This is a genomic window from Marinomonas atlantica, assembly GCF_001639725.1.
GTDB classification, from domain to species: domain Bacteria; phylum Pseudomonadota; class Gammaproteobacteria; order Pseudomonadales; family Marinomonadaceae; genus Marinomonas; species Marinomonas atlantica.
Genome location: NZ_LTAW01000004.1, coordinates 1 through 113537, shown reverse-complemented (window position 1 = coordinate 113537; position 113537 = coordinate 1). Strand labels below are relative to the sequence as shown.

At 45.9% G+C, this 113537-nt stretch carries 131 protein-coding genes and 3 tRNA genes (1 of these 134 running past the window's edge); 44 read left to right on the top strand and 90 right to left on the bottom strand.

Annotation, left to right across the window (positions count from 1 at the left end; translation table 11 throughout):
- The 3 genes from AYW75_RS08100 to AYW75_RS08090 form a co-directional block, all read left to right on the top strand.
- Positions 1-1392 carry the 3' portion of a cytochrome ubiquinol oxidase subunit I gene (locus AYW75_RS08100; protein ID WP_067098038.1) on the top strand. Its footprint begins 15 nt before the window's first position, so 1392 of the gene's 1407 nt are visible here — the last part of the coding sequence; its start codon lies off the left edge, out of view; the stop codon is at positions 1390-1392.
- A complete protein-coding gene (gene cydB, locus AYW75_RS08095; protein WP_067098036.1) occupies positions 1392-2387 on the top strand; it encodes a cytochrome d ubiquinol oxidase subunit II in 996 nt (331 codons plus the stop codon). Before AYW75_RS08100 ends, cydB begins: the two co-directional genes overlap by 1 nt.
- Positions 2388-2645: 258 nt before the next feature.
- Positions 2646-3203: a DUF1439 domain-containing protein gene (locus AYW75_RS08090; protein WP_067098034.1), complete on the top strand. Its 558-nt coding sequence runs from the start codon at positions 2646-2648 to the stop codon at positions 3201-3203.
- A 131-nt stretch (positions 3204-3334) separates the two neighbouring features.
- On the opposite strand, the gene AYW75_RS08085 is transcribed toward AYW75_RS08090, so the two are convergent.
- From AYW75_RS08085 to uvrB, 3 genes are all read right to left on the bottom strand, one after another.
- Positions 3335-3411: transfer RNA gene (locus AYW75_RS08085), tRNA-Val, on the bottom strand.
- Positions 3412-3493: 82 nt separating this feature from the next.
- Positions 3494-3685 (bottom strand): hypothetical protein, encoded by a 192-nt coding sequence (locus tag AYW75_RS08080; protein WP_067036447.1) that lies wholly within the window; start codon positions 3683-3685, stop codon positions 3494-3496.
- Positions 3686-3700: 15 nt separating this feature from the next.
- A complete protein-coding gene (gene uvrB, locus AYW75_RS08075) occupies positions 3701-5731 on the bottom strand; it encodes an excinuclease ABC subunit UvrB (protein ID WP_067098032.1) in 2031 nt (676 codons plus the stop codon).
- A 205-nt stretch (positions 5732-5936) separates the two neighbouring features.
- On the opposite strand from uvrB, the gene AYW75_RS08070 reads away from it, so the two are divergent.
- Together AYW75_RS08070 and AYW75_RS08065 are read left to right on the top strand one after the other, a co-directional pair.
- A complete protein-coding gene (locus AYW75_RS08070) occupies positions 5937-6806 on the top strand; it encodes an MBL fold metallo-hydrolase (RefSeq protein WP_067098030.1) in 870 nt (289 codons plus the stop codon).
- A gap of 8 nt (positions 6807-6814) precedes the next feature.
- Positions 6815-8533 carry a SulP family inorganic anion transporter gene (locus AYW75_RS08065; protein ID WP_067098029.1) on the top strand — a complete coding sequence of 573 codons (1719 nt, stop codon included), beginning with the start codon at positions 6815-6817 and terminating at the stop codon, positions 8531-8533.
- Positions 8534-8565: 32 nt separating this feature from the next.
- Here the strand turns inward: AYW75_RS08065 and AYW75_RS08060 are convergent, their stop codons facing one another.
- The 5 genes from AYW75_RS08060 to ihfB form a co-directional block, all read right to left on the bottom strand.
- Positions 8566-8841, bottom strand: coding sequence for a ComEA family DNA-binding protein (locus AYW75_RS08060; RefSeq protein ID WP_067098026.1), 276 nt, complete (start codon positions 8839-8841; stop codon positions 8566-8568).
- A gap of 107 nt (positions 8842-8948) precedes the next feature.
- Complete coding sequence (pyrF, locus tag AYW75_RS08055; RefSeq protein ID WP_067098023.1) at positions 8949-9656, bottom strand: orotidine-5'-phosphate decarboxylase; 708 nt, start codon at positions 9654-9656, stop codon at positions 8949-8951.
- Positions 9657-9678: 22 nt separating this feature from the next.
- Entirely contained in the window at positions 9679-10851 is a 1173-nt protein-coding gene (lapB, locus tag AYW75_RS08050) for a lipopolysaccharide assembly protein LapB (protein WP_067098020.1), read from the bottom strand.
- Between the two features lie 4 nt (positions 10852-10855).
- A complete protein-coding gene (locus AYW75_RS08045; protein ID WP_067098017.1) occupies positions 10856-11176 on the bottom strand; it encodes a lipopolysaccharide assembly protein LapA domain-containing protein in 321 nt (106 codons plus the stop codon).
- 66 nt (positions 11177-11242) lie between these two features.
- Positions 11243-11545 (bottom strand): integration host factor subunit beta, encoded by a 303-nt coding sequence (gene ihfB, locus AYW75_RS08040; RefSeq protein WP_067036425.1) that lies wholly within the window; start codon positions 11543-11545, stop codon positions 11243-11245.
- Positions 11546-11753: 208 nt separating this feature from the next.
- Here ihfB and ppa point away from each other — a divergent pair, with 208 nt between their 5' ends.
- Positions 11754-12284 (top strand): inorganic diphosphatase, encoded by a 531-nt coding sequence (gene ppa / locus AYW75_RS08035; RefSeq protein ID WP_067036423.1) that lies wholly within the window; start codon positions 11754-11756, stop codon positions 12282-12284.
- Positions 12285-12365: 81 nt separating this feature from the next.
- Here the strand turns inward: ppa and trxB are convergent, their stop codons facing one another.
- Both trxB and AYW75_RS08025 read right to left on the bottom strand, forming a co-directional pair.
- A complete protein-coding gene (trxB, locus tag AYW75_RS08030; RefSeq protein ID WP_067098014.1) occupies positions 12366-13334 on the bottom strand; it encodes a thioredoxin-disulfide reductase in 969 nt (322 codons plus the stop codon).
- Between the two features lie 123 nt (positions 13335-13457).
- Positions 13458-14210, bottom strand: coding sequence for a HesA/MoeB/ThiF family protein (locus AYW75_RS08025; protein ID WP_067098011.1), 753 nt, complete (start codon positions 14208-14210; stop codon positions 13458-13460).
- A gap of 70 nt (positions 14211-14280) precedes the next feature.
- On the opposite strand from AYW75_RS08025, the gene AYW75_RS08020 reads away from it, so the two are divergent.
- Positions 14281-15579 carry an inosine/guanosine kinase gene (locus tag AYW75_RS08020; RefSeq protein WP_067098008.1) on the top strand — a complete coding sequence of 433 codons (1299 nt, stop codon included), beginning with the start codon at positions 14281-14283 and terminating at the stop codon, positions 15577-15579.
- A 44-nt stretch (positions 15580-15623) separates the two neighbouring features.
- On the opposite strand, the gene AYW75_RS08015 is transcribed toward AYW75_RS08020, so the two are convergent.
- Both AYW75_RS08015 and AYW75_RS08010 read right to left on the bottom strand, forming a co-directional pair.
- A tRNA-Leu gene (locus AYW75_RS08015) sits at positions 15624-15709 on the bottom strand.
- 60 nt (positions 15710-15769) lie between these two features.
- Complete coding sequence (locus AYW75_RS08010; protein ID WP_067098006.1) at positions 15770-16996, bottom strand: EAL and HDOD domain-containing protein; 1227 nt, start codon at positions 16994-16996, stop codon at positions 15770-15772.
- A gap of 206 nt (positions 16997-17202) precedes the next feature.
- On the opposite strand from AYW75_RS08010, the gene AYW75_RS08005 reads away from it, so the two are divergent.
- From AYW75_RS08005 to AYW75_RS07990, 4 genes are all read left to right on the top strand, one after another.
- A tRNA-Ala gene (locus tag AYW75_RS08005) sits at positions 17203-17278 on the top strand.
- A 204-nt stretch (positions 17279-17482) separates the two neighbouring features.
- Entirely contained in the window at positions 17483-18673 is a 1191-nt protein-coding gene (locus AYW75_RS08000; RefSeq protein ID WP_067098003.1) for a tyrosine-type recombinase/integrase, read from the top strand.
- Between the two features lie 168 nt (positions 18674-18841).
- Positions 18842-19627 (top strand): hypothetical protein, encoded by a 786-nt coding sequence (locus AYW75_RS07995; RefSeq protein WP_067097999.1) that lies wholly within the window; start codon positions 18842-18844, stop codon positions 19625-19627.
- Between the two features lie 18 nt (positions 19628-19645).
- A complete protein-coding gene (locus tag AYW75_RS07990; protein WP_067097997.1) occupies positions 19646-20080 on the top strand; it encodes a HEPN domain-containing protein in 435 nt (144 codons plus the stop codon).
- Between the two features lie 56 nt (positions 20081-20136).
- Here the strand turns inward: AYW75_RS07990 and AYW75_RS07985 are convergent, their stop codons facing one another.
- The 47 genes from AYW75_RS07985 to AYW75_RS07765 form a co-directional block, all read right to left on the bottom strand.
- Positions 20137-20796: an HNH endonuclease family protein gene (locus tag AYW75_RS07985; protein ID WP_067097994.1), complete on the bottom strand. Its 660-nt coding sequence runs from the start codon at positions 20794-20796 to the stop codon at positions 20137-20139.
- 149 nt (positions 20797-20945) lie between these two features.
- Complete coding sequence (locus AYW75_RS07980; RefSeq protein ID WP_067097991.1) at positions 20946-21770, bottom strand: KilA-N domain-containing protein; 825 nt, start codon at positions 21768-21770, stop codon at positions 20946-20948.
- Between the two features lie 289 nt (positions 21771-22059).
- The gene (locus tag AYW75_RS07975) at positions 22060-22836 is read right to left on the bottom strand and encodes a PDZ domain-containing protein (RefSeq protein ID WP_067097988.1); all 777 of its coding nucleotides are present in this window, start codon (positions 22834-22836) and stop codon (positions 22060-22062) included.
- A 152-nt stretch (positions 22837-22988) separates the two neighbouring features.
- Positions 22989-23447: a hypothetical protein gene (locus AYW75_RS07970; protein ID WP_067097986.1), complete on the bottom strand. Its 459-nt coding sequence runs from the start codon at positions 23445-23447 to the stop codon at positions 22989-22991.
- A 215-nt stretch (positions 23448-23662) separates the two neighbouring features.
- Positions 23663-30247 carry an LPD38 domain-containing protein gene (locus tag AYW75_RS07965; RefSeq protein ID WP_067097984.1) on the bottom strand — a complete coding sequence of 2195 codons (6585 nt, stop codon included), beginning with the start codon at positions 30245-30247 and terminating at the stop codon, positions 23663-23665.
- 14 nt (positions 30248-30261) lie between these two features.
- Positions 30262-31698 (bottom strand): hypothetical protein, encoded by a 1437-nt coding sequence (locus tag AYW75_RS07960; protein WP_067097982.1) that lies wholly within the window; start codon positions 31696-31698, stop codon positions 30262-30264.
- A 25-nt stretch (positions 31699-31723) separates the two neighbouring features.
- Positions 31724-31963, bottom strand: coding sequence for a hypothetical protein (locus AYW75_RS07955; protein ID WP_067097979.1), 240 nt, complete (start codon positions 31961-31963; stop codon positions 31724-31726).
- Positions 31960-32460, bottom strand: coding sequence for a hypothetical protein (locus AYW75_RS07950; RefSeq protein ID WP_067097976.1), 501 nt, complete (start codon positions 32458-32460; stop codon positions 31960-31962). Before AYW75_RS07950 ends, AYW75_RS07955 begins: the two co-directional genes overlap by 4 nt.
- Positions 32461-32468: 8 nt before the next feature.
- The gene (locus tag AYW75_RS07945; RefSeq protein WP_067097973.1) at positions 32469-33131 is read right to left on the bottom strand and encodes a hypothetical protein; all 663 of its coding nucleotides are present in this window, start codon (positions 33129-33131) and stop codon (positions 32469-32471) included.
- Positions 33128-33520: a hypothetical protein gene (locus AYW75_RS07940; protein WP_067097970.1), complete on the bottom strand. Its 393-nt coding sequence runs from the start codon at positions 33518-33520 to the stop codon at positions 33128-33130. The genes AYW75_RS07945 and AYW75_RS07940 overlap by 4 nt, the downstream gene beginning before the upstream one ends.
- Positions 33521-33530: 10 nt before the next feature.
- A complete protein-coding gene (locus AYW75_RS07935; protein ID WP_067097965.1) occupies positions 33531-35039 on the bottom strand; it encodes a phage tail tip fiber protein in 1509 nt (502 codons plus the stop codon).
- Complete coding sequence (locus AYW75_RS07930) at positions 35039-36622, bottom strand: hypothetical protein (protein WP_082856445.1); 1584 nt, start codon at positions 36620-36622, stop codon at positions 35039-35041. The genes AYW75_RS07935 and AYW75_RS07930 overlap by 1 nt, the downstream gene beginning before the upstream one ends.
- Entirely contained in the window at positions 36612-36908 is a 297-nt protein-coding gene (locus AYW75_RS07925; protein ID WP_067097962.1) for a hypothetical protein, read from the bottom strand. Before AYW75_RS07925 ends, AYW75_RS07930 begins: the two co-directional genes overlap by 11 nt.
- An 18-nt stretch (positions 36909-36926) precedes the next feature.
- The gene (locus tag AYW75_RS07920) at positions 36927-37325 is read right to left on the bottom strand and encodes a hypothetical protein (RefSeq protein ID WP_067097960.1); all 399 of its coding nucleotides are present in this window, start codon (positions 37323-37325) and stop codon (positions 36927-36929) included.
- Positions 37322-37627, bottom strand: a complete 306-nt coding sequence (locus tag AYW75_RS07915; RefSeq protein ID WP_067097958.1) for a hypothetical protein — start codon at positions 37625-37627, stop codon at positions 37322-37324. The genes AYW75_RS07920 and AYW75_RS07915 overlap by 4 nt, the downstream gene beginning before the upstream one ends.
- Complete coding sequence (locus AYW75_RS07910) at positions 37628-38989, bottom strand: hypothetical protein (RefSeq protein WP_067097955.1); 1362 nt, start codon at positions 38987-38989, stop codon at positions 37628-37630.
- Positions 38989-39432 (bottom strand): hypothetical protein, encoded by a 444-nt coding sequence (locus AYW75_RS07905; RefSeq protein ID WP_067097952.1) that lies wholly within the window; start codon positions 39430-39432, stop codon positions 38989-38991. The genes AYW75_RS07910 and AYW75_RS07905 overlap by 1 nt, the downstream gene beginning before the upstream one ends.
- Positions 39429-39746 carry a hypothetical protein gene (locus tag AYW75_RS07900; RefSeq protein WP_067097949.1) on the bottom strand — a complete coding sequence of 106 codons (318 nt, stop codon included), beginning with the start codon at positions 39744-39746 and terminating at the stop codon, positions 39429-39431. Before AYW75_RS07900 ends, AYW75_RS07905 begins: the two co-directional genes overlap by 4 nt.
- Before the next feature lie 9 nt (positions 39747-39755).
- On the bottom strand, positions 39756-40178 hold the full coding sequence (locus AYW75_RS07895) for a hypothetical protein (protein ID WP_067097946.1): 423 nt from the start codon (positions 40176-40178) through the stop codon (positions 39756-39758).
- A gap of 2 nt (positions 40179-40180) precedes the next feature.
- Positions 40181-41299 (bottom strand): hypothetical protein, encoded by a 1119-nt coding sequence (locus AYW75_RS07890; RefSeq protein ID WP_067097944.1) that lies wholly within the window; start codon positions 41297-41299, stop codon positions 40181-40183.
- Positions 41299-41844, bottom strand: coding sequence for a hypothetical protein (locus tag AYW75_RS07885; RefSeq protein ID WP_067097942.1), 546 nt, complete (start codon positions 41842-41844; stop codon positions 41299-41301). Before AYW75_RS07885 ends, AYW75_RS07890 begins: the two co-directional genes overlap by 1 nt.
- Before the next feature lie 3 nt (positions 41845-41847).
- A complete protein-coding gene (locus AYW75_RS07880; protein WP_067097937.1) occupies positions 41848-42510 on the bottom strand; it encodes a phage adaptor protein in 663 nt (220 codons plus the stop codon).
- Between the two features lie 6 nt (positions 42511-42516).
- The gene (locus AYW75_RS07875; protein WP_067097935.1) at positions 42517-42906 is read right to left on the bottom strand and encodes a hypothetical protein; all 390 of its coding nucleotides are present in this window, start codon (positions 42904-42906) and stop codon (positions 42517-42519) included.
- A 57-nt stretch (positions 42907-42963) separates the two neighbouring features.
- Entirely contained in the window at positions 42964-43899 is a 936-nt protein-coding gene (locus AYW75_RS07870) for a hypothetical protein (protein WP_067097932.1), read from the bottom strand.
- 44 nt (positions 43900-43943) lie between these two features.
- The gene (locus AYW75_RS07865) at positions 43944-44879 is read right to left on the bottom strand and encodes a hypothetical protein (protein ID WP_067097929.1); all 936 of its coding nucleotides are present in this window, start codon (positions 44877-44879) and stop codon (positions 43944-43946) included.
- Positions 44880-45062: 183 nt separating this feature from the next.
- On the bottom strand, positions 45063-47375 hold the full coding sequence (locus AYW75_RS07860) for a portal protein (RefSeq protein WP_067097927.1): 2313 nt from the start codon (positions 47373-47375) through the stop codon (positions 45063-45065).
- Complete coding sequence (locus AYW75_RS07855; protein WP_067097924.1) at positions 47375-47722, bottom strand: hypothetical protein; 348 nt, start codon at positions 47720-47722, stop codon at positions 47375-47377. Before AYW75_RS07855 ends, AYW75_RS07860 begins: the two co-directional genes overlap by 1 nt.
- Complete coding sequence (locus AYW75_RS07850; RefSeq protein WP_067097921.1) at positions 47722-49326, bottom strand: terminase; 1605 nt, start codon at positions 49324-49326, stop codon at positions 47722-47724. Before AYW75_RS07850 ends, AYW75_RS07855 begins: the two co-directional genes overlap by 1 nt.
- Entirely contained in the window at positions 49307-49891 is a 585-nt protein-coding gene (locus tag AYW75_RS07845) for a hypothetical protein (protein WP_067097918.1), read from the bottom strand. Before AYW75_RS07845 ends, AYW75_RS07850 begins: the two co-directional genes overlap by 20 nt.
- 98 nt (positions 49892-49989) lie before the next feature.
- Positions 49990-50481, bottom strand: a complete 492-nt coding sequence (locus tag AYW75_RS07840; protein ID WP_067097916.1) for a hypothetical protein — start codon at positions 50479-50481, stop codon at positions 49990-49992.
- Positions 50481-50882: an N-acetylmuramoyl-L-alanine amidase gene (locus AYW75_RS07835; RefSeq protein ID WP_067097914.1), complete on the bottom strand. Its 402-nt coding sequence runs from the start codon at positions 50880-50882 to the stop codon at positions 50481-50483. Before AYW75_RS07835 ends, AYW75_RS07840 begins: the two co-directional genes overlap by 1 nt.
- On the bottom strand, positions 50879-51199 hold the full coding sequence (locus AYW75_RS07830) for a hypothetical protein (RefSeq protein WP_067097912.1): 321 nt from the start codon (positions 51197-51199) through the stop codon (positions 50879-50881). The genes AYW75_RS07835 and AYW75_RS07830 overlap by 4 nt, the downstream gene beginning before the upstream one ends.
- 347 nt (positions 51200-51546) lie before the next feature.
- Positions 51547-51999, bottom strand: a complete 453-nt coding sequence (locus AYW75_RS07825; RefSeq protein ID WP_067097910.1) for a hypothetical protein — start codon at positions 51997-51999, stop codon at positions 51547-51549.
- Positions 51996-52157, bottom strand: coding sequence for a hypothetical protein (locus AYW75_RS18780; RefSeq protein WP_156490829.1), 162 nt, complete (start codon positions 52155-52157; stop codon positions 51996-51998). Before AYW75_RS18780 ends, AYW75_RS07825 begins: the two co-directional genes overlap by 4 nt.
- A gap of 126 nt (positions 52158-52283) precedes the next feature.
- Positions 52284-53159: a hypothetical protein gene (locus tag AYW75_RS07820; protein ID WP_067097907.1), complete on the bottom strand. Its 876-nt coding sequence runs from the start codon at positions 53157-53159 to the stop codon at positions 52284-52286.
- Positions 53160-53161: 2 nt separating this feature from the next.
- Positions 53162-53572 carry a hypothetical protein gene (locus AYW75_RS07815; protein WP_067097904.1) on the bottom strand — a complete coding sequence of 137 codons (411 nt, stop codon included), beginning with the start codon at positions 53570-53572 and terminating at the stop codon, positions 53162-53164.
- Positions 53569-53868, bottom strand: coding sequence for a DUF1364 domain-containing protein (locus AYW75_RS07810; protein ID WP_067097900.1), 300 nt, complete (start codon positions 53866-53868; stop codon positions 53569-53571). The genes AYW75_RS07815 and AYW75_RS07810 overlap by 4 nt, the downstream gene beginning before the upstream one ends.
- Positions 53865-54311, bottom strand: a complete 447-nt coding sequence (locus AYW75_RS07805; RefSeq protein ID WP_231886166.1) for a recombination protein NinB — start codon at positions 54309-54311, stop codon at positions 53865-53867. Before AYW75_RS07805 ends, AYW75_RS07810 begins: the two co-directional genes overlap by 4 nt.
- Before the next feature lie 42 nt (positions 54312-54353).
- Entirely contained in the window at positions 54354-54707 is a 354-nt protein-coding gene (locus tag AYW75_RS07800) for a hypothetical protein (RefSeq protein WP_067097897.1), read from the bottom strand.
- Positions 54704-55066, bottom strand: coding sequence for a hypothetical protein (locus AYW75_RS07795; RefSeq protein WP_067097894.1), 363 nt, complete (start codon positions 55064-55066; stop codon positions 54704-54706). Before AYW75_RS07795 ends, AYW75_RS07800 begins: the two co-directional genes overlap by 4 nt.
- Before the next feature lie 2 nt (positions 55067-55068).
- Positions 55069-55413, bottom strand: a complete 345-nt coding sequence (locus tag AYW75_RS07790; RefSeq protein WP_067097891.1) for a hypothetical protein — start codon at positions 55411-55413, stop codon at positions 55069-55071.
- A gap of 9 nt (positions 55414-55422) precedes the next feature.
- Positions 55423-56349, bottom strand: coding sequence for a conserved phage C-terminal domain-containing protein (locus AYW75_RS07785; RefSeq protein ID WP_067097888.1), 927 nt, complete (start codon positions 56347-56349; stop codon positions 55423-55425).
- Positions 56346-56873 carry a hypothetical protein gene (locus tag AYW75_RS07780; protein ID WP_067097885.1) on the bottom strand — a complete coding sequence of 176 codons (528 nt, stop codon included), beginning with the start codon at positions 56871-56873 and terminating at the stop codon, positions 56346-56348. The genes AYW75_RS07785 and AYW75_RS07780 overlap by 4 nt, the downstream gene beginning before the upstream one ends.
- The gene (locus AYW75_RS18775; RefSeq protein WP_156490828.1) at positions 56870-57016 is read right to left on the bottom strand and encodes a hypothetical protein; all 147 of its coding nucleotides are present in this window, start codon (positions 57014-57016) and stop codon (positions 56870-56872) included. The genes AYW75_RS07780 and AYW75_RS18775 overlap by 4 nt, the downstream gene beginning before the upstream one ends.
- A 103-nt stretch (positions 57017-57119) precedes the next feature.
- Entirely contained in the window at positions 57120-57368 is a 249-nt protein-coding gene (locus AYW75_RS07775) for a hypothetical protein (RefSeq protein ID WP_067097883.1), read from the bottom strand.
- Positions 57358-57609 carry a hypothetical protein gene (locus AYW75_RS07770; protein ID WP_067097880.1) on the bottom strand — a complete coding sequence of 84 codons (252 nt, stop codon included), beginning with the start codon at positions 57607-57609 and terminating at the stop codon, positions 57358-57360. The genes AYW75_RS07775 and AYW75_RS07770 overlap by 11 nt, the downstream gene beginning before the upstream one ends.
- Positions 57610-57643: 34 nt before the next feature.
- Positions 57644-57850 (bottom strand): Cro/CI family transcriptional regulator, encoded by a 207-nt coding sequence (locus tag AYW75_RS07765; RefSeq protein ID WP_067097878.1) that lies wholly within the window; start codon positions 57848-57850, stop codon positions 57644-57646.
- Between the two features lie 82 nt (positions 57851-57932).
- On the opposite strand from AYW75_RS07765, the gene AYW75_RS07760 reads away from it, so the two are divergent.
- The 23 genes from AYW75_RS07760 (at position 57933) to AYW75_RS07645 (ending at position 72997) form a co-directional block, all read left to right on the top strand.
- Complete coding sequence (locus AYW75_RS07760; RefSeq protein WP_067098832.1) at positions 57933-58619, top strand: S24 family peptidase; 687 nt, start codon at positions 57933-57935, stop codon at positions 58617-58619.
- A 331-nt stretch (positions 58620-58950) separates the two neighbouring features.
- Positions 58951-59193 (top strand): helix-turn-helix transcriptional regulator, encoded by a 243-nt coding sequence (locus AYW75_RS07755; protein WP_067097875.1) that lies wholly within the window; start codon positions 58951-58953, stop codon positions 59191-59193.
- 18 nt (positions 59194-59211) lie between these two features.
- Complete coding sequence (locus AYW75_RS07750) at positions 59212-59406, top strand: hypothetical protein (protein ID WP_067097872.1); 195 nt, start codon at positions 59212-59214, stop codon at positions 59404-59406.
- Positions 59407-59436: 30 nt separating this feature from the next.
- Entirely contained in the window at positions 59437-60261 is an 825-nt protein-coding gene (locus tag AYW75_RS07745; protein WP_082856443.1) for a RecT family recombinase, read from the top strand.
- Positions 60258-61823: a lambda-exonuclease family protein gene (locus AYW75_RS07740; protein WP_067097869.1), complete on the top strand. Its 1566-nt coding sequence runs from the start codon at positions 60258-60260 to the stop codon at positions 61821-61823. The genes AYW75_RS07745 and AYW75_RS07740 overlap by 4 nt, the downstream gene beginning before the upstream one ends.
- A gap of 62 nt (positions 61824-61885) precedes the next feature.
- Complete coding sequence (gene csrA / locus AYW75_RS07735) at positions 61886-62080, top strand: carbon storage regulator CsrA (RefSeq protein WP_067097866.1); 195 nt, start codon at positions 61886-61888, stop codon at positions 62078-62080.
- Positions 62077-62289 (top strand): hypothetical protein, encoded by a 213-nt coding sequence (locus AYW75_RS07730; RefSeq protein ID WP_067097863.1) that lies wholly within the window; start codon positions 62077-62079, stop codon positions 62287-62289. The genes csrA and AYW75_RS07730 overlap by 4 nt, the downstream gene beginning before the upstream one ends.
- Positions 62289-62693 carry a hypothetical protein gene (locus AYW75_RS07725; RefSeq protein WP_067097860.1) on the top strand — a complete coding sequence of 135 codons (405 nt, stop codon included), beginning with the start codon at positions 62289-62291 and terminating at the stop codon, positions 62691-62693. The genes AYW75_RS07730 and AYW75_RS07725 overlap by 1 nt, the downstream gene beginning before the upstream one ends.
- Entirely contained in the window at positions 62677-63366 is a 690-nt protein-coding gene (ssb, locus tag AYW75_RS07720) for a single-stranded DNA-binding protein (protein WP_067097857.1), read from the top strand. The genes AYW75_RS07725 and ssb overlap by 17 nt, the downstream gene beginning before the upstream one ends.
- A gap of 172 nt (positions 63367-63538) precedes the next feature.
- Positions 63539-64060: a hypothetical protein gene (locus tag AYW75_RS07715; RefSeq protein WP_067097855.1), complete on the top strand. Its 522-nt coding sequence runs from the start codon at positions 63539-63541 to the stop codon at positions 64058-64060.
- Between the two features lie 10 nt (positions 64061-64070).
- Positions 64071-64415 (top strand): hypothetical protein, encoded by a 345-nt coding sequence (locus AYW75_RS07710; protein ID WP_067097851.1) that lies wholly within the window; start codon positions 64071-64073, stop codon positions 64413-64415.
- Positions 64405-65304, top strand: coding sequence for a recombination-associated protein RdgC (locus AYW75_RS07705; RefSeq protein ID WP_067097848.1), 900 nt, complete (start codon positions 64405-64407; stop codon positions 65302-65304). The genes AYW75_RS07710 and AYW75_RS07705 overlap by 11 nt, the downstream gene beginning before the upstream one ends.
- A gap of 136 nt (positions 65305-65440) precedes the next feature.
- The gene (locus AYW75_RS07700; RefSeq protein ID WP_067097845.1) at positions 65441-65851 is read left to right on the top strand and encodes a hypothetical protein; all 411 of its coding nucleotides are present in this window, start codon (positions 65441-65443) and stop codon (positions 65849-65851) included.
- Positions 65852-66012: 161 nt separating this feature from the next.
- On the top strand, positions 66013-66264 hold the full coding sequence (locus tag AYW75_RS07695; RefSeq protein ID WP_067097842.1) for a hypothetical protein: 252 nt from the start codon (positions 66013-66015) through the stop codon (positions 66262-66264).
- Complete coding sequence (locus AYW75_RS07690) at positions 66261-66515, top strand: hypothetical protein (protein ID WP_067097839.1); 255 nt, start codon at positions 66261-66263, stop codon at positions 66513-66515. The genes AYW75_RS07695 and AYW75_RS07690 overlap by 4 nt, the downstream gene beginning before the upstream one ends.
- Complete coding sequence (locus AYW75_RS07685; protein ID WP_067097835.1) at positions 66512-66877, top strand: hypothetical protein; 366 nt, start codon at positions 66512-66514, stop codon at positions 66875-66877. Before AYW75_RS07690 ends, AYW75_RS07685 begins: the two co-directional genes overlap by 4 nt.
- A 217-nt stretch (positions 66878-67094) precedes the next feature.
- Positions 67095-67640 (top strand): hypothetical protein, encoded by a 546-nt coding sequence (locus AYW75_RS07675; RefSeq protein ID WP_067097829.1) that lies wholly within the window; start codon positions 67095-67097, stop codon positions 67638-67640.
- 3 nt (positions 67641-67643) lie between these two features.
- Entirely contained in the window at positions 67644-69101 is a 1458-nt protein-coding gene (locus AYW75_RS07670; protein ID WP_197478920.1) for a DNA cytosine methyltransferase, read from the top strand.
- Positions 69102-69119: 18 nt separating this feature from the next.
- Positions 69120-69305, top strand: coding sequence for a hypothetical protein (locus tag AYW75_RS07665; RefSeq protein ID WP_067097826.1), 186 nt, complete (start codon positions 69120-69122; stop codon positions 69303-69305).
- 464 nt (positions 69306-69769) lie between these two features.
- Positions 69770-70381, top strand: a complete 612-nt coding sequence (locus AYW75_RS07660; protein ID WP_067098824.1) for an alpha-ketoglutarate-dependent dioxygenase AlkB family protein — start codon at positions 69770-69772, stop codon at positions 70379-70381.
- A gap of 109 nt (positions 70382-70490) precedes the next feature.
- A complete protein-coding gene (locus AYW75_RS07655; protein ID WP_067097823.1) occupies positions 70491-71501 on the top strand; it encodes a tryptophan--tRNA ligase in 1011 nt (336 codons plus the stop codon).
- Positions 71502-71515: 14 nt separating this feature from the next.
- Positions 71516-72379, top strand: a complete 864-nt coding sequence (locus AYW75_RS07650; RefSeq protein WP_067097820.1) for a Tim44 domain-containing protein — start codon at positions 71516-71518, stop codon at positions 72377-72379.
- Between the two features lie 105 nt (positions 72380-72484).
- Positions 72485-72997, top strand: coding sequence for a chemotaxis protein CheW (locus tag AYW75_RS07645; RefSeq protein ID WP_067097817.1), 513 nt, complete (start codon positions 72485-72487; stop codon positions 72995-72997).
- A 62-nt stretch (positions 72998-73059) separates the two neighbouring features.
- On the opposite strand, the gene AYW75_RS07640 is transcribed toward AYW75_RS07645, so the two are convergent.
- Positions 73060-73491 carry an acyl-CoA thioesterase gene (locus tag AYW75_RS07640; protein WP_067097815.1) on the bottom strand — a complete coding sequence of 144 codons (432 nt, stop codon included), beginning with the start codon at positions 73489-73491 and terminating at the stop codon, positions 73060-73062.
- A 135-nt stretch (positions 73492-73626) separates the two neighbouring features.
- On the opposite strand from AYW75_RS07640, the gene AYW75_RS07635 reads away from it, so the two are divergent.
- Entirely contained in the window at positions 73627-74778 is a 1152-nt protein-coding gene (locus tag AYW75_RS07635) for a methionine aminotransferase (protein ID WP_067097812.1), read from the top strand.
- A 43-nt stretch (positions 74779-74821) separates the two neighbouring features.
- Here AYW75_RS07635 and AYW75_RS07630 read toward each other — a convergent pair whose 3' ends face one another.
- The 3 genes from AYW75_RS07630 to AYW75_RS07620 form a co-directional block, all read right to left on the bottom strand.
- A complete protein-coding gene (locus AYW75_RS07630; RefSeq protein ID WP_067097809.1) occupies positions 74822-75598 on the bottom strand; it encodes a precorrin-6A/cobalt-precorrin-6A reductase in 777 nt (258 codons plus the stop codon).
- 74 nt (positions 75599-75672) lie between these two features.
- Positions 75673-76992, bottom strand: coding sequence for a cobyrinate a,c-diamide synthase (locus tag AYW75_RS07625; protein WP_067097806.1), 1320 nt, complete (start codon positions 76990-76992; stop codon positions 75673-75675).
- A 24-nt stretch (positions 76993-77016) separates the two neighbouring features.
- The gene (locus AYW75_RS07620) at positions 77017-78762 is read right to left on the bottom strand and encodes an AAA family ATPase (protein WP_067097803.1); all 1746 of its coding nucleotides are present in this window, start codon (positions 78760-78762) and stop codon (positions 77017-77019) included.
- Between the two features lie 177 nt (positions 78763-78939).
- Between AYW75_RS07620 and AYW75_RS07615 the strand changes: the two genes are divergently transcribed.
- Positions 78940-80775 (top strand): ABC transporter ATP-binding protein, encoded by a 1836-nt coding sequence (locus AYW75_RS07615; protein WP_067097800.1) that lies wholly within the window; start codon positions 78940-78942, stop codon positions 80773-80775.
- Positions 80776-80834: 59 nt separating this feature from the next.
- Here AYW75_RS07615 and efpL read toward each other — a convergent pair whose 3' ends face one another.
- Entirely contained in the window at positions 80835-81407 is a 573-nt protein-coding gene (efpL, locus tag AYW75_RS07610; RefSeq protein WP_067036352.1) for an elongation factor P-like protein EfpL, read from the bottom strand.
- Positions 81408-81593: 186 nt separating this feature from the next.
- On the opposite strand from efpL, the gene AYW75_RS07605 reads away from it, so the two are divergent.
- From AYW75_RS07605 to msrB, 3 genes are all read left to right on the top strand, one after another.
- Positions 81594-82136 (top strand): sigma-70 family RNA polymerase sigma factor, encoded by a 543-nt coding sequence (locus AYW75_RS07605; RefSeq protein WP_067036349.1) that lies wholly within the window; start codon positions 81594-81596, stop codon positions 82134-82136.
- Positions 82133-82813 (top strand): anti-sigma factor, encoded by a 681-nt coding sequence (locus tag AYW75_RS07600; RefSeq protein WP_067097797.1) that lies wholly within the window; start codon positions 82133-82135, stop codon positions 82811-82813. The genes AYW75_RS07605 and AYW75_RS07600 overlap by 4 nt, the downstream gene beginning before the upstream one ends.
- A 113-nt stretch (positions 82814-82926) precedes the next feature.
- Positions 82927-83406, top strand: coding sequence for a peptide-methionine (R)-S-oxide reductase MsrB (gene msrB, locus AYW75_RS07595; protein ID WP_067097794.1), 480 nt, complete (start codon positions 82927-82929; stop codon positions 83404-83406).
- Positions 83407-83470: 64 nt separating this feature from the next.
- Here msrB and AYW75_RS07590 read toward each other — a convergent pair whose 3' ends face one another.
- Entirely contained in the window at positions 83471-84343 is an 873-nt protein-coding gene (locus AYW75_RS07590; protein WP_067097791.1) for an NAD(P)-dependent oxidoreductase, read from the bottom strand.
- A gap of 180 nt (positions 84344-84523) precedes the next feature.
- Here AYW75_RS07590 and AYW75_RS07585 point away from each other — a divergent pair, with 180 nt between their 5' ends.
- Positions 84524-85852, top strand: coding sequence for an aminotransferase-like domain-containing protein (locus AYW75_RS07585; RefSeq protein WP_231886165.1), 1329 nt, complete (start codon positions 84524-84526; stop codon positions 85850-85852).
- Between the two features lie 129 nt (positions 85853-85981).
- Positions 85982-86560, top strand: a complete 579-nt coding sequence (locus AYW75_RS07580; protein WP_067097785.1) for a fasciclin domain-containing protein — start codon at positions 85982-85984, stop codon at positions 86558-86560.
- Positions 86561-86646: 86 nt separating this feature from the next.
- On the opposite strand, the gene AYW75_RS07575 is transcribed toward AYW75_RS07580, so the two are convergent.
- From AYW75_RS07575 to AYW75_RS07555, 5 genes are all read right to left on the bottom strand, one after another.
- Entirely contained in the window at positions 86647-87108 is a 462-nt protein-coding gene (locus AYW75_RS07575) for a methyltransferase family protein (RefSeq protein WP_067097782.1), read from the bottom strand.
- Positions 87109-87128: 20 nt separating this feature from the next.
- Positions 87129-87626, bottom strand: a complete 498-nt coding sequence (locus tag AYW75_RS07570) for a GNAT family N-acetyltransferase (protein ID WP_067097779.1) — start codon at positions 87624-87626, stop codon at positions 87129-87131.
- Positions 87626-88225: a YitT family protein gene (locus AYW75_RS07565; protein ID WP_067098821.1), complete on the bottom strand. Its 600-nt coding sequence runs from the start codon at positions 88223-88225 to the stop codon at positions 87626-87628. The genes AYW75_RS07570 and AYW75_RS07565 overlap by 1 nt, the downstream gene beginning before the upstream one ends.
- Positions 88226-88470: 245 nt before the next feature.
- Positions 88471-90744, bottom strand: a complete 2274-nt coding sequence (locus AYW75_RS07560; RefSeq protein WP_067097777.1) for a YgiQ family radical SAM protein — start codon at positions 90742-90744, stop codon at positions 88471-88473.
- A gap of 103 nt (positions 90745-90847) precedes the next feature.
- On the bottom strand, positions 90848-91486 hold the full coding sequence (locus AYW75_RS07555) for a class I SAM-dependent methyltransferase (RefSeq protein ID WP_082856442.1): 639 nt from the start codon (positions 91484-91486) through the stop codon (positions 90848-90850).
- A gap of 109 nt (positions 91487-91595) precedes the next feature.
- Between AYW75_RS07555 and AYW75_RS07550 the strand changes: the two genes are divergently transcribed.
- Positions 91596-91754: a DUF2496 domain-containing protein gene (locus AYW75_RS07550; protein ID WP_067097774.1), complete on the top strand. Its 159-nt coding sequence runs from the start codon at positions 91596-91598 to the stop codon at positions 91752-91754.
- Here AYW75_RS07550 and AYW75_RS07545 read toward each other — a convergent pair.
- From AYW75_RS07545 to iscR, 18 genes are all read right to left on the bottom strand, one after another.
- The gene (locus tag AYW75_RS07545) at positions 91732-92838 is read right to left on the bottom strand and encodes an enoyl-CoA hydratase/isomerase family protein (RefSeq protein ID WP_067097771.1); all 1107 of its coding nucleotides are present in this window, start codon (positions 92836-92838) and stop codon (positions 91732-91734) included. The two genes, AYW75_RS07550 and AYW75_RS07545, sit on opposite strands and share 23 nt — an antisense overlap.
- A gap of 158 nt (positions 92839-92996) precedes the next feature.
- Positions 92997-94334, bottom strand: coding sequence for a ribosome biogenesis GTPase Der (gene der, locus AYW75_RS07540; protein WP_067097768.1), 1338 nt, complete (start codon positions 94332-94334; stop codon positions 92997-92999).
- Positions 94335-94431: 97 nt separating this feature from the next.
- Positions 94432-95562 carry an outer membrane protein assembly factor BamB gene (bamB, locus tag AYW75_RS07535; protein ID WP_067097765.1) on the bottom strand — a complete coding sequence of 377 codons (1131 nt, stop codon included), beginning with the start codon at positions 95560-95562 and terminating at the stop codon, positions 94432-94434.
- 6 nt (positions 95563-95568) lie between these two features.
- On the bottom strand, positions 95569-96210 hold the full coding sequence (locus AYW75_RS07530) for a YfgM family protein (protein ID WP_067097762.1): 642 nt from the start codon (positions 96208-96210) through the stop codon (positions 95569-95571).
- A 55-nt stretch (positions 96211-96265) separates the two neighbouring features.
- Entirely contained in the window at positions 96266-97546 is a 1281-nt protein-coding gene (hisS, locus tag AYW75_RS07525; protein ID WP_082856441.1) for a histidine--tRNA ligase, read from the bottom strand.
- Between the two features lie 11 nt (positions 97547-97557).
- Positions 97558-98670, bottom strand: coding sequence for a flavodoxin-dependent (E)-4-hydroxy-3-methylbut-2-enyl-diphosphate synthase (gene ispG / locus AYW75_RS07520; protein ID WP_067097759.1), 1113 nt, complete (start codon positions 98668-98670; stop codon positions 97558-97560).
- Positions 98671-98678: 8 nt separating this feature from the next.
- Complete coding sequence (locus AYW75_RS07515; RefSeq protein ID WP_197478918.1) at positions 98679-99689, bottom strand: RodZ domain-containing protein; 1011 nt, start codon at positions 99687-99689, stop codon at positions 98679-98681.
- 316 nt (positions 99690-100005) lie between these two features.
- Entirely contained in the window at positions 100006-101121 is a 1116-nt protein-coding gene (gene rlmN / locus AYW75_RS07510) for a 23S rRNA (adenine(2503)-C(2))-methyltransferase RlmN (RefSeq protein WP_067097756.1), read from the bottom strand.
- A 153-nt stretch (positions 101122-101274) separates the two neighbouring features.
- Complete coding sequence (gene ndk, locus AYW75_RS07505) at positions 101275-101682, bottom strand: nucleoside-diphosphate kinase (protein ID WP_067036305.1); 408 nt, start codon at positions 101680-101682, stop codon at positions 101275-101277.
- A 156-nt stretch (positions 101683-101838) separates the two neighbouring features.
- Positions 101839-102990, bottom strand: coding sequence for an IscS subfamily cysteine desulfurase (locus AYW75_RS07500; protein WP_067097753.1), 1152 nt, complete (start codon positions 102988-102990; stop codon positions 101839-101841).
- Between the two features lie 33 nt (positions 102991-103023).
- Positions 103024-103449 (bottom strand): SufE family protein, encoded by a 426-nt coding sequence (locus tag AYW75_RS07495; protein ID WP_067097750.1) that lies wholly within the window; start codon positions 103447-103449, stop codon positions 103024-103026.
- 98 nt (positions 103450-103547) lie between these two features.
- Positions 103548-104078 carry a putative Fe-S cluster assembly protein SufT gene (gene sufT, locus AYW75_RS07490; RefSeq protein WP_067097747.1) on the bottom strand — a complete coding sequence of 177 codons (531 nt, stop codon included), beginning with the start codon at positions 104076-104078 and terminating at the stop codon, positions 103548-103550.
- A 4-nt stretch (positions 104079-104082) separates the two neighbouring features.
- A complete protein-coding gene (locus AYW75_RS07485) occupies positions 104083-104430 on the bottom strand; it encodes a HesB/IscA family protein (protein ID WP_067097744.1) in 348 nt (115 codons plus the stop codon).
- Positions 104431-104440: 10 nt separating this feature from the next.
- Complete coding sequence (locus AYW75_RS07480) at positions 104441-105658, bottom strand: aminotransferase class V-fold PLP-dependent enzyme (RefSeq protein WP_067097741.1); 1218 nt, start codon at positions 105656-105658, stop codon at positions 104441-104443.
- Positions 105659-105669: 11 nt separating this feature from the next.
- Positions 105670-106893, bottom strand: coding sequence for a Fe-S cluster assembly protein SufD (gene sufD, locus AYW75_RS07475; protein WP_067097738.1), 1224 nt, complete (start codon positions 106891-106893; stop codon positions 105670-105672).
- Between the two features lie 2 nt (positions 106894-106895).
- A complete protein-coding gene (sufC, locus tag AYW75_RS07470; RefSeq protein ID WP_067036283.1) occupies positions 106896-107681 on the bottom strand; it encodes a Fe-S cluster assembly ATPase SufC in 786 nt (261 codons plus the stop codon).
- A 19-nt stretch (positions 107682-107700) separates the two neighbouring features.
- A complete protein-coding gene (sufB, locus tag AYW75_RS07465; protein WP_067097735.1) occupies positions 107701-109137 on the bottom strand; it encodes a Fe-S cluster assembly protein SufB in 1437 nt (478 codons plus the stop codon).
- A gap of 50 nt (positions 109138-109187) precedes the next feature.
- A complete protein-coding gene (gene iscR / locus AYW75_RS07460; protein ID WP_067097732.1) occupies positions 109188-109679 on the bottom strand; it encodes a Fe-S cluster assembly transcriptional regulator IscR in 492 nt (163 codons plus the stop codon).
- Positions 109680-109914: 235 nt separating this feature from the next.
- Between iscR and AYW75_RS07455 the strand changes: the two genes are divergently transcribed.
- Complete coding sequence (locus tag AYW75_RS07455; RefSeq protein WP_067097729.1) at positions 109915-110481, top strand: hypothetical protein; 567 nt, start codon at positions 109915-109917, stop codon at positions 110479-110481.
- A gap of 56 nt (positions 110482-110537) precedes the next feature.
- Here AYW75_RS07455 and AYW75_RS07450 read toward each other — a convergent pair whose 3' ends face one another.
- Positions 110538-111434, bottom strand: coding sequence for a DMT family transporter (locus AYW75_RS07450; protein ID WP_067097726.1), 897 nt, complete (start codon positions 111432-111434; stop codon positions 110538-110540).
- Positions 111435-111544: 110 nt separating this feature from the next.
- Here AYW75_RS07450 and AYW75_RS07445 point away from each other — a divergent pair, with 110 nt between their 5' ends.
- Positions 111545-112480 carry a LysR substrate-binding domain-containing protein gene (locus tag AYW75_RS07445; protein WP_067097723.1) on the top strand — a complete coding sequence of 312 codons (936 nt, stop codon included), beginning with the start codon at positions 111545-111547 and terminating at the stop codon, positions 112478-112480.
- On the opposite strand, the gene AYW75_RS07440 is transcribed toward AYW75_RS07445, so the two are convergent.
- A complete protein-coding gene (locus AYW75_RS07440; RefSeq protein ID WP_067097720.1) occupies positions 112464-113120 on the bottom strand; it encodes a hypothetical protein in 657 nt (218 codons plus the stop codon). The genes AYW75_RS07445 and AYW75_RS07440 overlap by 17 nt on opposite strands.
- Positions 113121-113537 lie beyond the last annotated feature (417 nt).

The following is a 113537-nucleotide window of genomic DNA, read 5'->3' as shown; positions in this document are numbered from 1 at the left end:
GCGCTACTTTCTCGCCTACAATTTGCGTTTACGGTGAGCTTTCACATCATCTTCCCAAGCATCACTATTGGCTTAGCCACTTTGATTGCCATTTGGGAAGGTCTATGGCTCAAAACCCATGATCCACGCTACTTACAGCTGGCCAAATTTTGGATCAAGCCATTTGCCATTACCTTTGGTATGGGGGTGGTGTCAGGAATCGTCCTGTCGTATGAGTTTGGCACCAACTTCTCGAAATTTTCCGATATTGTCGGCCCTGTATTAGGCCCCTTAATGGCCTATGAAGTATTGACTGCGTTTTTTTTAGAGGCGGGCTTTTTAGGTGTCATGCTGTTTGGCTGGCAACGTGTCGGACGAAAGCTGCACTTTTTCGCAACGGTCACGGTCGCAGTGGGGACTTGGATATCGGCCTTTTGGATCATCGTTGCAAACTCGTGGATGCAAACACCGCAAGGCTACACCATCGTAGACGGGCAGTTTCATGTCGCCAGTTGGTTTGAGGTGATTTTCAATCCATCAATGCCTTATCGCCTGAGCCATATGCTGTTGGCCTCTTTGATAACGGCGACCTTCGTCGTCGCAGGCGTGTGCGCTTATTACTTGCTTAAGAAACAACATGTGGCGTTTGCTAAAAAAGGGCTGTCTATGACCATGTGGATTGCCTTAATCCTGACACCTCTGCAAGCTTATATTGGCGATCACCACGGCCTGAACGTTAAACAATATCAACCCACAAAGTTGGCAGCAATGGAAGGTATCTGGCCCGCTGAAGAAGAGCGCGTCCCTCTGTTGTTGTTCGCTATGCCCAATATGGAAACGGAATCCAATGACTTCGAACTGGGCATTCCCAGTTTGGGAAGTTTGATTCTTACCCACAGTTTTGACGGTGCTGTTCAAGGGCTAAAAGCGGTCCCGCCGGAAGACCGCCCCAATGTGCCATTGGTTTTCTGGTCCTTTAGGGTGATGGTTGGGCTTGGGTTCGGCATGATTGCTCTGGCATTCATTGCCCTATGGCTGAGAAAGCGCAGCACCCTGTTTGAAAACAAACCTTTCCTAGCCGCTCTCGCCCTGTTTACGCCATCTGGTGTCATTTCGGTATTGGCGGGCTGGTATGTGGTCGAAGTAGGTCGTCAACCATGGCTGGTTTACAACTTAGTACGCACCAGCGATGTGGTCTCACCGCTTCCTGCTGAACGCGTGCTCTTCACGCTGATTGGGTTTGTTGTGATTTACACTTTGCTTCTGGGCGTTTATCTATACTTCATGCGCAAACTGATTAAGAAAGGGCCACCAAGTATGGCGCATTTAGAACAGCAACTCATCGGTATGAAAGCACCTGGCTACGCGTTAGCGTGGGTAAAGAACTTAAAACATGAAGAAGGAGAAAAATAATGGACTTAATCTTGTTTTATTTTCTAATCCTAGGGTTTGCGGTTTTGATGTACGTACTGCTCGATGGCTTTGATTTGGGTATTGGGATTTTATATCCATGGTTTGACCGAGAAGGCGAACGTGATCATTTAATGCGATCAATTTCTCATGTCTGGGATGGCAATGAAACTTGGCTGGTGTTTGGCGGCGTCGTGCTGTTTGCCGCTTTTCCAGCAGCCTATGCGGGTATTCTTTCCACCTTTTACTTACCCATTATTTTGATGCTGTTTGCTTTAATATTTCGTGGCGTCGCTTTTGAGTATCGTTTTAAAGCACACCGCTCTCGGCCATATTGGGATTTAGCGTTCAGCGCTGGCTCAGCGACCGCGGCGTTTTGCCAAGGACTGATTCTGGGCTCGATCGTCCAAGGCGTCAACGCGGACCAAATATCCGAAGCCAGCTGGTATTGGTTATCTCCTTTTGCCATTTTAACCGGCTTTAGCGTAATGGCAGGTTATGCGTTACTGGGCGCCAGTTATCTTTATATGAAAAGTCGGTCTCGCATACAACAGCACGCGGCTCATCTGGCGAAACGCTTATTAGTCATTGTGATGCTGGCCATGTTGACCGTCAGCCTATGGACGGTTTTATCGTCCGACAACATTCGTACTCGATGGTTTGATGGGTTGAACTTTTTGTACCTTAGCCCGCTACCTATTGTTTCATGCCTGCTTGCCTTTTTGGCTTGGCGCGGCTTTAACAATAACGCCCACGAAGCACGTCCGTTTTGGTTTGTTACGGGTATTTTTGCACTGGGGTTTGCTGGGCTAGTCGTCAGCTTATTTCCTTACCTAATACCAAACCAGCTGACCATTTGGGATGCCGCTGCGCCCGATTCTAGCTTGAAATTCTTGCTGGTAGGCATTCTGATTTTCATACCCCTTATTTTGGCTTATACGTTTTGGGGCTATCGTGTATTTGCCGGTAAGGTGGAAGACTATCAGGAGGGTTATTAATGAAACTCAAATCTTGGCAGTGGTTCGCCCTGCTCTATCTAATCGGCATCATCAGTGTGAGTGCATTGGCGTATGCCATGCGGTTGATCATTAACACAGCAGCGTAAAGTTTAAAACGAGCTTGCGTTGTCACCCAAGCTCGTTTTCTTATTGGCCTCACAAGAAATAGACACTTTTTAAAACGATGTGAGAGAACTTTTACACACTCACCTGAGACACGCTACACTAGCGTTTCTATCTGAACTTATGAGCGCCATTATGAAAGCTTTTTTCGTTGTTTTATTGACCATCATTATCAGTGGTTGTGCGACGTTGTCACAATTATCCACTTACACCGTATCGAATGCTGAACTGGAAAGCGTGCTCGACAGCCAGCTTGGAAAACTACAGAAGCAGTCAGAATTAGCTGGCATTCCTTTAGAGCTAACGGTTGACGATATGACCGTGGATATCGGCCCTGATGGACGAGATATTGTCCGCTTAGGCGCTTTAGCAACAGCCAGCATCAATGTATTTGGCTTTAAATACCCAGCTAAAATAAGCCTTGAAATGGAAGGTGCGCCATACTACGACAGCGAAAAGAAAGCCATCTTTGTACGCTCATTATCTTTATTAGACAGCACCATTGATGCCGCCGGTTACAAAGGCAATTTGGCGCCCGTCAGCAAAGAAATGATGATGCTAATCAATGGTTACCTAGCGTCTAACCCTGTTTACACATTAGACACGACAAATAACACGCTTCGCTTGCTATCCAGTGTTCCATTAAATCTTTCAATTGAACAAGGTAAGCTCGCGCTTCAACCTAAGCAGTAATATTGGTTGAAATAGAGCTTTGCTCGATGGTGTCAGCAGTAAGTTCAGCTGACAGCAAACGCAGAATATAGTAACGCAGCCAAAAATAAGGCACAAAAAAGCCGAACACGGAGTTCGGCTTTTTTAAATTTTGGTAGGGCTAGGCAGATTCGAACTGCCGACCTCATCCATGTCAAGGATGCGCTCTAACCAACTGAGCTATAGTCCTAAAGTTGTGATTATTATACGCAGAGAGCTTTTTAGATCAAGTGTTTAAACAATTTTTTTAAGCAATTGTTTTCGCTCACTATTTATTCATCCTCAAGCGCTACAAGTAGCTCGTGCCCAATGACTTCATCAATCAAATGATAAGGCACTTTGTACTGTTTTTCGCGAAACTTGACGACCACGTGCTCCAAGCACATTTTTAATATAACGCAATTTACAATTACCCCATTGTCGATCACACGAATGATATTTCTGGTATGTAGAGTCAACGCCATGTCTGATTCCTTAACTTATTCACCAACGTCTTTCAGTTTCTTCTGCAAAATACGTATTTGATCTCGGTAACCGGCCGCTAATTCAAACTGTAAGTTTTCTGACGCTGTCATCATCTCTTTTTGTAGCTCTATCATGGCTTTACGCACTTCGGCCACGTCGTCCATCGTTTCGATTTCGTAGTCTTTTACTTTTTCTGCAACCTTACGAGTCTGCTTCGATTTGTTGCGACTGCCAGCGCCTGGGTTGTAGGCGCCTTCTAAAATGTCTTCAACCGATTTAGTAATACCTGTCGGAGTAATGCCATGCTCTTCGTTAAAGGCTTCTTGCTTAGCTCGACGACGAATGGTTTCGTCCATGGCACGTTGCATGGAGCCTGTTATGCGATCAGCATACAGTATCGCTTTACCTTTTACGTTACGAGCCGCACGACCGATGGTTTGGATGAGGGAACGATCTGACCGTAAGAAGCCTTCTTTATCGGCGTCTAAAATCGCGACTAGGCTCACTTCCGGTATATCCAAACCTTCTCGCAGCAAGTTAATCCCAACCAGCACATCAAATTCACCCAGACGCAAATCTCGGATAATTTCGACGCGTTCAACAGTGTCGATATCAGAGTGAAGATAACGCACACGAATACCGTGCTCATGCAGATAGTCCGTTAAGTCTTCTGCCATACGTTTAGTCAACGTGGTCACTAGGACCCTTTCGCCACTTGGTAAGCGCTTATTAATCTCAGATAACAAATCATCAACTTGGGTCGAAACCGGACGCACTTCAATTTCGGGGTCAATCAACCCCGTCGGACGAACAATTTGCTCCACCACCCAGTCTTGATGCTGCTCTTCATATTTACCTGGCGTAGCGGAAACAAAGATAGTCTGAGGCTTAATCTGCTCCCATTCTTCAAATTTCATTGGACGATTATCCAATGCCGAAGGCAATCGGAAACCATATTCCACTAAGTTCTCTTTACGTGATCGATCGCCTTTATACATTGCACCAATCTGCGGAACAGTTACATGAGATTCATCAATTACAAGCAAAGCATTGTCAGGCAGATAATCAAACAATGTGGGCGGTGGCGAGCCTTCTGGGCGGCCAGATAAATAACGAGAGTAGTTTTCAACGCCGGAGCAATAACCTAGCTCCTGCATCATTTCCAAATCGTAGTTCGTTCGCTGCTCTAAGCGCTGTAATTCAACCAGCTTATTGAGCGACTTCAATTGCTCTAGGCGAACGTCCAGCTCTTTTTTGATCTTTTCGATCGCTTCAACAATGGTTTCTCGAGGCGTAACATAATGTGTTTTAGGATAAATGGTAACACGCGGAACCTTGCGAATCGTGCGATTGGTCAACGGATCAAATATCGCAAGATTATCCACTTCGTCATCAAACAACTCAATTCGAATCGCTTCGTCTTCAGAGTCAGCAGGGAAAACATCAATCACGTCACCACGCACTCGGAAATTACCGCGCTCAAAAACCATATCATTACGTGTGTATTGTAATTCTGCCAAGCGGCGTAATACGGAACGCTGATCAATATGATCACCTCGATCCATATGCAGCATCATTTTTAAGTAAGACTGCGGATCACCCAAACCGTAGATGGCAGACACCGTTGCAACAATGATGACGTCTTCACGCTCCAACAACGCTTTGGTTGCCGACAGCCGCATTTGCTCAATATGCTCGTTTACCGAAGCGTCTTTTTCAATAAAGGTATCCGATGCCGCAACATAGGCTTCCGGTTGGTAGTAGTCATAATACGAAACAAAATATTCCACAGCATTGTTAGGAAAGAACTCTTTGAACTCTCCATACAATTGAGCTGCGAGTGTTTTGTTATGTGCCATAACAATCGTCGGTCTTTTGACCTGAGAAATCACATTGGCCACGGTAAAAGTCTTACCTGACCCCGTCACCCCTAACAACGTTTGATGAGCGAGCCCCGCATCAATGCCTTGCACCAATTTTTTGATGGCTCCAGGCTGATCACCAGCCGGCTGATATTGTGAAACTACTTGAAACTCTTGCGACACGTTTATGCCCTACCCTTTACATCAGCTAGACATTAAAGACTAACAAATTTAGTGGTCTGAGTCCCAACAAGAACTTGGCATTAGAAAGAAAGTGCATAAAACCTCTTTGCAGTAGTCTTAATTGCTCTATGTTCAATATTGCTAATATAACAAACAACATATAATATATAGTAATAACCTTATAACCTTAACAGAGGTAAAAAAGATGTCTGCTCAACCGCACACTCAAGCATTCTTTGATGAAGCCACCTTTACGGTTTCTTACGTTGTTACCGACGCATCGTCAAACCACTGCGTCATCATCGATTCCGTTTTAGATTATGACCACGCATCCGGTCGTACAACAACCGACTCAGCTGATAATATTATTGAATACATTAAAAGCCGTGATTTAACCGTAAGCTGGATTCTTGAAACTCACGTCCATGCAGATCATTTATCTGCCGCACCGTATTTAAAGCAAGCGTTGGGCGGAAAAATTGTGATAGGCAACAACATCACGACCGTGCAAAACACATTCGGTACGCTACTGAATGTAGAGCCTCAATTTGCACGAGATGGCTCTCAGTTTGATCATCTTGTTGAAGGAGGCGACACGCTTGAGTTTGGCCATTCGACCGTGGAAGTGCTGCATACTCCCGGCCACACTCCAGCGTGTGTTACTTATGTTATTGGTGATGCAGCCTTTGTCGGCGATACCTTATTCATGCCCGATTATGGCACCGCTCGCTGTGATTTCCCTGGAGGGGATGCAGCCACTTTATATCGTTCTATTCAGAAAATTTTTGCTCTTCCTGAATCCACTCGCCTATTTATGTGTCACGACTATAAAGCTCCAGGACGGGAGGACTACCAATGGGAAACCAGTGTCGCGGAGCAAAAACAAGCTAATGTGCATATTCACCAAGGTATTTCAGAAACAACTTTCTGTCACATGCGCACAACAAAAGACGCTACGTTAGGCATGCCACGCTTAATTTGGCCGTCTGTTCAGGTCAATATGCGCGCTGGGAATTTACCGCCTGCTGAAGAAAATGGCACGCGCTACATTAAAACTCCTATTAACATGGTATAGGGCTCGCAATGAATCGATTACTCCGCTACTTACCTGCAACAGTATGGCTTAAAGACTACACTCGGACAGACATGCAAACGGACATGATGGCCAGTGTCATCGTGACCATCATGCTGATTCCGCAAAGCTTAGCCTACGCTATGCTAGCAGGCCTACCGCCTGCGGTAGGTTTGTATGCCAGTATTTTGCCTTTGGCTGCCTATGCCTTATTTGGCTCAAGCAGAACGTTGGCTGTCGGTCCGGTAGCGGTTGTTTCTATGATGACAGGCACAGCGGCGTTGCAATTTGCGGCGCCCAATACGGCGGAATATTTAGCGATTGTTATCTTGTTAGCCGCTATCTCAGGCCTATTTTTACTGCTACTAGGGCTGTTTAAACTCGGCTTTCTCGCCAATCTACTCAGTCACCCCGTAATCTCTGGATTCATCAGCGCATCAGCGATCTTAATAGCACTGGGCCAAGTAAAGCATTTACTTGGGATACAGGCATCAGGACACAACCTGATCGATATGATGACCACCTTGTGGTCGAATCTATCCCAAACTAACTTCGACACTGTTTTAATCGGTGTCACTGCCGTGTTGGCACTCTATCTGTTACGCCTGCACTTTAAGTCAATATTAATCATGTTCGGCTTATCTGATCATCATGCTCAGCTCGCATCCAAAGCTGGCCCTGTATTGGTCGTCGTGATCATGACGTTAATCGTGGCGGCTTTCCAGTTGAACACTGAAGGGGTCAAAGTGGTTGGCGACGTACCAAGTGGGTTCCCACCACTAGCGTTACCTAAAATGGATTTTCAGATGACGATGGACTTGCTCCCCGCAGCCATTCTGATCAGTATTGTGGGATTTGTTGAATCCGTATCAGTAGCTCAATCTTTTGCCGCCAAACGTCGTCAAAGTATCGACCCAAATCAAGAGTTAGTGGGCTTAGGGGCAGCAAATTTAAGCTCTGCGTTTAGCGGTGGGTTCCCTGTCACGGGTGGCTTTTCGCGCTCAGTGGTGAGCTTTGATGCTGGCGCAAAAACGCCAATGACGGGCGTTTTCACGGCACTGCTAATCTTGCTGACGTTAAGCTTTTTAACTGGCGCGTTTTACTATCTTCCTAAAGCAGTATTAGCCGCAACAATCATTGTTGCTGTTGTACAGCTCATCGATCTGAAAAGTTTTATTCATGTTTGGCGTTACTCTAAACAAGATGTCAGCGCCTTGCTGGCAACCTTCTTTATGGTACTTTTTGTCGGTGTTGAGGCTGGGATCATAACGGGTGTCAGCTTATCTCTGATTCTATTTCTTTGGCATGCAAGTCACCCACACATAGCCGTAGTAGGCCGTGTTCCAGGGACAGAGCACTTTCGTAATGTCGAGCGCTTCCAAGTGGAAACAAATTGTGAAGTACTGACGGTTCGTATCGATGAAAGTTTATTTTTTGCGAATGCGCGAATGCTAGAAGATAAAATCAATCAACTGGTTGCCAAGCAAAAACAAGTAAAAGACGTCGTTTTGATGTGTACCGCCGTCAACATGATTGATGCCAGCGCTTTGGAAAGCCTTGAGATGATCTGCGCACGTCTACAATCCACGGATATTCGGCTTCATCTTTCAGAAGTGAAAGGGCCAGTAATGGACCGACTCAAAGGGTCGACTTTTATTTCTCATTTAACTGGCGAGATTTATCTTACTCAAAATCAAGCTTTTGAAGCACTTTGTCATCAAAAAGGGTGATCAACTGATCACCCTTTTTCTCATTTCCGCTTTTATTCGACTTCTTTCACCTGAATCACCATTCGATTTTTTTCTAGTAGTGCAGGTCCAATCCCTTTCACTTTGGTCAGGTCTTCAATCGTAGAAAAAGGGCCATTCTGGTCACGGTACACAATAATGGCTTCCGCTTTACTTTCTCCTACGCCACTCATTACCAGATCCAACTCAGCCGACGTTGCTGAATTAATATCTAAGGGCTCCACCGCCATGGAAAGAGCAGGAAAAAATAACAGGGAAACGGCCACAATACGCTTAAGCAATGACTTCATGTGCATACTCCTTATGCTGGGTTAATGGCTTCATGCCAATTAAATAAAAAGCCGATCAAATGCTTGATCGGCTTTCAGAATATCACAGACGCAAATCTGCTCAATGCTTATGCAATAACACCTAACTCATCATTGACCTGAGTTAATACTTGGATAGGATCTTGTGCTTGCGTAATTGGACGCCCCATTACGAGATAGTGACTACCTGCCGCCATTGCTTGTACTGGAGTCATAATACGTTTCTGGTCTCCCTGGTCTGATCCAGTTGGACGAATGCCTGGCGTCACCAACACAAAATCTTTGCCTAATGTTTCTGATAACATAGAAGATTCTTGAGCAGAACATACCACGCCATCCATACCAGACGATTGCGCCAGTTTGGCTAAACGCATGACATGATCCTGTGGCGATAAATCAATACCAACTTCCACCAGATCCGTTTCATCCATGCTAGTCAGCACTGTTACTGCAATCAAAAGAGTATTGTGATCATGAATCTGAGCCAGTGCATTTGCTGAAGCCTCCATCATACGACGGCCGCCACTGGCATGAACATTGACCATCCAAACACCTGATTTGGCTGCCACCGCAACAGCGTTGGCAACCGTGTTTGGAATATCATGAAATTTTAGGTCTAGAAATACATCAAAACCTAGCCCATGAAGTTCATCCAAAATCGCTGGACCCGCTTTGGTAAACAGCTCTTTACCAACTTTAACGCGACACAGTTTTGGGTCTAAGCGCTTTGCCATCGCAGTAGCTTGTTCGATTGTCGGATAGTCTAAAGCTACGACGATTGGGGATGGGCAAGTCATTTAAAATCCTCTGCAATAAAATCTATTCACCTTCTAAACCATGAATCGGCTTAACCGTGCCCCAGCTCTTGCAACTTGGACATTGCCAATGCAACTGATGGCCAGAAAAGCCACACTGTCGGCAACGATGTTTTGGTTTAGAAGAGGTTAACTGTTCAATAAGTTCGTATAAGACACTTAAATTTTCTTGATCGTGACCATCTGATTCCGTGCGCTGCATATCAATCAGCTCTTGAAACCCCTTTATCGTTGGATGAGCACGAAGCTGCGTTATTATAAACTGTTCTGCGAACTCTTTGTCATCCTGAGCGTAATGTTCCGTCAGAGCTCGTATTAAGGTTGCCGACGGGTGCATTTTAAGCTGTTCTTGCAAAAACTTAAGATAGCCACCACTACCCCATACTTTTATGTAACTGTCTCGCAGCATAGGGATGACTATCGGTAAAAACTCATGATCTTGATTGGCAACGGATTTCAGTTCTTTTATGGCGTCGCGGTAGCGTTTTTGGCTAAGATAAATATTTGATAAACCAATACTCGCACGTACACAATCCACATCCACATCAATGGCAGATTTGTATTTCTGAAACGCCACCGTGAACTGTTCTTTTTTAATCGCTTCTTCTGCTAATTCACAGTAAAAATGCGCTAAACGCTGGGCCTGTTTACGTGTAGGAAAATCACTTTGAAGCTGATGACCAATCCGGATTGCTTTGTCCCAGCTCTGTTCGAACTCATACAAGTCTACTAACAGTGTAAAAATTTCTTTTTGAAATTCAGTTTTTCGAGAAGCGATATTTAATAAAAGGCGCTCAGCACGATCCAATAAGCCAGCAGACATAAAATCACTGGCAAGCTCTAGCTGAACGAGTCGAGTATCCCTAGGGGATATATCCGGGCGAGCTAATAGGCTTTGATGAATATTGATCGCTTTTTGGATTTCTCCTTTCTTACGAAACAAGTTACCAAGCGTCAAATGAATATCGAAGGTATCAGCATTAACTTCTAAAGAATCAACAAAGGCGTCAATTGCTTCAGACTGCTGACCGTTGAGTAAGTGATTTAAACCCCGAAAATAATCGTTTGGGACTTTTTTTAATTCTTCTTGTTGGCTTTCTTTTGTGCCACGACGCCCTAACATCCAACCAATGAATAAGGCGACAAAGAGAACTACAAATAAGCCCCACTCGGTCACGGGACTACTCCCGCTCCGCTAGTTCAGTCGATAAAGAAGCTTTGCGTAAGTTATCAATTTCGGTTTGTAGATTCACAAGCTGTTTATTCTGTTTACGAGAACGGCGCTCTAATCTAAACAGCAACATGCTAGACGACGCCAACGCCAAAATAACGCCTACTGCAAAAGCAATAATCATGTACAAAGCGACACTTAACTCTGGCGATTGCCATAAAACCAGATCAAGCGTAATCACTTGTCCGTTTCGGATTGCAAAGAAAAGACCGATAAATAAGAAAAAAGCTAGGACTACTAAAAGTATCACTCGCTTCAGCCATTTAAGCATAAAACACCCATATACTGCGTCATTCAGCTTATTATGCCGTCGAGCAGAGAAAATTTCGATAGAAAATTAGCCAAACTCTTTCGTATCTGCGACAGAGTTCACTAATTCACGCAATTCTTTACCAGGCTTGAAGTGGGGGACGTATTTAGAACCCAGCTCAACGGATTCACCAGTTTTAGGATTTCGACCAATACGAGGTGCACGGTAATGCAGAGAGAAACTACCAAAACCACGAATCTCAATACGTTCGCCATTCGCCAATGCTTCAGACATATGCTCTAACATTGCCTTTACAGCCAACTCAACCTCTTTGACTGGTAGATGCGGCTGCTGGTCTATTAGCATTTCTATCAGCTCAGATTTTGTCATCAGTGTCCTCTCGACTATATTTTGATCACACTCTTAGACTAGCTAAATTTAGAAAGAAAGCAATAACTTAACGCGTATTAAGGACAATTTTCCCGCTTTTTTTGGCTTTATATAACGATTATTTCTTCTAAGACTTTGTGATGACTAGCATCCCATGGACCTAACTTCTATAATTGCCGCCATTACTTAACACAAGTGGATATTAAACATGAGCTTCAAACACATTCCAGCTGGCCGCGATGTGCCAAACGACATCAACGTAATCATCGAAATTCCTGCCGAGGCAAACCCAGTTAAGTACGAAGTAGACAAAGACATGGACGCGCTGATTGTAGATCGCTTCATGACAGCGCCTATGTTCTACCCTGCTAACTACGGCTACGTAAACAACACACTTGCTGACGACGGCGACCCAGTTGACGTTCTAGTCATCACACCATATCCAGTGGTTGCAGGTTCTGTTATCCGTTGCCGCCCAGTTGGCGTACTTAACATGTCTGATGAAGCAGGTATGGACGCTAAGCTTGTTGCGGTTCCACATGACAAACTAAGCAAAGAATACACGCACATCCAAGATGTGAATGATATTCCCCAACTACTTCGTGACCAAATCGAGCACTTCTTCGAAAACTACAAGAAGCTTGAGCAAGGTAAGTGGGTAAAAGTTGAAGGCTGGGCGAATGCTGATGAAGCACGCAAAGCATTGGTTGAAGGCGTAGAGGCCTACAACGCCCAGTAGTCATTTGATTACTAGGTGAACCATTAAAAAAGCCGATCCACTGGATCGGCTTTTTTTATTTACTGATGCAAAAAAAGATATCTACTTTTCGACGCCGTCGACTAGGCCATCCAAGTAACGTTCTGCATCTAGGGCCGCCATACAGCCCGTACCGGCTGATGTGATCGCCTGACGATAAATATGATCGCTCACATCACCTGCTGCAAACACACCCTCGATGCTGGTTTGTGTTGCGTTACCGTGTGTACCGGATTGCACCGATAGGTAACCATCTTTCATGTCCAGTTGACCTGCAAACATGTCCGTATTTGGTTTGTGACCAATGGCAACAAAAAGACCGGCTACTGCTAGCTCTTTGAATTCACCTGTTTGATTATTTTTAATACGCACACCTGTCACACCCGAACCGTCACCCAGTACTTCGTCTAGTTCGCTGTGCCATTCGATGTTTACATTACCGTTTGCTGCTTTTTCAAGTAACTTATCAGACAAGATCTTTTCAGAACGGAATTTATCGCGACGATGAATAACCGTTACTGACTTAGCAATGTTCGCTAGGTAAAGCGCTTCTTCAACAGCCGTATTACCACCGCCGATCACAGCAACGTCTTGGCCACGGTAAAAGAAACCATCACAGGTGGCACAAGCCGATACGCCTTGTCCCATGAATTTCTGCTCGCTTTCCATACCTAGGTACTGAGCACTCGCACCGGTTGCGATGATTAGCGCATCACATGTGTAAACACCGCTGTCGCCTTCTAGACGGAATGGACGGTTTTGTAGATCCACTTTGTTAACGTGGTCAAAAATAATTTCTGTTTCAAAACGCTCTGCGTGCTGACGCATACGATCCATCAGTTCAGGACCTTGCACACCGTTTACATCACCGGGCCAGTTATCTACTTCCGTTGTAGTGGTTAGCTGACCACCCATCTGCATGCCTGTTACCATAACAGGGTTAAGGTTGGCACGAGCCGCATACACTGCTGCAGTGTAACCAGCTGGGCCTGAGCCCAAGATCATTAATTTAGCGTGCTTAACATCGCTCATATGGAATGCTCCTTAAATTAAATATCCTAGCCGAGGTGTAACACGGCTTCGTTATGGGCGTAGGATAAAGAAACCGCTAGCAAATAGACACCGAAAAAAATTTATTGAGAGAATAGAGGTATTCTATGAATTTTGAGCACCGCAACAAGGGCACTCAGGGTCCGGAGACAGCCGCATTGTGCGCCAATCACCACTGAGCCCATCAAATAACTGCAATGACCCATGTTTAACTTGGCCAACACCACTGAGTAACCTTATGGCCACAAGCGCCTGCTGAACACCAATCGTACCAACAACTGGACCAATGATTCCGTTGGTATTGCAACTGAGCTGTTGATCTGACAAATCAGGGTATAAACATTCATAGCAAGGCGTTACGTTTTGGTCGTAGCGAAAAGTGATCAACTGCCCTTCCCAACGAATGGCCGCACCACTGACTAAAGGACACTGACGCGCCAACGCCCAGCGATGCACCATTTTCCGTGTAGTGAAATTATCACAACAATCCAAAATCACATCGGCGCCATCTAAGTATTGATCAATGTTTTTGGCATTCAAACGTGCATTGATTGGCACGATATCGACATGTTCATTACGTGCGGTCAACTGCTTATATGCAGCCAATACTTTAGGCTGCTCCACATCGTCCTGCGTATACAGCACTTGGCGAGGCAAATTACTGACATCAACAACATCATCATCAATCAGTGTTAATGAGCCAACCCCTGCTCCCACAAGATACGTGGCTGCAATGTTACCAAGGCCACCGGCCCCAATAATGACAGCGCGCTTTCCAGACAGTGACATCTGACCTTCAACATCAAAATTAGTAAGAAGCAATTGTCGACTGTAACGCATCAGCGCTTGTTCATTCATACCACTTATTTCCTGCCCGTATGGTCAATATTTTGTTAAAATGAGAGCAATTAACTGCTGGATTACAAAGATGAAATTCCCCGGTCGACGCAAACTTAAACATTACTTCCCAGTCACTCAGGCAAATTCCAATTTACCTAAGTCTGAAGTTCAGCCAAGCAAAGATACCTACATCGTCGGTTTAGATGAAACCATTGTCGATGTTATTGCAGCCGTCGAAGACGATTTTATGGCGCGACATGGTATCCGAAAAGGCTTATCAAACCTAGTCAACTCAGAAACCGCGAGCAAAATCTACCGCGAACTGGTCGCAGAAGGACGAATATCTGATCATTTTGCAGGCGGTACGATTGGAAACACCTTGCATAACTATTCCGTTTTAGCCGATGACAAATCTGTACTGCTCGGTGTAATGTCTAATAGCATCATGCTTAATTCGCCAGAATATCACTACATATGTCATACCAGCAGCAAGGTCGACATGAGCCACTTACAAGGTGTTGCGGGAGACATTGGCCGAGGCATTACACTTATAAGTCAAGATGGTGAGCGTACGTTTGCCATCGCCCCTAATGCGATGGACGATATCTGCCCAGAGGTGGTGACGGAAGAGATCATTTCTAATGCATCGGCTTTTGTTACCTGTGCCTACCCGCTTCGACACGCCAATAAGCCGATCAAAGCCACACTAATGAGATGCCTAGAACTGGCAAACAAGCATAATGTTCCTGTGGTGCTAACGCTGGGCACCCAGCATTTAGTCGAAGAATACCGTGATGAGATAGAGCACATCATCAAAGACTACGTGTCTGTTGTTGCGATGAACGAGCAAGAAGCCGAAGCATTAACAGGTCAATCAAGTGTACTTCTAGCCGCAAAAACAGCCTTAGACTGGTGTGATATGGTGCTACTAACAGTGGGAGCGGAAGGGCTATATTTGTGCGGCTACAGTGACGATGCTCAAAAACGTGAAACAACGCACCCAATTAAGTCCGCTGAGATCGCAGACTTTAATCGTTGGGAATTCTCTCGCCCTCAGCGCCAACAAGACTGCCAATCTCCCATAAAAGTGTATTCACACATTGATCCCTACATGGGCGGGCCTGAGCGCATCCGCAATACAAATGGAGCAGGTGATGGTGCTTTATCAGCACTATTACATGATATTGCTGCCAATGGCTTTCATCAACAGCAAGTACCTAATAGCAGTAAACACGAAACCAAGCATTTAACATACTCTTCTTTCGCGCAAGTCTGTAAGTATGCAAACCGCGTAAGCTTCGAAATTCTAAGCCAACACTCTCCAAGGCTATCAAAAGGACTACCTGAGCGAGAAGACAGCTTAGAACAAGCCTATTGGGCTCGATAGAAAACAAAAAAGCCGCCTTAGGAACTAAGACGGCTTTTTTAATATGGTACCAGTGGCCGGACTCGAACCGGCACGCTTTATAGGCAATGGATTTTGAATCCATCGTGTCTACCAATTCCACCACACTGGCTTTGAAATTGTGCCGCATATTCTAGTGTTTTTTAGAACGCTGTCAATGGCTTAGTAAAAACTATTTCAATGTCGCTAAGATTTCTTTAGCCCAGGCCAATGATTCGAAATAACGCGATCCAAGTTGACCTCGAATGCTTACTGGAAGCTTAGCCAGTTTATCTACAAGCCCTTGTTCCATACATTCGACGCTGTATAACACTCGCCCTAAACTGCCTTCATAATGACTTAGTGCACCTTTTAACTCATTGGTTAACATTATTTGTTTCAATAACTCGTCCTTTGGCACCTGTAAAATTACGTCCATGCCCGACATTAAACCAACCATAAACGCTTCTTCTTCACATATTTTTTTCGACTGCAGAGCGAGTAGTTCACAACATCTAGCACGAGCCAATAACTTTCTAATATCATCAGGATCACCTTGATTATTAGAGCTTAAGGTAATGAGCATCGTCCAACGTTTGAGTTGTGTTAAACCCAGAAAGGTAACGGCCTCCTTAATTGAAGCAACAGGAACGCTTAGACCAACCACTGGGCTATTTAATAGGCGTAACATTTGAAAAGACAGTGCTGGCGTTTGCTCAACTAGCTTTGAGACTTCGCTCACACTAACATCTGGGTTCTGAAGAATATTAAGTAAACGAAGCGCACTTTGTGTATCAGACTCTATACGCTTGCCTTTGATTATTTCCGGTCTGCTCAAGTAATAACCTTGAAAATAGTCAAAGCCCATTTTTAGACATAATGAAAGCATTAACTCATTTTCGACTTTCTCAGCAACTAGTTTCAGTCCTAACTCTTTTAAACGCTGTATTTCTTCTTGAATACTGTCTGGAGGAGTACTTAGTACATCGATTTTAACAATGGACATGTAAGGCAAGAGTGGTTGATAAGACTCTGAATAATTATAATCGTCAAGCACGAAACGAAAGCCATACTGATGCCACTTTTTTATGGCTGAAATAAACTCAGGTGTAATCACCTGATCTTCGAGAATTTCAATAAAAACTGTATTGGGAGAAATGGGAAAAAAAGCATCAGACAACACTAATTCTGTCGTCATGTTTATGAAAAACGGTTGCCTTAGCTGGGAATTAAGCTCACAAATCCCCGTACACAAATTCACCAACACCTGACTTGTCGCCATTTGTGGATTATCAAAAACAGCCTGCTCTTCTTGGTCACCTCTAAACAACAACTCGTAACCAAATAATTTTCGATTTCTATCAAAAATAGGCTGCTGAGCCATTAAGAGTTGATCAAAATCTATTGTTGTTGTTTTCATTATCACGCACCCTCAATTTGCAAAAAGCAGTCAGAACAGAACACACCATTGACCCTAAAATGCTAAGATCATGGTATACTGGAATTGTGTAAATTAATAGAAACCATGCGTAACAGTTTGTTTTTGGGGCTGTGAATTTATTGACACGTCGTACTAACATCCATAGAATTATTTCCCATTAATTAGCTCATATCTTTGATCTGATTGGGGCCTTAGCTCAGCTGGGAGAGCGGTTCGCTGGCAGCGAACAGGTCAGCGGTTCGATCCCGCTAGGCTCCACCATATTCCTTTCCACACCCATCCATATCCAATCTCAAAACCCTTTATTTTCAACACTTCCACTCTTTAAGGTTTCCATACCTGTCCATATCTGTGCTATACAATCCGCATCAAAGCGGGGGCATGAATGGGGGCATAAGCAAAATGTCCCTAATTAGATGCCCCCAGCATAAAAATTAAGCAACTTTGAATTGCTGGAAAATTGCCATGCCACTGACAGATAGATCAATCAAGCTAGCCGAGCCTAGAGATAAAACCTACAAAGTGTCCGACTCCGGTGGGCTCTATATAGAAATTAATACCAAGGGCGCTAAGTATTGGCGACTTAAGTACCGCTTCGCAGGTAAAGAAAAACGGCTTGCTCTTGGCGTGTATCCCGATGTCTCACTAAAGACCGCAAGGGAAAAACGCGATGATGCCAAACGCCTACTTTCTAATGGCGTCGACCCGAGTGAACAGCGGAAAGAACAGAAGCTCGCTTTGAAGGGATACTACGACAATACGTTTGCAGAAGTCGCGCACGAGTGGCGAACCATTAAAATGTCGGATCGTTCACCAAGCTACATGGTAAAAGTGGAAAGCGCCCTACGCCGCGATGTTCTTCCATTTATAGGTGATAGAAACATTAGTCGAATCGAAGCGCCTGATATTCTTAACCTGCTTCGCAAGATCGAGGCACGCGGTGCAATTGAGACGGCACACCGAACAAAGATGTGGATCGGCCAAGTATTCTACTTCGCTATCGCTACTGGTCGATGCAAGCGCAATCCAACGCTTGACTTAAAAGGTGCACTTACTCCACACAAGACACAGCACTTTGCAGCGATTACCGATGCAAGCAAGGTCGGCAAATTAATGAGCGACATATATCACTATACTGGAACTCCGCAAGTCGTCGCGGCTATGAAGTGTACTGCTATGTGGTTCTTGCGTCAGATAGAAGTGCGCAACCTAGAGTGGGACCAAGTGAAGTGGGATAAAGAGCAGCTAGAAATTCAAGCGGCTAAAGGTGGTGAAGACCATATCGTTCCTTTATCCAGTCAGTCTATCAAAATTCTAAAAGACCTCTATGTCATCACTGGTCATGGAAAGAAAGTTTTCCCTGGTGCACGATCACACGAAAAAGGCATTTCTGAAAATACAGTCAATGCCGCCCTGCGCAATCTTGGTTACAGCAAAGAGATCATGAGCGCGCACGGATTTCGAGCAATGGCTCGAACGCTACTCGAAGAAGAATTGGAATTCGATGCGGTACTACCTGAGCGCCAACTTGCACACAAAGTTAAAGACGCGCTTGGCAGAGCATACAACCGCACCCAGCTATTAAAAGCGCGACGTGAAATGATGCAGCGGTGGTCTGATTATCTTGACGAGCTTCGCAATGAATATGAGAAATAAAGACCTATAAGCATATAAATTCATTGACATCCACAGAAAGCCGCAAAAAAATTAATATTTTTTTTTGACTTCTTATCTCTTAAAGCCTAATAATTGTCCATTAGCCAAGGATCTGGTAATTCACCTAATCTGTTATGTATCCCAAGCAGTATTTCTAAGCAAGTATTTATGACGCAACCGCAAATAGCTGGATTCAATGAGTTAAACTCATTGGTCATTCTCATTGAACATTATAGCCCTCTCACAAGTCGCTACTCTATGGCAAATGAGTTCGAGCTGGCAATGAAAAGAAGAGATATTGATAGTGAGATATCATCTTTGATGAAAACCAACCCTCTTTGTGGGCACGTAGCAAAGATGATTTTAGGTGGGGCTACTCAGGATAAAAGCCTGTTAGAAAGCTCCTTTAGTATAGCAAACAAATTAGCAGCTCAAGATGGCCTTGTTACTTTGTATAGAAATTATGCTTATGCACTCGACCTAGGTGGGTATTTTAGTGATGTGCGCACTTTTCTTGAAAATTGCGCTCTACGCGATATCGTCAATATTGTTCTAATGGAGTGGTTGTACGACTCTTACGAGCATTGTGGCGACTTGGAGAAAGCTATCATGGCATATGAAAAACTTTGCAAGTTAACAAACCCAAGACAGAGTGATGGCTACTTTGCAAAAGAAGCTAAAGAATTTCTTCTAAGCCACGAGATACCTCTTCTTGACCTAGAGCGTTACAACAGCAAGCTTGAAGATTTCCTTGCAAAGAGTCATACCTCCCCTTCATTTCGATTCTCTATTAAAAATGACGGCAAAGAACGCTGGATTAGCTATCAGTTTTCTGTGGATTCTGTATTCACTGGCGACGCAGTATGCTGCATGAATGAGGACTTCATGGATACTATCCTTGAAGATGAATCACTAGATAGGATATCTAGCCTAATTGTGACTAGATTTAAATAAATTCTAATAGGTTAAAGAATGGACACTAAATTCAAAGAAATTTCTGACTTTGCGGTTCATCTTCAGCAGTGCTCCAAAACTCAGAGTCAGCACGAAGATCAAGAGAAAAGAACCTCTATCCACAAAAGCTACTATTCAGCTTTTCATGCTTGCCGCAGCCTGTCTCTAAAACTACCCACACCATCTAATTATGAAGGTGGTGAGCACGCAAAAATAATCGCTGCACTTCAAACAGTTGAAATCGCTTCAGTAAAAAAGAACCGAAAGAATTGGCTCAATATCAAGAAGGCAGGATTAAAACTGAAAGCTATGCGCGACTTAAGACATTCCGCTGACTACGAACTGGGTTATGACATTACTGAAAGAGAAGTTGAAACCCAGCTCAAAGAATGTCAAAAACTTCATCAATTACTATCTGATATCCAAGCCACACTCACCAGTAAATCAGCCTAAGAGCTAACAGACTACAGAATAATACAGGCCAAGAATACTCGGGCCTGTAAGTGAGATTACTCCCCTTTAAAACTATACTTAACCAAGATTCTCTTGAACCTTGCCTTGTACTGCTCTTGGTTTGCTGGTGGTAACCACTCATCAAGGCCCTTTGCTCCTTTCGATCGGTTTAACGACGCTTCTACCGCTACCAAGTTAACTGGATCGTTAGCAAACTGCTCCCGCTTTTCTTCTGTCCATTTGTCGGCTCCGTGATCCCATGCCCACTTCAAAGGTACAACATGATCGATATCCATAGTTGATGCATCAAAGATCACCTCACCACTGTACATTGAAATCCAGCGACCAAATGTTACACGACATTGCTTTTCATCGGCGAAGCGAACTGGGTTAGTAGACATCGAGATAAGGACTTCTTGGCGAGTATTCTGGCAATCTTTATCAATGTCGGCCCAGCCATGGCCAAACTTATCACGGCTGTATTCGCTGTCATTGCTAGCAGTGCTCGACGAGCTGTAGCCTTTGGGTAACTTACCGCCTGCTGCTAAGCATTTCTCAAGCGTATCGAAGGCCGTAAAGCTAGTGGTTCTCGAGTAATATGACGAATCTGGGGCATGACAGATGCCAGAGGCAGATTGTTTGATAGGAGCAGATATTGCCAATGAGGAGGCAAGCATTGTTGCAGCGACTAGTGAAAGGTCTCGAAGTATACGCATTTTGAACTCTTTAATGAAACACGGTTGATAGTTCTAGTCTGACTTATACGGGATTAGAAATTAAGGCTTACTTAGCCATTAGAGACTAAAAGTTATGATTTAGCTGTTGCAGGCTAAATTAGGGCCAAGAATTCCTTGGCCCAGTACTTTTAGTGTATCTCTAAAGCAGACTGATTCTTCCAGCCATCAACAATGGCTGGCTTGCTGTGGTTGTGAATGATGAACATACGCTCACGAACAGTAGCGAATACTTTAGGGTTTAAAGCCTTAAGCGCAGGGTAAACCTTTTCATTAAGTTCATCGCTTAGTTTGGCGGCATGATTGTGAATAAAGCTTAGCTCGCTTTCTAATCGGCTTTGGGTTAGCTCAAGCACTGCAATGCGCTTTTCCAACTGCCCTACTCGATCATCTTCAATAAGCTTCTGGTCGTTGCGGCCGATGTACTCGCCTTCGATAGCTTGCTGAATAAACTCAATCCCTTTCTCGACTTGGTCAACGGTCGCTTCCTCGATGTGCGCCACGCCAAGGTAGCCGTTAACCATCTTCCAAACAGAAGCGTAGTCCGCTGGCTCGTTGTTGTGCGAACGAGCGTTGGCTAATGAACGAACACAAATATTTAGAGCCTTGCGATCTGTGGTAGATGATAGCTGTTTTGGTTGCGGCTGGCTCACCATCTGATCAAAAGCGCGGATCACATAAAGGTGGAACTTAGGACTAATCCACATGGCGTAGGCGTAGACTAGTTCTTTGCAAACCCAAGTGCCAGGATTGGAGCCACCTTTTCTGGTTTTGATAGCTAAGCACATATCTGTGCTTTGAGTTATCTCTTCTATTAGCTCTTTTGTTTGCTCTGTTCGCACAAAAAGGCTTGGTCGGTGATTGTTTTTTGAACCTGAAGCTTTGTGGAGGTCATTAAGAGAGTACAGTCCATCACTGACTCGGACTTCATTAGATAGGATTGATAGCTTAGCCATGTTTGGCTCCTTAGATTTTTTCGAATAGTTGGTGTCGGGAGGTTCGAAACGGCTCTAAGAGACCGCGAGCAGCTTTTCCAAAAGGTCTTTTATGACTGCTGCCCTCCCGACAATGATTACGCTATACGGGCGCAACACGGGTAGGGTTGCCATATTTCAGGCATAAAAAAACCAACGCTGACGGGGCTGGGGTTATCCGCTTAGAAGAGGTTTCGACGCCTCACAGCCATAGACTTTAGCTGTAAGGCGAAGAAAGGTCAAATACAATCGGTTTACTTTTAGGCGTGCTTCAGAGCTTAACCTGGATATCTTTTTCTTGTCCGTTGCGAATTACTCTTAAGACTGAATGATCTTGAGATGGCGGTATGCTATTCATTATTTCTATTGCGTGATTCGTATCTTTTACTGTAACTCCATCTACAGCAATAAGCACGTCGCCTGAAAGCACATTGGAGTAAAAAGCCGGGCTATCTTCTATAACGACATATACGAGAACTCCAGTATTTCGTTCGTACTGAGCACTCTGTGCTGAAGTTAGGTCTCCGAATTGCAATCCGAACTTATGTTTTTGATTTGACTTAACGAAATATACGGCTTCTTGATCGTAGCGGCGGTGATTAGACGTTATTGGAGTAGCTGTGGAGCCGTATGTTGTAGATGTGCCGCTATATGAGGCGCTTCCATTTATTGAGCCCGAGTGAAATGTGGTTTTATTATCAGGCAAGTATAATGTTGATGTTGTAGTTTCTGTGTTTGTGTACTGTGAATTCACAAGCACAAGAGTTGCTCCAATGCTCTTAGCCTGAGCCGCCGCATTTTTAGCGTCTTCGTAAACACCATTAAAAGAAGAGTGACCTATAGGTATGTATTTTTTTGAACGAAGGTCCAGGACGTCTCGCTCCAAATTGCCAGAGCTTAAAACCTGCGGCTCTTGTCCTTCGGCAACAAGTTCAACATCAGGCAGTGTTTTGGCGTCTACGTATGGATTATAGAATTTCTTATAGCTGTTTTGGGCGCACCCTGTCAGCAAAAATGCAGCGACAGTAGCTATGAATATTGCTTTCATATCAATTCCTTTTGGTAATTTGGTTTGTGGATATCTTAAGACAGTAAAGTAACTGCGATCAATATAAGGCTTGTTTAGTTTGACCTGACTACACACCCCCTAACAGTGAGTGAGAGTGTTAAGTCGTAATTTTTGGTTCAAAAACCTAGAAATCACCTGAGTCTCTGAACATATACGCCTTGATCAACTCCGTTCACAAGCATTTTGTATTGTCCATTGATTGGATAAATCAAAGCTTTCGGCATGTAGGCATAACCAAACATCAGCTGATAATCTGTTTGCTGCCAGATTTGACCGTCCGCCAGTTTTATAATTGTCTCTCCTTCAAAGCCATTGAATTCCCCTGCTATCTGCGCCTCATAAGACTCGCCGTTAGGTGTTGCAAAGCCTGACATTTGAGCATTTTTTAATCCTGCGTTATAGCCAGTGAAATATGTTTCACCAATAACCATTGTTATCACTTGCTTCTGCTTTTTATTGAGCTCGAATTCACCATATTTAAGAAGCTCGGACGTCGGAATGAATGTCTCAAATACAGGTATATCATCGGCCTTAGCTATGATTGATAGAAACGCAGCAGCGATCATTGAAAAATGCTTTATCATTCTCATGTAAATCCCTTTCTTTTGATTTCATTCAACCTTACTTGTGGGTAAATATTCAATCAACTTATTTGAAGTGTTAAGTCCCTTCACCTTTCCACCCAAAGCAACTAACCTTTGGCTAATTGCTTTGGAGGGGTTATGAGAGAGATTGGCGAATACCTAGGCGGATTATGTCTAATCTGCCTAGTCATTCATTTAGCGCTTTTGTTTATGGGGTTTGCCTAGAATATCCCATAGAACTGCAATGAGGCCGCGCGAGCAATTTGATTGCGACGCTTAGTAAGCTCATCGATACGTCGGCGCTTTTCTGTGGAGCTCATCTTTTTATCCATGTAGATCATGCGAGTTTGCGAGCTGATGTCGCTCATTTGTTGGCGAACTTTGTTAAAGTGGCTGCGTAAGCGTAGCTTCTTAGCTTCATCCTTTAGTATTCTGTTTGCTTGCTCTTTTTGCCCATCTTCAAACTTTGTTTTCATGTCTGCATAGATAGAGTTCACTTCATCTGCCATATCATAGAAGCGGCCAACGTGTTTATTGCCCGTTAACTCATCACTGTAAAACCGCTTCACAACAGGATAGCGGCCTAGTGTTGCATCAGGCTGATCTGGTGCGCCAACAATCTCTTGAGTTGCCATATCGGTTAAACTGAGAGCGTATCCGCCAAGTGTCCCGAAATACCCCTTAAATAGATACTCAAGCCTCTTTGGTGATCGCATCCACTCCGGAGCAGAGTCGGGCATAGATTCGGCTAGCTGCTTCATTGATTCCGAAGTCCATGGGCTGTACTGGCCCTCAGGGCTGCGGTACTGATCGCCAAAACCCAAAATTGGGTTGCCGGTAAAGCTTCGCTCGTTAAATGCGACATCCAAAGCAGGCTTCATAAATTGGGCGCCAAGTGGATCGAAGGCAAAAGTACCCGTCACCATTGCAAGCATGCGCTCACCAAGCAACTTACTGTCGGCGTCTTTTCTGAATTGCTCAAACACTCGCTCAGGAATGGTTCCGAAAACTGCGCCCACCTCAAATGGTTTGGGTATTTTAAAGTGTTCACCCCCTGCAAATATGTGCCAGTTCGCATCTCGATCCCATTCATCAAGCTCCCAATACTCCTCGTTGTCCCAGTTAGTGGCAAGAATTGCAAGTGACGCACCCATCAAGATAGTTCCTTTCATAAAGAACGCTTTAGGGTTTTCTTTGGCCCCACGATATAGGCGCTCAAGACCTTGAATGCGCGCATTCAAGAAAGGTATTAACGTGATGGCTGCTTGAACCCATTTGTTAGCTCCGCGCTTCGAAAAGTTGATCACATCTTGCGCTTGATGTGCTGCCTCAGCCACGGTGCCGCCATCTTTAATTACGGAATCATACACGGCTATCCGGTTGGCATTTTCCAATGCTTGCCCTACGCGCATCCACGCATCCCACATCCGTTTCGGGGCGTGCATAGCGCCGCCTTTATTTAAAGGCGATAGGTGTTGTCGCACATTGTCTGGCGAGGTGTCATAGTAGCCACCACCTCCAGCGCCAGCGGCCATAATGGCCCATTGTGACTCGGATCGTTTCAGTCCCTTAGCGGCACCTTTAACGGCGTCATATACGGGAGTGGTTTTGGCTTCGACTGTTACCCATGTTGAAAGAGTGTCGCGAACAAAGTTCGCTGACATAAAGCCCGGTGCCGCGGTTACAGATGCTGTCAATACGCGCTTAGGAACGCCAAGCACTCTAAGCATGCCGTCAACGCGCATAGGTCCAAGCTGAGTGATAGCGGCAAACAGACCAGTATCGGTAACGTGATATTTGTGCAGCTTGCCGTTTCTGGATACTGAGACAACGCCTTTATCTATGCTGTTATATCGTTCAAGTTGGTTGGTCCATGCGTCTAAAGTATCCTGATCCATATCTTCTGGAACGTAACCAAAATCACGAAGCATAATATCTCGCTCTTCTGGATCCATTTTAGATGCCGGCAGCTTCTCCATAGCAACACCATCTGCCAGATCGACTACGCGCTGCATCGCCACATTTTTATTAGAAGCATCTACTAGGTGAATTGTGTTTCGCACCATGGACTCTATGATGTTTAGCTTTTCGACACCACCTTTCAGTTGGGTGATACCTGACTTCTGTCCACTCAAGCCTCGTTTAGTGGCGTACTGGCTAATGCCGCCCTCTTCTTCGATTTCAGCCACACGGTGGAATGGCACATAATCATCATGCTCCCAGATCGCTCTCGCCTCTGGGTCAATCAATCCGGCTTGCTCTGCCATATCTAGCATGGACTTATTGAATTTTCGCCAGCCCTTTTGTGCTTTCTCAAACTCCGCTTTTAGTTCAGGGTTGTCATTTACGTACTTAATGACACGCTTGATATCACTAGGCTTGTATAGTCGCTCTCGCTTCTGAAATGCTCGAGTACGCGCATCCTTCATCCCATTTTCTGCGGCACGCATATCTTTACGCCACTGCGTTAAGCCGCCTGGGTAATTTGCTGGCGTGGTTTTCTTAAGCTTGTTAATGGTTGCTCGATGCTCTTTAAGTGCTGCTTGACCATCAAGGTTCGCGCGTGCGTCCTCTTCCATGATGCGCTTAGCTCGCTTGGCACCGGCCCACGTTTCCCAGAGCTGCAACTGTTCACTGTCTGCGATCTTCTGGAAGATTTCGAGAAAGCCTTTGCTGCCCTCTTTGATTTGAAACGCACCGTCTTTAAACTCAAGAGCACCACGGCGCATAACTGCTTCAACCTGTGAATCAAGATTGGCTGTGCGAAGGGCGGCTTTGTAAGCTGACTCGGCGCCATCTTTGAGTTTGCCAAAATTCACCTTCTTTTCTAATGTTTCGATTGAGGCATAGGAGTCAATTACCGCTTGTTTGAATGCAGTTGTATCTATGTCTTTAAAGACTTTGAGTCGGTCTGTGGCACGCTCCATTAGGCTCTTCTGGTGTTCTGGCTTGGCCTGTGTGCGACCTATGATGTCGTTTACATCTTTAGGGTTAGCGTCACCACGAATAGATAGGTTTACGCTATCCTCTTGAGTGTCTTGCTCTGTGCTGGCATCCAAATCCACTTTGGTCATGTAGCGGTTTTCGACGTTATCGCGCGCGTTACTGATCAAGCTAAGTACGTCATTATCAGACCATTTGATAGACGGGAAGTAATTGCGAAGCCATGCCTTTACCTTGGCGACCAAGCGCTTAAGCATTGCTGGCTTTTCGCCACGCTCCGCCATGTGCGCGACTTTTTCTTTCCCTAGCAGAATGCGACCTTCTTTGGTATTAGGCTCCACACCATAGGTTTTAATCAAATCCGCAAGACCTTTGCGGCCATAGCTGACGGCAATCTGCTCCATGATGTTGTCGCCTTCCTTACCAAGCATATCCAATACCGCTTTATGCCCCACCACTTCATGTAAGAAAATCTCGACGGCTTCTTTCTCATTGCGCAGGCCATCGGCAATCAGGTAGTTCTTATCGCCAGCGTTGATACCGCGCAATACAGGGTTCTCCCCTTTGGATTTCTTAAGCTTGGCCTTGGCTTGTAGGCGAATACCAAACGGTAAGTCATTGATAGACTGCACCACCTCAAACGTACCGCGCTCGTGGAGGTCATTGATTAAAGGCTCGACAGCGGCGCGCACATCGTCGGCGTTCATGCCACCTGCTTCACCTTTATTTAGAGACATTAGCGCCTCTTTCGGCGGCTTCACTTCGTCCGGTACGTTAACGCTTCCGTCTTCTGGGTTATCGGTGACTTGTTCTGGTGAGTTATCCTTCGCCTTAGCTTCGCCTTCAATAATTCCATAGCCGCCTTTGTGCTCAACTACTTGGGCGTTAGGTGTGCTGCTAAACGTTCTTGATAGTTGGGCTGATTTTTTAGTGCTGTATGGCCGACCGGATCGCTGCACCTTAACTTCTGGCTCAGATGGTGATTGCGGTAATGACTGGTTAGTTTCTGTTAAATCAGTATTGCCAGATGTGCCGATATCGTCGTTTTCTTTACCGCTTTCGGTACTTTTTTCACTGATAGCAGGGGGTTGTTTACCACTTTCGTTGATTTGTTTACCACTCGGTGTACTAGATTCACCACCGAAATTTAGAATATTGGCAACGGTGGGCGCAGGAGCGCGGCCAAATAGCCCGTCAGTTTCAGAGTTACGCAATCCATCTTGCCCACGTTGAGCGGCACCTTTGATGGCATCGGTCATGCGTTTAATAGAGCGCACGTTTTGATCTAGGTAGTTGGCAAGGCTGGCGGTGGTTGGATCAACAGTGCTTTCTGACATCAAATCAAATTGATCAGTCAGTTCTTTAACGGGTACGTCATCACGACGGCTACGCTTAACAATGTTTACAGCGTCCACGATTATGTCGGTGAAGCCTTCGACACCGCCTTGCGCATTCAGCTTGGCGACTTCTGGTGCCGCATTGATCAGCGCCTTAGCGACTGTCTTCATATCGTCGGCGGACGTGCTGGTAATGTCTTCAATCAACTGATCAGAACCATACGCTTTGGCAAAGATGGCATTTTGCACACGGCTGATACCGCCGTCTGAGATAGTGCCGTCACCATTTAGCATGGCGTTCTGTTCTGCTTTTGGGAAGCGGCCTAGGAACTTGCGCACAAATGATCGGTTAGACGCTGCAGCGAAGTCGCCGGACTCTGGTATATCGATCAACGACATATCATCGTCGGTGACGCGGTTTGAGTCTGATTTAGCCTGTTCCACGGGATTAAGTGCGAACGCATCTGTGGTGTTGGCGTCTTTGGTGTAGCTGGTGAGCTCATCCGGCGTCATATCATTGAGGCGCTGACGAACAAGCACGGGCTGATTGAATTGGCTTAGTTCCTCTTTGCTAATACCTAAGCGCTCGGCATTGTTCTCCAAGTACTGGCGGTAGTTCGCTGCGCCGCTGTCATTGTATGCGCGACGGATCGACATTGTACGACCGTTGCCGCTTTCCACGACGCCGTTACGGATAATAGGCGCGCCACTCACGACACCAGAATCTTCACCCAATTTTTCGGGGATCAAGTTCTTGGCATTGTCTTCCACCTGCTTACGCAATGCTGGGCTTGAGCGGTCGCGGTTTTGCAATGCTTGCGGGTAGTCAGCACGCGCTTGGAAATTATCGTCATGACTGGTGGTTAGGTCGCTGGCTTCAACGATTTGATATTCCACATCAAGCGACTTGTTACTTGGCGTATAGGCTTTTGCTTGGTTGCCTTTCGCTGCTTTAACTTCGCTGCCTACTTCAAGTTGACCAAGCGCCACTTGATCTTCGCGCTGGCGTTTCTGCGCCTCTTGCTGTTGACGCTCACGGCGTGTTTGCTCGATCTGTTCTTGCTGTTGCTTCTGCAATTGATACGCTTCATCACGGGCCTTACGGCTTTGGCGTGCTTCTGTCACAGGCTCCTCAAACGAGCGGCGGGTGGTTTCGCGTGCTGCTTGTTGTTGCTCGGATGGCTGATATTCGCCATAAATAGTGTCGAAGCGTGGCGGCTGAGGGCCGTTTTCAGGTGGCAGCAAACCTAGTGGTTGTTGCTGTTGTGGTCCCGCTAAATCAGGTAATGGCTCTAACTCAGCGTTTTGTGCAAACTCAATAGATTCGCCTAGCTGCTCACGCAATAGAGCTTCACGGCGTTGCAGCAATGCGCTGTACTCTGCGTCTGATAGCTCGTCAGAGTTGTTTTGTATCTGGTCGTCTAGTTGATCGATCTCAGATTGAAGTTCATCTGCGCGTGCTGTGGTTTCGTCTTGCTCGCCTGGCAATGTGTCTTCTGGTTCTGGCTTGTTACGATTTAGAACGTCTCGCGTTGCCTTGCCGCTTAAGCCAAAGCCACCACCGACCGCTGCGCCTGTCATAGCGCCGGTTAGCGCATCACCCACAACACCATCCATTGTATCGGTCGGAATTGCAGGGTTGACGTTCTTGTTAGCAATAGCGCTTTGACCGCCTGATTCGACAAGTTCTTGAGCGCCTTCTGTTGCGGCACCGGCTGCAATTGACTTGGCGTATCCACCTACTTCACCACGGAATAGTCGACCAAAAACAGGTCCAAGTGCGCCTTGAGAAATTGCACCTAGCGCGGCGCCATCTTTGGCCGCTTCTTCTGCAATTTCTTTAGCAATGCTTTCTCGCGCTTCTGTTAAGGCTTGTTCGTGTCCCATTTCTTGGTAATCGCGCATTTCCCAATAGCGCTGCTTGAAGACTTCGGATTCAGCTAGCGTATTAAGGTCCGCTTTTGCAACGGTTTCATAGGCTTGATTGGCTGTACCGCCGCCAATAGCCAGAGCACCCACACCACCAAAGCCAGCAACATCAGCGGCTTTATCTACAATTTTGCCTGCCTTACCGGTTGCACCAGCGACTTTGCCTACCGTGCTCAGTCCTCTTGCAGCTAAACCGCCCGGTATCATGGTAGGTGCGAAACTACCTAGGCCGCTGATTACATTCAGTCCAAAACCACCTACGCTGCTGCCTTCGTTAAAGCCAATGCCGTCATCGGTGTTGATGCCAAAGCTTTGCATCGCTTCGCGCCCAGCTGGCGACATCTGATTTATTTGCTCTTCCGCACTACCGCGCCATGAGTCGGCGATATTGCCTGCGGTTTCGGAACCAGTTATGTAACGCACTCCATCGGCTAAGTCTGCACCACCACTGATAAGACCGTGCTGAAAGGCATCGACGCTATCTCCTAAGTAACCTTGCTCGTTTTCGTTTCGGCTTTGGAATGCTTGAGCCTTCTGTTGCACACGCTTTTTAATGGCGGCTTTACGGCGAATTTGTTCACGAGTTAATTCTGACACAGAGTGTACTCCAGCTATTTAATGCCAAATTGACTTAAAGGTGCGTTACGTGGATCGGTTAATCCGAGCGGTTGCTGTGATTGTGGTGCACCGCGTGTAGCTGTTGGGCGCCCAACTTGGTTAGGTGTGCCGCTGGGGTTCGGTGGTGTTGGAGCTGCTTGCTGTTCTTGAAATAACACGCCATAAATAGCTTGGAACTGCTCTGGTGTAATGGTCCCATTCGCTACCTCTTCACGCGCAATCGCTATCTCTTCATCAAGTGAGACATCATCAAAATCGCTTTTAGGGTCTTCTTCCAAGTACTGTTTGTAGTGTCGCCCCGTCTTCGGATCGGTAATCAGCGTATAAGCACGCTCGCCAACCTCTGCACCCATATCGTTGTATTCTTTTTCGGTGTGGACCTTCGGCTGATCTTTGTCTTTATTTTTTGCTTCCGGCGCTAAGCCCATAGTTCGCGCAAAGCGCATGGCTTTCTCTGCTGCGTCGGGGTTTACTTCGAACTCTTGAGAGAGCGACTTAAAGCCTTTAAGCGCGTTAATCGCTTTCTCTATGGGGATTTCTAATACTTCGTCATCACCATCGTCTGCCGTGCCACGATTGGCGGTAACCGGTACGCCTTTGGCGTTTGGCGTATCCAAATCAAGTGAAATCGTGCCTGGCGTTCGACCAGGGTAAACACCTGTGATCCGCTTGCCTTCTCCAACTAGGTCACCAAAAATATGATTGAACGCGCCCAGTGCTTGTGGTGAGTTTTCGTTAAAGTCGTCGCTTGGATCAAAGACGCGCTCAACGATGGCTACTGCTTGTGGTGCAGCTGGTGACGCTGCGCGGGTAACATCTACGTTGGCTGACATAATGGCCTGCGCATCTTCGCCAGTCAGTTCAGCGTCAGGCATAAATAGTTTTTGAATCGACGCTGTAGTTGTCTGTAGTGCCTGCTGGTTTTGGGAAAACGCTCTACGATCTTTAAGGGTTTTCTGTAAAGGATGTCCGATAAATTGAGGGTTTCGCTTTTGGATATCACTAAGACGCTTAAAAGAATCCTCATCAAATTTGGTTTGACCAGCAGCAAGGTTCGCATAAAACGACTTGGCATAGTCCATATCTTGCTGGCTCTGATATTCAGTGTCACTCTGCTTATCTTTCTTGGCTTGTCGCTTGCGGGTGTTCGCTTGATTTGCAAGTGTCGCGTTGGTTGTGCGTTCATGCAATTCGTGGTTAGCTTCCCAATTCGCTTGGGACTGAGCTTGCTGGTCGGCCTGCATACCAAGTCGGCGCTCGGCGAGGTCACGGTTGAAAGCATCCTGTTCTTTACCGTATTCAATCTGCTCTTGCTGCAAACCCAATCGTTGCTCTTGTAAGCCTATTTGCTTTTGGCGATTCTGGTACTGGTCCATCATACCAAAGCCCTGAGTAAAGCCTGTTGCAAAGCCTCTTGTGTCTAATGCCATGTTGCCTCCCGGCAAGAAAATTTAATTAGAATAAATCTGATGCAATCCAGCCAACTCCAGCCCCAATTGCCGCTCCCATAGGGCCACCAGCCATCATGCCGATTGCCGCCCCAGTGCCTACGCCTGTCATTGTCTGTTGGCGTTCTGCTGCATCCATGGCGTCTTCTGCCTGCTTGTTTTGTTGGTCAATGCTGGCTTTTTGGCGTAATCCATGCAACGCTTGGCCTTCCATTTGATTTTGCATACCTAATAGACCGTAGCTCATTGCTGCATCCCCTCTTGCAAGTCCGATGTTAATCCAGCACCACCGGCTAAAATCTGCATATCACGATCTTGGCCTGATATTCGTGCGTTGTTCATTGCGGTGGTTTTGGCTGACGCTTGACCAATGCTTGCCGTTCGCTGTGCTGCCTTTTCTTGGGCTGGTGTCATCTGGATGCCGAGGCGCTGATTGTTACGCTCGAATGTCGCCGCGTTGTTTGCAAAACTGCTCTGCACTGATTCTTGAGCTAAACCAACGGACTGTTTGGTTAGTTCGCCTGTCGCAGCATAACCAGCCAGTTGTTCTAGTCTTGGCTGAAATCGGTTTTTCCAATCTGTCCATTGATTGCGGTAAATGCGCGCTAAGGTTTCAGATGCACCCTTGTCACCTTTTAGATCAACCATCATAGGGTCGATGTGAAGGCTATCGTTTGACGGGTTATTGATTTCGTCTAGGCGCTGTAATCGCTCTTGCCAAGATGTATCTAAGAAGTCTGACATGGTTGCTCCTATGCGATACCGAAGCTTTGGTTGGTCCGGTAATCAGTGAATCCGCTCGCCGTGGGCGTGTTGTAGCTGATGGGTGCGGCTGTATCTATTGATGAAGTGGATGGTGCGCTCATACCATAACTTGTCGCGGCCCCTGCAATGTTGCCCAATAGTTGGTAGTTGGCTGAGCGGCGATTGAAAGTATTCTGCGCGTTTGAACGCTGCTCTTGCGCGCCGATCTGAGCAATGTCACCGATACCGCTTTGCGCTTCGGCAGACTCGCCCATACCAATGGCGTTGATGTTTTGCAGGCCGATAACATGCTGGTTTAGCTGCTCGTTCTGAGAGCGTGCCATGAAATCTCCGGCTGCATCCGCGTTGGATGCGGCACCCTGAAAATTCATCATCATGGCCTTACCGCTATTGGGGTTAAGACCCATTTGTTGTGTAACCTGATTGAGTTGGTTGCGAGCGTTTGCATTCTGAACTTGTGACGTTTCATTGCTTCGACCGCGCTGGTAAGCCAATGCTGGATCTGAGCGCATACGATCCGTTTCCGCCATGTATTGATCAGTCAATGGTGCCAAGGTGTCTTGGCTAAAATTCCATTTCTCAATGGCTATACGTGCCAGTTCTTTTTGCTCTGGCGTTTCTTCTATTGAGTTATCTCCGCCGCCACTCATGGCACACTCCTATGGTAGTTGATTCCATCGCGTTGCCAGTGGGCTAACGCTCGTTGGTAGCCCTTCCGTGGGGACTGAAATGTTAAGCGCTCTGCGTCTATTTCTGATGCGAGTCGCACTATCTCACTTTCGTATTGTTGGATAGCGTCACCCTCTTCCGAGAAGGCGAGCCAGACATTTACACTGATCGGCGTAGTGGCTTTTGGCTCAAGTACCACAAAGCCACCTCCAGCTGACATAAAGAAAAACGCTTTGCCGGTTTGGCAGGCATTGACGACATATTCAAGTGAACGATCATCATTTGTCTTATGCTGTATTTTCTTTAATCCAAGACTAACTATGTCTAAGTGTTGCACTATGTTAGCAGTAAATAACAAAATTTTAACCATAATTGAAATTTTACGCCAAACCGCCAACCATGCCAGATACGCTAAAGAAATTTACATAGGCTTCATGTGAATAGCCGAACACCACAAACTCAACTGTTCCTTTGATTTGGCTGTTGTGTGCCCCAACTGCATTAACACCACCAGCTAAACCGTTAGCCAATGCGCCAGAGTAGAAAGTACGAACTGTCAATCCGTTTACCCTGATCTCAGTCCTGCAGCGTATTCCTGTATGTTTTGTGCCAGCTCCACTGCTCATGTTGTCACGAGAATCAACCTCAACATTGATCATGAAAAATGGTGTGTAGCCGTCTTCTCTATCGCTAAGCGAGATACTCACCCTTCCAATCTCAACCCATGATTGAGGTGATGCCCATCGTGTAGCTGATTGTGAAACGACAGTAGTCTTATTCACTGCACCAACAATGTCGTTTGCATATAGCGTTCCGCGAATTGTGGCGTTATTGAACTCTGCACTACCATCGGCACGAATAATCCAGCTCGCACCTACTCTTTCACCGTAGTTAGTTGAATAAATATCGCCGCTGATATTGGCATTAGTGACTTGAAGGCTATCGACATCAATGTTTTCCGCTTTAAGCTTTCCGCTTACAGTTGTAACTGGTTGGCCGCTGGCATCACGAATTTTTCCGAATGAAATAGGACCGAGTTTACCTTCTTGAATTGACGCATCACGAATAAAGGCCGTATCCATATAAACGCTATTATCTTGAATAATGAATGGCTTAACTTTATTTTTGCGGTTAGGCGCAGCAATCCAGAAGCGATCTGCTGTAATCGCAAAGTCTGATGTTTTTCCGTCGTTATAAGTGCCAAAACCTGACACATAACCATCAACATCGAGAGTTAATGTGTACATCTTGGCTAAATCGTTGATTTTAGAAACTTCACCGCGAAGCGACTGAGCTAATACAGATTCATCGATTTTACCGCTCAGTTCTTCAAGCATGTATTTAACTGAAATAACACTTTGCAAGCTTGCGCCTGCTGGATCATGCCATGGTCCAAATACATTATTAACAGACACAAATCGAATCCAGTACGTGTACCAAACACCCTCATCAATTGAGTAGTCCGAGTACGTAGAGCCATTACTAACACCGATCAAGACAGCCTGATCAAATTGCGCGTTTTGGCCTTCCGCACGATAGATTTCAGAATATGCATGATTGCTATACGCGCCATAGGGATCAGACCATAGAATGGTTACCGCACCAAAGACAGCAACTATATTTAGGTCGAACGGCACTGGTGGTGTACTCAAATCCGGCACACCGCCGGGCTCTAAGTCGGTTCCACTTAAACCTCCGGCACCTATGCGACCTTTCAATTTAGCAATGCCAGAATCCACCAAATCACGAAACGTAAGCTTAGTATCCAGCGGATCGCCACGCGCACCTTCGCCTGTTTCAATCATTTCTTGGATGGCAGCTAAGTAAATCTTTAGTTGTCGATCAATGTTGCGTGGCGGCTGAGGAAACGCCTTTAGTCGTTGTGCCATTACAATAACTCCGCTGGACTTGATGCCATCTGAACACTATAAATTTCTCCCGATCCCGACAAAGCAATCTCGAAATTACGATAACGCCCTGATGGTAGGCGAACGGGATCGCTTGATTGAATGTCTGTGCTAAATAATTGAATGTTATCGGCATAGACGGTTGCGGTAATGGGATACCCATCTGCATCCACTTTTAGAACTGACATGCTCGCCATGTGTGGCATAGTGAACATTTTGGATTTCCAGTAAAACGAACCAGCGTCACCGCTTTCAAAAGACAGCATAGAGCCGCTATTAGTAACGATAATCAGCTCGCTAGTAGTTGGATCAAGAAACATGCAGTGGGCATCGTCCGGAACATCAACGTTAACTAATCCCTGACGACTATCTAGAATGAAAGCATTGATGATTCCGTCTTGCTCATAAAACGCTAAATACTTCTCTCGCCATCGAAATGCTTTAATGGTTTCAGGGTTATAGTTCTGCCATTGCTGACGACTAATAATGTCGTCCGTCAACAATGATGGCGTGCGACCTCCAACCGCAATCAGACCTTCGGCACTGGCATAAATCGCGTACTCCCCCATATCAACTACCGAATAGCGAGACACGCAACCAAGAGTAAAGTCTAACTTCATTTGAGACATGGCGGCTGGTGTGGCACCCGAAACCAACCATGGCTCTCGTGTTGTTACAACAATGACGCCGCCCGTTACTGGCGCAACACCTACAATGTCAGAGTCAAACCCCAACTGGTAACCAACTGGCCACGCGTGCGGGTAATACGGCTCACAAAAGCAAAGCGTATTGTCGAACCAGCCTGCCAGCATGCCGTTCCCTAGCGAGGTTAAGCCAATCAATCGGCTGTCCGGCATATCCCAGTCAAGTGACTGCAGCGGTTCACCTAGGCTTTCCGTCGGTACGGTATCCGTAAAACTAGAGCTGCTTGCTGGAATGTCGGCCACGTAAAGGAACGTGCCGCTCGACTCAGAGCGATAGATGCGTTTAGTGGCAATGTTATGCGCACCGCCTGGCGGCATTGGAATGCTGCTAAGCGATACCGACTGACCAGACCACTTAGTAACCATATTACTTGCTAACGCTGGTGGGCCTTCTTCGCCATACGCGCTAACAAAGGTAACCGTGTAGATCACATTGATTTCATAGCCGCCGTCTTCTGGTTCGGCCTGATCTGGCTGTGATACTTGTAACGGTAAGCTAGGCGCTGGAATGCCAAGCGTTAAGCTTGACCCTGGCGGTGTGCCAGTATTCGCCATGGTTGACGTTGCCATCTTTGGTGCGCCCTCACCCGTCCAGTACAAACGATCCCACTGATCATTGTTGAGTGGCGACTGGACCATGCTGACACCTTCGCTGTGCCAGCGGTAATTTATGTGAGGCTCGGATCGATACAGTGATCGCACATTTTTTTCAAAGCTGCTTACTAATTGATTACCGTTCGAAGCTTTTAGACTCATACTATCAAAGTCGCAGCCTCTCGCCTCCTGTGCGTTGCTGTCCGGCAGCATCTTAGCGTTAAGCTTTGGCAATTCTCCCGCAAACGGGCTAATGCTAATTTTCATTGGCTTCACCTATTTTATATTGGAAAAAATACCAGCCGAATAGCCGCACTAGAACGAAATACAAAATTGCTACAGGATAGGCTAGCGGCTTCCAATACCAGCGAACTCGCTTACAATCACGCAGTAATGCTAATAAAAGCTTCCAATCACATTCAAAGCGGCGAACTTCATCGCCGCCTTTTTTGTATCCTTTATCATGCTTATCGCAGCTAGCTTCATACCACCAGCCAAAAAAAAGCCACGTCAATCGACGTGGCATCCAAGAGGGTCCGCAACCATTCGGCATAATAAATACCCTTTTAAGTTATCGCGCTCGTCCCGCTAGAATTTGCAGCGCTCTATCAGATGTAATCAATCCTAGATCACGTAAATGATTAACACCATCAACAGTATCTACATGGCTTAAAACAACAGTTTCTAAACGAGGATCGTTCAACATTTCATAAAAGTCTTTTACCAATGAATCAGCCGAATCCTTAATAGCAACACGCTCAGATGGGCTAAATAGCAATTTGAAATTAAATGCTGAAACTTCGGTTACAGATTCAGTTTTTCTAAATGGATAATTTGAATTGATAGGAAAATTGAATGCCTCTTCTTCTGATTTCCAAGGCTTACGAGTTGAAGGATGTACACCTAGCTCAAGAAACGATCCGTCTTCTTTAGTTACTCTTAAAACCCCGTTATTTAGTGTTTTAATCATACTATTTTATACTCCTCTACGGCCGCCAAACAGGAGTCTGTATTGGTGCTTAGAACGTCCCCCTCATTTAAGCGCATTTTATGTAATACACTGGAACTTCCTGTTGCTCCTGAGAATGATGTATATACCAACATATTACCGTTTACAGAAACATAATCACCACTGGTATTACTGGTTGCAGCTACTACAAATGCTGTATGGCCTTCGGGTACTGTGTATGGAGCCGTATATCTTATGTTTGTAATCGTTCTCACATATTCTAATGAGTTTTTTTCAATACCTTTATTTGCTGGACTTAACATTTACTCCACCTCTTTTATTTCTACACCTGACACTTTACATGTCAGGTTAATCTCTAGATCCGATGGTTGTACTGGAGCTTGTAACTCATTACCTCCAGACTGTTTTAATACAGCCTCATACCACCCTGTTTTACCGTAAGGTGTCACACCTGAAACAGTTTCTATTGATGTTGCTGCATTATTAGCTATTTTCACTTTCTCAGGGATTTGAGATCCATTTACTACAAACAACTCTCCTTTATTATTTCCTTGTATATGGTTGGAGTTCGAATAAAGTCCATTAGGCATAAAGGTATTCATGTTATACGCGATGTATATCGCAGTGTCACCATTGGTAGGACTTCCATTCAAGTAGTAAGTGTAAAAATCAGTACCAGAACCCACAAAAATATAGTACTTATCTTCATTTTTATTATAAGTAACTGCTAAGTTAGAGTAGTTGCTTACACTAAAACTTGTTGAAAGTGATAATGCCCCCTGCTCACCACTATTGCTGTCGTAAAAATACAAGTTACTAGTGTAAGAATTACTTAAACAAAGGATAAATAGCCCATTACATGCTCCAGAACAAGTATAAGTGCTTGTGGTAGCTGGCAGTGTGGAGTCGAGATATGCCACAAACTCTTGTGTACCTTTTTCTAGGTCATATTTATATAGATCTTTGTTTTGGTCTACCCACCATACTGCGTTGTTATCGACATCTAGCGCTTTAAATGCATATACGTCTTCTGATACAACCGACCAACTTCCAATAGTTATACCTGTTATGTCTGCTCTATATAACTTGGTAATGGAGTTACCATCATAATTGAAATAATAAGCATATTTATACGTTAGAAATACCCATTTAGGATTAGATACATTAGGCATAGAAGTAAATAATGTATCCACTGGTGTTGTATATTGGGTATTAAAATATTGTTGCGTTAGCGCACCCTGATCATTCAATGTTAATGAGTATGATAATAGATCACTACAAAAGCCGTCTGGATCACCTAAAGTCATTTTATAGTCTAGTACAGTAGATCCTGTGACAAATGGATGCTTTATAACATCAAATAATATTACATCACCATTAGGATCAACCGTTAATTTATATTTAAGACTACCGTTTGTTTCAATAATTTCACTTCCAATAAGATCTTGGTTGTTGGCAATTGTTAAAGCACCATTAACCAGAGCTACAGCAGCACCTGTTCCATCAGTTAGTACAGGTTGATTTAATGGATCAACAATAACGTCACGCACTACTGCCTGAGTTGTAGCATCGTTCTCAATAATTACCCACTCGTCGTTATTAGTTCCAGTTAAATCAGAACCCGTAAATGTTCCGTTAAAAAACTCTTTTAATCGCTCTTTCATTATTGGCCTCCAAATGACATTAGATATGCTGTGCTAGTTTTTTCTTGTATCTCTTTTTGAATTTTTGAGCTTGAAAGAGTTTTCTGTAACGAAATTTCACCATCATCAATTAATACAGATAAATCAATTGAGTTAATTAAATTAACTATATTTTCCAGTGTCCCCTTTGTAAGTCGCAACTCGATAGGACTGTTAATATTGTGTACAAGTGGAGCTGTGCCTTCCTGCGCACGCTCAATAGTCCAAGCGCTTCCAGATACAGCTGTGACCTTAATAATCTCAATGTGATCAGTGTCGGAATTTAAAAACAACGTTGCTAGAAAGTAATCCCCCGCTTCAAGAGTTGGAATATTCTTTTGTTCTGACACCGTAATTGTCGTATCAGCGGCGCTAATTGAAGCAGCCAGCACCGCCGATGCGTTGTTTGCGAATTGTTGGCTCATGATAAAACCTTGAGTTTGAAGTCAGGAAGGCGAACGCCGTCGTCATTCTCGAACGTGTAGGCGACTAAGTGCGCGCGGTGGCTTCCGTAGTGATCTTCCGTTAGCCATGGTCCCGCATTGATCTCTAAGATATTTTGATCAAATTTTGGAACAAATATCGCTTGATCGTCCAACACTTCCCCACCACGCAATACCAGCTCCCACCGCGTCACCGCTGCGAGCGGCAAAGGGGACGCACTTTGCTGCGCCTCCCCTCGCCATACTTTCAACGAGAATGAGTTATCACGGCCTATATAGGTGGTGAACTCAATCATGGATATTCCTTAGTCGTTCATACTGAAGAACAGATCATCGATTGTCACATTTGCACCTACGCCAGTTACTGTCTTACCGGTGCTATAGTCACGTGCAAGAAGAATGTCGCCTGTGTCATCAGCTGTGGTCGATATTACAGCCCAGCGTAATGTTCCCCAGTCGTCAGCAGTCGTCGTCCACGTCTGATCATCAAGACGCGCCTGAATGCCACCCGTTCCCTCTTCCACAGTCCAGTTAGCAGGGTTAAGTGTAAGGACGGCGTAGCCTGAGCCTGATTGCTCATGCGCAGCAATATCGGTTAGCACTGTGGCTTCGTTAATGCTTGCTTCATCTTTGTATAGACGCAGGTACAGCTGTGTGGGTGTTGCGCCGCCAGCAAAATAAGCCGTCAGCATTTTTGTACGTAGTTCCTTAGAGACTAAATCTGCCATGGTTAAATGTCCTCTGTGGCGATTGTTAAGAAGTATTGAGTTGTGTGATCTGTTAGATACAGCGCACGGGTATTAATCAGTGGATCAATAAGTCCAAGGCCAAGCGGGTTGCTGCTAAGCTCAACAGATGTGCTTAGCTGGCTACCACTGAGCCTTTGAGAGATTTGTAGGTTTCCGCCAATATCGCTTGTTGACGATTGATTTGAGCCAGTAAGAAGTACACTAAGCGCTAGCCCACCACCTAATGTTTGAGTTTCTTTAATTCCACCTGTTAGTGCAGGGATTGTAATTACGCTTCCTTGAATCTCTGAGCTTGAAGTCAGATCGCTTCCTTGAAGTGTGGCACCAAGGCGCATCTCGCCTCCAAGAGCACTGTCCACCATGAACTTAGCGCGTAAATAAACAGTTAAATCACCGCTTATTGCTCCATCCAACGATATTCCGCCAGTTAGCGTCGCCCCTAACCCTAGATTTGCGTCGATACGAGAAGTCGCTGAAACGCCTCCGGAAAGATTTGCGTCGACCCGGTATTTTGCAGATATGTATGTACGCAACTGGAAGCCACCATTTAGCGGCGACACTCTCACTAGCTTGCCTCCTACATATCCATTCCTTTGGATACCACCACCTAAATAGGCGTCAATTCTCTGGTTTCCGCTTCTTACTGATGATGTGGATTGAACGCCATGCTGTAGCCTTGGCTCTGATTTTAACGAACCTCCAATACTGACAAGTCGCATGAATCCCGCATCAACATTCACACTACCAAGTAGGCTTCCACCAACACTCACGCCGCACGAAATACCACCATCCAGCGCATCGCCTCGATACAGATTCGCGCTAAGCTCACTGTTTCTGCTGATCCCACCTTGAAGATTGGCCGTATACGAAATTTTCCCACCAATCACTGAGGTTGAATCGAATCCACCACTTAGCGCAATTGGCACATAAAGCCCCCCGCCTAACGACGTTGAGACCGACATAGGCGCATCGAGTAGTGCATTTATATATAGTCCGGCATCAAAGCTTGTCGTGATACTAAAGCCACCGCCAAGCCACACGCCAAAGCCGCCAGCGCCGTTGATCGGTGTAGCGTTAATCTGTGAGCTGTTTAGTTGCATTAGGTGAACCGTCTAAATTTGACTCGGGTGGTTGTTGATTGGTCGAGTAACGCGTCTTGCTTGCGGTTGAGGTATTGCTGATAAGCCAACACAGCGCCGTTAGGGTCGCTCCACGTCATTCCTGTTTGAGACTTCAGCTTCCATTTCGTATGAAATAGAACGGCATCGATATATCGATTTAAAGCTTCTGGGATTTCTTCTTGCTTGCTACCGAATGGCGGCGCAAGTGCAACTTCCATTGATACTTGGGTGATTTTTTTTGGCGGATCGATGACCACCTCACCCGACTGGATCGGGAAAGGCGAATTGGCATAGTGACTTCCATCCAACCGCTTCACGCTAAACACATGAACCAGCTCCCCACTAGAGTCACCCGCCATATAGCGATTTATACTTGGTATCAAAGCAGTTCGCTCGTTATCACGCCAGCACAGCGTCTGGCGGCAAAACTCGGTGGCTGACTCGCGCATGGCGTCCACTGCTGTTGCGCGAGCAATGCCAGGCAATTCATTTAAGATTGAATTGATTGCGTCTGAATATTTCATTGTTTACCCCGCATTAGGGCTGGTTGCGCGGTCGATCTGTGTCTTTTGACCTAGTGATTGCATGAAAGCTTGGTAATGCATTTGGGCCCGATTGAGATTAGCAGTATGGTCTGCGTCCTTGCTGTAAGCGCGGTAAAGCACATAGTCGACAATGACGGGGGCTAACGTGTCATCGAATCGTATTGAATCATTTGGAATAGCGTTGCTAGCACTGCTGTGAAGGTCCGGCAACGCTGAGTACATAAGCTCAATTTGAGCGCCGGCTTGGGCTGGCGGATAGACATAAAATGTTTTAGGGTCCATTTCATCAAAGATAAAATGCTCAACATCAAGCGTTTGTGGTTCGCGGTGCCACCCTCGACGCGCCGTATCAAGCTGGCGGCGGTCACACACTGTGACGGCTGCACCGCTACTGGACTCTGAAACGCAGCGAACGACATCAATTAGGCGTAAGCCGTTAGCTGGTATCGTCTGCTTCGTCCCTGCTTTAAGCTCAACGTCCATGTTGATCGTGGAGGCTTCTGGCTTGATCTGAATAATGGCCTGATAGCTTTCATTCACCCATTCAATAAGCTCACCATTAGTCCACCGCGTGCCACTGTCAGTAGTCTCTTGTAGCGTGGTTTTAACGCGATTAATCACGTTACCAAGAGTCGTAACAGCCATAGTCTGTTACTCCACTTCTACGATGTGCTTATGCTTAGCTAGCTTCGCGTTATAAGCAAAGGTGCGACCATTTCTAATGTTCTTCAAAAGCCGCTGCTTGGGCTTTTCGACACTGGCTTTTGGTGGCTCCGGCTCGACATTAGGGGTTGCTTGAGGCTCGCTGGCCTCTGCCGTTTTCTGCACTACAACAGGCTCCTGCTCTTGCTCAACTGTTTCTGTAGCGGGCTTAGCTGGTGCTTCTTCCTGCTCAAGATACACCAGCATATTATTACGCTTCGTCGCTGGCTTAGCGTTATGCGCAAAAGTCATGCCGTCCAGCATATCTTTGGCAAATTCATCCAACTGGTCATCTTCCAGTTCATTGATCATGCCGATTAACTCTTGTTTGTTTTCCATGGGATCACCTAAGAATCAGAAATAGAAAAAGGCGACCGAAGTCGCCTTTGTGGAGGGTTAGCCTTTCACTGCGTACAGGTGGCCCATGGCTTTAGGATCGATGACTTCAAAGCCAAAGACGTTCAGGCCACGAATCAAGCTACCGAAATCATTCGGGTTCTTAAGCGTGTCCATTTCTGTCATCTGAGACGCAAACGTCAGCGCTTTTTTGTGCCCAAACATGACGTTCGTCACGTTCTTGGTGTTATCCAGCGTTCTTGACAAGTTGTTGCTTGTGTACACCGTGAAGCGGTCAAGCATACCTAAACGCCCATTTCGCACAGCACTTGTGCTGTCACCCATTGCACTTGCGTCACGAAGGTCGGACTTTTTAAGCATGCCTGCTAGCCATGCTGGTAATACTAGCCAGCGACCCGTCTCAGGCACGTTCTGCTCATCGAGCACAGTACCCATATCAACTACGATATCGAGTACGTTGTCTTTGGTGATTTCCACAGGTGCGCCAGTGGCACCTAAGTTAATGTCACCAGACTCTACGCCTGCCGTTGCGCCGGCATTCATGGCATCCGCATCGGCGTAAGCTTCACTAAGAATCGTGCCGTCAATGGCGATCTTCATCTGCTCGCCACCATCTGTTGACCAGCTATCCATGAGACTTAAGTCAGACTGATGTTTGTCGATGTTATTGATCTTGAAAGCAAAGTACTTCGCACGATCAATCTGTAGCTCTACGCTATCGGACGTCGGTGTGTCGTACTGCAAACCACCACCAATCTCATAGTCGCGCACAACCATTGATGGCACGGTACGGATGACAACCGAGTCGCCCTTACTTTTGATTTCACCTTCATAATCAGTGTTGGCAATTTCGCCGAAGATTGTTGCTTTGTAGAGCTTTTCGATAAGTTTTCCCGACCAAATCTGAGGGGTAAACTTACTAGAGCTATCTGAGCTGTGATCGGGTTGCCCCGCTGCACGTGTTGGACCGGCCATATTTGTTTCCTCTTAACGCCTCACGGCGTGTAATAAGAGCGCTACTATCGAATGCGGCCTTCTGATTGAGCCGCGAAAATATCTTGTTCAAGCGCTTGGGCTTGTTCGTCTAAGTAGCGCCCTTGAGTTTTGTCTTTATAAAATTGATTGATTTCAGCGCCAGACCAGTAACGCTTTTGCTCACCGCTATCTGGGTTGCTGTTGCGTGTTGTGTCTGGTTGCTGCTTGTTTGCGGGGATTTCACGCTTATCAGCTGTGAGCGCTTCAATTTCTTGGAACATGCGAATCACGGTAGCGGCATCAAATCTTCCTGCTGCGGCCTGAATCACATCGTTGCGAATGCGCCCCGTGCTCTGGTCAATGCCAGATAAATAAGCGAGCGCTTCGCGCGAACTTTGCAATTCTTTCCACTTAGGGAAGCGGCTGTTTACTTCCGTCCAGAATGACGCTTCTGTGTGCTCCTGTTTCTCACGCTCGTAGCCGTCTACCTTGGTTTTCAGCTCGGTAAACTCGTTAGGATCGACTGTGGATTGACTGCCAGCGCTTGTTGCAATGAGCTTTTTCAGCACACCGACGAGTTCAGGGCCAACGAGATCAAGTTCATCCTCACTTAAACCTGCATCCAGCTTATCGGCTAACTCAGCGGCTTTGCCGGATTGAGCGCTTGAATTTGCTAGTTGTTGGTTAAGCGATTCGATCTGATCTTTTAAAATGCGGTTCTCCTGCTGGAGTGCCGGCACTTCGTTGTTGTATTTGCCCTGCAACACGTTAAAGCGCTGCTGCCAGTACAGTGAGTCCTTGTCGGGCTCTTGAGTTGATGTCTGTTCTGGGGCTGCTTCGGATTCCATAGAATCGCTCTCAGCCTGACCTTCATCAGCAAATTGGCCTTCTTGCTGATCTGATTCAGGGGTTGAGTACAATTCCGCGTGGAGTGAGTTAGCTGCGTCAATTTGCGCTTGAACGGACTTAGGTGGTGACATTGTAAAATCTCCTGCTGCCTCTCGGCATGATTGAATGTGAGCCTAATTAAAGGGATTCACGGGTGAGCCTTGCGGGATTCACCCATAAAAAAACCGCCTCAGTGGGCGGCTTGTTTATAGGCAATCGGCTATTACGCTTCCTTGCGAATTAGCTCAATTTCATCTTCTAGTGTCTGGTATATGCTAGCTATAAAGGCCAACTCCCCCTGTGTTCTGTGTATTTGAACTGGATCGTGGGCCTTGGTTAACAGCTCCTGCGCTTGCTGGTGCTTGTAAGCCAAGAGTTTGTCTAGGCTCTGCCATGTTGTTGTCTCGCTGTGCGCCGCTTGCGCCAATGCTCTTAGGTCTTTCGATTTCGGCTGGGATAGCTGCTTGCTGGGGTTGCGCATTGCGTGTTATCTCGCTGTAGATTTTTTGAATTTCAGCCACGACTTTCTGCATTTCTGCTGGCACCATCTGCGCTTCGGCGTTTTCCTTCGATGCGCTGGCGGCGATCTTCTCTGCTTCGGCTGATAGCTTTTGAATCTTGACCTCTAGCTCTTTCAGCGCCAGTTGTTGTTCTGGTGATTGCTGTTGAGACTGCTGTTCGATTTGATCCTCTACGCCTTCCGGCACCAATCCATTGATACCGGCACCTGACGCAACGGCACGCAATAGCTCGACTTGGCCTTTTACACCAAGCGCTTTCTGTACAATCTCAGGATTAACGACGGTTTCAAATAGTCGCTGTCGTATGCTGTTTGTACGCTCACGTTGCAGCATGGCACTAGAGCCACGCGGCACGGCCTTGCAGTCGCCTTTAACCGCCGGATCGTTGCTATACAGCATATTGTGCAGCCACATAGCCTCGATCATTGGGCGGATAACGCCTGTATCGATATGCCCAATTGCCGCCTTGATGCCTTTGTTGGCCGACTCCATGAGCATAGACAAGCCCGACGCGGTATTGCCTGCCCCGCCAACCTTCTCATTGCCATACGCATAGCGTGGGATATTCGTTGCATCGTCGGCTTTCTGCTCGAATGTGTTGTAAACGTTGAGCAGTTCAGCAGCGTTACTGGCTGGCTGAAAGAATCGAATAGCAGGGTTATTGCCGCTTCCCATCACGTTATCTTGCTTTGTTCGCCAGATTTTCCATGGATAGATGTCGCTTGCGTCTTCCCCGGGAGCCAAGCGGTCTTGAACAACGTCTACCTGTGGCCCCGAGCTGATCGATAGGTTGTTGACTAAGCTTCGCGCCGATGCGTTACAGACGTCTTGAACGTCAGACATAAGCTCTGGAATTGCGATACCCCAGAAAGAGCCTGGCACAGGCTGAAAGGACGCGGCGCCGAATGGGCGACGCTCTAGCGGATCGTCGTTGATTACGCAGCGGATACAGTGTCGACCAATTAAGATGGCATCTATCTCGTATTCTGCTAGCGGGTCTTGGATTTCACTAGGATCGATACCCCATTGAAGCAGCTGTGTTCCTTGCGCACTGCCCCAATAGTGCAGACCGTCAATAGTGTCAGGCTTAGATAGCTGATCATGATCACGCCCTTCAAGGTGTGCACGCTCTGAATCTTGCCACAGCCATTCGCGTAAACCGCCTTGACCGTATTCACGCAACACGTCCCGCACAGACTCGTCTTCATATCCATCGACACCAATCAATCGCGTTAAATCGCTGCGCGTAAAGCGGAGGCGGTGAAAAAGACAGGAGCCATCATCAATACTCGTAGCATCCGAGCTAGGGTAAATATCGAACGGACTAACGCGGTCAAACTCTGTGCGAATTTCGTATGTTTTAACCGGCTTCCAGCCTTGCGCCCATGTCAGCGTTGGACGTTTACGTAAAATTGGCCCCTTTAAGAATGCTGTTGGGAACTGCGAGAAATCATGGATAAACTCTTTTAACGCGGCTTCCCAGCGACCTTCTGCCAATTGATCCTCAATCAACGCTTCCATTGCCTCGGCGGCTTCCGTTGCTTTCTCGCCCACTTGCTTTTTCAGCATGTCGGACGCTTTCTTTTTCATTTGATCAATGACGGCCTGATCAACTTGCTGCCCCTGCTGGATCATTGGCATCAGCGTTGCAGAGATTTCCTGACTGATCTGCATCATCACGTCTTGCGGCAAATCAGACAGCGGTGTTGGCTCTAGTCCCCATGATTTCTCGCCATCCGGTAGAATGATGTCACACACCCATGAGTAAGCAGCACGTACTTTTGTGGCTGTGATCATCATAAAGATCGCACTGCCGCCGCTTTGTTCAATTGCGGCCATTTTTTCGCGGTCGTATTCGCCCTTAGTGCGGCGCATACAATCCAGCAATCGCAGTTCAACGTCTTGCTTGGCCGTCTTTGCACTATCCCATGCTTTACGAATATGGCCTGCTAGCTGAGTTTCCATTTCAAACGCACGCTCTTGCTCTCGCTGACGTGCGCGCTCTGCTTCCTGCTCTGCTGTCAGTTCATCGTTAGACTGATAGTGTAGTAAGCCAAGGCCTGCCATTAGTGTTTAAGTCCTGCAAAGCGTGTGTTGATGATGTTGCGTTCATGGTTGCGGCGGTATTCTGCTGCACCGTGCGCTTGATTGAGTTCGTTTAGCATGATCTGTAATGAACCGGTGAAGTCGCGCGTTAGCTCTTCTTGCTTAAGCTCGAACTCTGCGCCGAAGTTGCCAACAAGTTCGACTTTCACGGCAATCAATCCTTCTTTGTCGGTGCCTTTCTTGCCGAAATGAATCTGACATTTGCCGATGTTCGGGCGGAATTTAGTCGGCTGCATTACATGACCATCCAGCGTCTGAGCGATTGCTGAGGCTACTTCGTTGAGCGAAGCTGTTTTGTATGTTGCCATTATGTATGTGCTCCCCACCCGCTTTTGCCGCGGCTCGATGCGCTGCCAGCAAAGCCAACAGCCTCAAATATTGGTGCTCGTGCGAGCGTTTCAAATGCTTTGGCCCCGTGTGAGGCCCAGTCGTGTAGCGGCGTTTTCTTGTACGCCCCGAGACGTTCGTCCCATTCTTTTCTGTAGTTATCGAGACACGTGACACCGCGCTCACACGCTGCTTCATCGAACCAGCACTGCGGCAAGAAGCGGCGAACCGCTTCAATGCCCTCTTGGTGGTTACTGATACGCGAGACAATCTCGAACTTGAGTCCGAACTTCATAGCGGTATCAACACGCGAATTGCCCGTCCCAAGCTCACGTACCGCTAAATCATGCGGTCCGTAATGCTGTGCGTATCGGTACGGTTTCGAGTTCACATAGCTGGCGTAGTGTTCTAGACCCTCGCCGCTGTTCTCGTAGTAGTCGATCAGATGAACTTCGCGGCCTACGATCTGAGCGAACCAGATCACCATTGAGTCATTCATTCCCAAGTCCCACGCCGTGATAACAGGCAGTGACTTGTTCCAGTGAACCTTGCTTGTGAGACGTTGCGTGCGTCGAATGTCACGCATCTGCTCTAAGAAATAAGCGCCTTTTGCAGACTGGTTAAACGCTTCATCGGGATAGCTCGGATACTCCCGAGTCATATCATCGCCGAGGTCTTCCGCCTTCTTTGCGTACCACGCCATTTGCGCTTGCGTTACTTTGATGCCCTGCGATGCTTCGAGCGTTTCAAAGTAATTGATCAAGTGTTGCGGTATCACAACACCGTCGGGGTCCAGTTTGTATGTAGGCTCCTGCCACCAGGGGAAAAAATGAAACTGGAAATCGAGCTGCGTTAACTTGGCGTTGCTATCCTTCTTCTTCTGAGCGCTTTGACTGTAATCAAAGAAATATCCCTCGCGGCCTTCTGCTGTACTCTCGAGCGTGATCTGGTTGCCCAAACCGACCGCCTCGAACGCGCCAGTTACAATCTCGCGCGCTTTCTCTGGAAACTGCTTACATATCTTACCGAACTCGGATACATGCAATCGCTGCAACGTACCGCCACGGAATGACGTGGAAACCTTGATCTTTGAGCCGTTCGTAAACGTGTAACCCATAGATCGGTCAGACTCAGGCTTTGGGAACGCTAGGCCGAGCTGTCTGAATATCTCTAACCAAGACTCGCTGATCTTCTCGTACGCGAACCTGATTTTGTTATCGAATATGTCCTGTGCATCTTCCAGCTTGTGACAGATACAGCCGGCGCTAAAATCTTTAATGAAAAGGCAATCGTCCAGCGCATCGATCATTTCGAACGTCGTAAAACCAAGCTGTCGGGCCTTAAGTATTAGGTCCCGACAGTGACGTTCAATGTATCTGCTTTTCTGCGCCTTATTGGGTCTAAAGCGAACTTGAAAGCCGTCTTTGTTCTTGATGTGGTACAGCGAGTTGAGGCGAAACCATTTGTTGCTGAGCGCTTCTAGCAGCTGTCGCTTTGTCTTAAGCTGCCCATTAGCGTGCTGCTTTAAGAATTTTTCACCGCGCCATAGCTCTAGCTTACGGCTCTTACTCGTCTTGGAGGTCATCTGGTGCTACCTCCAAAAGCAGTTCGTCCAGCGTTTTACCCTTCTTATCTTCGCCTTCCTCATCCATATTGTAGGCTTGGCGTTGGATTTTGACTAAGCGATCCAGTGACTGGGTTGCAGAGTTCAAACACTTGCCCACGTACTCAAGTGGAATATCGATCTCAATCGGGTCGCCGTTTGGAGCCTGTACCGTTAATCGTCCAGCATTTAACTGCTCACGCAACTTAGCGCCATACGTTTGTGTAATCTGCAGGTACTCGGCGGCTAGTGATCTGTGAGCGGTAACGACTGCAACAGCATCATTGCTGGCGTAGTCGATAATTTGCGCCTCAGTAAAAGGCTTGCCATCTTCACGCGGTGGAGCTGCTTCAACAGCTTTGTTAGTCAGCTTGGCTTTTGTCGCAGTCTTAACTTGCTTACTTAGGTCGCGTGACCATCCGAACTTAAGCGCCCACTTGCGTATAGCGGCTTCTGAGCAGCCGTGTTTTTCAGCAATTGCGCGTATGCTTAACTGACCGGCTCTGTAGTCGGCCTCAATCGCTTCGTGATCGTATTTTTTTGCCATAGTCTTCTTAAAGCCTCTCAAGAAAGCGTCCCGTATCCCTACGAGGCGCAGACTTGATAAACCTTTGATCTTTGATAAGTGGAGTTTATTTACATTAGCTAGCCGGGATCGTGCTTCCGGCCGCTGCTGAACATGCCTTGCATCAGCGGAGCCACGTTTTTAATGGCACGCTCGCCAAACAGGAAGCCTAATACAAGGAAGTTAATAACTATTAGCGCCTGTTCTTGTCGATCCGATAGGTTCATCCATGCGGTGAACCACATGAAATCGAGGTACATCGTTGCAAAGCCCCAGACGGGGCGCTGTAGGCCACGCATAAACACGACGATTCGACCTAGAAACGGGAATGCTTGCAGGTCGCTCGCGGTTCCTTCTAACAAAGCAACACGTTCTGTTAACTGCTTCTCTGCCTCGTTCGCCGCTTGCTGCGCTTGCATATCGATCTCGTGTTGAATTTGCTTCATCTTGAGTTCGAACTGTGCGCGTTCCGCTTCGGACATATCAGGCGGGAAATACTCTTTAGCTGTGTCGATGGCTTTATCAATCACGCCGCCGGTCACGCCACTAAAGATGTTTGAAAATAGGCTCATTAGTCAATCCTCTTGGCTTTCACGCCAGTCCACCACTCGCTTACATCGAAGTTGGGGCAAGTCTTGTGCTCGTTAAGGTCACGATGACCAAGCACCTCTGCATCTGGATATTCGCTAGTAAGCGATAACACCAAGCCCTCAAGCGAGCGCCATTGTTCGTTCGTGAACTGGTCGCGACCGATTAGGCAGATGCCAATGGAATCTTTGTTGTAAGGATCAGCGTGAGCACCTTGCCAGTAATGAGGGCGACCATTCTGCACATCACCATCAACACAAATCACATGGTGATAGCCAATGCCATCCCAGCCGCGTTCGCGGTGCCAACGGTGAATGTCTTCCGCTGTATCTGCTCGGAAGTTTGGCGAATCAGAGCAATGGATTACGATGCGGGTGATGCTCATAATGGAAAAAACCTCGCAGCAACACCCACAACCACAGACACCACAGCTGCTACGATCGTAACGACTTTCCAAGTGCCAGCCATGTATGAAGTTTGAGTAAGCGCATTACGCTCAACAGTGCGAATGCGCTCTTCGTGATCATCGATATGCTTACCGAGTCGACGCATTCCGTCATCGTGGCTTACGTTGCGCTCTTCAATGCGAGCGACTAACGCAGTCATCTTAGAGACTGACGACGCAATCTCATTAGTAGCGGCGGTAAGCTGCGTGAACTGCTGTCGCATCTCTTGACGCAGGACAGTAATATCATCAGCCATAAATAGAGGTTCCATGTTGTGCCCAAGCTTCACAGCAGGGCGTTCGGACAGTAGCGCTTCACAGCGCGAGAAATAAAAAAGCCGCTGGACGAATTAACGAACAGCGGCCAAGAGCATGCCAGCTCACAAAATCAATAGTCATATAACGCTAACTTGCTCACTAAAGGGGCGCGAACCCTACCTAATCCCTGCCTCACTAGGCCTCTTCATGCGGGATACGTCGAAATCACATGCACACAAACTAAACCCCAGAAACGCAAAAACCCGCACTAAGCGGGTTCTGGACGGAAAAATGGAGTATGTGAATTAGGTTAGTTTTTAGTAACCAATGTGTCAAGCAATAAAATTTATGGTCCGGTAATGCAACTGCTACCAAGCGCAAGCACTGTCTTAACAAGCGATCCAAAAGCATCCTTACCTTGCTGAATTGCTGTGTCTTTTGCTATATCGACCAGTTGATCACCAATTGTTTCAGTTGAGTGCAAGCTGTCAGGAATTGCACCAAGAGCCACAAAGCCCTTATTTGTGAGCCTACAATCAGAAAAGTCTAACTGGCTTAATTTATTGGGCTCGCCTTTGATATACCCCTCTTCAATAAGCCATGCTATAGAGCGATTAACAAGCATGGCATGACCTTCAAGTTGGTAAATGACAAATACATCAACTTCCGTTTTATATTTATCTAAGTCTTCATGAGTAAACTCAGAAATTTGGAGCGTGATTTCATTCGGAAACTCTGAGTATAGCTTAGCGAAAATTTTACCGACCGCTTCATTAAATTGATCTATGTTTCTACTCAATGCGCTTTCTCCTTAGCTAGCTTGCGCAACCGATCTTGCAGCTCTTCTATGCGCTCGGCAACGATATGCTGTTTGTTATGCGGGATCTTTGAAATGTCTTCAAATGTGATGGTCTGCAGTACGTGCAGAAGCTGAGCAATAAATTGCTGTTGATTCATATGTTCCTCCGTGAACTGAATGTAGATCAATGAGTTTAACTAGCGAGGTATTAAGAATCTACGACAAGAATCAAAAAGTACGCAGCTGTGCGCAAAAAATACGCGCACAGCAAATGCGCACTCAAGTTAATGCTTGAGTGCTGCAATTGGCCCCAGCGCTTGGCTTGCTAAGTCGCCTAGCGCATCAATCATGCGCTCATAAACATCTGACCAGTCTCGTTTCCAGTGCTGCTTATGCCCACCAATGCGCCACGCTAGATAATCATCGGTGTAAAGCGGCCCTACTGGCACCACAGCTTCGCGCTCTTTATCGCCAGCGCTGAATAAGTACGCCTGATCACGGTGAGCAAAGTCACGCATAGCCAGATCAGCTAGAATATACAGCCTCCCTTCTTTGGTCATATCTTCCGTGACGGCGCTTACTAATGCTTTTGCTGTGTCTGGCGCAATACTGGGTTGAATGGCAATGAATTGACGCACTTGGTTACGAATCATCGTGATCACGTCTTGCCACATCTGACGTATTTTGTTCTTTGGCTTCGCCATTGCGCTGGCTAATACGCAATCCAAAGGCTGTTGCTGCCGCCCTTCTTCGCGCGCTCGCTCGTATTTAAGGATTTGGATGATTAGGACCGACACAGCACTTGTATTGCGCGCGTAGTGCTCTGGAAACTGTTTTTTAACTTGCTCTGCGATCAGCTGCATGAATTGGTTCTGCTTCTTGTATGTTGGCATGACTTCGGCTCTTGGTGCCCAGCAATACAGGGCTAGTTGTTGTAAGTGTTGTGGCAATTGAGAAACGACGTGCTGCACCTTACCCGCCATTACTTGATGTTGGATTTTGGACATATTGGACGCAGGGCCGCGAGTCTCCGTCTCATTCATCACTTGCTTTTGTCGCAGTATGTTTGTGTTCGATCGCTGTAGTTCTAAAACAGCATCGTTCGAGCTGCGAATGTAGTATGCGTCGTGGATCATTTGGCGAGCGGATAGATACAACATATTCAGTTCTCCAATATTTCGGTAATGGTCACGACAGTAGACGCCGCTTTACGAGTTGATTTGTGCTGACGAATAACGGGGCATTCAATGATGCAGCTCGGGTTATCGTCTTCTATGAGCCCAAGACCCAGTGGATTGGTTTTCGTGCAGACAACGAGCGTGTCTAGTAGCGGTTTAAGTCCTCCCATCACACCATCCCAATCCGCCAACGCTGTGGAATAGCGGTCTATTTCGATTTTGCATCGTTTATAGGGACTAAGGCGGGTGATACCCTCCTTCTCTAACGCAGCACGCACGCTCCAACACAGTGCTTTGTGATACTCACGGCGTTTTTTCCAGTGCATCCGTTGCCACTTATTCAGTAGGATCGTAGGCTCTGTTAACGTGAAATTGATTTCTCTTCCGTAATTCATGCGACCTTGATTAACCCCTGTTCTAATAGTTTGGCCTGCGTCTCTTCCACTGCATCGAGCACATATTGTGCTTTAGTCCCTCTATCCATCGTCATGCTGTGCCCATCAATCGCCATGTGACACGAATCGCAAGCGTATACAGCAAAAGTGTCGTGGCATTTGATCGACATACCGCGATTACGGCCGACATGCGCGAGCACAGTGGTTTCAGGATTGAAGTTGCACACACCAGGTATCCGTAGTGCGCAGTCTTGGCCGCGCGCACTGTTGCGTATTTTCTTGCTGACAACCTTCATGCTACTAACCCCAGCTCTTCGTAATACTTCATAACGGGATCGCTCCAACGAACACCGCGTTCAGCGCCAAACGCCTGAATTAACTCAAGTAGATCGGCAAACTCTTCTTTGCTCATGTTTCTAGTGCGAGTGCCTAGCACAACAAAACCTCCATCGATACCACGTACGGCCTTTTGCTTTTTAAGTGCGGCGGTAAAGATATGCTTCCAGTCTTCCGGCTCCAACATTTCACCAAACCACTCCACTTGAAGCGCCACATCATTCAGGATCGCCCACAGCTTGGCGTTTTGGCTGTTGCTGCGCTTGCGGCGACCAAGGCGAACAACGACGGGACCACCTTTGATGCCTTTGTACACGGCTTCCCATGTCATATTCATCTTGGTTTTCAAGTCATCTATGCCGCTAATATCAATTTCTAACTCTGGCTTTGCTGCTCTGCTCATACTTCCACCGTGATTTGTATCGTAATGACCCACAACGTGCGGTCACTGCGCCTCCCCTGAGTCCCTATGCCCTAAAAATATGTCGGAAACATACACAGGAAAAAATTCGTCCAGCCCAATCAGCGCCAATTCAATTGGCTCACCGCTTTGTGTCTGCGGGACAATCACCACATTCACACCAAACAAAGAATTTGGTAGTGGCTTATCTGGATCGGTTCGTTCAAATCGCTGAAAAGCATTCAAGATGTCTCGACTAAAGCGCTCTGCGACCTTAAACAACAGCCCCCTATTCAAAACGTTATGGTTGGCCTTTACTTGATGCAGCTTGTCATAAGCAGCATGGACTAAAGCAATTGTCTTTTTGTCGCGGCCTCTTGGTTGCGGATTAGGTATCACGCTTCCCCCTTATCGATCAGGTCCATAACACGGTCGCTCGGCCACCACTCGCGGCACTGGCGACCGCTAATGTCGCATTTGCGCGTCTCTTCCTTTGGTCCCTGTACCGCTTGTTTGGCTGTCACCAATTCAGGCAAGCGGCGCGCAATCATGTAGCGATCTTCACCGTACATCGCTGCCAGCTCTCGACTTGTAACGCCTCGGTTACGCTTGACAACACCACGCTTGTAAGCGTCCTCAAGGAATCCAGCCACAAGGCTTTGTTGCACATGACGTGAACCGTTTTCGTTGATCTCGTCGGCGGCTAGGTGTGAGCCAATTGGATCAGTTGAACGGGCCGCAGGTGTCTGAATGATCATGCTTAGTCACTCCCGCAGCTGCTTGAGCTGCTAGAACTTGATGAAGATGAACTGCCAAAGTCACTTGAGCCGCTGTAGCTATGGCTGGCGCCACATAAGGAGCGTGGTTTGAGAATTACCGGGTCAGATGCCAAGATAGAGCCCATTGCTTGCGCTGGATTGCGTCTATCTACCGTTTCTTCATGCCATGGGTAACCTTGATTTAAGCTGTTGATTGCATGTTGCTGACGTACCATACGTGGACGCTCTTCACGCTTACGGCGATCTTCCTCTTCGTAGCGGCGTTGTTCGGCACGCAATCGCTCTAGTCGCTTCGCTCGAATGTTGAAAGGCCAAATATTAATCATAATTTCTCCTTACCAGTCGGTGTCGTGGATGTCGGTCAGTGCATCGCTGACTTGCTCGCGATTGCTCTGTGGTTTCTGGTGTCCAGCTGGTGCGTATTGCTGCCCTGCTGGCTGCGTTGGAATTCCATTTGGAATTTGATTTATTCCAGCTGGGACGATCGCCGCGTTCACGTAGCTATCGAAGTTGTCTGAGCTAAAAAGGGTTTTTGGTCGCAGGTACTGGTTCATCTTCGGGTCGTGTAGCCACACAGCCACCTTGCGGTCGATCACTCCACGAAAGTCGTCAAGAGTGAATCCTTCCTTGATTCGAGCGTTGATAAATCCAAGGTTGTTCTTGGTGAACTGAAAGCGTTTGCCCGCCTTAAAATTCAGGTAGGAAATAACCTGCTCGGGAATACTCGGCTCGTCGGGTTTCCCGACAATAGGTTTATTTATATTTTCTTTAGGTTTTTCTTCTTTCTTTTGTGGGGGTTGTTCGCCACACGTTTTTGTGTCGGATTCAACACTTTCATGTGTAGAAATTGACACATTTTTGTGTTGCTTTGGTCCGTCTTTTTTCGGTCTTTCAACACTTAAAAGCCAATCGGTAATGACAGGATTTGGACCGATATGTGGTCCCTTTTTAACCACTAATAGCCGTTTCTTAAGAGTGCTAATATCTTTTCGTATATTGCTTTCACACCCTTCATAGTCAATTATCTTGGCGATCTGCTCGGGTGACACCCAGTCAGATTTCTTTTGGTATCCGTACGTCTTGCGCACGATAGCCAAAAATACGCGCATCTGGCGAGGAGTAATATCTACGCGACACAACGCCTCCAATAGCGTATTGGCTAGGCGCGTATATCCCTCGTCGCAATCTGCCACGATTCGCACCTCTTTGGTTTCGGGTTCTGGCCTCTCTGGTGTGGGGAAGCTGATTACTTGAGCGCTCATGCTTCACCTTCCGACTTCTGTATGAGCGCCATTAGATCGACAGGAGAAATGACAACAGGACAAACAAGTGATTCAAGATGGTCTGTGCCATCCCCCATCCACAACCAACACTCTTCGTTGTTAAACCCAAAGAATTGTCTGCTTCGTAATCTGGCCAACTCTTTATCACGGCTACGTACTTCGGAGGCCAACAACTCTACTTGACGCAAAGTCTTACTAATATCGAAGTAAGAAAGGCTGCATTCAGATGAGTCGATAGGTGCCATTGATGAGCTCCAGTAACAGTCAATTGCATCAGTCGCATTTTTCATGCTGGTGAAGCGATGATTAGCAAGCCAGCGCTTATCCTGTATGCAGCTCTTTGCTTCTAAATCCATAGAGGGAAAAGTATCGTTGCTAAGACACCTTCCAAGCCCATCTCTAACAGCAAGAAAGCGCTTATCATCTTCCACTCTTGTGACTTCGATCTTTAGACCTGTTTTTGAGCAGGACCATGCTGTCGGTTCAAACTGCGTCTTACTCATGCCACCTTCTCCATTGCCTCAATGACCAAAAGCTCATTGCTGACCCAACCATTCACACGAAAAACGGCACCACACGGCACCCAGAACATTAAAAAGCGCGATACGCGCTGAACTAACTTGAAAAACATTTTAAATACGCTCATAATTTGAACACTCTAATGGTGAATATTTTTACCAACTCCAAAAAAAGCCCCGCCGCCAAGTTGGGCTTTTTTTTCGCCTGGCGTTTACTCGCTTCTAGTCCCTCTAGTGAGTTACAAAGAAATCGCTGTGCGTTCTCTCTTTATCTTCACTACGGTTTTCCTTGATCCTTTTTAGAAGGTCCTTTAGATCAATTTCTTCAGGGACTTCTAGGGCATCCTCAATAATCAGCTCTAAGGCGTCTGTTGGCTCTACTCCAAGACTAGTTGCCAGCATTTCAAGCTTTAATGACCTGTCTTTGTTGAGCAGCACTAACTCGCACTGCTCTATTTTTTGGATCTCTTTAAATGGCATTGCGTCCCTCGCGAGCATCGTAAATTGACGCTAATATCTGTAAGTCGTATTGGGGCGATGACATTTGATCAATCATCATTTCTGTTAAAGCGCGAACGAGCTCAGACTTCTTAACTTGCTCACCTCCATCAAGATCCGTGAGCTTGGCGGCAAGCTCTAAAATCTGAGCGTTTCGGCCTTGGGTGAAACGAATACGAAACTCTTTGTTGTGATGCAGTTCTTCGGGTTTTTTAGCTGGCATGGCTATGTTTCCTGTTTGGGTTATTGTTTTTTGGTTAGGCCGCTTCTGTGTCGGCTTGTAGTTTCTTTTTGTACAGCTCGGGGTTGTACTTGAGTTGATTGTTGGTCATCAGGGATAAGCGCATAGCCTGCTTCTCTGGAATCAACTCAGGCCATTGTGAGACTGCTCCAGATGTAATGCCCAAAGCGGTCCAAACAGCGGTTGCGGTTTTGAAATGTTTGATCACATCTGATTTAAACATCTTAGAATTCTCAACATTTATCTTAATTAAATAAGATTTTATGCTTATGAAAGTAAGTGAGTCAAGGTTTAGTATTCTAAGAATGGAAACTTCAGATCGTATTCGTCAGCGGCTCAAAGAACTTGGCCTAAAGAGCGTTGATATATCAAAGGCCACAAGCATCTCGAGCGGAGGGGTTAGTCATTGGCTAAATGGCAACTCAAGCCCTAGGGGTGAAAATCTTCTTAAGCTATCAAAGCTACTTCAATGCAATCCTGAGTGGTTGTTGACAGGCAAAGGCACAATAAGCGATCTGCACCCAGACCTTGAAAGAGCTGACATTTATGAGAATGGCGACCCTCCAGCCCACCATGAAGCTCTTGTTCCGTTTTTCGAGGAGATTCAATTGGCAGCAGGAGCAGGCTTAGCAAGCATTTTTGACAGTACAACCGAGAAAGCACGCATAAACCTTGATGTGCTCTCTACTCAGGGAGTTCCAGCGGGTGCGGTGGTTTCATGCCGTGTATCTGGTGACTCGATGGAAAGCAAAATATCTGACGGTGCCAAAATTTTCATAGATACCAGGTCAACCAAGATTACGGACGGAAAGATATACGCCCTAGAGTACGGAGGCTTACTGAGAGTTAAGTACCTGTATCGTCTTCCGTTTAACGGTATTCGCATCCGATCGGAAAACTCTACAGACTACCCTGACGAAGACTTAAGCGCAGAAGACGCTAAACATGTAAGGATTATTGGTAGAGTATTTTGGCAAGAATCGGCCTTGTAGCGCCGTACCACCCCTTTCTTTTCTAAAGCCGCCCACTCGAGGCGGTTTTTTTTCGCCCGCAATTTATTGATTTTCTTAGACTATTAAAATTAATTCTTACTTTTCTAAACTTTATCGTTGACCAAATAAATCTTAATAAACTAAGATTATTGTCATCGAAGCGGCGAACCGCTCCAGCAAAGACCACCAAGCGTAAGCAAATCCCGTAGGTGCGAGCTGTGACCGAATCCCCCTCTGTGGACTCATGGGGATAGGTGTGACGGGCATGTTTAACCATGTTTTTCCGAGTACGCATTCCATGAGTGTGTAGCCGGAAACAATAGGAGGACTTATGTCGGAACAATCAACTAAGCCAACTCGACTGATACGAATGCCAGAAGTAACGGATCGCACAGGTCTTAAGAAGTCTGCCATTTACGCTCGAATCGCCAAAGGCGAATTTCCTAAACAAATCCCTTTGGGCACAGCAAGAAATGGCATATCCGTTCAAACCGCTTGGATCGAGTCAGAAGTTGAAGCTTGGATTCAAAGCACAATCGCAGCCGCACGCAACGAAACCGTGCTGACTGCATAACCACTGGAGGCACCAGCCATGATAGACGCAGTACTAAACGGCTTTAGCTTTGAGTTTCTATTTCTCTGCGGCGTCATTGTTGGCCTCTGTTGGCTGATCTTAGCGGCGTGGTGTATGGCCGTGACAATCGCAGCCGGAATAGCAATTCACCAAAAGCGAAGCGTTCGCAAAGCAATCAAGCCATATATCGATGAATTCATCGGTAGATATTAAACATTTTTATAGGGACGAAAGGAGACGACCATGCAGGCTCACCCGTCAAACCAAGTGGCAGCCATGCCACACCAGAAACAATCACCATTCGCTGTAATGGCGTCGCGACTTGATCTCGATGAAGGTGAAATTCAAAACCTAATGGTCAACACGCTCATGAAAGCAAAGGGGCAAGGCCAGAAGGTAACAAACGAAGAGCTCGTAACGTTCTTAGCGGTTTGCAATGAATACAGCCTAAACCCTCTTACCAAAGAGATTTACGCATTCAACAATCGCGGTGCCATTCAGCCGATTGTGTCGATTGATGGCTGGCTAAAGATCATCAACGGTCACCCACAGTTCGATGGAATGGAGTTTGTAGATAACCAGAATAACGGTGATCTGGTTTCCGTCACTTGCAAGATTTATCGCAAGGATCGCACGCGCCCTACTGAGGTCACTGAATACATGGCCGAGTGCAAAGACGCTTCCGGCAAGTCTCAGCCATGGAAGCAGTGGCCTGCTCGAATGCTTCGCCATAAGGCCACCATACAGGCGGCTCGTTACGCGTTTGGTTTGTCTGGTTTTGTTGACCCCGATGAGTCAGAGCGAATCAAGGCGGCGATCAAAGCTGAGGAAGAAGAAGCAAAGAGTAAAGAAAAAGATGTAACACCTCCGCTTCAGCAAATCCATCAGACAACACTAGAAACCTATCCAGATGACCGCTTTCAAAAGAGCTTTAGCGGCTGGGAGCTAGCAGTACAAGAAGGCGCCAAAACGCCTGAAGACATTATCACCATGATTTCTTCTAAATGGTCGCTAACCGAAGACCAGAAGCAAACCATCCTAAGCATCCCTAAAGGAGTAGCACAATGAAACTAGTCAACCTAATTCAAGGCACACAAGAATGGCATGATTTTCGTGCTACTAAATTCACGGCGTCAGACGCTGCCGCAATGCTTGGCTTGTCACCATATAAGACGCGCACACAATTGCTAGACGAGAAAGCAACTGGCTATACAGAAGAAGTTACGCCAGCTAAGCAAGCGCTTTTTGATAAAGGTCACGCTGCTGAGGCCGCCGCCCGTGAAATCCTAGAGGAAGACAGCGGTTATGAATTTTACCCTGTTACGGGTGTCAGTGAAGAGTACGACCGCATGGCGGCATCATTTGACGGCCAGACATTCAATGAAACCAGCATCTTTGAGCATAAGCTTTGGAATCAAAAACTAGCCGACTTTATCGCAGAGCACGAAGACCTACCCGAAACGCATTGGCCTCAAGTTGAGCACCAGCTGTATGTTTCTGGCTCTTGCCTATGCGCGTTCATCGTTTCAGATGGCACAAAAGATAATTGGATAGAACTTGAGTACGAAAGCAAACCAGAACGTATGCAAGCGGTCATTGATGCTTGGCGTCAGTTTGAAATTGATCTAGCAACCCACAAACCCGCAGAAAAGAAAGCGCCGGTGGTTGCCGATCTTATCAAAGACCTTCCAGCGATTAACTTCAACCTTGATAAGCAGGCTCTAACGATCACCAGCAACATTGAGCTTTACAAGCAGCAGGCGCAAGAGTTGGTCGAGCAAAGCAAGAAGAAGCTTGAAACAGACCAAGAGTTTGCTAACGCCGAAAGTCGCAACAAGATTTTCAAGCAAGCAGAATCCGGCATTGATAGCGCAATCAGCTCTGTACAGGGCCAGATCGAAGACGTTGATATGTTCATCAAAGATTTGAAGAGCATCCAAGAACTGATCCGACAAGCGCGCTTGAACTCTGAGAAACAAGTTAAGTTCCGCAAGGACGAGATCAAGAAAGACCTGATTGTAAAAGGTAAGGAAAAGCTTAACAGCTACATTGCCGAGCAATCCGAAGCACTTGAGATTCCATTGCCAGCGTTTAACGCTGATTTTGCTGGAGCGCTTAAAGGTAAGCGTACTATTGATTCTTGCAATAACGCCATTGAAGCAGAATTAACCCGAGCCAAAGCAGACGTTCAAGCGGTTTACCTTCGCGCCAAAGACAACAAGGCGCTAGCTAAGCGTGAGCTAGGTGCTGACTTGGTTGCGGCGCTGCTTCCCGATCTGGTTCAGCTTGTGCTGAAAGAGAAAGACGACTTTGCCATGACTGTTAAGGCTCGCCTAAGTGACTATAAGGCACGTCAGGAAGAGCAAGCCCGTTTAGCTGAGTTAGAAGCACAGGCCGAAGAGCAACGCCATCAGCAAGAGCAAGCACTTGATCATGCTCCGGCATTCACGCCAGCACCGAGCAATGTGGTTCAGCATCAACCGAAGCGTAATGCCAATAAAGCAATACCAGGCACTTTGGGATATGACCTTGCTGTTTTCGCTCTGAAAAACAATCTAGGCGATGAGCTACACCAGCAGCTAGAAGCCATCGTCGGTAAATATATTTCCCTACAGGCTAAAGCGGCCTAACGAATTCGGAGTGAGCAGCTAGCTCACTCCCCCACTTTTCATAAATTAGAAGGAATTTAAACATGCTTCTTTTGACAAGACGTACCGGAGAAACCCTTTGCATTGGTGAAGGCGAAAACAAAATTGATGCCATGGTGCTAGGTATCAAAGGAAACCAAGTGCGCATCGGCATCACCGCCCCGAAAGATGTATCTGTTCACCGCGAAGAAATCTACCTTCGCATTCAAGCAGAGCAAGCCACTCAGGAGGTCGCATGATCAGCAGCGAAAACATCCCGACTAAGCAACGCAAACTGCAAGAACAGATAGCCGCTCAAACAGCGGCTTTTTTGAAGGCTGGCGGCAAGATCAAAACAGCTCAAGTTCAGCAAGGCCGCGATGATAAAGCGAAGCACGGCGGTTTCACCATTAACGGCGCTTTAGGCAATCGCTTGAAGCGCTCAACCAAAGCTAAGAAGGTGCAGTAATGGGAAGACAGCTTAAACCTGATTGGCAAGATGAAGCAGATGACTTCGATATTACCTTCAGAGATCAGGGTTGCACCTGCTTTCTCGCGCCACCTTGCTCTTACTGCCTTCATCCTGGCAACCCCCTGAATCTTGAGGAAACAGAGGAGGCTTGGGAGGTGGTAGAAGAAAATCCGTCCAAAAAGAAAATTCTAGTTTCTGGATCGCTTGTGGGTCGAGCAAGTACCGCCCTAGCGCTAATGAGCTTAATGGACGCAAAGGCGCAACTGGTATTAGCACCTAAGCGCCATAACGCATTCAGCTACACACCGCCATTCCATAACGCTCACCTACGGGCCAAACCACTACCAAAGCTTAAACGCTGCAAAAAAACGGGGTACATAACCAATGGCACGCGGAATTAATAAAGTCATTTTGATAGGAAATGCGGGAGCCGATGCCGAGGTGCGTTACATGCCCTCTGGCGCAGCGGTCGCAAATGTGAACCTTGCCACATCAGAAAGCTGGCGTGATAAGCAGACAGGAGAAATGCAAGAGCGTACTGAATGGCATCGTGTGGCGTTCATGGATCGTGGCAACTTCCGTCTAGGTCAGATCGCTGGTGACTTTATCAAGAAAGGCTTGAAAGTATACGTTGAAGGCTCACTACGCACCCGAGAGTGGGAGAAAGACGGCGTTAAGCGCTACACCACAGAGATCATCGCCAACGAAATGCAATTACTGGACGGTCGACAAGACGACCAGCAAGGGCAACAGGGCCAAGGCAGTTACGGTGGACAGCAAGCGCCACAACAAGGTGGCTACGGTGGCCCGCAAGGTGGACAAGGTTACGGCCAGCAAGCGCCGCAACAGCAGCAAGGCGGTGGATATGGTCAGCCTCAGTCGTTCGGTTCTTGGGGTAACGCTCCACAACAAAGCGGTTACGCTGACCAAAGTGGAGGGACGCAAAGCCGTGGTCCAGCACCACAGCAACAGCAACGCCCAATGTCACAGCAAGCATCGCCGCAGCAAGGTCCATCGTTTGACGACTTCGACGATGACATACCTTTTAACCAAGTCGGCAGTGGACGACGTTAAATAATTCACTGATCCATAACAGCCATGAAGGGCCGCGAGCGCAGCCAGCCGTAGACGCCCCCTTCTTAACTGCATACCAAATATCTACACGGCAGCTTAGATGCGGAGGCCGCTCCAAGAGTTACCTCACCCCGCAGGCGAAGCAACACCCACACCACCAGGAGACTTAACCATGTGCAACTGTATGCAAGACACATTGAGCTTTATGGAAAGCTTTATAAAAGACCGCTTGCCAGAAAATGCGGTCACTGAATCTTTTGAAGCTCGAATTATGCACTACCACTTTCGCTTTGATGGTAGCGACAATGCCGTACCAGCGATGATGATCGACAGCAGCCACAAAGTTAAAAAAGTGAATGGCGAAGAAGCCAAGAATCGCAAGAAGTACGAGACACCAATCTTTGGCACATACTGTCCTTTCTGCGCAGAGGCCTACAGCACCCCGAAAGAAGAACAAAAGCTTTGGGCGGTCGAGATCCACGGCCCCGGCTCACTAGTTGCTGCATCATCCCGCGCCGAAGCCGACTTCCGCGCCGCTCAGATCAACCAAGAGCAAAAAGAGTATTTGGAAGGCGTACCAGAAGACCAACGCCACAACGTGCCAAACGTAGAGGCTGTGGTTGTTGAGTGGGACGGCAAGCGCGAACACCACGCCGCATCCGTGCTTAACGCCGACTGGAACGATGTTTACTAAGGAGACAACCATGACAACCCCACGACCACCTATCGTGAAATGGAATGCGCCGGATACAGTGCCAGAAGTAGAGCTAGGCACTGAAAAGCAATTCTGGATCGCGGTAGAAACCAAACATGGCATTACTGTATTCGAAGCTCTTTACCAAAACCGCCCCTCGGTCGAAGGCGAGGACTGGACACTAATTGGCGAAGATGGCGAATACATATCAAGTGTTGGCTGGGTACAAAACCAAGCGCACTACGAGTTCGCAGACTTCTATGTGCCATTAGGCCTTTGCGAAAACTGCAAACTACTTGGCTGGGCTGAGTACGAGGCGCCTGAGTTCACAGGAGTAACTGCAAATGTGGCCTAAAACTCTACAACTATTCCAACTTAAAGGCCCCGTTGATTTCGCGGCCATTGAGCAAGCACTGCCAGAGCACCCACTACGCGAAGTAGGCGCGCAAGACGAATTCACGTTCGGCACCTTGCCGCTGATTCGTGGCTCTGAATGCTGGGCGATCGTGAGCAACGATTGCATGTTGTTCCGCTTTGGTAAGGAAGAGAAAAGCCTACCGTCGTCAGTGGTACGCGAAGAGCTTGAAGAAAAAGTGGCCGAGATCGAAACCATTGAGGGTCGCAAGGTTGGGCGTAAAGAAAAGGCCGACATTAAAGAAGGCTTGGTATTCGATCTTCGGGCCAAAGCGTTCTCTAACCTATCTGATGTGTGGCTATACATCGACAAGAAGGCTGAATTACTGGTGCTCAACACGACCAACGGAGCCATGACAGAGCAGTCATTCAAGCTGCTGCAAACAATGCTTGGTAGCTTTCCTATGGTGCCGCTGCAAGCGCAAGTATCGCCCTCCATGGTAATGACTGACTGGCTAATGAAAAACGAAGTACCAGCAAGCTTAGAAACTGGTGATACCTGCGACCTTCAAGACAGTTCAGAAGACCGGTCTTCTATTAAGTTCAAGAAACTTGAGCCGCTTTCCGAAGATGTAACGCGCCATCTTGAGCAAGGCATGTCTGTGAAAAATGTCGGCCTACGTTGGACAGATAAAATGTCATTCGTTCTATGTGATGACTTAACTATCAAGTCGATTAAGTGGGATGACGCACTTAAGGAGCAGGCTTTCAACGACTCCCAAGGGGGCACCCTATCCGATCTCGATGCAAACTTTTCACTGATGTCGCTCACGATCCGCAACCTCTTTCAAAGCCACTTTACTCACTGGTTTGAAATTCAAACTGAGTAATAAGTCACAAATACGCACCCACCGCCCCACGCGGTGGGCTTCGGAGAGCGCTCTTGTGCCGGTTATCCCTGCCCTCTATCCAGCAGTAAACGAGAGTGCTCTACCCAAGCCAACGTTAAAAAAAGGAGAACATAGAATGAACATAATTGAACTTACTAATAAGCTTAACGGCACTCAGTACCCACTAAGAATATCTAGTGAAATGCGTGAATCACTAAAAAAGTCCAATCTATTAATTATATATGGAGCCTCTGATGACCTAATTGAATTTGATGGTGCTTTTCGTGATGAGGTTGGCGTGCATGATGGTGGCCATGTCTTAATTCATCGTGAAGGCATTTTAGGTAACCGTGACGAGTTAGATACAGATGATGAGCTAATGCAGTGGCTTGACCATAAAGCTGCATCGAAAGAGGTTGAAGCTGTCTGGTGTAACGGAGAGTTCTCTTGGTCGTATAAGACACAAATTCCTCATACGACATTTGAAATATTAGATGGTGAAGAAAAATATTGTCTTGGGATGGTTATTTCAACACTCGATATCTAAAGCATCAAAAGAACCCTTGCATGCACGCAAGGGTTCTTTGATTTGCAGTCAGTAGGTGCGGCAACACCTAACTTTTCCGAGTGCCCATAAGTGGCTTGGGTTTGACTGCAATTCAAAGCGCCCTGCGCACCCTCCCAAACAAACAATCAAAGGTACTAACAATGACAACTCTACTTGTTAAGCAAGCGGTTGAGGCCGCTATACGCCTGTCTTATCAAACACGCGAAGCAGCTCACGCAAAAGGGCTGATTCAAGAAGCCGTGAGTTTAGAAGTGCAGCTACTTCAAGAAACCGCCGACAACGGCGCAACTCAAGAAGATCGCGAGCGCGCCAAGCGTACGATCAACCAACTGCTTTGGAACGGTGGCCGTCGCTACGTATATAAAGCAGAAGAAGCGAAGGTGGCAGCATGAATCTAGCCGAAGAAATCGCACAGTGGCAGCAGACCGGTAACCCAGCGCATGCCACAGACATTCTTTATCGCTTAGCTAAAGTACTGGACTCAAGCAAGCGCAGCAGTATTGAGCGCATCCAAGATGTCACCGTGGGTCATGGCTCTGGTGCAGATATTGAAAGCGGCATTCTCTGGGTGGTGGTCTACAGCCATAGCGCACTATATGAGCAAGTGGCTGAACTACAACGGCAATTGGAGGCAATAGCGTGAGTATAGAAATTGAAGTAATTACAACTAGGAAAAAGCTTACCAAGTCGATAGTAAAGCAGCTAAAGCCCGCATCCATTGGAGACATGCGTCAAGCGGTTAACGTGAATCATGAAGGCTACCATGTTCGCGATTTAGGTAACGGTTATTCGCCTAATGTGGCAATCCTAAAGGGCATCAATGAATGGTGCATTTTAGGCTTACGCGACTGGACTCCCAGTGGCGACCTAGAAATTTCAGCTAAACCCCTAAAAGGTCAAGGAACCTCATATAGGAGATTCAAGACCACAGCAGAGCGGGACGCATGGATTGAAGCTTATAACAAGGCAAAGGAACTATGCCTAAAGGTTCACTTAATACTATGAAGCAACATGAACCTAGCGAAATTTGGCTGGCTCCCAAGGAGTTCAAGCACGTAAACAAACACGAGTGCTTAGTCTGGATTTGCCACGACAACAACCACGTTGAGCTAGTGAAGTACCACCCGCCCCACTTCATCAACGGCTCAATCATCCCTGACATTTTAATCAAGGCCGTGGCCCACATCGTGGTCCCGCAGGCGCCGAAGGAAGGAATCATTCAATGACTATGATGCAAGATCGACAAGAGTGTTCAAGACAATCATGCCGCTGGACAGGCGTATATGCTGAAATGGTAAATCAACCTAATGGTGACGGCTTTTCATCTACCTTTGTGTGCCCTAAGTGCGGCTGTGATTCGTTCTATGTCATTGATAAGCCGATTGAAAGTGAGCGAGTTAATCATGCAAACAGGTTGATTAAATTAATCGCCACCCATGGTCGCAAGTTCTTAAGTCATGAAAATAAAATTGCTCACATGGAATTAGGCAAAGGCGGCAAGGTGTTCTACGTGGACGCCTACACGCGCCGCCGCGTTTACACCAACCGTGAGCATATTCAATGGTCTGGCCTTAGCGAAGGCGGAACCATGCAAAGCCTAATCTCACACCTAAAGCGCTACATTCTAGACGGTACGCCAATTGATAAGCGCCTAATTGCACCAAAATGCTTCCGCGAAGACGGCAGCAATATTTGGGGCTATGACCCAGTTGAAGCGGACAAGTTACGTGAGCAAGCCTTTAAGCTGCCAATGTTTCAGGAGGTATAGTGAATGCACTTCTTCAACAACCACGCAGGTCAGTTAGACCTGCACCTACCTCAATCATTGGTGATTGATAACTTTGCTGGTGGTGGCGGTGCTTCTACCGGCTTGGAAATGGCATTAGGCCGTCCCGTTGATATTTCGATTAACCACGACCCCGAAGCCGTGGCGATGCACACGGCAAACCACCCAGATACAGCACACTACTGCGAAAGCGTTTGGGAAGTTGACCCACGTAAGGCATGCGGAAACCGTGAAGTCGAAATTGCCTGGTTTAGCCCGGACTGCAAACACTTCTCGAAAGCCAAAGGCGGCAAGCCAGTAGACCGCAATATTCGCGGTTTGGCTTGGGTTGCTGTTCGTTGGGCTGCTACGGTAAAGCCTAAAATAATTATGCTTGAGAATGTTGAAGAGTTTAAAACGTGGGGACCAGTGAGAGACGGCGCACCATTTCTAGGGCAGAAAGGCCAAAGCCTGAAGGGTAAGAATTTTAAGACGTTTGTTAACGCGCTGAAAAAGCTTGGTTATATCGTTGATTGGAAAGAGCTGCGCGCTTGCGACTTCGGTGTACCGACTACCCGTAAGCGTTTCTTTCTTATCGCACGTTGTGATGGCAACCCTATTTCATGGCCAACACCAACCCACGGCGATCCAGCAAGCCTAGAAGTCCAATCCGGAAAGCTTAAGCCTTGGAAAACAGCCGCCGATATTATCGACTGGTCTATCCCTTGCCCAAGCATTTTTGAGCGTAAGCGACCGCTGGCAGAAAACACAATGAAGCGAATCGCTCGTGGCTTACAGCGTTTCGTCATCGAGTCAGATAAACCGTTTATTATCGGTGCTGGCGGGCCAGCATACGCAGGCAAGCCACGACCAATAGACAAACCAGTAAATACGATCACCACACAGAATCACTCCCAGCTAGTTTGCGCTTTCTTAGCCAAGCACTACGGTGGCAACTATACAGGCTCTGGTATAAGCATGAATGCACCGACCGACACAGTAACCACGGTTGACCATCATGCTCTTATCGCCAGCAACCTAGTAAAGCTTCGCAATGGCTGTATTGGTACAGATGTAAGAGAGCCGGTTCATACCATCACTAGCGGTGGTGGTCACATCGGAGAGGTTCGCGCCTTCTTGGTTAAATATTACGGAACGGGTGAAGGTTGCACAGTCAATGAACCGCTACACACCGTTACCACAAAAGACCGCTTTGGTTTGGTAACGATCAAAGGCGAAGATTATCAGATCGTAGACATCGGTATGCGTATGCTGTCACCGCGTGAACTCTACAGAGCACAAGGGTTTCCTGATTCATACGTAATCGACACCCTACCCGACGGCACCAAGCTTTCAAAGGCTGCGCAAGTCCGTATGTGTGGCAACTCAGTTTGCCCGCCACTTGCCGCAGCACTTATCAAAACAAACACCAGTCAAACAATCCGCCGCTCCGTTGCGGCTTAATATTTTTGAGAGGCAAATATGTACGAAAGAAAATGCCCCTGCTGTAAAGAGTCTATAAATTTTACGGTAGGGAAAAAATATGAAGTTGATTGTGGTTACTGTGGTCACAATGTTGGACAGCTATCAACTGATACTTTTAAATTTACAGAAGCAGCTAAAGATGACTTGTTAGTCTCTCTAGAAAAAAAGAAACATGGTAAATAGCAAAATGCCCCCATGACCTTAATTGGTTGTGGGGGCATTTTTTTATTGGTATAAATGCGCATGCCCTGTCATAGCCTTTCACTGTAAGAAAATGAATGTGGGGGCATCTACGGGGGCATATATAAAAATCGAAATAAAAGAACCCAGCAATAGCAATACTTTCAAGCCGCTTTGCGAGGGAGCTAGGCTCCACCATATACCTCCTACACTCTGCCAAATCCTTCCTAACACATTATTATGCATAAACCAGTAATTTTTATGCATTTCGTATTAACGCGTAGGAATTTAGATATGCAAATACGGCTTAACGGATCTCTCCTATTGACTAAAAAGCCGTAGGAAGCGAGATTGCCGACAATAGCGCTACAGCCTTGATTCCCTTATTACAAAGTGATCTGAAATAAAGACTACCAAGTAATTATCGGTTAGGAGCTCTCACACCACAAACAAGGGAGTCGATGCAAATGAATGATCTCTTCTCAGAAATTGAATCGGAACCTTTGTCTGTTTTACCATACGATGGCGATGTAACTTACTTCGGACATTTGATTCAGCCAGAGCAGTCCCACATTTACCTTCATCATCTGCTTAACGAAATTGATTGGCAATATGATCAAGCCGTGATTTTTGGTAAACACATCATCACCAAACGTAAAGTTGCTTGGTACGCGGAACAAGCCTTTCGATATACATATTCTAAAACCACAAAAATCGCTAAATTATGGACCCCTCTTCTATTAGAAATAAAAGAGCAAGTTGAACGAGAAACGCAAGAACAATATAACTCTTGCTTATTGAACCTTTACCATGATGGTTCCGAAGGTATGTCATGGCACAGTGACGCAGAACGCGAACTGGTCGAGCAAGGTGTGATCGCGTCCCTAAGCTTTGGCGCAAAGCGTAAATTTTCTTTCAAACACAAACACACCAAAGAAACCCATTCAGTTGAACTAGACTCGGGCAGTTTACTGGTGATGAAAGGCGTGACTCAACACCATTGGTTACACAGCCTTCCAACCACAAAAAAAGTCGGCACGCCTCGTATCAATCTCACCTTTCGTCAGATTAGAACCTAATTAATAGTCGCCACATTTGCACGTTTGAAACAGGGTGGTTTTAAGCTACGTATACCCTAATTTTTATGATAGGGTACACACACCTTTTTATATGATTGAGTAAGGGAAAATGGGTAAAGAAATTGTTTTAACCGGTATCACAACGACGGGCACGCCTCACCTAGGTAACTATGTTGGCGCAATTCGCCCAGCCATTGAAGCTAGCCTTCACGAAGACACAGAATCATTCTTCTTTCTAGCTGATTATCATGCTCTGATTAAATGTCAGGATCCTGAGCGTGTTAAACAGTCTCGTCTTGAAATAGCAGCAACTTGGCTTGCCTGTGGCCTAGATACAGACAAAGCAACTTTTTACCGTCAGTCGGATATTCCTGAAATAGCTGAACTAAACTGGCTCCTAACATGCGTGACTGCAAAAGGTTTAATGAACCGCGCACACGCCTACAAAGCTAGCGTTGATGAAAATACCACTAATGGTCAAGACCCAGACAATGGCATTACCATGGGGTTATTTTGCTATCCAGTATTGATGGCTGCAGACATCCTAGCTTTTAATGCTAACAAGGTCCCTGTTGGTCGTGATCAAATCCAACACATTGAAATGGCGCGCGACATTGGCTCCCGCTTCAACCATTTGTTTGGTGAGCACTTTGTCATGCCACAAGCACTCGTTGCAGAAGATGACAGTGCCATTTTAAAAGGCCTTGATGGCCGAAAAATGAGTAAGAGCTACAACAATACTATCCAGCTATTTGAAACTGAGAAGCAGCTTAAAAAAGGAATCAACAAGATTGTCACCAACTTGCTTGAACCTGGTGAACCTAAAGACCCTGAAAACTCAACGGTCTTTGATATTTACAAAGCGTTCGCCACCCCAGAGCAAACTGCAGAGATGCACCAAAAATTCTTAGATGGTATCGCTTGGGGTGAAGCTAAAAAGGAACTTTTTGAGCTGATTAATGGTCAACTAACAGAGCCAAGAGAAAAATACCTTGAGCTTATGGCGAACCCTGCCGAAATCGAAGCAGTTTTACAGGCCGGTGCTGAAAAAGCCCGTGCCCGAGCACGAGCTCTGATCTCTGACCTTCGTAAAGCAGTTGGTTTGGTTCACTTCGTCTAATTTGGAGAAACATCTTGAAAACATCTGTATATGCCTTACTTATGGCATTTGTATTAGCAATTGGTATGGGAGGCTTTGCCTCTGATGCTGAAGCAAAACGTCTTGGTGGAAGCAAAAGCTTCGGCAAAAGCTTTTCAACGAGTAAAAGTGCAACTAGCCCAACAAGTAGCAGCACATCGAAAGCGGCAGCTGCAGGCGGCACCACTAAAAAATCAGGCTTCCTTGGTGGCTTAGGTGGTGGACTTTTAGGTGGCTTATTGGCGGGCGGCTTGTTTGCTGCACTGATGGGCAGTGGTGCATTCGATGGTATATCTTTTGGTGATATTTTACTGTTTGCAGTCATCGGCTTCTTGATTTATAAGCTATTCTTTGCCAAAAAACGCCAAGCTGCGCAAACAGCGGGCGCTCAAGGCATGTACCGCGAAATGCCTAACTCAACGCGAGACAATGTACAACCTTCACCTATGTCTGGTATTTCTGGCTTTGGTTCTCAACCTCAGATTCAACTGCCGCCAGGCTTTAATGAACAAGCGTTCATTGCCGAAGCAAAAAGTCATTATGTAACCTTGCAGAAAGCCTGGGATGACAATAACTTCGAGGAAATCAGCGACTACTTTAGCGCGGATGTTTGTGCTATGTTGCGTGAAGAGCGTGCTAAATTTGGTTCAGATAAACCTCGTACTGAAGTTGTTTCCTTGATGGTAGACCTTGTTCGCGGCGAGTTTATCGGCTCAACAGCTTCTATTTCATTGCGTTTTAGCGGTTGGATCAAAGAAGGTGATCAAACCACCGAAGCCAATGAAGTGTGGCATTTAGAGAAAAACCTAGAAGATGCTCAAGGCAATTGGACGATTGTTGGCATACAACAAGACAACTAATTGTTACTTAATTTATCAAGCCAATGCGTTGCATTTCGTCTATTCTACTAAATATACGAGCAGCGCATTAGCGCATATCATCGGATTGATAATAGGTTTAGAGCCATGTCTGAATTAGCGACAATCAAAGAATCAGGAAATTTGCCTAGCGAAAGTAATAAAGGAGAATTGCTCCAATACCTTACTTTCAAACTTTTGGATGAGACTTACGGCATCAACGTAATGCAAATTAAAGAAGTATTGCGTTACAGCGAAATTGCTCCTGTTCCAGGTGCTCAGTCCTTCGTCCTTGGAATCGTCAACCTTCGCGGTAATGTTGTCACGGTAATTGACACTCGTGTTCGATTTAGTTTGCCTGAGTGTACTATTTCTGATGACACGCGAATTATCATTATTGAACATGATGGCGAGCAGATTGGTATGTTAGTAGATGCTGTTAAAGAAGTATTCTATTTGTATCAAAGTGAAATTGAGCAAAGCCCTAGTGTCGGTAACGATGAAGCGTTAATGTTTATCCAAGGTGTCTACCAGAAAGAAGAAGAATTAGTCATCCTTCTGGACCTGAACAAAATGATTGATTCTGATAATGAGCAACTTTCGATTGGCTCGATGATTTAATTATTAGTTTCCAATAAAAAAAGCAGCTTAAGCTGCTTTTTTTATTGGTCAAAATACAGAGATTAGAATTCGTTCATAGACTCATGAACGTAATCCGGCAAATCCTCTTCTGCAGGAATTGGTGTTGATTTGCCCGCATCATCAATCGCAACAAATTTAAATAAACCTTCTGTTACTTTTTCGCGTATTCCTATACGCCCACGTCGCACCCAAGCTTCTACATGGATATCCATAGAAGTGCGACCAACTGATTTAACGTAGGTATAGACACCTAAAATATCGCCAACTTTTACTGGGCGTATAAAACTCATACCATCTAATGAGACGGTTACAACACGTGTCTGAGCACGTTGCCCAGCGCATATACCTGCTGCGATGTCCATTTGAGACACCACCCAACCGCCAAAAATATCACCCGCTGGGTTAGTGTCCCCAGGCATTGCTACAGTGCGTGTCGTAAGGCGACCTTTAGTTTCGTTTACTTCCCCAGACATTTATTTCTCCTACTGTCGGAATCGACACTTTATAACAAAGCTGGCCGCCAATATCAGTAACTGTTTTGACTCTTTAACTCTAAAGCACTCTGAATTAGCATTACAGGCGCGATTTCGCTTAAAAGGACCAATATTATGCGCCAATTTGATAGTAAGCTACCGAGTACAGGCACCACTATTTTTACGCAAATGTCTGAACTGGCCGCCAAACATCAAGCGATCAACCTCTCCCAAGGCTTCCCAGATTTTGATGGGCCAAACGAGCTATTAAGCCGAGTTGATCATTACATTCAGCAAGGCGCCAACCAATACGCTCCGATGACAGGCGCTCCTACACTGCGTCAGGCGATCCAAAGCAAGTTGTCGCGCTGCTACAACCATCAAGCCGATGCAGACACCGATATTACCGTCACTTCCGGTGCAACAGAAGCCTTGTTCGCAACGATTTCAGCGTTTGTCCAACAAGGAGATGAAGTCATTGTGTTTGACCCTGCTTACGACTCCTATGATCCCGCTATTCGCTTAAATGGAGGCAATCCGGTACACATTGCCCTATTGCCTCCCTCCTTTGCTATTGATTGGCAAATCGTCGCAAATGCCGTGACCGAGAAAACCAAGGTCATCGTCGTTAACTCACCTCATAACCCAACAGGGACGGTATTCTCTAGTAATGATTTAGAAGCGTTATATGAATTAGCAGAACAGCATAATTTATTAGTCCTGTCCGATGAGGTATACGAGCACATCGTATTTGAAGGCGCTGAACATCAAAGCGTGTTACGTCACAAAGCGTTAGCCCAACGCAGTGTTGTCGTGTCTTCATTTGGAAAAACCTACCATACAACAGGCTGGAAGATTGGTTACTGTGTTGCTCCTGCGGCATTGATGGCTGAGGTACGCAAAGTCCATCAATATCTAACGTTTAGTACCAGTACACCGATGCAGTTGGCCTTAGCCGACTATTTAGCCGCGCACCCAGATCACGATGAGATGCTACCGAGTTTCTATCAGCAAAAACGAGACTTCTTCAATAAAGCAATGAGCGACAGCCGCTTCACATTTACGCCTTCGCCAGGCACCTATTTCCAACTGATGGATTACAGTGCTATCCGAGACATACCTGATAGCGAATTTGCGTTATGGCTGATTGAAACAGCAGACGTAGCGGCAATTCCAATTTCTGTGTTTTACCAAACACCGCCAGAAGATATACGCTTAATCCGTTTTTGCTTTGCCAAACGAGATCACACCTTAAATCAAGCCGCAGAACAACTAGTAACCTTATAAACGTTACGAGCGTGCCTTGCACAGTGACTTTAGTATTAATAAGTCACTGCTGCTGTGTTCTCTGTTTACGAGGTGACTTGGATGTGATCTCATTAATCGCGTTAATGAGTTTTGAGTAATCTGAAAAGCTTCGTTTAGCACCGCAAACGGTTGGACGTTTATGCAGTAAGACGGGAATACTCAGCTGGCGTGCGGCTTCAAGCTTAGCTGAAGTCGTATCTCCCCCAGTGTTTTTGGTCACGATGACATCAATATTATACGCTTCGAGCAGTTGTCGTTCGCATTTTACATCAAATGGTCCAATGGCTTTTAACCAAGTAATGCTGGTAGGTACATCAAACTTCGGAGACGACGCCGTACGCCATACACCTTGTTCAAAACGGTTTTGTGACATCAATGATTGTAGTAATGAAAGAGTCATCTGCCCTGCACTTAGCAAAGGTCGTTTAAAGCTGTTTAATTGCTCCAGTAACGCAGCATCATCAGTGTACTCGCGCCAGTCATCTCCGGCTTGAGGTTGCCAAGATGAACGTAAAAAGCGCCAAACAGGCACCCCTGTTTGTTTGCCAGCCTCGATCGCTGTTATGCTCATTTTTGCCGCGTAAGGGTGGGTCGCATTAATGACTAAGGCTACTTGTCGCTCTTTTAGGAATGTTGCTAGGCCACCAAACTGAGTAAAGCCTCCTATAATTACCTCACATGGCAACGTCGGCACTCGAACTAATCCAGCAATGGAATACAGCACATCATGGTTAAGTTGGCTTAATCGCTCCGCCAAATGGCGACCATCAGCCGTGCCACCTAACAATAGAATTTTCATAACCGCCCTTTTAATTCCATGATTTGTCTTACAAACCGCATTCAAAAAGGTTTGCGCATCAGCCTGCGCAAACGTCAATTAAGAAACAACGCAGCCGTGGCAGCAAAGTTGGAGGCAAAGAATAAATGCAGGTAACTGGCCGTCAGTCCTTTGTCGCGAAAAATAGGCTCGCCCAGCGCGGGATGTCGTTGGCGACGGCCATGACTGAGCGGCTCAGGGGTATTTTCACTTAAAGAACGATGATGCGCATGAGCACGAATGTCTCCTTCTGGTAACGCAGCGGTTTGCATTCCTTGGCAACCTCGCTTACCACGCATGGCACCATTACCTTGAATCAATCCCAACATTGGATAGGTGTTTTGCTCCAAGTCAGTCAAGGTTTCTAAGCTATAAAGCAGCCCACCACACTCCGCTAATATCGGTTTATTTGCAGCAAAGAAAGTTTGTATTTGATCTGACATGGCTCGATTTTCAGAAAGCTTTTGCGCATGCAACTCCGGATAACCACCCGGTAACCACAGCGCATCCGCTGGTGGTAACAATCGGTCTCGTAACGGTGAAAAGAACGTCACCTGTGCACCTAGAGCTTGCAACACGCGCAGGTTGGCATCGTAGATAAAGCTAAAGGCTTCGTCTTTCGCAACAGCGATCGTTTTGCCCTGCAACGGTGTACCTACGTCTGCTTGAGGCGCTACTTCTGGCGCATAAAATGCGATCGGTTCTGGTAAGGTTAATAGACTGGTATCTTCGGTTTCACTTAACCAACGAACGGCGGCTCTAAAACACACCTCTAGCTCATCGCCAACCTCTGACGCCTGAACCAATCCCAAATGACGCTCTGGCAGCGTCACTTCATCATTGCGCTTCAGACTTATTAATAATGGTAAGTTCTTAGGCAAGGCATCACGGATCAATTGTGCATGACGCTCACTGCCACAACGGTTGGCGATCAATCCTGCGACTGTCACATCATCGCGAAAATTTGCCAAGCCAGTTGCCACCGCAGCGGCCGTTTGCGCCATACCACCAACATCCATAACAATCGCTACGGGTATATTGAATCGGGCCGCCAAATCGGCACTTGAGGGCTCCCCATCAAACATGCCCATCGCACCTTCCACCAAGATTAAATCCGCTTCTTGTGCAGCGTCAAACAGCATTTTTTGACAATACTCGTCCCCAGCCATCCAAATATCCAATTGCTCTACAGGCTGCTTGGAGGCTTGCGCTAAAATCTGTGGATCAAGATAGTCTGGACCGGTTTTAAACACGCGTACCACTTTACCTTGCCCGGTAAAGTAACGCGCTAATGCCGCAGTAATGGTGGTTTTGCCTTGGTTGGACGCCGGAGCAGTTAAGAATAATGCGGGGCAATGGGCCACGTTTGTTGTCATTGTCATCACTTCTATTGAAAGTTGCTATGGAGCAAGTAGATTGCTTAATGGAATGTATACGGCCGACATGGCTTGCGCCAATTCCTGAGCACGACCACGCTTAATCGACGCCAGTTCTGTGTCTACGACAGTCAATCGTCCCGGCCATGATTGTTTAACAAAAGCACCTGTGACTCGCCCATCGGTCAAAATATAACTGTACACGTCTAAATCTGGCCGTTGGTGTTTGACTTGCGCCAAGTAGCGCTCAGCATCCTCAAGCGCTTGATGAATAGGTGTACCGCCACCGGCTGTGAACGCATCAAGTTGGGTACGAATGCTTTGCGGAGCTCGTACCTGTGGTAGCAACCAATCGACCTGTTCACCACCAAACCCTAAAATACTGATCCTTTCTCGCTGCAAATAGGCGCGCTCAGCAATGTCGAGTATCACCCCTTTGGCGTTAGCAAAGGTCTGATCACTCAACGTAGAACCGGAAGTGTCTAGCAAAATACAATGCAAAACCACTTTACCCTCACGGCCTTTACGCCGCACCAATTGTTGCGGAGGCCATTGTCCTAGACTGCTACGCAGCGTTTGCGCCATATCAATGCCGCCGGTTTGCCGTGCCCCTAGACGAGTGCCCCCCTGATTTCCCCCGCGCTGTTTGCCAGCACCGAAGGTGCCATGAAGGGATGGCCGAACGACAGCTTCGCTAAACAATACGGAACCTAGTCCAAGCGCATCTTGGGTCGTTTGTAGTTCAGGGGGCATACTACCAAATTCACCAACAGATTCAGATTCATTCTGCGGTGAAGGTAAAGACTTTCCCGGCGTAGGTTCCTCCGACTTCGACTCAGGTGGGCGTCTTGAACTCGGCGGCGGTGAGCTAGGAGGCGCGGAACTTTTAGGAGCCTGGGCTTGCTGGCGACGATGGGCTAACACAAACTCTTCAACCGCTTGTACATCGTCAATGGAAACTGTGTCCGTACCTTGCCAGGCGGCATGAGCGACAGCGGCCCGAACCCAGACAATGTCGGCTCTTACACCGTCAACGTTTGCATCTTGGCAGCGGCTGGCAATATCCATGCGTAAAGCATCGGCACACTTAATCTTTGTTAAGCGTGATTTGGCTTGATTGATACTTTGGCGTAAATTGCGCTGTTTGTATTTAAACGCATCGCAAAAACCTTTCGGGTCTTGGTCGTATTCATCCCGAAATCGGACAATTTGCACGCGTTCTTCTAAGCTGTATTGATTCGATAAAGACACCATAAGACCAAAGCGATCTTTTAATTGCGGGCGCAATTCGCCTTCTTCGGGGTTCATCGTACCCACCAGTACAAAGCGGGCTTTATGTTCGTGGCTGACGCCATCTCGCTCTACTCGGTTAACGCCACTGGCGCTGACATCCAACAGCACATCTACTAGGCTGTCAGGCAGTAGATTCACTTCATCGACATACAGAATACCTTGATCGGCTTTGGCCAACAATCCAGATTGAAACTTGACGTTTTTGTCATTGAGCGCCGCGTCGATGTCTAATGAGCCAAGTAATCGATCCTCCGTCGCGCCTAACGGCAAGGTGACAAATGGCGTATCAAATGCATCATGTTGAGGCATGACTCCCGCTAACCCACGAGCCAATGTTGTTTTCGCGCTACCGCGAGGGCCAGCAATCAAAACTCCACCAATGTGGGGATTAATAGCGCTTAGAATCAACGCTAATTTCAGAGTGTCTTGCCCTGCTACCGCGGTGAATGGAAAGTTACTTAACGTCACATCTGCCATGAATACCTACCGAAAAGCCTTCACTCTTGAAGCCTTTGTGTAAAACGAATCTCGAACCTTAGCGGCGCCCCGAAACCAAGTCAAATTGAAAACGCGCGACATGACTTGAGTGTATTCGATGACGTCTTGATAACGTTACAATACAATCATCCGCTTAGGCTCATAGGAATGCTCTATATGAAATCCGCAGGCACCAACCGCAATACTATTGATATGAACATGCTTGGCGTGTTTCGTTACAGCAAACGTGCACTTGAATTGGTTTGGGCCACATCTTCCAAGCTAACCATTGGTCTCGCTGTCCTAACATTAATTGCAGGGGTGCTTCCGGCCGCTATGGCGTATGTGGGGCAGCTAATTGTCGATGCTGTGGTCGCCGCCATGGATAACTATCAAACTACCGGAACCATTGATTACTTCCCTGCACTCTATTACGTCATGATCGAAGCCGTTTTTGTGCTGATTATGAGTGGCAGTCAACGAGGTCTGGCTGCGTTGCAGGCGATTTTACGAGAGTTATTAGGCCAACGCGTCAACATGACTATTTTGGAAAAAGCACAATCTCTTTCATTGGCGCAATTCGAAGATTCTGAGTTTTACGACAAGCTAGTACGTGCCCGTAGAGAAGCCTCAAGCCGCCCACTGGCATTGGTCAACAAAACATTCGCATTATTGCAGAATGGTATCTCCTTGATCAGTTTTGCTGTTCTGCTGTGGCAGTTTTCGCCTTGGGCATTATTACTACTTGTGTTGGGCGCTTTGCCTGCGTTCATTGCCGAGGCTAAATTCAGTGGGGATGCATTTCTATTGTCACGTTGGCGTTCGCCGGAATTTCGCCAGCAAAACTACTTAGAGACGCTGCTTGCACGAGAAGACAATATTAAGGAAGTACGCCTTTACCAACTCAGCAAACGTTTTTTAGGACGTTATCGAGACATATTTTTAAAACTGTTTCGTGAAAACAAGCGTTTGATAATTCGCCGTGAAACATGGGGCTTTGCACTTGGAATTATCGGCACCTTAGTGTTTTATGGTGCTTATGGTTGGATCGTCACTTCGACGGTCATAGGTGCCATCACGCTTGGTCAAATGACCATGTACATATTACTGTTTAAGCAAGGACAAGGTGCGGTAGCGTCTTCCTTAACCAGTATTAGCGGTATGTACGAAGACAACCTGTATTTATCAAACCTATACGAATATCTCGAACAGCCGACTCTAGCGAGCCAATCCGGGCAAACAGCTGGCCCTAAGCCGGGAGATGGTATCCGTTTTGAACACGTTAGCTTCTCTTATCCGGGAAGCCCTGCACCATCGTTAAACAACGTTGATCTACACATTCGGCCGGGCTCCAGTCTAGCCATTGTCGGCGAAAATGGTTCAGGCAAAACCACGTTAATAAAGCTGCTGACCCGCCTTTATCAACCGACTCATGGTCGTATTCTATTGGATGGTTTGGATCTAAAAGATTGGGATGAACAAGCTCTTCTTACTCGTATTGGTGTAATCTTTCAAGATTTTGTGCGCTATCAATTTATCGTCGGTGAGAACATCGGTGCAGGCGATGAAACACGTTTTCATGATGAAGACGGCTGGCAGCAAGCAGCGGAGTTAGGTAAAGCCACAGACTTCATTGGAGACTTAAGCGATGGTTATCACACACAGTTAGGACGCTGGTTCAAAGACGGGCAAGAACTATCCGGTGGCCAGTGGCAAAAGATCGCGTTGGCACGGGCGTTTATGCGTAATAAGGCTGATATTTTAGTGTTGGACGAACCCACCTCAGCCATGGACGCCGCGGCGGAGGCCGAAATCTTTGCTCACTTTCAAGAGCACACACAAAGCAAAATGGCGATTTTGATTTCCCATCGTTTTTCGACGGTGCGTTTAGCCAATGAAATCATTGTCATGGAGCACGGTGAAATAAAAGAACGTGGCACCCATGAGCAGTTATTAAAGCAAGCGGGGCAGTATGCGCATTTGTTCGCGTTACAAGCCAAGGGCTACAAGTAGATCAATCATAAAAAAGCCGTGACGACCGTCACGGCTTTTAAAGCTAGGTTACTTCAGTGTTACTTCTCAGCACGGCCTGAGAATTTGCGCTCTTCTACATTCACGCGGATACGATCGTTTGTACCGATGTATTCAGGCACTTGGATGGTTGCTCCCGTAGACAATAATGCTGGCTTAGTACGTGACGTTGCTGACGCACCTTTAATGGATGGGTCAGTCTCTGTTACCGTCAATTCGACCACTTGTGGTAGTTCTAATGCTACAGGAGCATCGTTTACCAACACCACTTGAATACCTGCGGTTTCTTCATTGAAGAACAACGCTTCTTCAGCAATCGCTTCTTTATTTAGGTTATAAGGCGTGTAGTCTTCTTGATCCATAAAGACGAAGTCGTCGCCATCCATGTACGAAAACATCGCAGGACGACGAATTAGGTCTGCTAGGTTTAGCATCTCTGAATCTTTGAATGTCTCATCGATTTTACGACCAGTCACCACGTCATACATACGCATGCGATATAGACTGCCTCCGGCACGGCCCTGTGGCACCGAACGCTCGATGTCACGCACAATATAAGTTTTACCATCGTAATCAACGGCTGTATTACGCTTAATTTCACTGGCTTTTGGCATGTTCTAATGTCCTAACGATTTTGAAAAACATTGTAATGCGCCGCAAATAGGCGCTGATGCAGATGCTAAGCGACTTGCTAAGTTTGTGCCAGTCTTTAATACTAATAACCACTCTGATCTAATCTACACTTATCAGCGTAAGCTACGTATGACCTATGGGCCACATCACTCTAAAAAGGAAGCTCCATGCGCGAATTGTCTGAGATCGAGCAAATGCTTATCGACATAGCCAAAGGAAATCAACAAGCCTTCTCTGAACTTTATGACTGCACCAGCGCGAAACTTTATGGGGTTTGTCTACGTGTATTAGAAGACGAGGCAACAGCACAAGACGTTCTTCAAGAGGCATACATTAAAATCTGGCACAAGGCGGCTCAATACCAGTCAAATGGGCTAAGCCCAATGACATGGCTGATTACCATTGCACGTAACAGCGCTATTGATCGACGCCGATCTCAAGCCAGCAAGCCGACTGAATCCATGGAAGACTATGAGCTGGAATCACAGCAGGATGGCCCGGAGCAATGCGCCCATTCATCGCAAACTCAACGTCAATTGGAAGACTGTCTGAATACACTGGAGCCCGACCGCGCCGATGCCGTAAAAGGCGCTTACTTAGAAGGGTTAAGCTATGCCGATTTGGCAGAACAATTTTCTGTTCCATTGAACACGATGCGGACTTGGTTAAGACGTAGCTTACTCAAACTACAGGGGTGTATGGGCCAATGAATTCATCACCAGAACAACATACCATCGCAGCCGAGTACACATTAGGGCTGCTATCATCAGCTGATGCTCAAGCCTTTGAGCAAAAGATGCTGACGGACCCAGACGCCGAAGCGGCCTATATTTATTGGGCAGAACATTTCGCAAACTTGTCGGACCAATGGGATGAAAGCATTCCTCCAGAACACATTAAAAACCAGCTAGAGAACTACCTAAAATCACAGTCAAACGTGACGCCCTTAACTAAAATCGACCAAAAAGAAAAATACCGGTCGCCTTTATGGGCGATGGCGGCGGCCGTAGTATTAGCCGTAGGCATTTGGTTCGCCTTGCCTACTCAATTTGAAGCGAATTATCAAACGCATTTAGTGTCTGAAACAACGGATCTGGTGATTGATGTCTTTGTCGATGTAGACGACAAGCAATTGCGTATCGAACCTTTACAAGGCTCCGCTTCGTTAGAGGGAGATTATGAGCTTTGGGTTGCGATTGGTGATGGCGCGCCTATGTCCTTGGGCGTCTTAGACATCAACAATGTCCAAGAGATTTCATTGGATGTGAGTTGGTTAGCCGGACTCTCTAATGCGCATATGGCAATTAGTTTAGAACCTAAAGGAGGTTCACCGACAGGACAACCTACTGGGCCTGTGTTAGCCGTCGCCGACACGATGGCACTTTAACTTGGTTGTACTGTAAGAAAAACGCACTTTGCGGCGTCTAAAGCCAAGAGAGATGAAACTTTCTTGGCTTTTTTTACGTCTCTTATAAGTATATTGATAATAGGAGTCACATCATGAACAGACGTCATTTTTTAAAAGGCACGTTAGCCATAGCGCTAATGAGCCGTGGTATGACCGCAATGGCATCAGCAGTTAGTGAAGCCAACTATGAAATTACGCGAACAGAGGCGGAGTGGCGCACGCTACTGACAGACTTTGAATACCAAGTCATGCGTGAAGAAGCCACAGAACGTGCCTACTCAAGCCCACTTAACGACGAAAAGCGTAAAGGACTGTTCCACTGTAAAGGTTGCGATCTACCTCTTTATGATTCTGCAACGAAATTTGACAGCGGAACCGGCTGGCCAAGCTTTTACGACAGTTTACCCAATGCAGTCAGCACTAAAGATGACCGCAGCTGGTTTGTGACCCGCACCGAAGTACATTGTCGTCGCTGTGGCAGCCATATGGGCCATATTTTCGAAGACGGACCCAAGCCTACAGGTCTGCGCCACTGTATAAATGGTGTGGCAATGACCTTTCATCCAAATTGATATTCTAAAATAATGGTCTTGCCGCTCTGATTAGGCGTTATTTCAAAGCGGCGACACTTAAGTGTCACTCTGCAATTGCTTTGACTAATGCAGAGGTATCCATTCGTCCTAGCCCTCGTTGCTGTAAAACGGAATAATGCTGATCAACGTCTTCGACCATTTTTAAATCAATACCGTAAGACTTAGCTTGATCTAAGCAAATACCCAAGTCTTTTCGCATCCAATCGATCGCAAAACCAAAATCAAATTTTCCTTGCGACATAGTTTCTAATCGGTTGCTCATCTGCCAGGATCCTGCTGCCCCATGCTGTAAAGAATTTACCACCTGCTCGATGTTCAATCCTGCTTTCTCTGCAAGCATTAGGGCTTCACTCAAACCGCTTAATACGCCGGCGATGCAAATTTGATTGACCATTTTACAACGCTGTCCTTGCCCAGCCACGCCCAATAGCTGAATTTGTTTGGCATAACATTCCATGACAGGTTTGATACTTTCGAATACGGCACCTTCACCACCACACATAATAGTAAGCGCGCCGTTTTGCGCGCCAGCTTGCCCACCTGACACTGGTGCATCAATAAATCCGACATTTTGTTTTTGGCAAGCGTCAAATAACTCTTCAGCCAACACCGCAGATGTAGTGGTATGATCGATTAATACCGCCCCCTCAGACATACCCGCTAAGACACCTTCAGCACCGTAAACAACATGACGTACATCTTCATCATTGCCCACGCAAACGCACACAACACTAGCCCCTTGAGCCGCTTCGGCAGGTGTTTCTGCCCAATGCCCTGAAAACTCATTGGCCCAGCGCTTAGCTTTTTCAACCGTTCGGTTATACACCGTTACTCGGTAACCTTGCTGAGCTAAATGACCTGCAATGGAAAACCCCATCACCCCCAATCCAATAAAAGCTACCTGTTTATGTTTCATTCGCGCCTCTTTAAAAATATGTCATTATCAGTTAATTTAGATATTAATAAAACTTAATGACATATGTCAATATGATTTTAAAGTTCTGGTTATGACATATCACTGAATCCAATAGATCGCAGTTCTCAAATGTTTTATAGTCGCTCTAAAATTGTTAGTAGAATTGAAAAAGAAGTCACCATGCCAAAGTATCAAGACATTGCAGACACTGTTGTTCACTTAATTGACATAGGGCATTATAGAGAAGGCAGTAAACTTCCAACCCATAGAGCATTAGCTGAAGAATATGCAACGACACCCGTTACCATTGCTAAGGCGTACTCTTTACTTGCTGATCAAGGGCATATTGAATCATTTGTTGGCCGCGGAAGCTTTGTCAAAAAGAGATCAAGCTTAAGACAAGCGATCCAACCACAGCTGTTGGAAGATGAATGGAATTTCTCCATTCTACAGCCTTGTCTTGCCTACCACCTAGAAACATTAAATAACCAAATCAGTCAATGCTTTAGTAATACTGTCTCCCCTTCCTTATTTGGTTATACGGAGCATACTGGAAGCCTTTTACACAAAAATGCCGGCATGCGTTGGTTACAACATTTTGGCTTGCATGTGCGCTCTGCCGAGCATGTGCTTCTAACCAATGGTGCGCAACATGCACTTTCACTGCTGATTGAACTCTACTCACAACCAGGGGACGTCATTGCCGTAGAGGCGCTGACCTACCCTGGAATACTGTCAATCATTAATGCATTAGGACGTAAAGCGGTTGGTGTAACACAAGATGAGCAAGGCATGTGTCCTGAGCACCTACAAGAAGTATGTAAACAAAGCCACCCTAGCCTCGTTATCATCGTCCCTTCTCATCAGAATCCAACAACGGTTACGCTTTCAATCGAACGCCGCGAAGCCATCGCTAGCGTGATCCAAAAGTACCAAACATGGCTCATAGAGGACGATATTTATGCTTTTTTGAACTCCGAAAAAATACCTCCTATCACCAACCTTATCCCCGAAAAGAGTTTTTATATCAGTAGCTTATCGAAAGCAATAAGCCCAGGTATGCGTTGTGGCTACCTGAAAGCGCCACAGAGTCAAATTGAGCATTTATCAACGCTTATCCGCACCATGATTTGGCTTGTATCGCCTATCACATTTGAAATAGCGACACAGATGATTAACTCAGAGAAAGCATTCGAACTCTCTAATCAACAGAAGAGCATTGCTGAGCAAAGGCAAGCAATAGCGCAAACTATTTTAGAGAAGGATACTTTTTCAGCACAGGTTAGTAGCTTCCACATCTGGCTTGCATTGCCAGATAACATCAATACGGATCAATTTGTCGCAACTGCGAAAGAGCGCGGTATGTTAATTAGTAATGGCCGCTACTTTTGTCATGATGAGTCCTACTCTCAGTATGTCAGACTGTCACTGATGTCTATTCCAACTCATCAACACTTTGAAAAAGGATTGATACGACTAAAGCAGCTACTCGATCAAAATAGAACGTAGAAATACGTCACCATGACATGACTATTTTTAATTTCGTTAATTTTTTTAAATATAAATTGAAACTATTTGAAATAACGCCCGTGGTTACACATACCAAGTTAATAAAAATCACACTACGGGAGCACTACTATGAAACTTCTTACAACACTAACAGTTACCACTGCATTAGCGATCACTGGCTGTTCAAGCACGTCACCAAGCCATGACAACATGGCAACAAAACATGACAACCCTATGGTGGGCGGTGCACCGATGTACGCCAGTAAGAACATCATTGAGAATGCTGTGAACTCTAAAGATCACACAACTCTAGTCGCGGCAGTGAAAGCAGCAGGTCTTGTCGACACATTGCAAGGTGAAGGCCCATTCACCGTGTTTGCGCCAACGAATGCAGCGTTTGATAAGTTACCTAAAGGTGCGGTAGCAAACTTGTTAAAGCCTGAAAACAAAGCCGCTCTACAAGAAGTGCTAACCTGTCATGTCGTCGGCACCAATGCTTTATCAAGCGCGATCACAACCATGATTGACGATGATATGGGTGCTCACCCAGTACCAACGTTAGGCGGCTGTGTTCTAACCGCAACCTACAAAGGCGATATGATTATGTTGGAAGATGAAAACGGCCGTATGGCGCATGTCACCATCGCTGATGTGAAACAATCAAACGGTGTTATCCATGTCATTGACACCGTATTGCTGCCTAAATAGTCAGCTCTAAAAAAGTAAATGTACTAATCGAACACTAAAAAGCCCAAACAGTAAATACTGTTTGGGCTTTTTATATCGGATCAAACTTACCACCAACGTGGTACGCGATTGGTGTACTCTTGAAAGGACTGACCAAAGCGATACCCTAAAATACGCTCTTCGGGAATAATTTGATAACGCGTCAAGAAACAAACAAACGCAGCAATATAAAGCACCATCAGCGGCGAACCTTGCCAAAACATATAGCTGCTTAATAATAAAACAAAGCCCAAATACATAGGATTACGGGTTTTGCTGTAAATACCTGATGTTACCAGCTTACTTGACTGCGAGGGATCACGCGGATCAGGTGTTGTCTGATGTATCACAAACCACAACACACCTAGCACACAAAACAAGCCACCAACGACAAAACTCAACCACCCCAAAGCACACAAAAACCACCCGACTGAGTCAAATGCAGGCAAACACCCAGCACTGGCCCACATCACTATTGCTGTTAAAATGAACAACAACGCTGGTGGGATTTTTAATTCAAGACTATCCATTTGAAACACCTCATTAAAAACTATCGCAGGGATTTTGCCATACTCGTGTTTTCAAGCAAAACACCCAATCGCTCAATTTGATTACGCTGAGTAGGTAAAAAACCAAACTTCAGAAAAAGCTCATAAGCGGCATCCGACGCTTGGACTCGCCACTCCGTTTTATTTTCGTAGTGGTGGACGACATGCTCTCTGGCCTTGATCAATAGGGCCTTTGCAATACCTTGACGTTGAGCTTGCGGGCACACATACAGGCATTCAATATCGCCCTTCAGATCTAATTCAATAAACCCTAAGCACTCTTTGTTTAGCTCCCCCAAAGCGACCCAAACCTGATGCTCTTGAAGCCGTTCATGCCAGCTTGAAACCTCTAAACAGTCTGGGGCCCAAACGGACTTCTGCTCAGGTGAATAAATCATATCAGGTATAGCATGAACGCTACGGTGGTAAACATCTAATAACGCCCGAAAGGACACCAACTCTTCATCGAAATGATCAATAACAACTTTTTGAGCGTTCATTAGGCGTGCTTGGTCTCATTGTTTTGCGCCCATTTTGGCGGACGATGATAGCGTCCAACCACCGAGCTTAATAGTAGGAATGCTAATAAAGAATACAGCAGACTCCATCCATCGAGTACAAGTACCGCGACAGACAGCACACATAAATCCGCAATGAGTGTGGTACGACTCGCGTGTATGTTAAAACGACGCTCTAAATAGACCGCCAAAATATTTAAACCCCCTAGCGATGCATTGTGACGAAATAAAATGATCAAACCAAATCCTACCAGCATACCGCCTAAGATCGCCGCGGCAATGGGATGAATCGCAAGATGTACGATATGACGGAACAATTCAGATAGCAGTGACAATATGCTCACCGCAGCAAAGGTACGAAACGCAAACTCTTTGCCGAGCGCGCGCCACGCTAAAATGTAAAAAGGTAAATTTAAAACGAAAAATAATTGTCCGAAGCTTAAACTGGTCAGTTTTAACAAAATCATGCCGATGCCTGCGGTACCGCTGATCAAAAGACCGACTGAATTCAGAATATGCAGGCCTAGGGCCACTAGAATGCAGCCTTCAAGAATTGAAAGCCATTGATGTGTCAGTTTCATAGTTGTTTTCCCAATCATCACGCTTACTTTTGGTTGAGCGCAGGTTAGTAACGTAAACCTCTTGTGGAGGTATTAACGCGGGTTAGCACCGTGTCTAATTTGATCAATGCATAACGTATACCAATAATGGGGCTGAATTATGGGAGATTTTCGAAGAGAATGCACCTTTTAAAGGGTAATTTTGCTATTGCGTGAACAAGTTGGTGCAAAGGACGACCACATAGAATGCGGTCGTCCTTAATCTATTAACGGGTTCTACTTGCTGCAGGTCGTTTCGATTTTGAACGGTTCGCACCACCACCTGTTTTAGCTGGACGGCTCTCTGTGCTGGACGCATTTGTCTTATTTTGCTTGCGCTGAGTACGCTCGTTTTCAGCGATTTTTTCAAACGTAGGACGATTACTAGAGTGCGATGCACCCGTTTTTTGTCCTGGTTTGGCTTTCGTTGGACGACGTGGCGTACGCTTGTCTTTTTCTTCGTCTGGTACTAATTGACCTTTGCCATTACCAATCAGATCAGCACGCCCCATGACTCGCAAGGTCTCACGTAACGCTGGCCAGTTACTTGGATCATGATAACGTAAGAAGCCTTTTTGCGTGGTTCGCTGCTTGTAGTCTTTCGGGATATAAACATCTTCACTCTTGTAGGTCACCCCTTGTAATGGGTTTTTACCTGAGTGATACATCGCTGTTGCTAACGACATTGGCGATGGGTAGAACGTTTGCACCTGATCTGGCTTGAAGTCATTTTCTTTCAACCAAACCGCTAAATTCATCATGTCTTCATCGCTAGAACCTGGGTGAGCTGCGATAAAATAAGGAATCAAATGCTGTTTTTTACCCGCTTCTTTTGAATACTTATCAAACATGCGTTTGAAACGATCATAAGTGCCCATGCCCGGCTTCATCATTTTCGACAGGGTACCCATTTCAGAGTGCTCTGGTGCAATTTTTAATAACCCACCGACGTGATGTGTCACCAATTCGCGCACATACTCAGGATCTTCTACCGCCAAATCATAACGTAAACCTGATGCGATTGAGATTTTATGAATACCTTCCACAGAGCGTGCTTTGCGATACAGTGACGTCGTTGCGCTATGATCGGTTTTAAGGTTTGAACAGATCGTTGGGTACACACAAGACAACTTACGACACGACGCTTGAACTTCATCATCATTACAGTTCAACGTGTACATGTTTGATGTCGGTCCACCTAAGTCAGAAATGTGACCGGTAAAGCCCGGCACCTTTTGCTTGATGTCTTCGATTTCATTTAGGATCGATTCGTGTGAACGCGACTGAATGACACGCCCTTCATGCTCAGTAATCGAACAGAACGTACAGCCACCAAAACAACCGCGCATAATATTGATCGACGTTTTGATCATGTCATAAGCTGGGATTCGCGCTTTCTGATATTTAGGGTGTGGTACACGTGCATACGGTAAATCGAACACACCATCCATTTCTGGGGTTTCCAGTGGAATTGGCGGTGGATTAACCCAAATCTCTTTTTTACCGTGCTTTTGAATCAAGGCACGCGCATTGTGAGGGTTGGATTCCATGTGCAAAATACGCGAAGTATGCGCGTATAACACAGGGTCTTTTGATACTTTTTCAAAAGACGGTAAGCGAATATAGGTTTTCTCAGGACTGAGTTTTTCACCTTTACGTAACGGCGCTGGAATCACTCGAATCGGCATGACATCGTCGTCTTCTTGCTCACCAGTTTGGCACTTACCTTCCGGGATGTATTCGTAAGGGCTATAAATTTTATCTACCTTGCTCGGCCAATCGACACGCGTCGAGTCGATTTCCGTGTAGCCACCTGGAGGTGTATCACGAATAATCGTGGTACCTCGGATGTTTTCCAGTTCATCCATCTTTTTACCGGCGGCCACGGCATGAGTCACATCAATGATGGCCCGCTCAGCATTACCATAGAGCAAGATGTCAGCGGTAGAGTCTACTAACACGGAACGACGTACTTCATCATTCCAATAGTCATATTGGGCGATACGACGCAAGCTCGCTTCGATGCCACCGATCATTACCGGAACATCATGGAAAGCTTGTTTACAACGTTGAGAATAGACAATGACGGCTCGATCAGGACGTTTACCGCCGGCACCATAAGGCGTATAGGCATCGTCGTTGCGCACTTTAAGATCCGCGGTGTAACGGTTGATCATGGAGTCCATGTTACCCGCTGTCACACCAAAATACAGATTTGGACGACCTAAACGCATAAAGTCATCAGGACTGCGCCAATCAGGTTGATCAATAATACCGACACGAAAGCCTTGTGCCTCCAATACGCGCCCCATTACTGCCATGCCAAAACTTGGATGGTCAATGTAGGCATCGCCAGTGACAATGATGACGTCACAACTGTCCCAGCCTAAAGCATCCATTTCTTCGCGGGTGGTCGGTAAAAATGGCGCAACGCCATAACATTCAGCCCAATACTGAGGGTAAGAAAATATATCTGGAGCGGTTTTGTGTCGTTTGGTCATAATAACTCTATCCCAAGCGATGTTCGCTTGGGAAATTGATGAATCAGGAATCGTGAATGACGACTATTATCCCAGAAAAATACTCAGGTATATAGAGATATTATTAAGCAGTAATCCTCCACACACTTTCTTCATAAAAAGTGCGATCATGACCCTGATAGCGTTCATCTAATTGGAGTAAGTCTTCACTGGCTAATTTTCGTATCCAGTCCCCCCACAATTCGTTCACCTCAAAGTCTAAGACTGAAAATGGTGGTCCGGCCTGATCGCCATCATAACTTAATGTAATGAGCAGCAAGGTTGCTTCTGGAGTGAGCCGCTGCTTTGTATGAAGTACATATTGCTCACGCTTATCTTCCGGTATCGCAACTAATGCGGCACGATCATAACACGCGTCAAAACCTGTCTCGTGAAAATCAAAGTAGTCCCCTTCCACAATACGCAAAGCTAACCCATGTGCAGTATGAATTTTTAGACTGCCAACTTGCTCTGTTTGATACGTTAAATCGTTATCGCCAAAGAACTCAACCACGGCCATCGGTGACAGCTCAACACCTGTTACATCGTAGCCTTGGTTCGCTAGCCATAACAAATCGGCTGACTTACCACATAATGGTACCAGTACCTTGGCTCCTCGACCGATCTGGGGCCAATACTGAATCAACCAAGGGTTTACCTCATCGCGATGAAAACCTATTCGACCCATTTGCCAGCGTTCTAACCAAAATTCATTTGTAACCACGCGCACCTCTAGGATGTGTTAACATTTACTTCTTTATCGTCACTGTAATGCTTATTATAGAAAAAGCTTACCCTAATAACATGACAGCAAATATGCAGAAAAAGTCCCTATGCCGTTAGATTCCGCTCCTGACCACATTAAACTAGCCGTCGACTTAATCGCACTACTAGAAGAAAATGAAATTCCCAATGAAACAGCCATTGCCGCACTTAAAATTGTTTTACAGGACTGTGAGCAAAAAGTCGCTAGCTCGGTACCTGAGTCCTAGCCGCCATCGGAACAAAATAGTGATGCAGTGTCTCTTTTGGCACCTCTAGAATCGACGTATGTTTCCATGCGGGCGCTTGATCTTTGTCTACCAGCAATGCTCGGACACCTTCACAAAAATCTCCATATACACTGATGTTGACGGATAATACGGCTTCACGTTGGAAAACAGATTCTAATGTTTGTCCAATCCCCCAGTTTAACTGTTCCAATATCAAACAAGCAGACAGTGGACTGCCTTTAAGAAAGTTTTCGCGCGCAGTTTGAAGAGTTGGGCTATCAGTTTTGTATTGCTTCATCGACTGATGAATATTGACGATGTCACCACTCATCAAGTTTTTCAATTCTTTGTCATGAGACATCAACTCCGGACGTAATAAAAACACCTCTTCCGCGAGCGTAAAGCCGTGTAATACTCGCTCGATATGAAGAGCAACTTGTTTACGCTCAGTGTTATCTATCGTACCGGATGCTAATTGCTGCAATACCTGTGTATAAGCGTCATCACATACGTAGTGCGTCGCTAGACCTAACTCACAGGCATCTGTCGCGTTAACTTGATACGCTGTTAGCGCCAAGAAACGTGCATAATGTTCGGGGAGCTGATTCAAAAAATAGCTGGCACCGACATCCGGATATAAGCCAATTTTGATTTCGGGCATCGCCAGTCGACTCGAAGGCATGACCACTCGATAATCGCCTCCCATGAACAGTCCCATACCGCCGCCCATAATATAACCATGACCCCAACTAATGACCGGTTTTTGATAGCGTTGGATTAATAAGTCCAATTGGTATTCACTCCCAAAATACCGCTCACTAAACAGACCATTGTCATGTTGTTCAACCAGCGATCGATACACATCGACCACATTCCCTCCTGCACAAAAAGCCTTTTCACCCGCACCTTCTATCCACACCGCTGAGATAGCAGGATCTTCTTGCCATACGAGTAACTTTTTCGAGATCGCTTCAATCATCTCAAGATTTAAAGCATTTAATGTACGAGGTGAGGCAAGGCGAATGACCCCTAATTTGAAATGGCTAGCAAATGGTAGGGTTGAAAATTCCACCGATTGAGACATAAGCGCTCCGTTATTATTTTTCTTTGTGTGTCCAATTCCCTTCAAAGTAGCGGATCGCCTTTTATAGAACAATAGCTTTAAGACTAATGTCGAGCACAGACAAAAAAGCCCTGTTAGATTATTCACCTAACAGGGCTTTCCAACATCTTTTATTTAAATTACTTCTTCGGCGCGAATGGGTTATCCGACGATTTAAATTCAAATGAAATAGGTGTGCCCGTAATGTTCAATACGGTACGGAATTTATTCTCTAGATAACGCTTGTAGCTACCCGGTAATGAATTCGTTTGATTTCCATGAACCACGATCCTTGGTGGGTTTGAGCCCCCTTGGTGAGCATATCGCAATTTAATACGACGACCTTTGACCATTGGTGGTTGATGCTCCGAAACTGCATCTTCAAGAATCTTAGTAAGTCGATTGGTAGACCATTTGGCATAACAAGAATCGTAAGTTTCTTCAATTGTGTCATAAAGATCGCCCACACCCGTACCATGTAACGCAGAGATATAGTGCACTTTAGCGTAAGGAACAAACCCTAAACGACGCTCAACCTCTTTCTTGATGTGCTCACGGTCATCTTTTTTCAGGCCATCCCACTTGTTGATGGCTATCACCAAACCACGACCAGCATCCAAAGCATAACCAATCATATGAAGATCTTGTTCCACCAAATCCTCATGAGAATCAATCACACAAATGACCACGTTAGCATCTTGGATTGCTTGCAGTGTTTTAACAATTGAGAACTTCTCAACGGCTTCGGAAACATGCTTGCGACGTCGTACCCCTGCCGTATCAATCAAGGTGTAATCTTTGTCATGACGCTTGTAAGGAATATAAACACTGTCACGTGTGGTTCCAGGCATGTCATATACGATAACACGCTCTTCACCAAGCATACGGTTTACAAGTGTAGATTTACCCACATTAGGTCGGCCAATCACACCTATACGAATGCCTTTGGCATTGAACTCTATTTGCTCGCGAGCTTCAGCAACACGATCTGCAAACGGCAACATCACAATATCAATCAGCGAGCGTACGCCTTTACCGTGAGCTGCTGCGATAGAGTACAACTGCCCCATACCTAGCGAGTAGAAGTCTGCTAATGCGATGTCTTCATTAATACCGTCTGTTTTGTTAACCACTAAGTAAATCGTCTTTTCAGAACGACGTAAGTGATTGGCAATCATTTCATCGGCAGGGTTCAAACCATGACGACCATCAACCAAAAACAGCACCACATCGGCTTCTTCGATTGCAAGTAAAGATTGACGTGCCATATGCTCATCAATGCCCTGCTCGTCACCACTGATACCACCTGTATCAATAACAATAAATTCGTGCTCACCCGCTTTGCCATCGCCGTATTTACGGTCACGAGTTAAGCCTGGGTAATCTGCAACAAGCGCATCGCGTGAACGTGTCAGCTGATTAAACAGAGTAGATTTTCCAACATTGGGTCGACCGACCAATGCAATAACTGGGATCATTTTTTCAACCTATAAAAATACAAAGTGGCTGCTACGCCTTTTGAGCGAAGCAGCCTCTTTAAAAAGTGCTTTGAGCTTACGCCCTAGACTACATCTGTTACCAATAGTGTAACGCAGTCACATTCGCTGTTGGCGTAAGTATAAACAATTGTTCATCATTCGACACCATACGACTACCTGCAGGACGTTTCGAGTCCGCTAGCGTCCACGCTTCCACTTCACCTGTGGTTCGATTTAACAAATGGATCCAACCACCACGATCCAAAACGGCTACATATTCTTTATAAAAGACGGGCGATGCCAAATCACGCTCTTTCAAGGAGTCATTTTGCCAAAGCGTAGAACCATTACGAGCGTTAAGACCATAGACCACATTATCTTGATCTATAACAGTTAGCTCATCACCTTTAACATCCACACCAACCGCACTGGAAATATTACGCTGCCAAACAGGGCGACCTGTTTGTGGCGCAAGTGCAGTCAATGTGCCATTGTAAGCGACAGAATAGATCAGACCGTTTTCGAGTGTTAAACGACCATTAATATCAGTCAGTCGCTCAATTTCATAACGACCTTCAGGTTTTCCAACTGAGTATTCCCAGATTTGATCGCCAGTACGTAAGTTATAGGCTTTCACTTTACCGCTAGCGAAACCTGCGATCACTTTACCACCATCGATAATTGGTGCACTTGTACCACGCACGGTTAGAGCCGGAATATCTTCTTTAGCGCGCCACAGAACTTCACCCGTAGCTGCGTCCATAACGGTTAGCCAACCATCCCCAGTTTGAACTGCAACACGGCCCTCACCGTTACCAGTTTCAGATAAAATTTCGGACGTTAGTGACTGAGTCCAAAGTACTTTTTGCTCATCCAGTGATGCTGCGACCAATTCACCATCAAAGGTGCCAAAAAAGAAAGTATCACCATCACGAGAAACCCCCGAACTTGGGCGATAATCAGTCTCAAGGTGTTTTACTTGTTGACCGTTTGCTTGAGCCAATTCATATAACGCACCGCGACTCGTTACTAATGCAAGCGTGCCATCCTGTGCCACGATATTGAATGTCTCTGTTTGCTCACCTGCGCCACCATTCACTTTGGTACGCCAGTTAGCATCGAAGTACACTTCTTGATCGATGCCAGAAGGTGGCGGTAACAGTCGTGTTGAACAACCTTGTAGCAATGCAGCACTTACAACAACTGCCGCGATCATTGGCTTCCACATAGTCAACTAGCCCTTCACCAAATCCTTCATTTTGATCTCTAATAGAGGATGCTGTGCATCTTCTCCCATTGCTGCTGCGGCACTTTCATAAGCTTGTCGAGCTTGCTCTCGTTTGCCCTGAGCCAATAAAATATCGCCGCGAAGCTCTTCAACTTGTCCAGAAAACTCTGCTTGCGACACAGCATTAAGCGTTGTCATCGCTGCATCATACTTTTCTTGCTCTGCTTGTAGTCGCGCTATTCGAATATTTGCTACGGCATCAAATGACGCATCTTCAGACTGCTCTACAACCTTTGATAGTGCTTTGACAGCCGCGTCATAATCGCCCGCTTGAGCATCAATACGCGCAACAAATAATTGGCCAAATACAGCATAGCCTGTGTCATCGTAATCATCAGCTAATTGCTGAGCAATAAAGCGCACCGTTTTTTGGTTTTCTTCTCTGTCCAAATCTGCCGCTGCTTCAGTTAAGTTTTGGTACAACGATGATGCTTCTGTAATGTGATTAGCTTGACTGTTCTGCCAAGCTTGAAAACCGAAGTAACCACCTACACCAACGGCTACAGCTAACACTAAAGAGGTGCCGTTTTTCTTCCACCAACTTTTAAACGCTTCAATCTGTTCTTCTTCAGTCTTTAATTCAGACACACTTTGTTCCTCATCATCCTATTGCGCACGACGGCACCCGCAGTGCCTTAGCAATCTAGCCGTTTAGTTTCTCTAGTAAATTACCGACTAATTCGGCATTGGTGCAAGAAGTCTGTTCACCTGTCTGCATGTCTTTTACCTGCACAACACCCTCTTCTACTTCGCTATCACCAATAATTAATGTGAACCGCGCACCAGACTTATCGGCTTTTTTCATTTGGTTCTTAAAATTACCACCGCCACAATGACGCAACACAGTCCAATTTTGACCAGCATTACGTAATGATTCGGCCACAACAAATGACTGAAGTTCCGCGGCATCACCAAATGACACCATAAATACGTCGGTGGTATCTTTTGCTTCGTCCGGAATCAATTCTAGTGTTTCCAGTAATAGCACCAAGCGTTCAACACCCATAGCAAAGCCTACTGCAGGAGTAGTTTTACCACCAAGCTGCTCTACTAAGCCATCATAACGACCACCAGCACAGACAGTTGCTTGAGCACCAAGGTGCGATGTTACCCACTCAAATACTGTTTTACCGTAATAGTCTAAGCCGCGCACAAGTTTGTTATTAATTACAAACGGCACATCATTGGCTTTTAAAATCGCCTGAAGGCGGTCAAAATGCGCTTGGGATTCTTCGTCGATGAAATCCTCTAGGCTCGGTGCATTAACCAATACCTTTTGAGTATTTTCGTCTTTTGAATCCAAAATACGCAATGGATTAGTGGATAGACGACGTTGACTGTCTTCGTCTAACTGGTCTTTGTATTGTGTTAGATATTCAACCAACGCGGCTTTGAAAGACTCACGTGCTGCCGCTACACCAATCGTGTTCAGTTGCAACTCAACGTGATCAAGCAGCCCCAACTTTTTCCACAAACGCGCTGACAAAATAATCAGTTCGGCATCGATGTCCGGTGTAGCCATGCCAAAAGACTCGACACCGATCTGATGAAATTGACGATAACGACCTTTTTGTGGGCGTTCGTAACGGAACATAGGACCGACATACCAAAGACGTTGCGTTTGGTTAAATAACAACCCAGCTTGGTCTGCGGCTCTTACACAACTTGCCGTCCCTTCCGGACGCAACGTCAGCGATTCACCGTTACGGTCATCAAAGGTGTACATTTCTTTTTCAACAATGTCCGTTGTCTCACCGACACCGCGCTTGAACAATTCAGTATGTTCAACGATAGGAAAACGAATTTGTTGATAGCCATAGCCAGATACGACTTGAGCTACTGTTTTTTCAAGATACTGCCAAACCGATGACTGGCCTGGCAAAATGTCGTTCATTCCGCGAATTGCTTGTACTTTACGACCCACTGTTCGTGCCCTTATGACTTAGCGATAAGATTCAATTCTTGTTTCTCTTTTTCCAAGGCTTTGTCTCGAATCATTCGTTCAAGATCATCAACCAAGGTTTCGTTTTTAACTTTTGTATTGGGCTTACCATCTAGGTAAACCAAGTTATTTGGGCTGCCGCCAGCTAAACCTAGATCAGCTTCTTTCGCTTCACCTGGTCCATTCACTACGCACCCAATAACCGCAACATCCAAAGAGACTTTAATGTCCTCTAGACGCTCTTCTAACTCATTCATGGTTTTGACTACGTCGAAATTTTGACGCGAGCAACTCGGGCAGGCAATAAAATTAATGCCACGATTACGCAGTTTCAAACTACGCAACATATCCCAACCTACTTTGACTTCTTGTACAGGATCGGCAGCTAAAGAAACTCGTAAGGTGTCACCTATGCCATCCATCAATAAAAGGCCTAAACCAATTGAAGATTTCACGGTACCTGAGCGCAAGCCGCCTGCTTCGGTGATTCCCAAGTGAAGTGGATTATCAATCTGGCTCGCGATTTTACGGTAGGCTTCAACGGTCATAAAGACATCCGAAGCTTTTAAACTCAGCTTAAATTCTTGGAAGTCTAATTCATCAAAGTATCCGATCTGACGAAAAGCCGACTCTACCAGTGCATCGGGCGTTGGTTCACCGTACTTTTTCTGCAAATCTTTTTCCAATGATCCTGCATTTACACCAATACGAATCGGAATGTTCTTATCGCGAGCACAATCGACCACAGCACGGATGCGATCTTTATTACCGATATTACCTGGGTTAATACGCAAACAATCGACACCGTATTCAGCGACTTTCAAAGCGATTTTGTAATCGAAGTGAATGTCTGCAACCAGCGGTAGATCAACTTGCTCACGAATAGACCTGAAGGCTTCTGCAGCATCCATCGATGGAACAGAGACACGTACAATATCGGCGCCAGCGTCTTGCATCGCACGAATTTGAGCGACCGTTGCCGCAACATCACAGGTTTCTGTGTTTGTCATACTTTGCACACTAATCGGTGCATCGCCGCCAACCGGTACATTTCCCACCATAATTTGGCGAGAGTGGCGACGTTTAATTGGAGATTCGAAATGCATGCTTATCTCTACTCAAGCTCAAAACGAGCTAGATCTTTACGTATATAAGTGGAAAAGTCGAATGGCTCTCCCTTGTATAGGAGCTCAGTCACGCCACGAGCATACCCTAACGTTACTCGATATGGGGCCTGACCGTCTAATTCAAGACTACTACCAGCGGATTTTACACCAGAAAAGATAACACGACCTGTGCTATCACGTACTTGCGTCCAACAATCCGCATCAAACGTCATCACAATATCATGACTAAAAGCCGGTGCTTCAATCGCAACCGGAGTCGATACAGGCTCTGGCTCGCGAGTGGCTTCAACAACTTCTTCTGGATCAACCCCCGCATCCTCAAGTAAGGCAATGGTTTCAGCCGAAAGACCTGTCACTACGTCAGCCGCTTCATCCAAAACAGTTTGCGTTTCAATATTCGACAATGCGGATAAATCAAGCGACTCTAAATCCGCGTCAGGCTCATTCATTTCAATGGCAGCCAGATCACCAGTTGGTGTATCTGTCTCGACAGACTCTTCTTCGACAGGAGTAACGTTTTGTTTTTCATTTAACTCGACAGATTGTTCTTGCGCTACAGGATCTTGCTGCACATCTGGCTCAGAGGATTGAGCCGGCCACCAAAATGCGACAAACGCAATAATTGCTACAATGATAGCCGACACGATTACAAAGATAGGGTCACGGCCTGAAGCTTGAGACCTTACATTGTCCACAGGACGTATATTGCTTTCTTTTACAGACTGCTGCTCATCAAAAGCGGTTAATATTGGGCGGTGATCTTCTCCCAATAAACGACAGTAACTTTTAATGTAACCACGAGCAAACGTCGCAGATCGAAAACGATTAAATTCATTATTCTCCAATGCATAGACGTGTTCGATCGAAAGCTTTAACTCGGTTGCCACTTGGCGTTCATTTACGGCCAGGGCCAGACGTTTCGCCCGTAAACTCTGACCAATATCCAGAGTTTTTCTCTCATTTTCGGGAGCGATATCCATCTCTAAATCAGTTGTCATGGTATTACCTTGGTATAGCAGGCATGGAAGCGCTTGGCTACCCAAATGTATGGTCAGTTTCATGCGGGTGGAACGCACGACAGACAAAATGGTAGCGTATGAATGAGTCCAATGAAGCGAACAAAAACTGCCTGAATATTAATAAAAAGCGCTTTCTATTATTAGCCTTGTATTAAATCAAGATTGTTGCCGCCCATCAAACCAATCAAGCAAAAATGACAAAAATCTTTTCTATCAACGGCAAGTTTCTAAGTAAATCTGACATGTTACTTACAAGTCACATCCATTCACTTAGAAACTACCTTTTTAAACTGGCTTATTCAGACACTTCGCGCAATTCGATGTACTTTTGCGAACGACGTGTTTTATCCATGAAATCCCCCACTAACTGACCACAAGCAGCATCGATATCATCACCACGAGTAGTACGAACTGTTACCGTGTAACCATCATCCGCTAGAATTTTTTGGAAGCGTCGTGTTTGGTTATTCGACGGTTTATCGTAGCCAGAGTTGGGGAAAGGATTAAACGGAATTAAGTTGATTTTACATTCCAAATCCTGCAATAGCGTCGAGAGTTCACGTGCATGCACTTCTTGATCATTGACGCCTGCCATCATGGTATATTCGATGGTGATATGGCGCTTGTCAGGCAGGTTATCAAGATAATGCTGGCATGCCTCGAGCAACTGCTCAATTGGGTATTTCTTATTAATTGGCACCAGCTCATTTCGCAGCGCATTGTTAGGTGCGTGCAATGAAACCGCCAATGAAACATCGGTACGTTTTACGAGATCGTAAATTCGCGGCACCACGCCAGACGTACTCAGTGTTACGCGACGCTTTGATAAGCCATACGCGTTGTCATGCATCATAAGAATCATGGCATCGACTACTGGCTCGAAGTTCATCAAAGGCTCGCCCATGCCCATCATTACCACGTTTGTAACACGACGAGGGCCATTTGGGTCCATAGGACCAAAGGATTTAATCGCAATCCAAACCTGGCCAATGATTTCTGCGGCCGTAAGATTACGGTTAAAACCCTGTTTACCCGTTGAACAAAAACTGCAGTCTAAAGAACAACCTACTTGCGAAGAAACACATAATGTTGCGCGATCGCCATCAGGGATTAATACTGCTTCAACGCAGTTGTTTTGACCACCTTCGGTACGAATGATCCATTTACGCGTGCCATCAGTAGAGATGTTTTGAGAAACGATTTCAGGCGCACGAATCTCACAAATCGTTTCAAGCTTTGCACGCAGCTTTTTACTGACATCCGTCATCTCTTCAAAGGACTCTGCGCCCTTTTGATGAATCCATTTCATTACTTGCGTTGCACGAAATTTCTTTTCGCCAATCGACTCAAAAAATTCAATCAGTTTCTCTGGAGAAAGGCCAAGTAGGTTTACTTTTGCGGTGTCAGTCATAAATATCAATCATTCGCCCTAAAGCGTTAAGTGTAGACAAAAAAAGCTTCTGAAAAACGTTAATCTTTTCAGAAGCCTCTGCAAAGAAGCGGGCCATAGGCCCGCTTCTCTATAACCATCTTTTCAAAAACGAAAAGGAAGGTTTAAAATCAATTACTTACCGAAGAAGTAAGCAATTTCACGTGCAGCAGACTCTACAGAGTCAGAACCGTGAACAGCGTTCGCATCGATAGATTCAGCGTAGTCTGCACGTAGAGTGCCAGCCGCTGCCTCTTTAGGGTTAGTTGCCCCCATTAGTTCACGGTGACGTAGAACAGCGCCTTCGCCTTCAAGAACAGAAACAACAACAGGACCAGAAGTCATGAATGCAACTAGGTCTTTGTAAAATGGACGCTCTTTATGCTCAGCGTAGAAACCACCCGCTAGCTCGTCGTCTAGTTGGATCAATTTAGCTTCAACGATTTTCAAACCAGTACGCTCGAAACGAGAGTAGATTTCACCGATTACGTTTTTAGCAACAGCATCTGGTTTGATGATAGATAGAGTGCGTTCTAGCGCCATGATAAACTCCAAAATTGTATTTCTAAGAGTACGCGATATTGCGGACTCAACTAATAAGTTTTAGCGCGTGGATTATACGCATGTCTTGATGAAATTTGTATGCGTCCACAGGCTTTTTTAAGGATAATAACGGAAAATATATCCTTTTTTCCGTTATTAAGCGCCGCGCAGTTGTGACACGGCATTTTTGACGGTTTCAATAACAAAGTCGATCTCTTCTTCCGTGGTGAAGCGGCCAACCGACATACGCAATGAGGCATGCGCCAGCTCGTCGGATAGGCCAATTGCTCGCAGCACATACGATGGCTCTAGACTTGCTGAGGTACAAGCGGAACCAGAAGAAAGCGCAACATCTGATAATGACATCAATAATACTTCACCTTCTACGCCATCGAAGCCCACGTTAACGACACCTGCAACTCGATTTTCAGAGTCGCCATTCAGATGTACTCCAGGCATTTGAGCTAGGCCATTCCATAACTTTTCACGAAGAGCACCTATACGAGCACAGTCGTCAACCATATCTGCTTTTGCAATCTCAAACGCCTCTCCCATCCCAACTATCTGATGAGTAGCAAGCGTACCAGAACGCATACCACGCTCATGGCCACCACCGTGCATTTGCGCCTCAAGCTTCACTTTAGGCGTGCGGCGTACATATAAAGCGCCAATTCCTTTCGGACCATACGTTTTATGGGCGGTTAGCGACATCAAGTCTACTTTCATAGCCTTCACGTCAATAGAAGCCTTACCGGTTGTTTGCGCGGCGTCAACGTGAAAATAGATGCTTCTTTGACGCGTTTCATGGCCAATCGCTGCAATATCTGTCACAACACCCAGCTCATTATTACCGTGCATCAGTGAAACGAGAATGGTGTCTTCACGCAATGCTTCAACAACATTAGATACGGTAATTTCACCCCGCACGTTCGGCTGCAAGTAAGTCACCTCAAAACCTTCTTGCTCAAGCTGGCGACAAGGATCAAGCACTGCTTTGTGCTCAATCATAGAGGTTACAATATGGCGCCCTTTAAGTTTATTGGCATGCGCCACCCCCTTAATCGCTAAATTGTTTGCCTCGGTTGCCCCCGATGTCCATACAATTTCACGCGCCTCTGCTGCAATTAGTTCTGCTACCTGTAGACGCGCATCTTCAACAGCCTCTTCAGCACGCCATCCAAATAAATGCGATCGCGAAGCTGGGTTGCCGAAATTGCCGTCTTGAGTCAAACATTGCATCATTTTTTCGGCGACACGAGGATCAACTGGCGTAGTCGCTGAGTTGTCGAGGTAAACAGGTGTTTGCATGGAAACTCTCCAAGGTAACGCAAAAATTAAAAACTAAACAGACGCTTTCGCAATGGCTTGCACACGACCCACAATCGAACGTAGACCATTACCGCGAGTCGGACTAAGGTGACTCTCTAAATCCAACTCGGAAAAATATTTGTCGATATCAAAACCAATGATTTCTGCTGGCGTTCTTTCGTTGTAAGCCGCCATCACAACACCTAACAAGCCGCGAACAATCACTGCATCACTGTCTACTGAGAAGATCAGCACTTCTCCTTTAACAGGATCTTGCGTGGCACCTGGCTGAATCCAAACGTTGCTTTGACAGCCTTTCACTAAGCGCTCAGGTGTCCGCCAAGCGTCATCAAATTCAGGCAGTGATTTACCTAAATCTATAATGTATTTGTACTTGTCTTCCCAATCATCAAAAAAGGAGATGTCATCAATAATTTCTTCTGTCGTCGGTAAAGACATAATGCCTCGCTTGTTGTGCGGTCCAAAAAGAAAACGGCCAATGGGTTAAGCATTGGCCGCTGGGTATTGTAATCGATTTTATGCTCGAACTGTATGCGTTAGAAGAACAAGCCCGCTTCGAGCTGAGCTTCTTCACTCATCATGTCACGAGACCAAGGTGGATCAAACACCAGCTCCACCTGAACGTCAGTTACATTCGGAACTTTCGCAACACGATACTTAACATCACTGACTAATACAGGCCCCATACCACAACCAGGCGCCGTCAACGTCATATTAATGTCGACACGCTTACTGTCTGCATCAATCGCAACACTGTATATCAAGCCTAAAGACACTAAGCTAATCGGGATTTCTGGGTCATATACACTATCAAGCGCTTTCCAAACTTGATCTTCGACCACCTGACCAGAACCATCATCATTAAAGCTCAGCACTTCAGGCTCTTGACCAATTGCATCCGCATCGGTGCCATCAATCCGCAGCATGTTACCTTGAAACGTAACGGTGTAGTTACCACCTAGTGCCTGATTGATCGTAATAAACTGACCTTCAGGGATGGTGGTAGGATCACCACTCGGTACTCGGCGAGCAGGGCACTCGCGTTGAGTTACGACCATTTTTTGCATGCTATTAATTCACACTAAAGCTTTCGCCACAGCCACATTCAGCTATAACGTTAGGATTATTAAATTTCACGACCTGATTGATCCCTTCTTTAACAAGATCTATTTCAGTACCTTGAAGAAGCGTCAATGACTGATCATCAATGGCTAACTTCACACCATCAAAATCCATAATCGAATCACCGGCTTCTGGCACACTTACAATATCTAATACATAAGCATAACCAGTGCAGCCACTTTCTTTTGTACTTAACCGAACCAAGCCTGCTTCAGCAGTCAATTTTGATGCAAAGAACTTACGCGCTGCATCCGTTAACGTGACGCTTTGATTCGGATCAAATGTTTCTGTCGACATAATATGCCTCCTAGGCCAACATCATGTGAACTTTCTTCAACGCTTTGAAGAACAGTTCCACTTCTTCAATTGTGTTGTAGATCGAGAAAGACATTCGGGCGGTTCCAGGGACACCAAAACGTGCCATTAATGGCTGGGCACAGTGATCACCCGTACGAATAGCAATACCTTGGCGATCCAACAAGAACCCAATGTCTGCAGGGTGACCTTGATCGAGCACGAAACTAAATGCTCCGACTTTATGCTCCGCTTCGCCAACCATGCGTAAGCCATCAAACTCTTTGGCAAGCTCAGTCGCGCGAGACATCAATGCCTTTTCATGGGCCGCAACCTCAGCATGATCAAAAGCATCGAACCAACGAATCGCCTCACCTAAAGCAATCGCATCACCCACATTTGGCGTACCCGCCTCTAGGCGATACGGTAAAACGTTCCAAGTGGCGTCTTGAAGCGTTACCGTTGCAATCATTTCACCACCGGTTTGCCATACAGGCCACTCAGCCAATAATGCTTCTTTTCCCCATAAAACCCCCACACCCATTGGTGCATAAATTTTATGGCCAGAGAACGCATAAAAATCACAGCCTATCGCTTGTACATCCACATCACCATGAGCAATACCTTGCGCACCATCTACCAACACCCACGCATCGAATTTCTTCGCTTGTTCTGTTAACCACGTAACAGGATTAACCGTTCCCAGCGAATTCGATACATGTGGAAAAGCAACCAGTTTGGTATTTTCATTTAACAATGAAACATATACATCTAAGTCAAGCTCCCCTTTGTCAGTCACGGGCACGGTATGTAATGTCGCACCCGCTACTTTACAGGCTTGCTGCCAAGTCACGATATTGGCATGATGCTCCATCCCCGTCACAATCACTTCATCAGTACTTTTCAGTAACTTTGACAAACCGTTAGCAATCATATTGATGCCTTCGGTTGTGCCCGATGTCCAAATTACTTCTTCACGTTTTGGCGCATTAATAAAGTCTTTAACGATGTCGCGCGCGTGTTCAAATTTACGCGTCGCTTCGTCGGCTAGACGATGAGCACCACGATGTACATTTGAATTATAAAGAGAGTAATACTCCACCAGCGCATCGATAACACACTGCGGCTTCTGAGTCGTCGCTGCATTATCAAGATAGACCAGAGGGTTGCCATCGATTTCGCGTTTTAAAATTGGAAACTGCTCACGAATAGCAGCGACATCAAGACTCATATGCTTCTCGCTTATTTTACTTCCATCTGAGCAAATCGATCACGAATAATCGGACGTACCCATTCTGCTAATTCAGCAGTTGGCATCTGATCAATCAACTCATTAATAAACCCAAAACTCAGCATTAGCTGTGCTTGAGAACGACTTACGCCACGTGTTTGTAGGTAGTACAATGCTTTTTTGTCGATCTCTGCAATGGTTGCACCATGGGCACAACGCACATCATCGGCATAAATCTCTAATTCAGGCTTAGTATTGATTTCCGCTTTATCGGACAACAAAAGGTTGCGATTATTTAGCTCTGCAAGCGTCTTTTGTGCATCACGATGAATATGAATACGGCCATTGAACACTGCGCGACTGCGATCACCCGCTATACCACGAATATTCTCTTCCGTTGTACAGTTTGGTACGGCATGCTCAACGTTTGCGTGTAAATCAAATAATTCAGTGCCATCTAATAAATAAATCGCATTCAACTTAGCTTCGGCTTTTTCACCTGCATAAATGATATCGGTATCGATACGCTGCAAATCACTACCAAAGCCGATAATGCTGCTGTTTAGCGTCGCTTTACCCAGCAATTTAAAATGACTACCACCAAGAGCAACATTATCGCCCGATTGCAATGCAAAACGGTAATGCTCAAGGTGCGCTCCAGCGCCAATCAAAAATTCGGTGTAAGCCGTTGTTAATGTCGCGCCATGCGCTTCAGCATTTTCAACAACTTTTAACGCAGCACCCGCTTCTAGCTCAACCACCACACGAATGTGGCCTTGTGCGCCATTGCTTAGCAAATTATTGATTCGTAAAACCGAGTCAATTTTTACATTCTCAGCAACAGTAACCACAGCGACATCCGCGGCTAACACATCATTAACTAAGCCAAATATATGACGTGCAGGCTTAATCGTTGTAAACAAATCAGACTCTTGCATTTCAATGGTAAGTCCTTCAGGTAGGTCTTCTGGCATTGAAACCAATTGACCATCTACGAACGTCAACTCTAGAAAATCAAGACCCTCTACATCTACTGGCGTTAGCTCAGGTGACTCTTCTTTAAAGACCGCTGAACTACGCTCAACAGCACGAAGCGGCGTGTATTTCCATGCTTCAGTTTTACGGCTAGGCCATTTCGTATCTGTCAGCAGCGCCAATGACGTAGCACGCTGATCTGCAAAACCATCTTGGATGCTATCTGCATGAGCGATGGCGTGTTGTAACCATTCACTCATGATTAATCCTCAATTTCGTCTTCTGTTGGCTCTGTTTGCAGCCAAGCGTAACCTTGTGCTTCCAACTCTTTCGCTAGAGAGGCGTCGCCACTCTTTACAATCTTACCGTCTGCTAATACGTGCACGAAATCTGGTTTGATGTAGTCCAAAAGACGCTGATAATGGGTTACAACAATAAAGCTTCGCTCTGAGTCACGCTGGCTATTCACACCGTTAGCGACCACTTGCATGGCGTCGATATCCAAACCTGAGTCTGTTTCGTCAAGAATGCAAAGTTTCGGCTTAAGAAGAATCATCTGCATGATCTCGTTACGCTTCTTCTCACCGCCAGAGAAACCTTCGTTAACGCCACGCTTCAAGAATGAAACAGGCAGGTTAACCTGCTTACACGCTTCTTTGGCAAGCTTCAAAAACTCAGCTGACGTAAGCGCTTCTTCACCACGTGCTTCACGCTGAGAGTCAACAGACACCTTTAAGAACTCAAGGTTACTTACGCCAGGAATCTCGACTGGATATTGAAACGCTAGAAATAGACCGGCACGTGCGCGCTCTTCTACATCCATATCAAACAGATCTTGACCATCCAGCGTTGCCGAACCACTGTCTACTTCGTAACCATCTCGACCTGAAAGCACATAACCTGTTGTTGATTTACCTGCACCGTTCGGGCCCATAATGGCATGAACTTCACCAGGTTTAATGTCTAGGTTGAGACCTTTGAGAATGTTTTTTTCTTCTACACTTGCGTGCAAATCTTTGATCGATAACAAAACGTTTTCGTTTGACATGTTCAATGGGTTCCTCAACCTAACCTACAGAGCCTTCAAGGCTAATTTCGAGAAGTTTGCCCGCTTCAACGGCAAACTCCATAGGGAGTTCTTTAAATACTTCTTTACAGAAGCCGTTTACAATCATCGATACCGCTTTTTCAGGATCAACTCCACGCTGTCGACACAAAAACATCTGATCATCACTTACTTTCGATGTCGTCGCCTCGTGCTCAACAATCGCTGATGGATTGCGGCTTTCTACGTATGGGAATGTGTGAGCGCCACACTGATCACCGATCAGTAATGAATCACACTGAGTAAAGTTACGCGCGCCTTCTGCACCTGGATTCATACGCACAAGACCGCGGTAGGAATTATTACTCTTACCGGCAGAAATACCTTTCGAAATGATCGTCGACTTGGTGTTCTTACCAATATGGATCATTTTTGTACCGGTATCCGCCTGCTGACGGCCACGCGTCAAGGCAACAGAGTAAAATTCACCAACACTGTTATCACCTTTTAAAACACAGCTTGGGTATTTCCATGTAACGGCAGAGCCCGTCTCAACCTGAGTCCAAGAAATCTTGGCGTTGGTATGACAAATCCCGCGCTTAGTTACGAAGTTATAAATACCACCTTTACCGTCTTCATCACCTGGATACCAGTTTTGAACCGTCGAGTATTTAATTTCTGCATTGTCCATCGCAACCAATTCTACAACAGCGGCATGTAATTGATTTTCATCACGTTGAGGTGCTGTACAACCTTCCAGGTAACTTACGTGAGAGCCTTCATCGGCAATGATCAAGGTACGCTCAAACTGACCTGTATTTTGCTCGTTGATACGGAAGTAAGTTGATAGCTCCATTGGGCAACGAGTGCCCTTTGGGATGTAGACAAATGAGCCATCTGTAAAAACAGCACAGTTAAGTGCAGCAAAGTAATTGTCTTTTGTTGGTACAACGCTACCAATGTACTTTTTAATCAGGTCTGGGTATTTATGAACCGCCTCAGAAATAGGGCAGAAAATAACACCAGCTTCTTCTAGCTTTTCGCGAAAAGTCGTTACTACTGAAACAGAATCAAATACTGCGTCAACCGCAACACCTGCAAGCATTTGCTGCTCAATTAAAGGAATACCCAACTTCTCGTAGGTGCGTAAAAGCTCAGGATCCACCTCATCAAGAGACTTTGGCTTGTCTTTCATACTCTTTGGTGCGGAGTAGTAAGAAACCGATTGTAAGTCAATTTTAGGGTAGGACAGATGAGCCCACTCCGGCTCTTCCATTTCTTGCCAAACACGAAACGCTTTAAGACGCCACTCGAGCATCCATTCAGGTTCACCTTTGACTTCAGAGATTCGGCGAATCACGTCTTCATCGAGACCAGGCTCGAAGGTTTCTGATTCCACTGCAGAAACGAAGCCCGCTTCGTACTCTCGAGCTAACGCCTTATCAATCTGCTCAGTCATATTAGAAACTCACTCATTCTTCCAGGGACACGCCCTGCTAGTTGTGTTCGTTAACCGATGAGGGCTGCAGATATCTTCTCTTGAGAAGCTGTAGCCGACACCTTGCCGTCTTTATTTTGTCGCTCGGCAACAAGCCGAACATCTTGGCGCTTGACCAATTTCTCAAGACTAATTTGACTCAAAAAATCATGGATCTGATCGCTCAAATCACACCATAAATGATGTGTGAGGCAAGTGTGACCACCTTGGCAATCACTCTTTCCTTGGCAACCTGTTGCATCTACGGATTCGTTCACCGCGTCCACAATCTGCGCTACATAAATTTCACTTCGATCACGACTCAAGCGATATCCGCCGCCAGGCCCCCGAACACTGGTCACCAACTCTTTTTTACGGAGCTTTGCAAACAGCTGCTCAAGATAGGACAAAGAAATACTTTGCCTATTCGATATATCTGAAAGCGAAACAGGTCCATTGTCTGAGTGCAGCGCTAAATCAAGCATTGCAGTTACCGCGTAACGACCTTTTGTTGTTAAGCGCATAAACTTTCCACTTAAGTGCTAATGAATGTTTTGATCATACACAAAACCTACTATTTTTATCAAGTATTTACCTGACAAATTTAGTAGGTTATTAGCACATATTTAGAATCTTCGGTATTTTAAGGGCAACACTACTAAAACTGAATAAATTCCAGCATATTTGTTGTTATATCTTTATGGTTTTGTCCGATACGTATAAGAAGTAATCAAATCACTAGCAGCTAAGAGGAAACCTATGAGTCAATCAGTAGGAAATAAAGATCAGTCGGATACTCAAGACAACAACACCTCCAAAAAAAGCAAGCTACCAATCGGCTTAATCGTTAGCTTTTTACTTTGTTTTCTCATCAGCGTGCTTGCATCAGCAGCTCTGACATACTTTTTTGTCTCCTCAAACAGCAACGAAGGAGTGATGGCTGAGAGGCAAAAAGAAATAGAAAATCAATTGAATGCTATGCGCCAGAGTATAGAGCAGCAAAACGCTCAATTAAGTGCCATAAGCGCCGAAAACGAAACACTTAAAACCTATCTGCGTCACAGCAGCGCTAATGCACTAAAAAATATTTTGATCAATCAAGAAGAGAATATACAAGCCTATCTTGCTGTCATGAGACAGGCAATTGGTGATTTAAGTGACATGCTACCAAACAGCTCTGACTGGGAGACCACCTATCAATATCAGATGGATTTGGCACTCAAAGCAAGCATGGAGAGAACCACCCTACTCAACCTTTTAAAAACAGGTGAGCCACAACAGCGCAATTCTTCTTTACCACCAAAATCTCCAACAAGCAGCAATTAACAGCATAAAGCCCAGTTCACATAGACTGGGCTTTTTTTCAGCTGCGCTTTCGTATCTTAAAACTCGGGCACTGATCCTTGCGCAGCCAACTCTCTACGCTTACGACGCTCAGCAATGATATCTTTTCGCCCAATATAAATCAGCGGCACTACAATCAAGGCAGCGCCAAGCAATAAACTCATATCAACCGTTTCAGCAAACATAAACCAACCAGCAAATATCGCAAACAACAGACCAGAGTATTCTGCTGAACTCACTTGGCTAGACGCCACATAACGATATCCAACCAAACAACCCAAGCTATACAGTACAGAACAAATCGACGCACCAAATGCCAACCCAAGTTGCTCCCAAGAAAGAGAACCACCTTCCCATATTGCCAGCCCCCCTGCTAATGGCAATGCACACATTTGCGCGATAAATAAACCATGCATTGCCCCCTGCCCTTCAGGCAACTTACGAACCAGCAAACTGTTAACAGCCAATACAAATGCAAATCCTAATGCACTTAACATCCCCCACCCAATATAGCTTGGCTTAAGAATCACTAGCACACCTAAGAAGCCGGATACCGCAGCAAAAAGCACTGTCTTAGTGAGCCTCTCCTTATAAAAAATAACCGCTAACAAAATAATAAAAATTGGTGCTGTATAGAAAATCGCATTTGCTGTCGCAAGAGGTAGCTGAGATAAGGAAATTACCAGTAATACTGATGTAAGAATCCAAAGATTACCTCTTAAAATATGTAACTTTAACCCCTCTAATGGACGCTCAACTCGTTTGCCAACAACAAATGGAAGCAGTACAAGGCACATAAAAAGAACACGGTAAAATGTAAACTGGAAAACAGCTTCATTAGCATTGGCAAGCTTTACCAATACATCACACACTGTCGCCATTAAGTTACCCAGCACTAACACTAAAATTGCACTACTGATTGTTTTACCTGACACGGCAATACACCTTTCATCAAATTACTAATTGGCGCGAAGTATAGAGAGGATGTAGAATTCAATAAAATGATATAATTTAATTTAGCATTAGTTTTTTAGATATATAAAATATGAACCTACCTCCTCTTAAAACGCTACCTGTATTTGAAGCCGTCGCACGATTGAATAGCTTTTCACTTGCTGCAAACGAACTACACATTACCCAAAGCGCTGTTTCTCATCACATCAAAACACTCGAAGATCACCTCGGAGAACAACTATTCATTCGCTCAGGCAGAAAGCTGGAATTAACCACTGAAGGTAAAATTTATCTTGACAGCATTACCGGCTCTTTAAACCAGATAGCTCGCGCTACTGAGAACGTAAAAGGTGTCACTGAAACAAAATTAAGGCTGGCTGTTTACAGCTCATTTGCCGTTTATTGGCTCATACCACGCCTACCAAATCTTAAACGGCAATTCCCGAGCCTTGACCTAACCATTGAAATGACATTCTCAGAACCTGAACTATCAGATAGAACAGCAGACTGTTTTATTACTATTGAAAGTGAAAAACGAGGGTTTGATTTTGAATGGTTTTACACGGAACGATTATTCCCAGTATGCAATCAAAGCTTTTATCAGGAGCTTTTGTCTGAGCTTAATGTATTCAGCGATAAGGAACTGCAACACGAACTAAAAACAAACCCTGAAATACTGGCAAGGTTTCCATTAATTACATCCTATAGCATGTACGAAAGTTATGCTGAAGACTGGAGAAGATGGTTTAAGGAACAAGGTAAAGAACTACCTGTTAACATCAACTTTCATCGGTTTAGCCATCTAATGCTGGCTCATGAGGCCGCAGCGCACTCTTTAGGCATCGCATTGGTTAATGATTATATGTTTAACGAAGCCGACCCAAAAGACGGTCTAATCAAACTGCCCTGTATCGCACACAATGCTGAAGACCGATTTTATATTGCTTACAAACACAGCAGAAGGCATGAGCCAGCGCTTAAGCAGCTAAGACACTGGCTGAGAAACGAACTTAATGAGCTAACTTAGATTTCGCATAACCTTTAGATGTAGACCTTATAGTGGCTTTATTTTGTTGCACGACAGCACAGACGAAATAAAGCAACTCCGTCGCGGCAATCATCACAATTGCGTAACCAAGTAACTCTGTTCCCTCCTCCACTACATTTTTCACTGAACGTACGTATGCATCCCCCAACAAGCTATGCCAAAAATCAGTTCGTCCAAACATTCGAGAAAAGGCCAAAACGATAACCAAACCTGACACAACAAAACCAAAGCTAGAGGTCTGTGAAAAACGCTTTAACGAGTAGTAGCTTTCTTTAACTTGATGGCGCAAATAATAAAGCGTCATCACCAAAATACCGCCCACTAACAATTGCCAAGCACCATCGAATACATAAAGATCCAAGAATGAATCTGATTCACGGACAAACATCATAAACATTAAAGCACTGAGTAAAACACACGCCTGACGCAGTGGCTTAGAAAAATACGCACACACTAAAAAAGTTAGCGCACTAGAGAATGTAAATAAATCCTGCATTCTCTCTACCAATGACGATTCACTGTATTCCGCAGCCGTACCCAGCTGATAAGCTTCTAGAGATATACACTGAGCCACCCCGACTAATGCAAATAGATAAATCAAACCACGAAGAAAAAACATCACATCACCTAGCAGACTTTTATTAAGTTAATATTAAAGAACTTAAGTTTTTATATACATAGAGGCTTTGTTTGTTCCTAAGTAGTTATCATTAGTCAAATACCGTGCACTAACTCGTTTATAAGTAGAGCAAGCAACTTAATTCAACTCACTAAGTCGACCAATCGAGCTAATTTGTTCGAGAGTGTTTATGAGAGTCAGTGAAAACATATCAAGTAAGCCCTAGCATAAGGATTTACTCGCGCTTCCTTTTTAATGTCATGTTCCGAAGCGTCGAAGCATGAGATGGGCGCAAGCGAGACATAAAAGGGGTGTGGGATATAGCTGAGTGGATACTTTGAGGAAAACCGCAGGCACAAAAAAGCCCTGACAGCATGGCTATCAGGGCTTCCTTTGTATGATGCTTGACGACGACCT

Coding starts and splice junctions, on each gene's coding strand:
- AYW75_RS07945 (WP_067097973.1), bottom strand. CDS start 33,131: ATGAGTGGCGGCGGAGATAACTCAATAGAAGAAACGCCAGAGCAAAAA.
- pyrF (WP_067098023.1), bottom strand. CDS start 9,656: ATGACTTGCCCATCCCCAATCGTCGTAGCTTTAGACTATCCGACAATC.
- AYW75_RS07930 (WP_082856445.1), bottom strand. CDS start 36,622: ATGAAAATTAGCATTAGCCCGTTTGCGGGAGAATTGCCAAAGCTTAAC.
- AYW75_RS07615 (WP_067097800.1), top strand. CDS start 78,940: ATGAAATCCGCAGGCACCAACCGCAATACTATTGATATGAACATGCTT.
- AYW75_RS07545 (WP_067097771.1), bottom strand. CDS start 92,838: ATGTCTCAATCGGTGGAATTTTCAACCCTACCATTTGCTAGCCATTTC.
- AYW75_RS18780 (WP_156490829.1), bottom strand. CDS start 52,157: ATGAATCAACAGCAATTTATTGCTCAGCTTCTGCACGTACTGCAGACC.
- AYW75_RS08000 (WP_067098003.1), top strand. CDS start 17,483: ATGCCACTGACAGATAGATCAATCAAGCTAGCCGAGCCTAGAGATAAA.
- AYW75_RS07575 (WP_067097782.1), bottom strand. CDS start 87,108: ATGGATAGTCTTGAATTAAAAATCCCACCAGCGTTGTTGTTCATTTTA.
- AYW75_RS08070 (WP_067098030.1), top strand. CDS start 5,937: ATGTCTGCTCAACCGCACACTCAAGCATTCTTTGATGAAGCCACCTTT.
- AYW75_RS07785 (WP_067097888.1), bottom strand. CDS start 56,349: ATGAGCGCTCAAGTAATCAGCTTCCCCACACCAGAGAGGCCAGAACCC.
- AYW75_RS07870 (WP_067097932.1), bottom strand. CDS start 43,899: ATGGCCGGTCCAACACGTGCAGCGGGGCAACCCGATCACAGCTCAGAT.
- AYW75_RS07625 (WP_067097806.1), bottom strand. CDS start 76,992: ATGACAACAAACGTGGCCCATTGCCCCGCATTATTCTTAACTGCTCCG.
- AYW75_RS07665 (WP_067097826.1), top strand. CDS start 69,120: ATGTACGAAAGAAAATGCCCCTGCTGTAAAGAGTCTATAAATTTTACG.
- AYW75_RS07960 (WP_067097982.1), bottom strand. CDS start 31,698: ATGGCATTAGACACAAGAGGCTTTGCAACAGGCTTTACTCAGGGCTTT.
- csrA (WP_067097866.1), top strand. CDS start 61,886: ATGCTTCTTTTGACAAGACGTACCGGAGAAACCCTTTGCATTGGTGAA.
- AYW75_RS07895 (WP_067097946.1), bottom strand. CDS start 40,178: ATGGCAGATTTAGTCTCTAAGGAACTACGTACAAAAATGCTGACGGCT.
- AYW75_RS07900 (WP_067097949.1), bottom strand. CDS start 39,746: ATGATTGAGTTCACCACCTATATAGGCCGTGATAACTCATTCTCGTTG.
- AYW75_RS07515 (WP_197478918.1), bottom strand. CDS start 99,689: ATGACAACTGATTTAGAGATGGATATCGCTCCCGAAAATGAGAGAAAA.
- AYW75_RS07890 (WP_067097944.1), bottom strand. CDS start 41,299: ATGCAACTAAACAGCTCACAGATTAACGCTACACCGATCAACGGCGCT.
- AYW75_RS07635 (WP_067097812.1), top strand. CDS start 73,627: ATGCGCCAATTTGATAGTAAGCTACCGAGTACAGGCACCACTATTTTT.
- AYW75_RS07550 (WP_067097774.1), top strand. CDS start 91,596: ATGCCGTTAGATTCCGCTCCTGACCACATTAAACTAGCCGTCGACTTA.
- AYW75_RS07725 (WP_067097860.1), top strand. CDS start 62,289: ATGGGAAGACAGCTTAAACCTGATTGGCAAGATGAAGCAGATGACTTC.
- AYW75_RS07660 (WP_067098824.1), top strand. CDS start 69,770: ATGAATGATCTCTTCTCAGAAATTGAATCGGAACCTTTGTCTGTTTTA.
- AYW75_RS07500 (WP_067097753.1), bottom strand. CDS start 102,990: ATGCAAACACCTGTTTACCTCGACAACTCAGCGACTACGCCAGTTGAT.
- AYW75_RS07605 (WP_067036349.1), top strand. CDS start 81,594: ATGCGCGAATTGTCTGAGATCGAGCAAATGCTTATCGACATAGCCAAA.
- AYW75_RS07865 (WP_067097929.1), bottom strand. CDS start 44,879: ATGTCACCACCTAAGTCCGTTCAAGCGCAAATTGACGCAGCTAACTCA.
- ispG (WP_067097759.1), bottom strand. CDS start 98,670: ATGCATTTCGAATCTCCAATTAAACGTCGCCACTCTCGCCAAATTATG.
- AYW75_RS07645 (WP_067097817.1), top strand. CDS start 72,485: ATGTCTGAATTAGCGACAATCAAAGAATCAGGAAATTTGCCTAGCGAA.
- AYW75_RS07480 (WP_067097741.1), bottom strand. CDS start 105,658: ATGAGTCTTGATGTCGCTGCTATTCGTGAGCAGTTTCCAATTTTAAAA.
- AYW75_RS07570 (WP_067097779.1), bottom strand. CDS start 87,626: ATGAACGCTCAAAAAGTTGTTATTGATCATTTCGATGAAGAGTTGGTG.
- AYW75_RS08045 (WP_067098017.1), bottom strand. CDS start 11,176: ATGCTTAAATGGCTGAAGCGAGTGATACTTTTAGTAGTCCTAGCTTTT.
- AYW75_RS08060 (WP_067098026.1), bottom strand. CDS start 8,841: ATGAAGTCATTGCTTAAGCGTATTGTGGCCGTTTCCCTGTTATTTTTT.
- AYW75_RS07695 (WP_067097842.1), top strand. CDS start 66,013: ATGACAACTCTACTTGTTAAGCAAGCGGTTGAGGCCGCTATACGCCTG.
- AYW75_RS07935 (WP_067097965.1), bottom strand. CDS start 35,039: ATGGCACAACGACTAAAGGCGTTTCCTCAGCCGCCACGCAACATTGAT.
- AYW75_RS07690 (WP_067097839.1), top strand. CDS start 66,261: ATGAATCTAGCCGAAGAAATCGCACAGTGGCAGCAGACCGGTAACCCA.
- AYW75_RS07955 (WP_067097979.1), bottom strand. CDS start 31,963: ATGAGCTACGGTCTATTAGGTATGCAAAATCAAATGGAAGGCCAAGCG.
- bamB (WP_067097765.1), bottom strand. CDS start 95,562: ATGTGGAAGCCAATGATCGCGGCAGTTGTTGTAAGTGCTGCATTGCTA.
- AYW75_RS07915 (WP_067097958.1), bottom strand. CDS start 37,627: ATGTTAAGTCCAGCAAATAAAGGTATTGAAAAAAACTCATTAGAATAT.
- efpL (WP_067036352.1), bottom strand. CDS start 81,407: ATGCCAAAAGCCAGTGAAATTAAGCGTAATACAGCCGTTGATTACGAT.
- sufB (WP_067097735.1), bottom strand. CDS start 109,137: ATGACTGAGCAGATTGATAAGGCGTTAGCTCGAGAGTACGAAGCGGGC.
- AYW75_RS08065 (WP_067098029.1), top strand. CDS start 6,815: ATGAATCGATTACTCCGCTACTTACCTGCAACAGTATGGCTTAAAGAC.
- rlmN (WP_067097756.1), bottom strand. CDS start 101,121: ATGACTGACACCGCAAAAGTAAACCTACTTGGCCTTTCTCCAGAGAAA.
- AYW75_RS07765 (WP_067097878.1), bottom strand. CDS start 57,850: ATGTTTAAATCAGATGTGATCAAACATTTCAAAACCGCAACCGCTGTT.
- AYW75_RS07790 (WP_067097891.1), bottom strand. CDS start 55,413: ATGATTAATATTTGGCCTTTCAACATTCGAGCGAAGCGACTAGAGCGA.
- AYW75_RS07640 (WP_067097815.1), bottom strand. CDS start 73,491: ATGTCTGGGGAAGTAAACGAAACTAAAGGTCGCCTTACGACACGCACT.
- AYW75_RS07835 (WP_067097914.1), bottom strand. CDS start 50,882: ATGAGCATCACCCGCATCGTAATCCATTGCTCTGATTCGCCAAACTTC.
- iscR (WP_067097732.1), bottom strand. CDS start 109,679: ATGCGCTTAACAACAAAAGGTCGTTACGCGGTAACTGCAATGCTTGAT.
- AYW75_RS07840 (WP_067097916.1), bottom strand. CDS start 50,481: ATGAGCCTATTTTCAAACATCTTTAGTGGCGTGACCGGCGGCGTGATT.
- sufC (WP_067036283.1), bottom strand. CDS start 107,681: ATGTCAAACGAAAACGTTTTGTTATCGATCAAAGATTTGCACGCAAGT.
- AYW75_RS07620 (WP_067097803.1), bottom strand. CDS start 78,762: ATGGCAGATGTGACGTTAAGTAACTTTCCATTCACCGCGGTAGCAGGG.
- AYW75_RS07830 (WP_067097912.1), bottom strand. CDS start 51,199: ATGGCTGATGATATTACTGTCCTGCGTCAAGAGATGCGACAGCAGTTC.
- AYW75_RS07925 (WP_067097962.1), bottom strand. CDS start 36,908: ATGCCGAATGGTTGCGGACCCTCTTGGATGCCACGTCGATTGACGTGG.
- ndk (WP_067036305.1), bottom strand. CDS start 101,682: ATGGCGCTAGAACGCACTCTATCTATCATCAAACCAGATGCTGTTGCT.
- AYW75_RS07440 (WP_067097720.1), bottom strand. CDS start 113,120: ATGTTTTTTCTTCGTGGTTTGATTTATCTATTTGCATTAGTCGGGGTG.
- AYW75_RS08090 (WP_067098034.1), top strand. CDS start 2,646: ATGAAAGCTTTTTTCGTTGTTTTATTGACCATCATTATCAGTGGTTGT.
- der (WP_067097768.1), bottom strand. CDS start 94,334: ATGATCCCAGTTATTGCATTGGTCGGTCGACCCAATGTTGGAAAATCT.
- AYW75_RS07740 (WP_067097869.1), top strand. CDS start 60,258: ATGAAACTAGTCAACCTAATTCAAGGCACACAAGAATGGCATGATTTT.
- AYW75_RS07815 (WP_067097904.1), bottom strand. CDS start 53,572: ATGAATTACGGAAGAGAAATCAATTTCACGTTAACAGAGCCTACGATC.
- AYW75_RS07770 (WP_067097880.1), bottom strand. CDS start 57,609: ATGCCAGCTAAAAAACCCGAAGAACTGCATCACAACAAAGAGTTTCGT.
- AYW75_RS07855 (WP_067097924.1), bottom strand. CDS start 47,722: ATGGCAACATACAAAACAGCTTCGCTCAACGAAGTAGCCTCAGCAATC.
- AYW75_RS07940 (WP_067097970.1), bottom strand. CDS start 33,520: ATGGTTAAAATTTTGTTATTTACTGCTAACATAGTGCAACACTTAGAC.
- AYW75_RS07600 (WP_067097797.1), top strand. CDS start 82,133: ATGAATTCATCACCAGAACAACATACCATCGCAGCCGAGTACACATTA.
- AYW75_RS07715 (WP_067097855.1), top strand. CDS start 63,539: ATGTGCAACTGTATGCAAGACACATTGAGCTTTATGGAAAGCTTTATA.
- AYW75_RS07985 (WP_067097994.1), bottom strand. CDS start 20,796: ATGCGTATACTTCGAGACCTTTCACTAGTCGCTGCAACAATGCTTGCC.
- AYW75_RS07445 (WP_067097723.1), top strand. CDS start 111,545: ATGAACCTACCTCCTCTTAAAACGCTACCTGTATTTGAAGCCGTCGCA.
- AYW75_RS07805 (WP_231886166.1), bottom strand. CDS start 54,311: ATGAGCAGAGCAGCAAAGCCAGAGTTAGAAATTGATATTAGCGGCATA.
- AYW75_RS07705 (WP_067097848.1), top strand. CDS start 64,405: ATGTGGCCTAAAACTCTACAACTATTCCAACTTAAAGGCCCCGTTGAT.
- AYW75_RS07885 (WP_067097942.1), bottom strand. CDS start 41,844: ATGAAATATTCAGACGCAATCAATTCAATCTTAAATGAATTGCCTGGC.
- AYW75_RS07670 (WP_197478920.1), top strand. CDS start 67,644: ATGCACTTCTTCAACAACCACGCAGGTCAGTTAGACCTGCACCTACCT.
- AYW75_RS07795 (WP_067097894.1), bottom strand. CDS start 55,066: ATGATCATTCAGACACCTGCGGCCCGTTCAACTGATCCAATTGGCTCA.
- sufD (WP_067097738.1), bottom strand. CDS start 106,893: ATGAGTGAATGGTTACAACACGCCATCGCTCATGCAGATAGCATCCAA.
- AYW75_RS07730 (WP_067097863.1), top strand. CDS start 62,077: ATGATCAGCAGCGAAAACATCCCGACTAAGCAACGCAAACTGCAAGAA.
- trxB (WP_067098014.1), bottom strand. CDS start 13,334: ATGAGCGATGTTAAGCACGCTAAATTAATGATCTTGGGCTCAGGCCCA.
- AYW75_RS07560 (WP_067097777.1), bottom strand. CDS start 90,744: ATGACCAAACGACACAAAACCGCTCCAGATATATTTTCTTACCCTCAG.
- AYW75_RS07655 (WP_067097823.1), top strand. CDS start 70,491: ATGGGTAAAGAAATTGTTTTAACCGGTATCACAACGACGGGCACGCCT.
- AYW75_RS07700 (WP_067097845.1), top strand. CDS start 65,441: ATGAACATAATTGAACTTACTAATAAGCTTAACGGCACTCAGTACCCA.
- AYW75_RS07920 (WP_067097960.1), bottom strand. CDS start 37,325: ATGATTAAAACACTAAATAACGGGGTTTTAAGAGTAACTAAAGAAGAC.
- AYW75_RS07820 (WP_067097907.1), bottom strand. CDS start 53,159: ATGTTGTATCTATCCGCTCGCCAAATGATCCACGACGCATACTACATT.
- AYW75_RS08025 (WP_067098011.1), bottom strand. CDS start 14,210: ATGAATGAACAAGCGCTGATGCGTTACAGTCGACAATTGCTTCTTACT.
- AYW75_RS07755 (WP_067097875.1), top strand. CDS start 58,951: ATGTCGGAACAATCAACTAAGCCAACTCGACTGATACGAATGCCAGAA.
- AYW75_RS07590 (WP_067097791.1), bottom strand. CDS start 84,343: ATGAAACATAAACAGGTAGCTTTTATTGGATTGGGGGTGATGGGGTTT.
- AYW75_RS07950 (WP_067097976.1), bottom strand. CDS start 32,460: ATGTCAGACTTCTTAGATACATCTTGGCAAGAGCGATTACAGCGCCTA.
- AYW75_RS07910 (WP_067097955.1), bottom strand. CDS start 38,989: ATGAAAGAGCGATTAAAAGAGTTTTTTAACGGAACATTTACGGGTTCT.
- AYW75_RS07860 (WP_067097927.1), bottom strand. CDS start 47,375: ATGGCAGGCCTTGGCTTACTACACTATCAGTCTAACGATGAACTGACA.
- AYW75_RS07710 (WP_067097851.1), top strand. CDS start 64,071: ATGACAACCCCACGACCACCTATCGTGAAATGGAATGCGCCGGATACA.
- AYW75_RS07455 (WP_067097729.1), top strand. CDS start 109,915: ATGAGTCAATCAGTAGGAAATAAAGATCAGTCGGATACTCAAGACAAC.
- AYW75_RS07630 (WP_067097809.1), bottom strand. CDS start 75,598: ATGAAAATTCTATTGTTAGGTGGCACGGCTGATGGTCGCCATTTGGCG.
- AYW75_RS07580 (WP_067097785.1), top strand. CDS start 85,982: ATGAAACTTCTTACAACACTAACAGTTACCACTGCATTAGCGATCACT.
- AYW75_RS07850 (WP_067097921.1), bottom strand. CDS start 49,326: ATGACCTCCAAGACGAGTAAGAGCCGTAAGCTAGAGCTATGGCGCGGT.
- ihfB (WP_067036425.1), bottom strand. CDS start 11,545: ATGACAAAATCTGAGCTGATAGAAATGCTAATAGACCAGCAGCCGCAT.
- AYW75_RS07780 (WP_067097885.1), bottom strand. CDS start 56,873: ATGAGTAAGACGCAGTTTGAACCGACAGCATGGTCCTGCTCAAAAACA.
- AYW75_RS07995 (WP_067097999.1), top strand. CDS start 18,842: ATGACGCAACCGCAAATAGCTGGATTCAATGAGTTAAACTCATTGGTC.
- AYW75_RS07585 (WP_231886165.1), top strand. CDS start 84,524: ATGCCAAAGTATCAAGACATTGCAGACACTGTTGTTCACTTAATTGAC.
- sufT (WP_067097747.1), bottom strand. CDS start 104,078: ATGCAAAAAATGGTCGTAACTCAACGCGAGTGCCCTGCTCGCCGAGTA.
- AYW75_RS07810 (WP_067097900.1), bottom strand. CDS start 53,868: ATGAAGGTTGTCAGCAAGAAAATACGCAACAGTGCGCGCGGCCAAGAC.
- AYW75_RS07750 (WP_067097872.1), top strand. CDS start 59,212: ATGATAGACGCAGTACTAAACGGCTTTAGCTTTGAGTTTCTATTTCTC.
- AYW75_RS08010 (WP_067098006.1), bottom strand. CDS start 16,996: ATGAAAACAACAACAATAGATTTTGATCAACTCTTAATGGCTCAGCAG.
- ssb (WP_067097857.1), top strand. CDS start 62,677: ATGGCACGCGGAATTAATAAAGTCATTTTGATAGGAAATGCGGGAGCC.
- AYW75_RS07675 (WP_067097829.1), top strand. CDS start 67,095: ATGACTATGATGCAAGATCGACAAGAGTGTTCAAGACAATCATGCCGC.
- AYW75_RS07845 (WP_067097918.1), bottom strand. CDS start 49,891: ATGGCAAAAAAATACGATCACGAAGCGATTGAGGCCGACTACAGAGCC.
- AYW75_RS07485 (WP_067097744.1), bottom strand. CDS start 104,430: ATGTCGACAGAAACATTTGATCCGAATCAAAGCGTCACGTTAACGGAT.
- AYW75_RS07905 (WP_067097952.1), bottom strand. CDS start 39,432: ATGAGCCAACAATTCGCAAACAACGCATCGGCGGTGCTGGCTGCTTCA.
- AYW75_RS08080 (WP_067036447.1), bottom strand. CDS start 3,685: ATGGCGTTGACTCTACATACCAGAAATATCATTCGTGTGATCGACAAT.
- AYW75_RS07970 (WP_067097986.1), bottom strand. CDS start 23,447: ATGAGAATGATAAAGCATTTTTCAATGATCGCTGCTGCGTTTCTATCA.
- AYW75_RS07565 (WP_067098821.1), bottom strand. CDS start 88,225: ATGAAACTGACACATCAATGGCTTTCAATTCTTGAAGGCTGCATTCTA.
- cydB (WP_067098036.1), top strand. CDS start 1,392: ATGGACTTAATCTTGTTTTATTTTCTAATCCTAGGGTTTGCGGTTTTG.
- AYW75_RS08020 (WP_067098008.1), top strand. CDS start 14,281: ATGAAATTCCCCGGTCGACGCAAACTTAAACATTACTTCCCAGTCACT.
- AYW75_RS18775 (WP_156490828.1), bottom strand. CDS start 57,016: ATGAGCGTATTTAAAATGTTTTTCAAGTTAGTTCAGCGCGTATCGCGC.
- ppa (WP_067036423.1), top strand. CDS start 11,754: ATGAGCTTCAAACACATTCCAGCTGGCCGCGATGTGCCAAACGACATC.
- AYW75_RS07980 (WP_067097991.1), bottom strand. CDS start 21,770: ATGGCTAAGCTATCAATCCTATCTAATGAAGTCCGAGTCAGTGATGGA.
- AYW75_RS07975 (WP_067097988.1), bottom strand. CDS start 22,836: ATGAAAGCAATATTCATAGCTACTGTCGCTGCATTTTTGCTGACAGGG.
- AYW75_RS07875 (WP_067097935.1), bottom strand. CDS start 42,906: ATGGAAAACAAACAAGAGTTAATCGGCATGATCAATGAACTGGAAGAT.
- AYW75_RS07990 (WP_067097997.1), top strand. CDS start 19,646: ATGGACACTAAATTCAAAGAAATTTCTGACTTTGCGGTTCATCTTCAG.
- AYW75_RS07775 (WP_067097883.1), bottom strand. CDS start 57,368: ATGCCATTTAAAGAGATCCAAAAAATAGAGCAGTGCGAGTTAGTGCTG.
- AYW75_RS07880 (WP_067097937.1), bottom strand. CDS start 42,510: ATGGCTGTTACGACTCTTGGTAACGTGATTAATCGCGTTAAAACCACG.
- AYW75_RS07745 (WP_082856443.1), top strand. CDS start 59,437: ATGCAGGCTCACCCGTCAAACCAAGTGGCAGCCATGCCACACCAGAAA.
- AYW75_RS07495 (WP_067097750.1), bottom strand. CDS start 103,449: ATGTCTTTACCGACGACAGAAGAAATTATTGATGACATCTCCTTTTTT.
- AYW75_RS07760 (WP_067098832.1), top strand. CDS start 57,933: ATGGAAACTTCAGATCGTATTCGTCAGCGGCTCAAAGAACTTGGCCTA.
- msrB (WP_067097794.1), top strand. CDS start 82,927: ATGAACAGACGTCATTTTTTAAAAGGCACGTTAGCCATAGCGCTAATG.